Annotated in this window: 93 protein-coding genes, 2 tRNA genes and 2 pseudogenes (2 of these 97 cut by a window edge); 44 read left to right on the plus strand and 53 right to left on the minus strand. The window is 71.5% G+C overall.

Features of this window, described 5'->3' with window-relative positions; translation table 11 throughout:
• On the plus strand, nt 1-372 hold the 3' portion of the coding sequence (locus AB0F29_RS06935; protein WP_361868211.1) for a hypothetical protein. The gene continues 345 nt to the left of window position 1, outside the view; 372 of the gene's 717 nt are visible here — the last part of the coding sequence; its start codon lies off the left edge, out of view; its stop codon occupies nt 370-372.
• A 115-nt stretch (nt 373-487) separates the two neighbouring features.
• Here the strand turns inward: AB0F29_RS06935 and AB0F29_RS06940 are convergent, their stop codons facing one another.
• From AB0F29_RS06940 to AB0F29_RS06955, 4 genes are all read right to left on the minus strand, one after another.
• Entirely contained in the window at nt 488-1492 is a 1005-nt protein-coding gene (locus AB0F29_RS06940) for an ABC transporter ATP-binding protein (RefSeq protein WP_361868214.1), read from the minus strand.
• Nucleotides 1489-4356: an ABC transporter permease gene (locus AB0F29_RS06945; protein WP_361868217.1), complete on the minus strand. Its 2868-nt coding sequence runs from the start codon at nt 4354-4356 to the stop codon at nt 1489-1491. The genes AB0F29_RS06940 and AB0F29_RS06945 overlap by 4 nt, the downstream gene beginning before the upstream one ends.
• 1 nt (nt 4357) lies before the next feature.
• Nucleotides 4358-7642 (minus strand): FtsX-like permease family protein, encoded by a 3285-nt coding sequence (locus tag AB0F29_RS06950; RefSeq protein ID WP_361868219.1) that lies wholly within the window; start codon nt 7640-7642, stop codon nt 4358-4360.
• 207 nt (nt 7643-7849) lie between these two features.
• Nucleotides 7850-8254, minus strand: a complete 405-nt coding sequence (locus tag AB0F29_RS06955) for a globin (RefSeq protein ID WP_003969111.1) — start codon at nt 8252-8254, stop codon at nt 7850-7852.
• A 109-nt stretch (nt 8255-8363) separates the two neighbouring features.
• Between AB0F29_RS06955 and AB0F29_RS06960 the strand changes: the two genes are divergently transcribed.
• Nucleotides 8364-9359 (plus strand): methyltransferase domain-containing protein, encoded by a 996-nt coding sequence (locus tag AB0F29_RS06960; protein WP_361868221.1) that lies wholly within the window; start codon nt 8364-8366, stop codon nt 9357-9359.
• Between the two features lie 41 nt (nt 9360-9400).
• On the opposite strand, the gene AB0F29_RS06965 is transcribed toward AB0F29_RS06960, so the two are convergent.
• The 14 genes from AB0F29_RS06965 to AB0F29_RS07030 form a co-directional block, all read right to left on the minus strand.
• Nucleotides 9401-10906, minus strand: coding sequence for an FHA domain-containing protein (locus tag AB0F29_RS06965; protein WP_361868223.1), 1506 nt, complete (start codon nt 10904-10906; stop codon nt 9401-9403).
• A 131-nt stretch (nt 10907-11037) separates the two neighbouring features.
• The gene (locus AB0F29_RS06970; RefSeq protein WP_361868226.1) at nt 11038-12399 is read right to left on the minus strand and encodes a VWA domain-containing protein; all 1362 of its coding nucleotides are present in this window, start codon (nt 12397-12399) and stop codon (nt 11038-11040) included.
• 91 nt (nt 12400-12490) lie between these two features.
• Complete coding sequence (locus tag AB0F29_RS06975) at nt 12491-13915, minus strand: PP2C family serine/threonine-protein phosphatase (RefSeq protein WP_361868229.1); 1425 nt, start codon at nt 13913-13915, stop codon at nt 12491-12493.
• 2 nt (nt 13916-13917) lie between these two features.
• The gene (locus AB0F29_RS06980) at nt 13918-16785 is read right to left on the minus strand and encodes a tetratricopeptide repeat protein (protein WP_361868231.1); all 2868 of its coding nucleotides are present in this window, start codon (nt 16783-16785) and stop codon (nt 13918-13920) included.
• Nucleotides 16782-18158: a hypothetical protein gene (locus tag AB0F29_RS06985; RefSeq protein WP_361868233.1), complete on the minus strand. Its 1377-nt coding sequence runs from the start codon at nt 18156-18158 to the stop codon at nt 16782-16784. Before AB0F29_RS06985 ends, AB0F29_RS06980 begins: the two co-directional genes overlap by 4 nt.
• Before the next feature lie 118 nt (nt 18159-18276).
• The gene (locus tag AB0F29_RS06990; protein WP_361868236.1) at nt 18277-19314 is read right to left on the minus strand and encodes a glutamate ABC transporter substrate-binding protein; all 1038 of its coding nucleotides are present in this window, start codon (nt 19312-19314) and stop codon (nt 18277-18279) included.
• 11 nt (nt 19315-19325) lie between these two features.
• A complete protein-coding gene (locus AB0F29_RS06995) occupies nt 19326-20714 on the minus strand; it encodes a hypothetical protein (protein WP_361868238.1) in 1389 nt (462 codons plus the stop codon).
• Between the two features lie 406 nt (nt 20715-21120).
• Entirely contained in the window at nt 21121-22104 is a 984-nt protein-coding gene (locus tag AB0F29_RS07000; RefSeq protein WP_361868239.1) for a BadF/BadG/BcrA/BcrD ATPase family protein, read from the minus strand.
• On the minus strand, nt 22095-23360 hold the full coding sequence (locus AB0F29_RS07005; protein ID WP_361868241.1) for a 6-phospho-beta-glucosidase: 1266 nt from the start codon (nt 23358-23360) through the stop codon (nt 22095-22097). The genes AB0F29_RS07000 and AB0F29_RS07005 overlap by 10 nt, the downstream gene beginning before the upstream one ends.
• Before the next feature lie 2 nt (nt 23361-23362).
• Complete coding sequence (locus AB0F29_RS07010) at nt 23363-24274, minus strand: carbohydrate ABC transporter permease (protein WP_361868244.1); 912 nt, start codon at nt 24272-24274, stop codon at nt 23363-23365.
• 3 nt (nt 24275-24277) lie between these two features.
• The gene (locus AB0F29_RS07015; RefSeq protein ID WP_361868246.1) at nt 24278-25219 is read right to left on the minus strand and encodes a sugar ABC transporter permease; all 942 of its coding nucleotides are present in this window, start codon (nt 25217-25219) and stop codon (nt 24278-24280) included.
• A 7-nt stretch (nt 25220-25226) separates the two neighbouring features.
• Nucleotides 25227-26558, minus strand: coding sequence for an ABC transporter substrate-binding protein (locus AB0F29_RS07020; RefSeq protein ID WP_361868249.1), 1332 nt, complete (start codon nt 26556-26558; stop codon nt 25227-25229).
• A 59-nt stretch (nt 26559-26617) separates the two neighbouring features.
• Nucleotides 26618-27841 (minus strand): ROK family transcriptional regulator, encoded by a 1224-nt coding sequence (locus AB0F29_RS07025; protein ID WP_361868252.1) that lies wholly within the window; start codon nt 27839-27841, stop codon nt 26618-26620.
• Between the two features lie 225 nt (nt 27842-28066).
• Nucleotides 28067-29134 carry a mechanosensitive ion channel family protein gene (locus AB0F29_RS07030; protein ID WP_361868254.1) on the minus strand — a complete coding sequence of 356 codons (1068 nt, stop codon included), beginning with the start codon at nt 29132-29134 and terminating at the stop codon, nt 28067-28069.
• Between the two features lie 314 nt (nt 29135-29448).
• Between AB0F29_RS07030 and AB0F29_RS07035 the strand changes: the two genes are divergently transcribed.
• On the plus strand, nt 29449-29985 hold the full coding sequence (locus tag AB0F29_RS07035) for an HNH endonuclease (RefSeq protein ID WP_003969129.1): 537 nt from the start codon (nt 29449-29451) through the stop codon (nt 29983-29985).
• A 186-nt stretch (nt 29986-30171) separates the two neighbouring features.
• On the opposite strand, the gene AB0F29_RS07040 is transcribed toward AB0F29_RS07035, so the two are convergent.
• Nucleotides 30172-33168 (minus strand): beta-N-acetylglucosaminidase domain-containing protein, encoded by a 2997-nt coding sequence (locus AB0F29_RS07040; RefSeq protein ID WP_361868257.1) that lies wholly within the window; start codon nt 33166-33168, stop codon nt 30172-30174.
• A 356-nt stretch (nt 33169-33524) separates the two neighbouring features.
• Here AB0F29_RS07040 and AB0F29_RS07045 point away from each other — a divergent pair, with 356 nt between their 5' ends.
• From AB0F29_RS07045 to alc, 5 genes are all read left to right on the plus strand, one after another.
• Entirely contained in the window at nt 33525-33836 is a 312-nt protein-coding gene (locus AB0F29_RS07045) for a hypothetical protein (RefSeq protein WP_361868259.1), read from the plus strand.
• Entirely contained in the window at nt 33837-36263 is a 2427-nt protein-coding gene (gene malQ, locus AB0F29_RS07050) for a 4-alpha-glucanotransferase (protein ID WP_361868262.1), read from the plus strand.
• 5 nt (nt 36264-36268) lie between these two features.
• The gene (locus tag AB0F29_RS07055; RefSeq protein WP_018959242.1) at nt 36269-36481 is read left to right on the plus strand and encodes a hypothetical protein; all 213 of its coding nucleotides are present in this window, start codon (nt 36269-36271) and stop codon (nt 36479-36481) included.
• Between the two features lie 211 nt (nt 36482-36692).
• On the plus strand, nt 36693-37601 hold the full coding sequence (locus AB0F29_RS07060; protein WP_361868264.1) for a LysR family transcriptional regulator: 909 nt from the start codon (nt 36693-36695) through the stop codon (nt 37599-37601).
• Between the two features lie 65 nt (nt 37602-37666).
• Nucleotides 37667-38821 (plus strand): allantoicase, encoded by a 1155-nt coding sequence (gene alc / locus AB0F29_RS07065; protein ID WP_361868267.1) that lies wholly within the window; start codon nt 37667-37669, stop codon nt 38819-38821.
• 91 nt (nt 38822-38912) lie between these two features.
• Here alc and AB0F29_RS07070 read toward each other — a convergent pair.
• The 5 genes and pseudogenes from AB0F29_RS07070 to AB0F29_RS07090 form a co-directional block, all read right to left on the minus strand.
• A pseudogene (locus AB0F29_RS07070) lies at nt 38913-39194 on the minus strand (hypothetical protein); the annotation flags it as partial.
• 54 nt (nt 39195-39248) lie between these two features.
• Nucleotides 39249-40964 (minus strand): thiol reductant ABC exporter subunit CydC, encoded by a 1716-nt coding sequence (gene cydC, locus AB0F29_RS07075; protein ID WP_361868269.1) that lies wholly within the window; start codon nt 40962-40964, stop codon nt 39249-39251.
• A complete protein-coding gene (gene cydD / locus AB0F29_RS07080) occupies nt 40961-42814 on the minus strand; it encodes a thiol reductant ABC exporter subunit CydD (protein WP_361868271.1) in 1854 nt (617 codons plus the stop codon). Before cydD ends, cydC begins: the two co-directional genes overlap by 4 nt.
• Before the next feature lie 28 nt (nt 42815-42842).
• Nucleotides 42843-43946: a cytochrome d ubiquinol oxidase subunit II gene (locus AB0F29_RS07085; protein WP_361868273.1), complete on the minus strand. Its 1104-nt coding sequence runs from the start codon at nt 43944-43946 to the stop codon at nt 42843-42845.
• 35 nt (nt 43947-43981) lie between these two features.
• Nucleotides 43982-45274 (minus strand): cytochrome ubiquinol oxidase subunit I, encoded by a 1293-nt coding sequence (locus tag AB0F29_RS07090; protein ID WP_361868276.1) that lies wholly within the window; start codon nt 45272-45274, stop codon nt 43982-43984.
• Nucleotides 45275-45405: 131 nt separating this feature from the next.
• On the opposite strand from AB0F29_RS07090, the gene AB0F29_RS07095 reads away from it, so the two are divergent.
• Nucleotides 45406-46329, plus strand: a complete 924-nt coding sequence (locus tag AB0F29_RS07095) for a LysR substrate-binding domain-containing protein (protein ID WP_361868279.1) — start codon at nt 45406-45408, stop codon at nt 46327-46329.
• Between the two features lie 160 nt (nt 46330-46489).
• Here the strand turns inward: AB0F29_RS07095 and pepN (AB0F29_RS07100) are convergent, their stop codons facing one another.
• Entirely contained in the window at nt 46490-49066 is a 2577-nt protein-coding gene (gene pepN / locus AB0F29_RS07100; protein ID WP_361868282.1) for an aminopeptidase N, read from the minus strand.
• A 103-nt stretch (nt 49067-49169) separates the two neighbouring features.
• Here pepN (AB0F29_RS07100) and AB0F29_RS07105 point away from each other — a divergent pair, with 103 nt between their 5' ends.
• Complete coding sequence (locus AB0F29_RS07105; protein ID WP_228922588.1) at nt 49170-49394, plus strand: ribbon-helix-helix domain-containing protein; 225 nt, start codon at nt 49170-49172, stop codon at nt 49392-49394.
• A complete protein-coding gene (locus AB0F29_RS07110; protein ID WP_361868285.1) occupies nt 49387-49734 on the plus strand; it encodes a type II toxin-antitoxin system PemK/MazF family toxin in 348 nt (115 codons plus the stop codon). Before AB0F29_RS07105 ends, AB0F29_RS07110 begins: the two co-directional genes overlap by 8 nt.
• Before the next feature lie 71 nt (nt 49735-49805).
• Here AB0F29_RS07110 and AB0F29_RS07115 read toward each other — a convergent pair whose 3' ends face one another.
• From AB0F29_RS07115 to pepN (AB0F29_RS07130), 4 genes are all read right to left on the minus strand, one after another.
• Nucleotides 49806-50834, minus strand: coding sequence for an aspartate-semialdehyde dehydrogenase (locus tag AB0F29_RS07115; protein ID WP_361868288.1), 1029 nt, complete (start codon nt 50832-50834; stop codon nt 49806-49808).
• Between the two features lie 322 nt (nt 50835-51156).
• Nucleotides 51157-54465 (minus strand): S8 family serine peptidase, encoded by a 3309-nt coding sequence (locus tag AB0F29_RS07120; RefSeq protein ID WP_361868291.1) that lies wholly within the window; start codon nt 54463-54465, stop codon nt 51157-51159.
• A 388-nt stretch (nt 54466-54853) separates the two neighbouring features.
• Nucleotides 54854-55918: a hypothetical protein gene (locus AB0F29_RS07125; RefSeq protein ID WP_361868294.1), complete on the minus strand. Its 1065-nt coding sequence runs from the start codon at nt 55916-55918 to the stop codon at nt 54854-54856.
• 212 nt (nt 55919-56130) lie between these two features.
• Nucleotides 56131-58743: an aminopeptidase N gene (gene pepN / locus AB0F29_RS07130; RefSeq protein ID WP_361868297.1), complete on the minus strand. Its 2613-nt coding sequence runs from the start codon at nt 58741-58743 to the stop codon at nt 56131-56133.
• Nucleotides 58744-58888: 145 nt separating this feature from the next.
• Between pepN (AB0F29_RS07130) and AB0F29_RS07135 the strand changes: the two genes are divergently transcribed.
• The 3 genes from AB0F29_RS07135 to AB0F29_RS07145 all read left to right on the plus strand — a co-directional run bounded on the left by AB0F29_RS07135 (nt 58889) and on the right by AB0F29_RS07145 (nt 60514).
• Nucleotides 58889-59539 (plus strand): DsbA family protein, encoded by a 651-nt coding sequence (locus AB0F29_RS07135; RefSeq protein ID WP_361868299.1) that lies wholly within the window; start codon nt 58889-58891, stop codon nt 59537-59539.
• 102 nt (nt 59540-59641) lie between these two features.
• On the plus strand, nt 59642-60094 hold the full coding sequence (locus tag AB0F29_RS07140; protein ID WP_018959226.1) for a GNAT family N-acetyltransferase: 453 nt from the start codon (nt 59642-59644) through the stop codon (nt 60092-60094).
• A 69-nt stretch (nt 60095-60163) separates the two neighbouring features.
• The gene (locus AB0F29_RS07145) at nt 60164-60514 is read left to right on the plus strand and encodes a VOC family protein (protein ID WP_361868301.1); all 351 of its coding nucleotides are present in this window, start codon (nt 60164-60166) and stop codon (nt 60512-60514) included.
• A gap of 57 nt (nt 60515-60571) precedes the next feature.
• Here the strand turns inward: AB0F29_RS07145 and AB0F29_RS07150 are convergent, their stop codons facing one another.
• A complete protein-coding gene (locus AB0F29_RS07150; RefSeq protein ID WP_361868303.1) occupies nt 60572-62020 on the minus strand; it encodes an NCS2 family permease in 1449 nt (482 codons plus the stop codon).
• A gap of 335 nt (nt 62021-62355) precedes the next feature.
• Between AB0F29_RS07150 and AB0F29_RS07155 the strand changes: the two genes are divergently transcribed.
• The gene (locus AB0F29_RS07155) at nt 62356-62982 is read left to right on the plus strand and encodes a helix-turn-helix transcriptional regulator (protein WP_361868306.1); all 627 of its coding nucleotides are present in this window, start codon (nt 62356-62358) and stop codon (nt 62980-62982) included.
• A gap of 39 nt (nt 62983-63021) precedes the next feature.
• Here the strand turns inward: AB0F29_RS07155 and AB0F29_RS07160 are convergent, their stop codons facing one another.
• Nucleotides 63022-63936 (minus strand): NAD(P)-binding domain-containing protein, encoded by a 915-nt coding sequence (locus tag AB0F29_RS07160; protein ID WP_361868308.1) that lies wholly within the window; start codon nt 63934-63936, stop codon nt 63022-63024.
• 59 nt (nt 63937-63995) lie between these two features.
• Between AB0F29_RS07160 and AB0F29_RS07165 the strand changes: the two genes are divergently transcribed.
• Nucleotides 63996-64430 carry a MerR family transcriptional regulator gene (locus tag AB0F29_RS07165; protein ID WP_361868310.1) on the plus strand — a complete coding sequence of 145 codons (435 nt, stop codon included), beginning with the start codon at nt 63996-63998 and terminating at the stop codon, nt 64428-64430.
• Here the strand turns inward: AB0F29_RS07165 and AB0F29_RS07170 are convergent.
• From AB0F29_RS07170 to AB0F29_RS07200, 7 genes and pseudogenes are all read right to left on the minus strand, one after another.
• A complete protein-coding gene (locus AB0F29_RS07170; RefSeq protein WP_361868719.1) occupies nt 64403-65182 on the minus strand; it encodes an SDR family oxidoreductase in 780 nt (259 codons plus the stop codon). The two genes, AB0F29_RS07165 and AB0F29_RS07170, sit on opposite strands and share 28 nt — an antisense overlap.
• Before the next feature lie 100 nt (nt 65183-65282).
• Nucleotides 65283-65735 (minus strand): hypothetical protein, encoded by a 453-nt coding sequence (locus tag AB0F29_RS07175; protein WP_361868313.1) that lies wholly within the window; start codon nt 65733-65735, stop codon nt 65283-65285.
• A 135-nt stretch (nt 65736-65870) separates the two neighbouring features.
• Nucleotides 65871-66980, minus strand: coding sequence for an ATP-grasp peptide maturase system methyltransferase (gene tgmC, locus AB0F29_RS07180; RefSeq protein WP_361868315.1), 1110 nt, complete (start codon nt 66978-66980; stop codon nt 65871-65873).
• Nucleotides 66977-67726: a hypothetical protein gene (locus tag AB0F29_RS07185; RefSeq protein WP_361868745.1), complete on the minus strand. Its 750-nt coding sequence runs from the start codon at nt 67724-67726 to the stop codon at nt 66977-66979. Before AB0F29_RS07185 ends, tgmC begins: the two co-directional genes overlap by 4 nt.
• Before the next feature lie 122 nt (nt 67727-67848).
• Nucleotides 67849-68010 (minus strand): annotated as a pseudogene (gene tgmA / locus AB0F29_RS07190) (putative ATP-grasp-modified RiPP); the annotation flags it as partial.
• 69 nt (nt 68011-68079) lie between these two features.
• Entirely contained in the window at nt 68080-68271 is a 192-nt protein-coding gene (locus tag AB0F29_RS07195; RefSeq protein ID WP_361868317.1) for a hypothetical protein, read from the minus strand.
• The gene (locus AB0F29_RS07200; protein ID WP_361868320.1) at nt 68268-68669 is read right to left on the minus strand and encodes an ATP-binding protein; all 402 of its coding nucleotides are present in this window, start codon (nt 68667-68669) and stop codon (nt 68268-68270) included. The genes AB0F29_RS07195 and AB0F29_RS07200 overlap by 4 nt, the downstream gene beginning before the upstream one ends.
• A gap of 207 nt (nt 68670-68876) precedes the next feature.
• Between AB0F29_RS07200 and AB0F29_RS07205 the strand changes: the two genes are divergently transcribed.
• Together AB0F29_RS07205 and AB0F29_RS07210 are read left to right on the plus strand one after the other, a co-directional pair.
• Nucleotides 68877-69758, plus strand: coding sequence for a Scr1 family TA system antitoxin-like transcriptional regulator (locus AB0F29_RS07205; protein WP_026290753.1), 882 nt, complete (start codon nt 68877-68879; stop codon nt 69756-69758).
• Nucleotides 69755-69964, plus strand: a complete 210-nt coding sequence (locus AB0F29_RS07210) for a DUF397 domain-containing protein (protein WP_361868323.1) — start codon at nt 69755-69757, stop codon at nt 69962-69964. Before AB0F29_RS07205 ends, AB0F29_RS07210 begins: the two co-directional genes overlap by 4 nt.
• Before the next feature lie 198 nt (nt 69965-70162).
• On the opposite strand, the gene AB0F29_RS07215 is transcribed toward AB0F29_RS07210, so the two are convergent.
• The 4 genes from AB0F29_RS07215 to AB0F29_RS07230 form a co-directional block, all read right to left on the minus strand.
• On the minus strand, nt 70163-70828 hold the full coding sequence (locus tag AB0F29_RS07215) for a CatB-related O-acetyltransferase (RefSeq protein ID WP_361868325.1): 666 nt from the start codon (nt 70826-70828) through the stop codon (nt 70163-70165).
• Between the two features lie 157 nt (nt 70829-70985).
• Nucleotides 70986-71735: a DUF2071 domain-containing protein gene (locus tag AB0F29_RS07220; RefSeq protein WP_361868327.1), complete on the minus strand. Its 750-nt coding sequence runs from the start codon at nt 71733-71735 to the stop codon at nt 70986-70988.
• Nucleotides 71732-72076, minus strand: coding sequence for a metalloregulator ArsR/SmtB family transcription factor (locus tag AB0F29_RS07225; RefSeq protein ID WP_361868330.1), 345 nt, complete (start codon nt 72074-72076; stop codon nt 71732-71734). The genes AB0F29_RS07220 and AB0F29_RS07225 overlap by 4 nt, the downstream gene beginning before the upstream one ends.
• Before the next feature lie 206 nt (nt 72077-72282).
• Nucleotides 72283-72924 (minus strand): superoxide dismutase, encoded by a 642-nt coding sequence (locus AB0F29_RS07230; protein ID WP_018959211.1) that lies wholly within the window; start codon nt 72922-72924, stop codon nt 72283-72285.
• Nucleotides 72925-73238: 314 nt separating this feature from the next.
• Here AB0F29_RS07230 and tkt point away from each other — a divergent pair, with 314 nt between their 5' ends.
• A complete protein-coding gene (gene tkt, locus AB0F29_RS07235) occupies nt 73239-75458 on the plus strand; it encodes a transketolase (RefSeq protein ID WP_361868333.1) in 2220 nt (739 codons plus the stop codon).
• A gap of 97 nt (nt 75459-75555) precedes the next feature.
• Nucleotides 75556-76227, plus strand: coding sequence for a DNA starvation/stationary phase protection protein (locus tag AB0F29_RS07240; RefSeq protein WP_361868336.1), 672 nt, complete (start codon nt 75556-75558; stop codon nt 76225-76227).
• Nucleotides 76228-76256: 29 nt separating this feature from the next.
• Here the strand turns inward: AB0F29_RS07240 and AB0F29_RS07245 are convergent, their stop codons facing one another.
• The 4 genes from AB0F29_RS07245 to AB0F29_RS07260 all read right to left on the minus strand — a co-directional run bounded on the left by AB0F29_RS07245 (nt 76257) and on the right by AB0F29_RS07260 (nt 82068).
• Nucleotides 76257-77492: an epoxide hydrolase gene (locus AB0F29_RS07245; RefSeq protein ID WP_361868338.1), complete on the minus strand. Its 1236-nt coding sequence runs from the start codon at nt 77490-77492 to the stop codon at nt 76257-76259.
• Between the two features lie 74 nt (nt 77493-77566).
• The gene (locus tag AB0F29_RS07250; protein ID WP_361868341.1) at nt 77567-78640 is read right to left on the minus strand and encodes a glycerophosphodiester phosphodiesterase family protein; all 1074 of its coding nucleotides are present in this window, start codon (nt 78638-78640) and stop codon (nt 77567-77569) included.
• Between the two features lie 302 nt (nt 78641-78942).
• On the minus strand, nt 78943-80412 hold the full coding sequence (locus tag AB0F29_RS07255; protein ID WP_361868342.1) for an amino acid permease: 1470 nt from the start codon (nt 80410-80412) through the stop codon (nt 78943-78945).
• A gap of 120 nt (nt 80413-80532) precedes the next feature.
• Nucleotides 80533-82068, minus strand: a complete 1536-nt coding sequence (locus AB0F29_RS07260) for an amino acid permease (RefSeq protein ID WP_361868345.1) — start codon at nt 82066-82068, stop codon at nt 80533-80535.
• Between the two features lie 392 nt (nt 82069-82460).
• Between AB0F29_RS07260 and AB0F29_RS07265 the strand changes: the two genes are divergently transcribed.
• Nucleotides 82461-83054 (plus strand): biotin transporter BioY, encoded by a 594-nt coding sequence (locus AB0F29_RS07265; protein WP_361868347.1) that lies wholly within the window; start codon nt 82461-82463, stop codon nt 83052-83054.
• A 7-nt stretch (nt 83055-83061) separates the two neighbouring features.
• Here the strand turns inward: AB0F29_RS07265 and AB0F29_RS07270 are convergent, their stop codons facing one another.
• Nucleotides 83062-84378 (minus strand): FAD-dependent oxidoreductase, encoded by a 1317-nt coding sequence (locus AB0F29_RS07270; protein WP_361868350.1) that lies wholly within the window; start codon nt 84376-84378, stop codon nt 83062-83064.
• A gap of 121 nt (nt 84379-84499) precedes the next feature.
• Complete coding sequence (locus AB0F29_RS07275) at nt 84500-85933, minus strand: amino acid permease (RefSeq protein ID WP_361868351.1); 1434 nt, start codon at nt 85931-85933, stop codon at nt 84500-84502.
• A 225-nt stretch (nt 85934-86158) separates the two neighbouring features.
• On the opposite strand from AB0F29_RS07275, the gene AB0F29_RS07280 reads away from it, so the two are divergent.
• The 3 genes from AB0F29_RS07280 (at nt 86159) to AB0F29_RS07290 (ending at nt 88931) form a co-directional block, all read left to right on the plus strand.
• A complete protein-coding gene (locus tag AB0F29_RS07280; protein WP_361868354.1) occupies nt 86159-86647 on the plus strand; it encodes a ribose-5-phosphate isomerase in 489 nt (162 codons plus the stop codon).
• A 181-nt stretch (nt 86648-86828) separates the two neighbouring features.
• Nucleotides 86829-87653 (plus strand): DNA-formamidopyrimidine glycosylase family protein, encoded by an 825-nt coding sequence (locus AB0F29_RS07285; RefSeq protein ID WP_361868356.1) that lies wholly within the window; start codon nt 86829-86831, stop codon nt 87651-87653.
• 132 nt (nt 87654-87785) lie between these two features.
• On the plus strand, nt 87786-88931 hold the full coding sequence (locus AB0F29_RS07290) for a PP2C family protein-serine/threonine phosphatase (protein ID WP_361868358.1): 1146 nt from the start codon (nt 87786-87788) through the stop codon (nt 88929-88931).
• A gap of 150 nt (nt 88932-89081) precedes the next feature.
• Here AB0F29_RS07290 and AB0F29_RS07295 read toward each other — a convergent pair whose 3' ends face one another.
• Nucleotides 89082-90266 carry a cation:proton antiporter gene (locus tag AB0F29_RS07295; RefSeq protein WP_361868361.1) on the minus strand — a complete coding sequence of 395 codons (1185 nt, stop codon included), beginning with the start codon at nt 90264-90266 and terminating at the stop codon, nt 89082-89084.
• Between the two features lie 283 nt (nt 90267-90549).
• On the opposite strand from AB0F29_RS07295, the gene AB0F29_RS07300 reads away from it, so the two are divergent.
• Nucleotides 90550-91050, plus strand: a complete 501-nt coding sequence (locus tag AB0F29_RS07300) for an HD domain-containing protein (protein WP_361868364.1) — start codon at nt 90550-90552, stop codon at nt 91048-91050.
• A 90-nt stretch (nt 91051-91140) separates the two neighbouring features.
• Here the strand turns inward: AB0F29_RS07300 and AB0F29_RS07305 are convergent, their stop codons facing one another.
• A complete protein-coding gene (locus AB0F29_RS07305) occupies nt 91141-92307 on the minus strand; it encodes an acyltransferase family protein (RefSeq protein WP_361868365.1) in 1167 nt (388 codons plus the stop codon).
• 500 nt (nt 92308-92807) lie between these two features.
• Here AB0F29_RS07305 and AB0F29_RS07310 point away from each other — a divergent pair, with 500 nt between their 5' ends.
• Nucleotides 92808-93002 carry a hypothetical protein gene (locus AB0F29_RS07310; RefSeq protein WP_103536099.1) on the plus strand — a complete coding sequence of 65 codons (195 nt, stop codon included), beginning with the start codon at nt 92808-92810 and terminating at the stop codon, nt 93000-93002.
• Between the two features lie 1028 nt (nt 93003-94030).
• Here the strand turns inward: AB0F29_RS07310 and AB0F29_RS07315 are convergent.
• Nucleotides 94031-94759, minus strand: a complete 729-nt coding sequence (locus AB0F29_RS07315) for a GntR family transcriptional regulator (protein WP_030119708.1) — start codon at nt 94757-94759, stop codon at nt 94031-94033.
• Nucleotides 94760-94917: 158 nt separating this feature from the next.
• Here AB0F29_RS07315 and AB0F29_RS07320 point away from each other — a divergent pair, with 158 nt between their 5' ends.
• From AB0F29_RS07320 to AB0F29_RS07335, 4 genes are read left to right on the plus strand one after another with little or no spacing between them, the layout of a single operon-like run.
• Nucleotides 94918-95214: a hypothetical protein gene (locus AB0F29_RS07320; protein WP_361868368.1), complete on the plus strand. Its 297-nt coding sequence runs from the start codon at nt 94918-94920 to the stop codon at nt 95212-95214.
• A gap of 26 nt (nt 95215-95240) precedes the next feature.
• Nucleotides 95241-96641, plus strand: coding sequence for a replication initiator protein RepSA (repSA, locus tag AB0F29_RS07325; RefSeq protein ID WP_361868371.1), 1401 nt, complete (start codon nt 95241-95243; stop codon nt 96639-96641).
• Nucleotides 96642-96643: 2 nt separating this feature from the next.
• Nucleotides 96644-96853 (plus strand): helix-turn-helix domain-containing protein, encoded by a 210-nt coding sequence (locus tag AB0F29_RS07330; RefSeq protein WP_350828960.1) that lies wholly within the window; start codon nt 96644-96646, stop codon nt 96851-96853.
• Complete coding sequence (locus tag AB0F29_RS07335; protein WP_361868374.1) at nt 96853-97992, plus strand: site-specific integrase; 1140 nt, start codon at nt 96853-96855, stop codon at nt 97990-97992. The genes AB0F29_RS07330 and AB0F29_RS07335 overlap by 1 nt, the downstream gene beginning before the upstream one ends.
• 71 nt (nt 97993-98063) lie before the next feature.
• Here the strand turns inward: AB0F29_RS07335 and AB0F29_RS07340 are convergent.
• A tRNA-Gly gene (locus AB0F29_RS07340) sits at nt 98064-98137 on the minus strand.
• Between the two features lie 178 nt (nt 98138-98315).
• Between AB0F29_RS07340 and AB0F29_RS07345 the strand changes: the two genes are divergently transcribed.
• From AB0F29_RS07345 to clpX, 5 genes are all read left to right on the plus strand, one after another.
• Nucleotides 98316-98392, plus strand: a tRNA-Pro gene (locus AB0F29_RS07345).
• A 150-nt stretch (nt 98393-98542) separates the two neighbouring features.
• Nucleotides 98543-99955, plus strand: coding sequence for a trigger factor (gene tig / locus AB0F29_RS07350; protein ID WP_361868377.1), 1413 nt, complete (start codon nt 98543-98545; stop codon nt 99953-99955).
• 311 nt (nt 99956-100266) lie between these two features.
• A complete protein-coding gene (locus tag AB0F29_RS07355; RefSeq protein WP_361868721.1) occupies nt 100267-100872 on the plus strand; it encodes an ATP-dependent Clp protease proteolytic subunit in 606 nt (201 codons plus the stop codon).
• An 82-nt stretch (nt 100873-100954) separates the two neighbouring features.
• Complete coding sequence (locus AB0F29_RS07360; protein WP_361868380.1) at nt 100955-101638, plus strand: ATP-dependent Clp protease proteolytic subunit; 684 nt, start codon at nt 100955-100957, stop codon at nt 101636-101638.
• Between the two features lie 156 nt (nt 101639-101794).
• The gene (gene clpX, locus AB0F29_RS07365) at nt 101795-103090 is read left to right on the plus strand and encodes an ATP-dependent Clp protease ATP-binding subunit ClpX (RefSeq protein ID WP_018959193.1); all 1296 of its coding nucleotides are present in this window, start codon (nt 101795-101797) and stop codon (nt 103088-103090) included.
• 88 nt (nt 103091-103178) lie between these two features.
• Here clpX and AB0F29_RS07370 read toward each other — a convergent pair whose 3' ends face one another.
• Nucleotides 103179-104189, minus strand: a complete 1011-nt coding sequence (locus AB0F29_RS07370) for a hypothetical protein (RefSeq protein WP_361868382.1) — start codon at nt 104187-104189, stop codon at nt 103179-103181.
• A gap of 138 nt (nt 104190-104327) precedes the next feature.
• Here AB0F29_RS07370 and AB0F29_RS07375 point away from each other — a divergent pair, with 138 nt between their 5' ends.
• The 9 genes from AB0F29_RS07375 to rodA all read left to right on the plus strand — a co-directional run.
• Nucleotides 104328-106949, plus strand: coding sequence for a valine--tRNA ligase (locus AB0F29_RS07375; protein WP_361868385.1), 2622 nt, complete (start codon nt 104328-104330; stop codon nt 106947-106949).
• Nucleotides 106950-107073: 124 nt separating this feature from the next.
• Nucleotides 107074-108606, plus strand: a complete 1533-nt coding sequence (locus AB0F29_RS07380; RefSeq protein ID WP_361868388.1) for a folylpolyglutamate synthase/dihydrofolate synthase family protein — start codon at nt 107074-107076, stop codon at nt 108604-108606.
• 7 nt (nt 108607-108613) lie between these two features.
• Nucleotides 108614-108967 carry a DUF4233 domain-containing protein gene (locus AB0F29_RS07385; RefSeq protein WP_361868391.1) on the plus strand — a complete coding sequence of 118 codons (354 nt, stop codon included), beginning with the start codon at nt 108614-108616 and terminating at the stop codon, nt 108965-108967.
• A gap of 236 nt (nt 108968-109203) precedes the next feature.
• A complete protein-coding gene (gene ndk / locus AB0F29_RS07390; protein WP_018959188.1) occupies nt 109204-109617 on the plus strand; it encodes a nucleoside-diphosphate kinase in 414 nt (137 codons plus the stop codon).
• Between the two features lie 288 nt (nt 109618-109905).
• Entirely contained in the window at nt 109906-110925 is a 1020-nt protein-coding gene (locus AB0F29_RS07395) for a rod shape-determining protein (protein ID WP_018959187.1), read from the plus strand.
• Nucleotides 110926-111123: 198 nt separating this feature from the next.
• Nucleotides 111124-112173, plus strand: coding sequence for a rod shape-determining protein MreC (mreC, locus tag AB0F29_RS07400; protein ID WP_361868395.1), 1050 nt, complete (start codon nt 111124-111126; stop codon nt 112171-112173).
• Nucleotides 112174-112184: 11 nt separating this feature from the next.
• Nucleotides 112185-112850: a rod shape-determining protein MreD gene (gene mreD / locus AB0F29_RS07405; protein WP_361868397.1), complete on the plus strand. Its 666-nt coding sequence runs from the start codon at nt 112185-112187 to the stop codon at nt 112848-112850.
• Between the two features lie 61 nt (nt 112851-112911).
• Nucleotides 112912-115134 carry a penicillin-binding protein 2 gene (gene mrdA / locus AB0F29_RS07410; RefSeq protein ID WP_361868399.1) on the plus strand — a complete coding sequence of 741 codons (2223 nt, stop codon included), beginning with the start codon at nt 112912-112914 and terminating at the stop codon, nt 115132-115134.
• Nucleotides 115134-115343, plus strand: the 5' end (the start) of a protein-coding gene (gene rodA, locus AB0F29_RS07415) for a rod shape-determining protein RodA (protein WP_361868402.1). 984 nt of this gene lie beyond the right edge of the window; 210 of the gene's 1194 nt are visible here — the first part of the coding sequence; it begins with the start codon at nt 115134-115136; its stop codon lies beyond the right edge, outside the window. The genes mrdA and rodA overlap by 1 nt, the downstream gene beginning before the upstream one ends.

Genomic DNA, 115343 nt, shown 5'->3' on the forward strand with positions numbered 1-115343 from the left:
CCGCCCCGGGGGCCCTGGGAGGAGCAGCCGGGACTGCCCGGGCCGGATGCCCTGCGCGCCGTGCTGGAGGGAGCCGTCACCGAGTTCCGCACCCGGGACGGGGCCCTGCCCGAGGAGCGGCGCACCCGTGCGGAGAGGGACCGTATCGGCCGGGAGATCTGGTCCCGGCCGGTGGGGACCACGGATCTTCCGCTCCGGGCCGTCCACGCGGCCCAGTCCCTCGGCTTCCTCCGGGCCGACCCGCGCTTCCCGGTGTCGCTGCTGTCCTCGGGCAGCTGGCTCCGGCTGCGGAGCCCGTACGGCTCGATCGCCCTGCGCCGCGCGACGAGCGGCGAGCTCGGCGCCCTGCCCTTCACCGTCGGCACCCGCTGACCCGAAGGCTCCGCACCCCCGAAGGGTCTGCGCCTCCGAAGGGCCCGCTGACCCGTAGGCCCCGCGCCCCTCGACGCAACGGGTGCACCCCGTGTCGCCGCCGTGAGTACCGGCCCTACTTGCCCGGCTCCTCCGGGGCCGCCCCGTGTGCGTCCGGCCAGACGCCGATGTGGTCCTGCTCCAGCTCCAGCAGCACCCGGTGTTCCATGCCCAGCGTCTGCGTGTAGTCCGCGGGCAGCTGGAGCCGCCCCGCCCGGTCGAGCATCGCGTACTCCCGGGCCACCTGCGACTCCTGGCCCGTCGCCGCGTCCACCTCCGTGCGGCGCAGCACCTCGGACGAGGTACGGCCGTCGCGGATGGCGACCGTACGCCGCACCTCGCTCGCGACCGCCTGGTCATGGGTGACGATCACGATCGAGGTCCCCAACTCCTCGTTGGCGCGACGGAACGCGGCGAAGACCTGCTCCCCGGTGGCCGAGTCCAGCTCCCCGGTCGGCTCGTCCGCGAGCAGCACGGACGGGGAGTTGGCCAGCGCCACCGCGATGGCCACCCGCTGCTGCTGCCCGCCGGACAGCTGCTGGGGGCGCCGGTCGCGGCAGTCCGCGATGTCGAGCATGGTGAGCAACGATTCGGCGCGGGTGGCCCGTTCGCGCTTGCTGCCGCCACCGCGCAACTGCATGGGCAGGGTGATGTTCTGGATCGCTGTGAGATACGGGAGAAGGTTGCGGGCGGTCTGCTGCCAGACGAACCCGACCACGTCCCGACGGTAGCGCAGCCGCTCCTTCGGGCCCATCGACAGCAGATCGCAGCCCGCGACCTTCGCCGACCCCGCCGTCGGCACGTCCAGGCCCGCCAGGATGTTCATCAGCGTCGACTTCCCGCTGCCCGACGCCCCCACCAGAGCCATCAACTCGCCCTCGGTGACCAGCAGGTCGAGGCCCTGGAGGGCCTGCACCTCCACCCCGTCCGTGGTGAAGATCCGCACCACGCGGTCGCAGGCGATCAGCGCGTCGTGCCCGTAGGAAGGGCGGTCCCGGCGGGCCGCGGCCCGCTGCTCCAGCTCCGCCAGCGTCGTTTCGGCCGCGCGGGCCGTGCCGTCCGTCTCGGTGGACGAGGTCATCGGGAGTCTCCTGCCCTGAGTTCGGTGATCGATCCGCGGCGGCTCGCCCACCACGCCTGAACGCCCGCGACCGCGGCGGCGAGCGCCACGACCCCGGCGGCCGGCAGCCCCAGCGACCAGAGGTCGGTGCGCAGGGGGACGGGGCTCGTGTCCGATCCGGCGACGCCCGCGAGCGCCAGCGGCACCAGATCGACGCCGGGGGAGAGCAGGGCGATGGTCGCCCAGCCGGTGAACAGTCCACCGCCCGCCGCCAGCAGCGCCTGCGGCGTCGCCTCGAAGGCCAGCAGCCGCCTGCCCTGCCCGGTGGTGAGCCCCATCGTGCGCAGCCGTGCCAGCAGCGTCTTGCGCTCCGGCGCGGTCTGGAGCAGCGACAGCAGGACGGCCAGCAGCGCGTACCCGGCGCCCGCCGCGACGGCCGCGAGGTAGATCCGCTCGGCCCCCGCCTGCATCGGGGTGTTCACGTACCGCGCGCGCTCCTCGGAACGGAGGTGCGCGGCGTACTCCTTGCCGCTTCCTTCGACCGCCGCGTGCAGCTTCCCGGGATCCGGTGCGCCGGTGAGGAGCAGCGTGGTGGGTGCCTGCTGCTCCAGGGCGGCGGAGTTGACGATCAGGAAGTTCGTGGTGGAGACCGAGGCGACGCGCGGGGTGGTCCCCACGACCTGGACCTTGAAGTTGCCGGACAGCGTGTCGAGCGCCTGCGGCTCCTTGCCCAGGCGGGCCGCCACCGCCGGGGAGGCGATGGCCGGCAGGACGCGGTCCGGACCGGCCTCCGTGCCTTCGGGCAGGGGGGCCGAGGGGCCGGTGGCCTTCAGCCGGGCGGCCGGGAAGGCCGGCAGCCCGGTCGCGCGGGCCAGCTCGGCGTACCGGGCGGGATCGACGCCGACGATGGCCGCTGCCCCCACGTCCTCGCCGCTGCCGCTGCCTGTAGCCGTACCCGTACTCGTATCCGTATCGGCACCGCCCCCGTTGGCTCCGCCGTCACCGGCCACGGCCTCCGGCAGGGCCACGCTGTGCTCGATCCGCAGCGGTGCCACGCCCCGTACGCCGTCCAGGTCGCGCACCGTGCGGATCAGCTCGTCGGGCAGCGTCGTCTGCTCGCTCACGCCGCTGACCCTGGCGTCCGCGCCGACGGCCGCCAGCGCCGCGTCGTCCCGCGCGTCCCCGATGCCGGCGATCACCGAGCCGCCGAACGCCGCCGTGGCCAGCGCCAGCAGCAGGGCCAGTAGCGGCAGCGCCCCGCCGGCCGAGGAACGGCCGGCGCGGGCCAGCGAGAGGAAGCCGATCGCCCCGCGCAGCCGGGCCATCGGGCGCGTGGCGAGCCGCAGGGGCAGCGGATAGAGGCGTACCAGCACCAGCGCCGCGATCAGCGCGACCAGCACCGGCGCGGCGCTGACCAGCAGGTCGGTGCCGCTGTCGGACGACGTACCGCGACGGCGCAGCGCCGTCACCGCGCCGGCCGCCAGCACGAGCAGGGTCAGTTCGGCCACGGTCCGCCGGCGCGAGGGCCGGGCGCTCACCATGTCCTCGCGGGCCCCGTGCAGCATCGGCCGGATGTGCTGGAGCGTCGTCCGCAGCGGCAGGGCGACGCAGACCAGGAGGCCGACGCCGGCGGCCGCCAGCGCTCCCGGCCACCAGCGGGCATCGCCCACGGCCAGCACCGCGAGCAGCAGCCCGAGCGCGCTCGCGGGCAGCACGGTCACCGCGGTCTCCGCCAGCAGCCGGCCGCCGATGCCGCGCAGCGATCCGCCGCGTGAGCGCATCAGCGCCAGTTCGCCGCGGCGGCGGGCGGCGATCAGGGCCCCCGTCATCAGCAGCACGACGGCGGCCACGGAGCCGATGCCGAGGGCGGCGACCGCGATCACGGGACTGATCGCGTCGCGCATCCGCGCGTTGGCCTCCACGATATGGCCGAGTCCGGTGGCGAACACCGCGGTCTCCCCGGCGGTCTCCCGCACCTTCAGCAGCCCGGGGCCGCTCTCCAGCGAGGCGATGACGGACGTCAGCCGGGCGCCGTCGCGGCCGGTCAGCCCGGACGGGTCGGGCGGGATCCGCCAGTAGAGGACCGGCTCGGCGGCCGTGCTCAGGAGCGCGGGACCGGCGTCCTCGGCCAGCAGGACGGTGCCGGTCCAGTAGTACACCGGGAAGGGGGCCTCCGGGTCCGGCACCAGGGACGGGGTGCGCAGCAGCGGATCGGCGGACCAGTAGCTGCCGCGCGGATCGCGCGGGGCCACGATGCCGGTGATCGTCACGGTGATGGGTTCCTGGGCCGCGGTGAGCAGCTCGACGGTCGCGCCGACCTTCACCTTCAGCTCGGCCGCCGTCTCCTCGGTGACCGCGCCCTGCACCTCACGGGAGTCCGATGTCACCTCCCGCGGCGTCGTGGGCCACGCGCCCGAGGCCAGGGTGGCATGGTCCTTCAGCCCCGACTGCGCCGCGTAGGAGAGCTTCGGCGGAACCGCGTCGGGCCTCGGCAGCCAGGGCTCGTCCGCGACGGCCGGCTTCGTGGTGCGCACCCCGTACGCGACCGACGACGGGTCGGCGCGCAGCGGTGCGGGCAGCGCCTTCAGGAGCCCGGCCCCGACCCGCCCCAGCTCGGGGCTCCGCACTTCGGCGTCCCGCTGCCCCTGCGGCAGTTCAAGACCGGGCTGGGGGCGGGCGACCTCCAGAACGCCGCGGCTCGCGTCCGCCGTCCGGATGTCGTGGCGCAGCCCCTTCGTCTCGTACGCGTCCACGGCCCGCGGGAACGCCGCGGCGAGGAACGCCGTCACCAGCACCAGCACCGCGAGTGCCGTCGCCGCACCGGGCGCGGTACGCAGCCGGGTACGGATCCACGGGGCGGTGGCCGCCCGGTTGTTGTGACGCATGTCAGTGGTCCCCCTGGTGGCGCAGTGTGACCGCCGGGTCCCCGCGGCGGAGCGCCATCGACGCGACGATCACGAGCGGCAGCGCGGCGACCCCGGCCAGCAGCGCGACGACCTGCCCGGCGGGCAGCTCGACCAGCACCGCCGGAACGGGCCGGTCGGCCTGTCCGGTCAGCACGATGAGCGGAACGACGGCCCGGGTCAGTACCGTGCCGATGCCGAGCCCGATGAGCAGGGCGAGCGCGATCAGCACGCCCTGTTCGGCGGCGATCATGCGGGCCAGCTGGCGGCGCGGCGCGCCGAGCGCCCGCAACACGCCCAGCTCGGCGGAGCGTTCGCGCCGGGACCCCGAGGCGCTGACCGCGAAGCCGACCGCCGCCAGTGCGGCGGCGACCACCGCAACGGCCGGCAGCGCCGACTGCGGCCCCGCCCCCAGCGGATCGTCCATCAGTCGCTGGGCGGCCTCCGCCCGGACCAGCACCTGGGCCGGATCGGTGTCCGGCAGGGCGCGCAGGGCGGCCGCCACCTTCGCGGCGTCGCCCGGGGCGGCGCTCAGCCACCACTCGGTCGCCTCGATCGTGGCGGTCGGCCGGTGGGCCAGGACCTCGGTGACGGCCTTGAGGTCCAGCAGCAGCGCGCCGCCGCTCGCCACCGGGTCCGGGGCGCCGGACGCCCCGTCGGCCCCGGTGGTCGGCAGCCGGCGCACCGCCTCCGCCAGGGTCACCCGGACGGTGTTCCCGGCCAGGGTGACGTCGATCTCGTCGCCCAGTTTCGCGTTGGTGCTCTTCAGATAGGCGTCCGTCACGACCGCCTTGACCGCGGCGGCCTTCGGCCGGGCGGCGGTGACCCGCAGGGTGCCGCTGGTCGGCTCCCAGTTCTCCTCGTTGTCCACGCCGGTGTCGTACGTGAAGTCCGGCAGGCCCGACGCGCCGTTGCGCACCGGCGGCTTGCCCGGCCGGTCCTCGCCGTACTCGGTGAGCGTCATGGCCGCGTCCCAGCGCAGCGACTTGGGGGCCGGCACCGGGCGTTCGGCGCCCGACCCGGCGACCACCCGCACGTCGCTCACCGAGACCCGGTGCTCGCGCGCGTAGTCGGACGGCGCGGCGGCGTCCACCTCGATGCCGATCACGGCCAGACCGCCCGCAGCCGACACCGGGAAGGACACCGGGACCGGCCGGCCGTCCACCGGCACCGGACCGGCCAGGGCGCGGTAGGGGAGACCGTAGCGGTCCTCCAGGAGCACGGTGACCACCGGCGGATCCGGGTCCAGGTCGGCCCCGGCGGGCTTCGACACCGTGGTGATCCGCAGATTCAGCTTCAACCGGGCGCTGTCCTCGGGGAGTACGAGCCCGGGGCGCGGGGCCCGCTCCGGGGCGATGGCCCCGAACAGCTCCCGCGGGCTCCCGTCGGCGAGGTCGGAGCGCATCAGCATCCGTTCGTCCGCGTGCGCGGTGTCCAGGGCGAGGACCTCCGCGGTGCGCCCGCCGGAGACCTCCACGTCGGCCCGGTAGGCGGGGGCAGCCTGCCGCACCCCCTCCAGGGCGCTGTACGAGCCTGCCGTCGCCGGACCGCTCCCGTGCCCGCCCACGAACCGGACCGAGGCGCCGGAGCCGAAGTCCGCCTGGTCGGACTGCGAGCGATTCCAGGAGGCGCTCTGCCCGATCGCCAGCATGCCCATCGCGACCGACAGGACCAGCAGCAGCACCGGCCCCGCCCCGCGCAACGGGCGCCGGCTGAACTGCCAGCCCGCCAGGGCCGCGGGCAGCCCCCGGCCCTTGGCCGCGCGCCGCTCGGCGAGCTTCGCCGCGGGCGGCAGCAGGCGCAGCGTGAGGACGGTCCCGGCGAGCAGTGCCAGCGCGGGGGCGGTGACCAGCAGGGGGTCGATCCCGAGGTTGCCCGCCTGGTCGCCGCTGAGCGCCCCGCTGCCGGACTGCCGGTCCAACTGCCAGTACGCCACCGCCGCGATCAGGAGCAGCCCGAGGTCCGCGCCCGCCCGCACCGGCCCGGGCAGCGACGCGGCCCGGGTCCTGCGCCCACCCGCCCCGGCCGTCAGGGACGGAGCCACCACGGCCAGGGCGCAGGCCAGCGCGACGGCCGCGGAGACCAGCCACACGGTGCCGGTCGAGGCCTCCTGAACCTTCAGCCCGATCCGGGCCAGGGCGCTGCGCTCGGCCAGCAGCCCGGTCAGCGGGCCCGCGAGCAGGGGCGCGACCACTGCGGCGGGCACGGCGAGCAACAGTGCCTCGATCGCGGCGAACGAAGTGATCCGGCCCCGCGAACCGCCCCGGGCCCGCAGCAGTTCGCGCTCCCCGTCACGCTCGCTGTTCAGCAGCCGGGCCACGAGCAGCAGGGCGTACGCGGCGAGCAGCACCAGCTGCACCGCGACGATCATCAGCGTGGAGCGGGAGACCAGCAGCGCCCGGTCGAGCTGGTCGAGCACGGTGGGCAGCGACGTCCGCGCGGTGACCCCGGAGGCGAACACCGGTGCGGCAGACAGGGCCTTCGGGGCGCCGGCCGACGCCTCGCGCAGTCCCTCCATGGAGCCGGTGGTCAGCCCGGCGAAGTCGGCGGACGCCAGCCAGGACGTCTCGCCCTCGGCGAGCACACCGGAGGCGAGGACCGAGGGAGCGGTGAGCAGCGGGCCGTACGTCGTGAACGCGAGCTTGCGCACCCCGCGCCCGCCGAGCGGGTCCAGCTGCCAGTACGGGTCGGACTGGTCGGCGGCCTCGTAGACGCCGGTGACCAGAACCCGCTGCTTCTTGTCGTGCAGCCGGTCGGTGATGGTGAGCCGGGCGCCCGGCTTCAGCTTCAGCGCCTCGGCGGCGACGACGGGCAGCGCGACCTGGACGGGACCCGCGCCGCCGGGGGCCGCGGGGGCCTTGCCCCCGGTGATCCGCACCCGGCTCGGGTCGAGGGCGGCGAAGTGGGTGAGATCCGGCTCCTTGCCCCGCCGGGCGGCCGGCTCCTGGAGGCTCCGCGGCAGCGCGTACGACCCCGAGCTCTCCAGCTTTCCCACGGTCACGGGCAGCCCGTCGTAAGCGTCGCGGGAGGCCTTGCGGACGGCGGCGTCGGCCTCCGCGCGCTGTTCGTGGTCCACGGACGCGGCGACGACGAGGGCGGCGGATGCGGCCGACCCATGGGTGAGCGAGTGGCGCAGGGCGGCGTCGCCCACGGAACCTGAGAACGCGGTGAGCGCCGCCAGGACGGAGGTGGTCAGCAGGACGGCCAGGACGGCCGCGGACAGCAGGAGGCGATGAGCCCTCACCCGCAGAAGGACGAAACCCGTCACCTGATCCCCCAGCCCCGGAAACACCGCGTGCGCACGCCCCCCGACGTACCGGTGATGCTTTCAGAGGCGAAGGGTTCTGGTAACCGCTTGCAGGTACACCTTGATGCGATCGTGATCGTTATGCGGGGATGGAGTGCCGATTTCCGGAGTTGCCCGGTCACAGATCGTGCACAGGCGATCAGCCGATGCTGCCGCTGTTGGCGCCGATCAGTCGGCGGTGTTGACCATGGAGGCGGCCGCGTAGGTCAGGTAGTCCCACAGCTGCCGCTCGTGCTCGGGCGCGAGCCCCAGCTCATCCAGCGCGACCCGCATATGGGCGAGCCAGGCGTCGTGCGCCGCCCGGTCCACCCGGAACGGCGCGTGCCGCATGCGCAGCCGCGGGTGACCCCGGTGGTCGCTGTAGGTGCGCGGGCCGCCCCAGTACTGCATCAGGAACAGCGCGAACCGCTCCTCGGCCGGCCCCAGGTCCTCCTCCGGATACATCGGCCGCAGCAGCTCGTCGCCCGCCACGCCCTCGTAGAAGCGATGGACCAGGCGGCGGAAGGTCGCCTCGCCGCCGACCTGCTCGTAGAAGGTCTGCTCCTGAAGCGTGTCGCGCGGAATCTCAGTCACCCGTCCATGGTCGCAGACGCGCCGTCCGAGGACGGCGGTCCTAGGACCAAGGGCCGAAAAGCCCGTTCGGCCGCTCGCCCGCACGGCCCCGGCGCAGGACAGTGGAGACATGGGTGCACACCGGCAAGGCTCCTCCCCGCCCGACGCCGAGGCCGACGCGGCGCGGGAAGCCCTCGTGCGGGAGATCGCCGCGCGGGGCGATCTCAACGACCCCGCCTGGCGCGCGGCCTTCGCCGAGGTGCCCCGCCATCTGTTCGTGCCGTTCTACTACGTGCGCGGAATCCGGGGCTTCGAGCGCCTCTGGGGCGAGGACCCCGACCCCGAACGGCGCTCCCGCTGGCTGCGCGGGGTGTACGCGGACGGGGCGCTGGCCACCCGCCTCAAGGACGGCGAACTCGTCTCGTCCTCCAGCCAGCCGTCCCTGATGGCCCTGATGCTCGAAGCCCTCGACCTACGGGACGGACACACGGTCCTGGAGATCGGCACCGGCCCCGGCTACAACGCGGCGCTCCTCGCCCACCGGCTCGGCGACTCCGCGGTGACCAGCCTCGACCTGGACCCGGAGATCACGGAGTCGGCCCGGCGCCACCTCGCCGCGGCCGGGTACCACCCGACGGTGGTCACCGGCGACGGGGCACGGGGCTGCCCGCAGCGCGCCCCGTACGACCGGATCATCGCGACCTGCACCCTGCCATCCGTGCCGGGGGCCTGGCCGGAACAGTGCCGTCCGGGCGCGCGCGTCCTCGCGCCGCTCGCCACCGGCCTGGTCCTGCTCCAGGTCCGCGCGACGGAGCACGGCCCGCGCGCCGAGGGGCACTTCCTGCACACCCCGGCGTACTTCGTGCCGCTGCGCGGCGCGCTCCCGGGGCCCGGCGCGCTGCCGCACCTGGGCGGGCTGCCGCGCCGGGTCGCCGGGGACGACCTGTTCCGGTTCCTCCTGACCCTGACCGCGGGCACTCTCGATCCGCACGAGGCACTCTCCCTCTGGGAGCGCGAGGGGCGCCCGCGGCGGGAGAGGTACGGCATCACGGTCGGCCAGGGCCGGCAGTGGGCCTGGCTCGACGACCCGCAGGGCCCGTACACCTGGCCGCTCGCCGCCGGGTGAGGCACCGCGCGTCGACCGGTCCTGCCCAAAAGGCTGTCCTGCTATTCCCGGCGCACCGTGATCGTCGTCCACGCCCCGACGTGCACCTGGTCACCGTCCTGAAGCGGTACGGGGACGTAGGGCTGGATCGGGTCCTCGGCGCCGTTCAGCGTGGTGCCGTTGGTGGAGTTCTGGTCCACGACCGCCCAGCTGCCGTCGGGCTGCTGCACCAGCACCGCGTGCTGGTGCGAGACGCCCGGGTCCTCCGGGGGCACCGACAGATCGACGTCGGGGGACTCGCCGGTGCTGTGGCGGCGACGCCCGATGGTGATCTGGCTCCCGGTGAGCGGAAGGCGCTGCTCCGGGGAGTACGCGGGCAGGTTCAGCCCGGTCGCCTCGGGGCCGCTGCGCTGCATCATCGCGAGGAAGTACGCGCGGTCGGGAGCGATCACGGCCGTCCAGGAAGTGGACTGCTGAGGCCGGCCCTGACCAGGCACTCCGCCGTGCTGCTGACCCTGGTCGTAGCCCTGGTCCTGGCCGTGCTGCGGACCGTGCCCCTGCTGGCCCGGCAGGCCCTGCTGGTCGTACCCCTGGCCCTGGCCCTGTCCGTGGTCCTGGCCCTGGTGGGGGGCGGGCCGCTGGAACGCCTGCGGTGGCTGCGACTGATGGGGCTGCTGGGCCTGGGAGGGCGGCGGCAGCAGCCAGTCATCCCCGCCAGCGGTCGGCCCGGGCGACTGCTGCTGCTGTTGCGGCGGCGCGAAGGGCGAGGCCTGCTGGGGCTCGAACGGCGAGGGAGCCGACTGCTGGGACTCGAACGGCGAGTGTGCCGAGGGAGCCGACTGCTGCGGTTCGAACGGCGAGGGTCCGGACTGCTGTTGCGGCGGAGGGCCCTGCTGGAACGAGGGCGGCGGCGGGGGGCCCTGCTGGAACGCCTGCGACGGAGGCCCGCCCTGACCGCCGTTCCCGTGCGGACCGCCGTTCCCGCCCTGACCGCCGTTCCCGTGCGGACCGTTCTGCTCGGGGGCGAGCGGCTCGGCGGGACGGTTCATCTGCGAGGGGCGCGAGCCCTGGTAGTCGAACGGGTCGCGCGGCTGGGGCGCACCGGGCGGACCGCCCTGGCCCCCGGGAGCGCCAGGTCCGCCGGGGCCGGGCCGGCCACCGGGTCCACCGGGACCGGGCTGTCCGCCGGGTCCGCCGGAGCCGGGCCCCTGTGCCTGGAATCCGGGCGGCAGGTTGAGGCCGGGCGGAGGTCCGCCGGGTGTGCCGTGCTGCGGGGCCAGCGGGGTGTAGGAGGTCGCCGTGTTGGTGAGGAAGTTCCAGCGGCACTCCTCGCAGTACGGCGCCATCGCCTCACGCGGCGTGCGGCACTGCGGGCACAGCTCCGCCTGCATGGTGGGCTGGCCGCCGCCGGAACCCTGCTGCGGGTAGCCGTAACCGGGCGCGGGCGGCGGCGGAGGAGGCGGCGGGGGCACCGCGCCCGCGGGCGCACCGCCGGTGGCCATGCGGTGTCCGCAGACCTCGCACCAGTCCTCGGAACCCGACTGGTGTCCGTTCGGGCAGGTCGGCATGTCGGCGCTTCCCCCTCTCCTCTTCCGGCCCCGGAGGCCGTCATGCTGTCGTTCGCGGGCGTTCTTGCCCAACGCATACGTAGGGTTGCTCTGTGCTCACGGCCCGGCGGTCGTCCGATGACCGTGCCGTGCTACTTCTTGACGCGAACGGTCTTGGTGGAGCGCGTTTCGAGGGTCATCTCGTCCGCTTCCGCAACCTTCGCCTTCAGTCGCACAGTACCTGTCGCGGCATCGACGACGTCGACCACCTTCGAAAGCAGCTTCGCGGTGTCCTGGTTCCCGGACGCCGACGCCAGCTGCACCGCCCGGCCCAGTTTCGCCGTCGCGCCGTCGAAGTCGCCCGACTTGCGCGCGTCCAGGCCCTGCTGGATGACTTGTGCCAGTTCCGCCTGACCCGTGTAGTGCGCGACCTGCGGATTGATCGAGGTCGAGGCCACCATGTCGTCCGTCCACACGGCCCGTACAAGCCCTTGCGACAGCGTCTGCGGGGCGCCCGCGCCCGAGGGGTCGGGCAGGATCAGTGAGACCCGGGCGGCCAGCATCTCCTGGCCGATCCCGGCCTCCGGCACCAGGACGCACACGTGGTAGTCCCGCGACTCGTCGCCCCAGGAGCCGGTCGGGTAGTCCCCGGCCCGGGGGCCCGCCTCGGACCGCCGCCCGGTCAGGTCCGCGACGGTCGGCGCGACCTGCTTCACGAACCGGATCTCCACCCCCACCGGCGTCCAGAGCCGCAGCGCCACGTCCGCGACCTCCTTGCCCATGGCGTTCTCCATCATCCGCGTGAAGTCCGCGGCCAGGCCCGCCGGGTCGGCGACGATGTCGGCGGTGCCGAGGAGGGCGGCGGCGATGCCGGTGACCTCCTTCACCTCCCAGTCGGTGCCCACTCCGCGGGCGTCGCAGGTGAACCGGCCCGCACAGGAGTCCAGGGCCGCCCGCAGGTCCTCGGGCGCCTCGTGCTCGTTGCGGCCGTCGGTCAGCAGGATGCCGTGCCGGATGTCCACCTCGGCCGCGCCCAGCAGCCGGTCGGCCAGCCGCAGCCAGGTGCCGATCGCGGTGCCCCCGCCCGCGCTCAGCTTCCGCAGGGCCTCCTTGGCCTGCGCCCTCGTCTGCCGGTCGGCGACCGCGAGCCGTCCGTTGCCCGGATAGACGTCCTTGGCCACATGCGTCCCGGCGACCACCGCGAACCGGGTGCCCTCGCGCAGGGCGTCGATGGCCGCCGCCGTCGCGTCGCGAGCGTTGCGCATCTTCGTCGGGGGGTAGTCCATCGAGCCCGAGCAGTCGACCATCAGCACCACGGCCGCGTCGGGACCCTGTCCGGGCCCGTGCGCGGGCGCCGGCGCCGAACCCGCCAGCGGTATGCCGCCGGTGGTGCCGCCGCCGGTCGAGGTCACGGTGACGATCGCGTTGACCTCACGACCGCCCTCGGGCAGGAACGCGTTCTGGTACACCTCGACGGAGAACTGCGGCACGTTCGACTTGGAGAAGTTGGCCATCTGGTCGGCTCCTTGAGGCTCCACAGGGGATCAGGCGAAGAGGGGGACGCGAGCGGCTGACACGGGGTCGGGGCAAGGACGGAGAACCGGCTCAAACGGTGTCGCAGGCCGATCCTGCCCCCTGCGGCCGTACGGCGAACGGCAGAAGCGCCACTGTTACGTTGTCGTGGCCCCCGCCGTCGAGAGCGTGCCCCACGAGCATCCGGGCCGCGCGCAGCGGCTGTTCCCGGGCGTCGGCCGGGACGGCGGCCGCCATCTCCTCGGCGGATTCCGCGTAGTTCCACAGGCCGTCCGTGCACACGACGACCAGGCCGGGCCGGTCCGGCTTGAACGCGGCGGTGTGCGGCTCCAGTTCGTACGCGTCGGCGCCGAGCCAGCCCGTGATGGCGTGGGCGCGCTCGTCCGCGTACGCCTCCGCCTCGTTCATCAGGCCGGCCGCCACCATCTGTGCGGCCCAGGAGTCGTCCTCGGTGAGCCGGGCGGTCGGCCGGGTCCGGTCCTCCGGCACCCAGTAGACCCTGCTGTCGCCGACCCAGCCGACGATCAGCAGACCGCCCGCCATGATCGCGCCGACCAGGGTGCAGGCCGGGGCGTTCTGGTGGCGGTGAGCGTCGTGCTCCCTCGCCCCGGCCGGTTCCTGCGCCAGGGCGTTGACCGCCTCGGACGCGGCGACGATCGCCTCGTGCATCGCCGTCTGCGGATGTGTACCGCGCGGCAGGGACTCCAGCAGCGCCTCGTTGGCGGCGCTCGCCGCGGCGGCCGAGGCCTCGTCGGGACGGCTCGCCGAGGAGACGCCGTCGCAGACGATCGCGACGACGGCGGGCGAGCCGTCCGGCAGCGCGGTGGAGGACACCGCGAAGGAGTCCTCGTTACGGTGGTGGCGCAGGCCCCGGTCGCTGACGGCGGCCACCGCGTCGAGCTCCTGTTCCATGTGGTCGCGCTCACGGGGCTGGGCGTGCCCGCAGTTCTCGCAGTAGCCGTCGGGGTCCACCCGGCCGGAGCGGCAGGCCACACAGACCTTCGCCCCGGGGGCGGGAGCGGCGGCGGGCGCGGCGGCGTGCTCCGCCGCCCGGGGATCGGGTGCGGCCAGCGCGAAGTCGCCGGAGGCCTCCGCACCGCCCGGGTCCGCCCGGTCGTCGTGGCGCACCTGGACGGCCGCGGCCTCCGGCCCGCCCGCCCGCACCGGCTCGGGCGGCGACCCCGCGCCCCGGCCGGACACCGCGTCCGGCTCCGTCAGGGGCCTGCCGCCCGAGTCCGTCCCGGGCACGTCCGCCGGACGGACCACAGGCGCGGGCACGTCCGAGCTGTCGGTCTCCTCAGCGGCGGGCCACCGCACCGCACCGGCCGCCGGAGCCGCCGGAGGCACGGTAATGGCCATCGTGGGCCGGTCGTCGGGGCGCGCCGGAACGGCCGAGAGGTCGTAGCCGCACACCCCGCAGAACAGATCGCCCGCAGCCGGCGGTTCCTCGCAGCCCGGGCACTTCGGCAGGGCGGGCTGCTGGTGGCTCTGTGACATCTTCACACCCACGTCCGGGGGCGGAAACGGTTGGCCCGCTCCACCAGTTCGATCCTCTCGTCGCCCCGCTGCGCGAGCCGGGCGAGCATCCGGTACGAGCGTTCCAGCCCGAACCGCAGCCCCCGCTCGTTCAGTTCGGCGCCGAGCAGCTTGCCTGCCCCGGACGAACCGGCGGCCGGTCCGCCCGGCCCCGGGACACCGGGACTACCGGAGAGTACCCAGTCGAGCGCCTTGCCCAGTACCTCGGTCGACAGCTGCTCGTGACGCACCGGGTCCAGACCGAAGGCGGCCAGCGCCGCCACCTGGACGCCGGCGGCCGTCAGGTCGGCCAGCAGCGGCTCCCGGTGCGAGCGCTCGCGCAGCCGAGCCCGGACGGCCGCGACCCGGGCCGCCGTGTAGTGGATCGAGGCCTCCGGCACCGACTCCAGGGTGCTCACCGCCCCTCCCCGCTCACCGGCGGCGATCTGCACCCGGGCCAGGCCGAACGCGGCGCTGACGAACCCCGGGTCGGTCGCCCACACCAGGCGGTAGTACTCGGCGGCGTTGTCCAGCTGGCCCAGCACCTCCGCACAGATCCCGAGCGCCAGCTTGGGCGCCATCTCCCCGGGGAACGCGTCGTAGACCGCGTCGAAGGAGAGCGCCGCCGACTCGTGGTCACCGGTGACCAGCGAGGTGACGCCCCGATACCAGACGACCCGCCAGTCGTCCGGGTGTTCACCCTCCAGGGTGGTCAGCGCACGGGCGGCCGAGTCCAGCTCCCGCATCTCCAGCCGGGCCCGCAGCTCCCGCAGCCGGGTCTCCAGCGAGGGGGCCGGCACCGTGCGCAGGGCGGTGATCAGCTCGGCCGGGGCGGAGGCCATGAGACCGGCGAGGAATCCGGCGTTCGGGTCCATCGCGTCGACCCGGGGGACCGGCAGCGCCAGTGCCGTGGCCCGCGTGTCGAACAGGGCGAGCAGGACGCCCCCGGAGGTCGCCCCGAAGGGGCCGTACGGTCCGGTCGCGACGTACGGCCCGGAGGTGGCCGGGGCCGGCTCGGCCGCCCGGGGCGCCGGGACCGGAGCCTGCGCCGGGGGAGCGTACGCGAGCGGGGCGCCGCCCTGCGCCGAGCCCCGGACATGGGTCGGCGGCGCCGCCAGCGCGGAGGCCCCCGCCGGACCCGGCGGATGGGCACCCGCCGGACCCGATGGACGGGCACCCGCGGGGCCGGGCGGCTGGGCGCCCACCGGCAGCGCCCCGGCCACCGCGGACGTCACGGCCCCCGGCGCGACCGGAGCCGCGCCGCCGTGGGGCTGCCACGTGCCGCCCTGCGCCGGAACTCCGGACGGCGGGCTGCCGCGGCCCTTGCGGCGGCCCCGGAGCCCGCCACGCCCGGAGCCGGTCTCCCGGCCGCCCAGCCGCGAGACGTCGTCCGTCTGCCGGGCGAACAACTCGGTGTCGATCACGCGTAGTTCCGCGCCGAACAGCGTCGACAGAGCGGGGCGCGGCCGGCCCGTCTGGAGCGCCACGACCTCCCGCAGCACCCCCGTCAGCTGCTCGGCCATCTCCGCGGCGGAGGCGAACCGGCGGGCCGGGTCCGGGTCCGTGGCGCGCACCAGCAGCCGGTAGAACGACTCGTAGGCGCGGAACACCTCGATGTTGTCCGGGTCCGGTAGCGAGTCCACGAAGACGTTCGTGTACCCCTGGAAGTCGAAGGTGAGAACCGCCAGCGTCCGGGCCACCGTGTAGAGGTCGGAGGCGACCGACGGACCCACTTCCGCGACCTCGGGGGCCTGGTAGCCGACCGTTCCGTAGATGGCCGACTCCTCGTCGTCCATCCGGCGCACCGCGCCCATGTCGATCAGCTTGAGCTGGTCCTCGGTCTGGATCGCGTTGTCTACCTTGAAGTCGCAGTAGAGGAGGTTGCGGCTGTGCAGATGGCCGAGCGCCTCCAGCGCCTCGATCCCGTACGCGCAGGCCTGCTCGACCGGCAGCGGGTCGCGCTTCCCGGCCGGGGTGCGGCGCTCGTTGGCGATCTCCTTGAGCGCCTTGCCGCCGACGTACTCCATCACGATGTAGCCGTCCAGCGAACCGGTCCGCTGGTCCAGGTGCTCGACGAAGTTGTAGATCCGGACGATGTTGGAGTGCTCGATCTCGGCGAGGAAGCGGCGCTCGGAGATCGCGGCGGCCATCGCGTCCTGGTCGCCGGTGTCCAACAGGCCCTTGAGGACCACCCAGCGGTCCGAGACGGCCCGGTCCACCGCCAGATAGACCCAGCCGAGCCCGCCGTGCGCCAGACAGCCCACGACCTCGTACTGGCCGTGCACGATGTCGCCGCCGGTCAGCTTCGGCACGAAGGAGTACGGGTGGCCGCACTTGGTGCAGAACCCCTCGGTGCGGCCCGGCCGCTCACCGCGCGAACGGCCCACCGGCGCCCCGCAGTCCGAACGGGAGCAGAACCGCTTGCGCTCGGGCACCTCCGGGTTCTCCATCACCGCCGTGCGCGGATCGGGCCGGGGCACGTCCGGGACGTCCACCAGACCGACGCCGAGCCGCCCCCGGGCCGAGGCCGCCGACGTCGAGCCGGAGGAACGCACCGAGACCGAACGGGAGGTGGACGCCCCGGACAGCGAGCGCGACAGCCGGCCGGAGACCGAGCGGCGCGAGGTCGACGAACGGGACGAGGCACGTCCGGAGGCGCGCGAGCTGGAGCGCCCCGACGAGCTGTCCCGGCTGCTCGCCCGGCCGCCCCCGGCGATCCCGGTCGGCGGCGAGGAGACCATGCCCGTCGGTGAGACGACCGGAGCCAGACCGCAGGTGTCGCAGTACAGCTCACCGCCGCCCATGTCCTCGTAGTTCCCCTCGCACGCGGGGCGCTGGCACTGCGTACTCATCGTGTCTCCCCCTCTTCGCCGGTGCCGGTGCCGGTGGCCGCGCCCGTGGACCGCCGGTCCTGCGGACCGTCGGGCCGGCTCGGCGTCAGCATCTCCGCGACCGCGTGCTGGTAGCGCAGGACGGCCTGCTCGGCGACCCGCAGATCGCACGGCGCGCTCCACAGCATGCGGCGCGCCACGTCGTACCGCTCGATCAGCACCGGATCCTCCGCCAGGCCGTGCCGGGCCACCTTCGCCTTGTACGCGTCCAGCCGGCCGCGCAGCTCCGCGCGGACCGCCAGCGGGGCCGTCACGGAGGTCAGCGACTCCCGGGCGCGCAGCAGCTCGTCCTCGGCCTCCTGCTCCAGCGACTCCAGCAGCGGCGACAGCCGGTGCCACTGGGCGTACCTGCGGTGGTCCGACGCCGCCGCCAGCCGCTCCTGGAGGGCGGTCGGCGGGCCGCTGACCGCGGGCACCTCGGAGGCGGCGATCTTGGCCAGTACCTCGCCGCGTGCCGCCCGCGCCTCCGTCAGGGTGCGGTCGGCCCGCGAGAGCACGTCCCGCAGCCGCACCAGCCGCGCCTCGGCGTCCTGCCGGACCGCGAGCACCGCCTCGATCTCCCGCCGTACGTCCTCCAGAGCGCGGGCCGCCCGGTCGTAGCGCGAGGTGTCGGGCCGGCCGCCGCCCGGCGCGGCGCTGCCGGGCCCCGGCAGCCAGAACGCCAGCGGGTCGGAGATCACCTGCACCCGCAGGGTGGCCAGCTCCTCGGTGATCTCCGCCAGGTCGTCCCCGGCCGGATGCTCACCGGGCCGCACTCCGACGGAGTGCGCCAGCGAACGCGTCCGGTGCAGCTCGGCGGCGAGCAGATCGATCCGGGCGGGCAGCGCCGACCACACGGAGTCGGAGGAGACGACCATGTCCAGGGACCTGGCGTACAGCTCGTTCATCCGGGCGACGAGCTCCTGGAGGGAGAACCGCTCGGAGAGCCTGGCCGGACCCGCGACCGAAGGCGGCGGCACGGCCCCCTGGTTGGCGACGGTGACGGCCTCGCCGCGCAGGAGTCCGGTCAGCGCGGTGAGGTCCTCCCGGTTCGGATGACGCCGCCGCGCACGGATCTCCCGGGCCTCGGACAGGGCACCGGCGTACGCGTCGAAATAGCCCCACAGCAGGGTGATCGACTGCTCGGTCACGGCCCAGCGCTCCCGGGTGACGCCGGTCAGCTCGGCGCCCTCCAGCAGCCGGCGGCCGGCGTGGTCCTGGAGCGCGAGGAGCGAGGTCTCGATGGCCTCGTGCTCCGCACCGAGCCGGGCCAGCGCACGGTCCGCCTCCTCCCGGTCCATGACCGGGCCGGGGGGCCTCCCCGCGAAGCCGGGGAAGGATCCCGCGACGCCCATCGATCACCTCTCCGCTCTCCCCGCCGGGCCGGTGGGCCCGACGGGATCGATCTGTCTCGGTCTGCTGACCCTGTCCCGGCCTGCCCGCCCCGGTCCGCGCGCGTGGGTGCGCTCCGGGTCAGTCGCCGCGGTACTTGGGCGCGGGCGGGCCCGCTATGCCGGGCAGTCCGGCCGACAGCCACTTGCGGTACGACGTCATCCAGGGGCTGTTGTCACCGCCCGCCCGGTAGTCGACGAGGACCTTGTTCACCCGGGCCACCAGGTCGTCGGCGCCCTTCTTCGTCGCGACGCCGTAGTACTCCGTGGTGAACGGGGCCTTCCCCTTGAGCTCCACCGCCGGGTCCTGCGCCGCCTGACCGGCCGCCAGGGCGTTGTCCGTGACGATGGCGTCGACCTCGCCGAGCTGGAGCCGCACCAGGCAGTCCAGCTGGTTGGGCACGGTCAGCAGGTCCCGGTCGCGCTCGGTGCCGTCGAAGTCGTCCTTGTAGAGCGCGCCGAACGACTTCCTCTCCAGCGCCTCGTACGCCGTGGAGCCCTCGGCCGAGCAGACCCGCCTGCCCTTCAGCGACTTGTCGTAGCCGGTGATCGTCGACCCCTTCGGGGCGAGCACCTGCTGCCCGGCCTGGAAGTAGGCGGTGGAGAACGAAACCTGCTCCAGCCGCTTGCAGTTGATCGTCATCGTCCGCACGACGACGTCGACCCGGTCGTTCTCCAGGGCGGCGATGCGCTGGTTGGTGGGGATCGCGCGGAAGATCACCGCGTCCGGGTCGCCCAGGACGTCCTTGGCGATGGCCCGCACCAGATCGATGTCGAACCCTTCCAGCTCCCGGGCCTCCGGATTGCGGTAGCCCCAGCGGAAGCTGTTCTGGTCGACGCCCGCGATCAGCTTGCCGCGCTCCTTGATCTTCTCGATGCTGGGTCCGTCGGCGCCCGACGCGGGCAGGCTTGCCTCCGGCTCGGTGCACTCCTCGGCCCGTGCCCGGTCGGCGGTCACCGCTCCGCCGCCCGGGGCGTCCGCTCCGGCCGCCCCGCCGCTGTGGTGGGCCAGCGGCAGCAGGGTGAGCGCCGCGGTGACCGCGCATGCCGCCGCCATTCCCGCCACGCCGCCCCAGCCGCGCAGGCCGCCGTGTGCGGAACGGTCCTTCGACCTGCTCATCGCTGCCCCTCTCACCGGTACTCCGAGAGCCTGCGGTTGACCCCGACGATCACGGCGGCGGCCCCCAGGACCGCCAGCGCCGCGGCGCCGGTCGGCAGGCCCCGCAAAGCGCCCCGCCCGTCCTTCGCCGCCGCGGTGAACTCGCCCTGCTCATGGGCGAGCGCCTTCTCCAGCGCGGCGTCCACCCGCTGGAAGGACTGCCCGGTGGAGCCCTCGGTCCCGATGATCTGCTCCAGGGCGCCGTCGTAGTCGCCGCGGTCGTCCGTGGCGCGGGCCTCGCGGTGGCGGGCCTGCCACTCGGCCACGCCCTTGGTCGCGTCGAGGACCGGCGCGTTCCCGCTCTCGTCGTCCGCGAGCCGGTCGGCCTTCTCCAACCGGTCCTTCACTGCCTTCATCCCCGTGCCGTAGTCCGCCTCGTACTGGTCGGCGGAGCCGTCGGGGGTCAGCACCGCACCGCGCGCCACCAGGGTGAGGTTCTCGTTGGCGCGCGCCTTCAGGGAGTTGATCCGCGCGTCGTTGAGCACATCCAGGGACGCCTGGCCGTGCGCCATCGCCGACCGCAGCTCCGTACGGGCCACCGCGTGCCCCACGGCCAGCCAGAGCACTACCACCGAGGCGGCGGCCGTCGCCGCCAGCAGCCCGTGGTTCAGCACCCGGTTCGTCCGGCGGTAGGTGCGTCGCTGCATCCACCCCAGCGCCCCGAGCACCAGGATCCCGGCGCCGAGTGACAGGAGAGGCCACTGCCGGGCGTCGGCGGAGTCCTTCTCCAGTCGGCCCGTCTCCGCCGCGTACAGCCGCTCGGCGGCCGGCAGCATCTCACCGGTCATCTTCTGGTTCGCGTACCGGAGATAGGCGCCGCCCAGCGGCAGACCCTGGCGGTTGTTGGCGCGGGCGCGCTCGATCAGGCCCGTGTAGACCGGGAGCAGCTTGTTGAGGGTGGCTATCTCACGGCTGGACGCGCTGTCGGTGTCGGTGCTCCCCGACGCCTTCACCAGCAGCCGGGCCGCCTCCTCGATGTCCTTCCGATACTGCTCGCGCACGGCCTCGGGCTCCTGCGCACCCGCGAGGAACCCACTGGCCGCCGTCGTGTCGGCGTCCGCCAGGAAGCGGTAGATGTCGCCCGCGTCGGCGCTGAGCGGCTGACTGCGGCTGACCACGTCGTCGGCCGACGACGCCCGCGACGAGATCTCCAAGGTGGTCACCGCGCCGAACGCCACGACCAGCAGGGCCAGGACGGCCCCGATGATCTGGAGCCGGCCGGGCTCGGTCGTCGCCACGGCGCGCAGACGCTCCGCCTGCCCGGCCCACGTGGCGCGGCGCGGTGCGTCCATGCCCGCGTGCGCGGACACCGGGTCCGGCGTGCGCAGCGTCTGCGTGCCGCCGCTCGGCGGGTGTGTCACTCGACCTCCCCCTCGGTCACTGACGGCGGGCCCCCGTCCCCGGCCCGGGGACGCACGCCCGGCCAGAAGTATGGCCGCGGGGACGGACATCCACACCGGGAACGGCTGTTTCCCGTAGCGCCCCCCACATCGGTCCCGACGTAAGTCCCCACATGAGCCCCCACATCAGCCCCCACATCAGTCCCCGCATTCGATCAGGGCGGACGCGGCCGATCAAGGCAAGCGGTACAACGTGCCCTGATACATCCCCATAAGCGAACGGACTCCCCATCAGGTACACGTTCCAGGAGCCCGTTCGGTTCCCTCGCGCCCCGCGCGTGCCCGGCGTTCACCCGTACGAGGAACGTCCCCCCACGCACATCGCGTGAAGGGACGCTCCCTGACGTACGGCGTACCGCGGAGGCGCTCAGACGTACTGCGCGCGCAGCCTCCGGTGGACCTCCGGCGCCGCGCCCGTACGGTCCAGGCCCAGCAGCGCCGCGCCCAGCACCGGCGGCTCGGACACGACGCGCACCTCGGCCTTCGGGGCGCGTGCCGCGAGGAGCGCGGTGATCCGGTCGTTCAACTGCGGATGGCGCGCGGCCAGCACACTGCCGCCCAGCAGCACCGGAACCTCCTCCGCCAGCAGACCGAGCCGCTCCAGCGCGACCGAGGCCATCGCCACCACCTCCTCGGCCTGCCGCTCCACCAGTGCGAGGGCCACCGGGTCCCCGCCCGCGGCGGTCGCGAACAGCACCGGTGTCAGCTCGTGCCGCCGCGCCGACGGGATCCCGCCCCGGTGCAGCGCCTCGATGAGCGCGTACATCGAGGCGAGCCCGAAGTGGGCGGGCAGCGCACGGGCCAGCTCGGACGGTTCGCCGCGCCCGTCCTCGGCGCGCGCGGCGAACCACAGCGCCCCCTCCGCGAGCCCCGAACCGCCACCCCAGTCACCGGATATCCGCCCGATCGCGGGGAAGCGGGCGGTCCGCCCGTCCGGGGTCATGCCCACGCAGTTGATCCCGGCCCCGCACACCACCGCGACGCCCCGGGGCTCGTCCACCCCGGCGCGCAGGATCGCGAAGGTGTCGTTGCGCACCTCCACCGAGGAGCCCCAGCCGCGGGCCTCCAGGGCCGCTGCCAACTCGGCCTCCTCGACCGGCAGATCGGCGTTGGCCAGGCACGCGGAGACATGGGCGTACGCGCCGAACGGGCCACCGGTGTCCGGGAGCTCCGCGACGGCCCGCTCCAGGGCGGCGGCCAGCCCGTCGACCGCCGCCTCCACCCCGACCACGGGGGGCTGGAAGCCGCCGCCGCGTGCCGTGGACAGCACGGTGCCGTCCTCGCCGATCAGTGCCACGTCGGTCTTGCTGTTGCCCGCGTCGATGGCGACGACCGACACGTTCACGCCCACGAAAGGTGCTCCCGGTTGTGCGCGATCAGCCGGTCGGTGAGCCCCTCGGCGTACTCGTACTGCCCGATCAGCGGGTGGGCGAGGAGCGCCTTGAAGACCCGGTCCCGGCCGCCCCGCAGCGCGGCTTCCAGGGCGAGGTCCTCGTACGCCGTCACGTTGGCGATCAGCCCGGCGTACAGCGGGTCCAGCGCCGGCACGGCGAGCGGTGTCGCGCCGTCGTGCCCGACCCGGGCCTGGACCTCGATCACCGCGTCGTCCGGGAGGAAAGGCAGGGTCCCGTTGTTGTACGTGTTGACCACCTGGACCGGGGAGCCGCCGTTGCCCAGCAGGGAGGCCGCCAGGTCCACGGCCGCCTCGGAGTAGAACGCGCCGCCGCGCTTGGCGAGCAGCTCGGGCTTCTCGTCCAGCGTCGGGTCGCCGTACATCGCGAGCAGTTCCCTCTCCATCGCCGCGACCTCGGCGGCCCGGGACGGCTTGGTGCCGAGCTCCCTGACCACCTCGTCGTGGGAGTAGAAGTAGCGCAGGTAGTAGGAGGGGACGACGCCGAGCCGGTCGACGACCTGCCGGGGCATGTGGAGGTCGTCGGCGATGGCGTCGCCGTGCTCGGCGAGCAGCTTCGGCAGGATGTTCTCGCCGTCCGGGCCGCCGAGGCGGACGCCCAGCTCCCAGGTCAGGTGGTTGAGCCCGACGTGGTCGAGGTGCACCTCGGAGGGGTTCACGTCCAGCAGCCGGGCGAACTTCCGCTGGAAGCCGATCGCCACGTTGCACAGGCCGACGGCCTTGTGCCCGGCCTGGAGCAGGGCGCGGGTGACGATGCCGACCGGGTTGGTGAAGTCGATGATCCAGGCGTCCGGGTTGGCGCGGCGGACCCGCTCGGCGATGTCCAGGACGACCGGCACGGTGCGCAGGGCCTTGGCGAGGCCGCCGGCGCCGGTGGTCTCCTGGCCCACGCAGCCGCACTCCAGCGGCCAGGTCTCGTCCTTGCCGCGCGCGGCCTGTCCGCCGACGCGCAGCTGGAGCAGGACCGCGTCGGCGTCGGCGACGCCCGCGTCGATGTCGGTGGTGGTCGTGATCCTCCCGGCGTGGTCCTGCTTGGCGAAGATCCGCCGGGCGAGACCTCCCACCAGGTCCAGGCGGTCGGCCGCCGGATCGACGAGCACCAGCTCCTCGATCGGCAGCGTGTCCCGCAGCCGGGCGAATCCGTCGATCAGTTCGGGGGTGTAGGTGGACCCGCCACCCACTACTGCGAGCTTCATAGTCAGCCCTTTACTCCGGTCAGTGTGACGCCCTCGACGAATGCCTTCTGGGCAAAGAAGAAGACGGCGATCACGGGGGCCATGACCAGTACGGTCGCGGCCATGGTCAGGTTCCAGTCGGTGTGGTGTGCGCCTTTGAAGGATTCGAGGCCGTAACTGAGCGTCCAGGCGGCCGGGTTCTCGGAGGCGTAGATCTGTGGTCCGAAGTAGTCGTTCCAGGCGGCGAAGAACTGGAAGAGGGCGATGGCCGCGATGCCGGGCTTGGCCATCGGCAGGACGACCTTCATCAGCGTACGGAACTCACCGCAGCCGTCGACCTTGGCCGCGTCCAGGTATTCGTTCGGGATGGTCAGCAGGAACTGCCGCAGCAGGAAGATGGAGAACGCGTCGCCGAAGGCCATCGGGATGATCAGCGGCCACAGGGTGCCGGACAGGTCCATCTGCTTCGCCCAGAACAGGTACATCGGGATGATGATGACCTGCGGCGGCAGCATCATCATCGAGATGACGAGCATCAGCGACAGCTTGCGGCCCCGGAAGCGGAACTTCGCCAGCGCGTACGCCACCGGGATGGACGAGACGACGGTGAGGACGGTGCCGACGCCCGCGTACAGCAGGGTGTTGCGCCACCAGGTCAGGAAGCCCGGGGTGTTGAAGACCCGCTCGTAGTTGCCCCACTCCCAGGTGTTCGGGGTGAGGTCGCGGGTCAGCGCCTGCTGGTCGCTCATCAGCGAGGTCAGCACCACGAAGACGAACGGCAGCACGAAGAAGAGTGCGGCGGCGATCCCGAGCGAGTGCACGGCGATCCAGTGCAGCAGCGCCTTGCGGCGGGCGGTGCGCGCGGCGGGGGTCAGCGGGGAGTTCTTCGGCGATGCGGTGGTGGTCTTGTCGACGGCGTCGAGGAGTTGGGTCATGGCTCAGTCACCGGCCGATATCAGGTTGTTGCGGCCCCGCATCAGCAGCGCGGTGAAGGCCATGGCCAGGGCGAACAGGACGAGGGCGACTACGCAGGCGGCGCCGTAGTCGAAGCGCTGGAAGCCCAGGTTGTAGACGAGCTGCGGGAGCGTCAGTGTCGACTTGTCGGGATAGCCGGGTTCGAAGGCCTGCCCGGAGCCGCCGATGACACCGGACGCGACCTTCCCGGCGACGAGCGGCTGCGTGTAGTACTGCATCGCCTGGATGACGCCCGTCACCACGGCGAACAGCACGATCGGCGAGATGTTCGGCAGGGTCACGAAGCGGAACTTCTGCCAGGCGGACGCGCCGTCCAGCTCGGCCGCCTCGTACTGCTCGGTCGGCACGTCCAGCAGCGAGGCCATGAAGATGACCATCAGGTCCCCGATGCCCCACACCGCGAGCATGGTGAGCGCCGGCTTGGACCAACTGGCGTCGTTGAACCAGCCCGGCGTCGGCAGCCCCAGGTCCCCGAGGATCGCGTTGACGGGCCCGGTGCCGGGGTTGAGCAGAAAGACGAAGGCGAGCGTCGCGGCGACCGGAGGGGCCAGATAGGGCAGGTAGAACAGGGTCCGGAAGACCCCGGTCCCCGTCTTGATCTTCGTGATCAGCATGCCGATGCCGAGGCCGAAGACGACCCGGCAGGTGACCATGACGAGGACCAGCCACAGCGTGTTGCGCAGCGACGGCCAGAACATCGGGTAGTCGCTGAAGACGTAGGTCCAGTTGGCCAGCCCGTTGAAGGTCGGCGCCCCGAAGCCGTCGTACTGGGTGAAGGAGAAGTAGACGGTCGAGATCATCGGATACGCGAAGAAGACCGAGAACCCGATCAGCCACGGTGACATGAAGGCCGCCGTGCGCAGCGCCGACCTGCGACGTTTGGAGCGAAGCGTGTGCGTCGTCATCGTCGGGCTACTTGGCCTTGGCGATGTCGGTGTCGATCTGCCGCGCGGTCTTCTCCAGACCGGCCTTGAGGTCCTTCACCGCGCCCTTCTCGTACTGGTAGCCGAAGTCCTGGATCGTCTGCTGGTACGTCGAGCCGTTGACGGCCCCGTCGGGGGTGTTGGACTTCGGGTGCTGGGCGATGTCCAGGAAGGTCTTGAAGCGCGGGTCGAACTTCAGGTCGGGGGACTTCAGCGCCTCGAAGGTGGAGGGCACATTGCGGATGCCGTTGGCGAAGTCGACGACCGCCTTCGTGTCGCTGGTCATGAACTTGACCAGCTCCCACGCGGCGTTCTGCTTCTTGCTGGCCGGGGCGATGCCCACGATGGTGCCGGAGAGGAAGCCCTTGCCGTAGCTGTCGGCCTCGTCGTCGGCGACGGGCATCGGCGCGACGCCGATCTCGAAGCCGGGCTTGGTGTCCTCGGCCATGCCGAGCCGCCACTCGCCGTCCAGCTGCATGGCCACCTGCCCGGTGTGGAACGGGTGCTTGGCGCCCCACTCGTCGCCGAAGGTGCCCCGGAACTTCTCCAGCTTGTCGTAGCCGCCGAGGTCCTCGACGAGCTTCTTCTGGTACGTGAACATCTCCGCGAACGCCGGGTCCTTGGCGATGTTGGACTTGCCGTTCTCGTCGAAGTACGTGTGGTCCCACGAGGACATGTAGTGGTCGGCGACGGTCTCGTAACCGTGGAAGGTCGGCATGAAGCCGAGCTGCTCGTAGCTGTCGCCCTTCTCGACGGTCAGCTTCTTCGCGACGCTCGCCAGCTCCGACATGGTCTTCGGCGGCGCGGTGATGCCGGCCTTCTCGAAGGCGTCCTTGTTGTAGTAGAGGCCATAGGCGTCGGTGAGCAGCGGCAGGGCGCAGCGCTTGCCCTCGAACTGGGTGTAGTCGAGGAGGACCTTCGGGAAGGTCTTCTCCAGGTCGAGCTTCGACTTCTCGATGAACGGCTTCAGGTCCGCGAACGCGCCGGACGAGCAGAACTTGCCGACATTGGCGGTGGTGAAGGAGGAGACCACGTCGGGCCCGTTCGAACCGCCCGCGCGCAGTGCCTGGTTGAGTTTGTCGTCGTTGATGTTGCCCGAGACCTTCACCGCGATGTTCGGGTGCGCCTTCTCGAACCGGTCGATGTTGTCCTTGACCGCCTTCACCTCGGCGGGCGCGCTCCAGCCGTGCCAGAAGTTGATCGTGGTCTTCGCGTCCGGGTCGTCGGAGGCGCCGGCCTCGGACTGGCCCGTACACGCGGTGGCGAGCACCGATATCGCGGCGACGGCGACAGCGGTGGTGGTGAGACGGCTTGTGCGCATGACAAAACTCCCAGGGACGGGGAAGAGGCAGACGACGGGGAACGGGGGACGGGCATGGTTCAGCGCGAGGTGTCGAACACTTCGTCGCGGGTATCGGCGAGCGCCCTCTCCAGGGCGCCGCGCAGTACGGGGGTGCGGTCGATCTCGCCGACCACGAGTCGCGGCCGGGAGGCGGCGAGCTCGGCCAGCTCGGACTGGATCAGGGAGCGCAGGATCTCGCCGCCCGCGGCGACCGCCTGGCCGGAGAGCACGATCAGCCCGGGGTCCAGGACGGCGGTGACGGAGGCGAGCCCGGTGGCGAGCCGCTGGGCGTACTGGCGCAGCAGTTCGGTGAGCGCCTCGTCCCGCTCGTACGCGTCGGCCGCCCGCGCCAGCAGATCGGCGGCGACCTTCGCGTACGGCTGTTGCGGGGTGTCGACGCCCAGCGCCTTCGCGAGCCGGGGCACCGCCTGGGCGCCCGCCAGCTCCTGGAAACCGCCGCTGTTGGCCTTGACGACCTGGCGCACGAGCGGGGTGCCCGGCACCGGCAGGAAGCCGACCTCGCCCGCGCCGCCGGTGAAGCCGCGGTGCAGCCGGCCGTTGATGACGAGGGCGGCGCCGAGGCCCTCCTCGTTCCACAGCAGGACGAAGTCCTCGTGGCCGCGGGCCGCGCCCAGGCGCTGCTCGGCGACGGCGACCAGATTGACGTCGTTCTCGTACTCCACCGGCATCGGCAGGAACGCGGCCAGCTCGTCCAGCAGGGTGGGGGAGTGCCAGCCGGGCAGGTGCGAGGCGTACCGCAGCCGCCCGGTGCCCGGGTCGAAGGCGCCCGGCGTGCCGATGACGACCCGGTGCACGTCGGCGCGGGTGAGCCCGGCGTCCTTCACCGCCCCGTCCAGCGCGTCGGCGACCTGGCGCACCACGCTGTCGGCGCGCCGGCCCGGGGTCGCCAGCTCGAACTCCCCGACGGTCCGACCGGTCACGTCCGCGACGGCGGCGACGATGCGCCGGCCGTTCACGTCGAGCCCGGCCACATGGGCGGCCCGCGCGTTCACCGTGTAGAGCTGCGCGTTGGGCCCGGGACGACCCTCGCTGGTCCCGGTGGCGACGACCAGTCCCGCCGCCTCCAGCCGGGCCAGCAGCTGGGACGCGGTGGGCTTGGAGAGGCCGGTCAGCTTCCCGATCCGGGTCCGGGAGAGCGGCCCGTGCTCCAGCAGCAGATCGAGGGCGGCCCGGTCGTTCATGGCCCGCAGCACCCGTGGTGTGCCCGGGGTGCCGGGTGCGCCGGGAGTGGGTCCCGCCATCGTGGATGCACCGCCTCTGTCAGGGACTCGCGCCCGTGACTCTGTTAGGAAAGTTTCCTATTTGGTTAAGAGGACGGTAGGGCGCAGGTCACCGGGGCGTCAATGGGTGACCCCCGTCCGGCAATCAAAGTGTTACCCGGCATGGCGACGCCCCCGGTCGCCACCCTGGGGTCCAGGGGGCGGCCGGGGGCGCTGCGGCGGGGGTCGCTCGTTCGGGTTCGGCCGCTACTTGCTCAGGTTCGTCGGCGGCGGTATCGGCGTCGCCGCCAGCGACTGCGGGGAGACGGCCGAGGCGTACGCGGACGGGGCGGCCATCGCGGCCGTCGGGTCCGCCGTGGACGCGCCCTCCGGCTGGAGCGGCACTGTGCCGACCATCCGGATGCCCGCGTCGTCCAGCGCCTGCTTGATGCGCCAGCGCAGCTCGCGCTCCACGCCGAGCGCCTTGCCCGGCATCGTCTTGGCGGTGACGCGGACGGTCATGGAGTCCAGCAGGACCTCATCCAGGCCGAGCACCTCCACCGGGCCCCACAGCCGCTCCGACCAGGGTTCTTCCTTCGTCATCGTCTCGGCGGCCGTGGCGATCGCCTCGCGCACGTGCTCCAGCTTCTCCGTCGGACGCACCGTGACGTCGACCCCGGCCGTGGACCAGCCCTGGCTGAGGTTGCCTATCCGCTTCACCTCGCCGTTGCGGACGTACCAGATCTCGCCGTTGTCGCCGCGCAGCTTGGTGACCCGCAGCCCCACCTCGATGACCTCGCCCGAGGCGACGCCAGCGTCGACGGTGTCGCCGACCCCGTACTGGTCCTCAAGGATCATGAAGACGCCGGAGAGGAAGTCCGTGACCAGGTTGCGGGCGCCGAAGCCCAGAGCCACGCCCGCGACACCGGCGGAGGCGAGGAGCGGCGCCAGGTTGATCTTGAAGGCGCCCAGGACCATCAGGGCGGCCGTGCCCATGATCACGAACGAGGCCACCGACCGCAGTACCGAGCCGATCGCCTCCGAGCGCTGGCGTCTGCGCTCGGCGTTCACCAGCAGCCCGCCCAGCGCCGTGCCCTCCACCGCCTGGGCGCCGCGGTTCATCCGCTCGATCAGATTGGTCAGGGCGCGCCGGATCAGATAACGCAGCGTGATCGCGACGGCCACGATCACCAGGATGCGCAACCCGGTGCTCAGCCAGGTGGACCAGTTCTCCTCGACCCAGCCCGCGGCGTTCCCGGCCTGTTCGGCGGCTTCGCCCAGCGAGCCACCCGGCTCGGGAGACGGGGCTGCGGCCAAGAGGACGGACAGCGACACGACAGGGACCTCCAGGGGGACGACGGCTGGTCGACAACACTAACGAAGCCGGGGGAGTGGATCGTTGCCGTCGTGGGAAGAGAGAGTGGTCTCACCGGGAACACCCCCGCTGTGGCCGATCGCACAGTGCGGACGGCCGCCCAGGTGAAACACCTGTTCGGCACCGCCGAACGGCGCGTGGAGCCCGGAGTGAGAAAAATCCTCTCGGCCCGTTACCCGTACGTGGTGGCGCTTTGACCAGGCATGAGGAGAGACTGAGATCGGATCGTCCCGGCGCGAGCCACGCGCCGCCGGCGTACAAGGAGGCATCCACCGTGCCGCACGTCCTGGTTCTCAACGCGTCGTACGAGCCGCTCGGCGTCGTACCGCTCCGCCGCGCGCTCGTCCTCGTCCTGGAGAACAAGGCCATCTGCCTTGAAGAGTCCGGCTCCTTCCTGCACAGTGCCACCCGCGCCGTGCCCGCACCCAGTGTGGTCCGGCTCAAGCGCTTCGTCCGGGTCCCCTACCGGGGCCCCGTCCCCCTGACGCGGCGGGCGCTGTTCGCCCGGGACGGCGGGCGCTGCATGTACTGCGGGGCCGCCGCGACCAGCGTCGACCACGTCATCCCGCGCAGCCGCGGCGGACAGCACGCCTGGGACAACGTGGTGGCGGCCTGCCGCCGCTGCAACCACGTCAAGGCCGACCGCCATCTGCCCGAGCTCGGCTGGCGGCTGCGCCATCAGCCCGCCCCGCCGACCGGCCTGGCCTGGCGGATCATCGGGACCGGACACCGCGACCCGCGCTGGCTGCCGTACTTGCAACCGTTCGGCGCGGACGACGTGATGGCCCGGATCGACGGCGTGTCCGCCTGAGATCCGGGTCTTCGCCGTTTCCCCTGTGCGTGCGCGGCCGGTCCGTACGCACAGGGTCAGCTGTACGTACGCGGTCAGCTGTACGTACGGGGTCCGTCTGGACGTGCGCGGTCAGCTGTACGTACGGGGTCCGTCTGGCACATGCGCGGTCAGCTGTACGTACGGGGTCCGTCTGGACGTGCGCGGTCAGTCGTCCACGACCGCGTACGCCTCCACCGACCAGAGCGAGTAGCCGTACTCCGTCGCCCGGCCGTCCCCCTGCACCCGGATGAACCGGGTGTCCTTCGCATCCATCCGGACCGACTCGCGCCCGCCCCGGCCCTCCGTCACCGTCGCGGCGGTGCGCCAGACGCGGCCGTCGGCGGAGACCTGTATCCGGTAGCGGGAGGCGTACGCGTCCTGCCAGTTCAGCACCACCTGGCCCAGGCGCACCGGCTCGGGCAGCTCGGCCCCCCACCAGGCCCCGTCCTCCACCGGCGAGGACCACCGGGTCTCCGGATCGCCGTCGGAGGCCGCCGACGCGGGAAAGTCCGGGGTCTCGTCGCCGGACGACGAGGCCTTCGCCGTACGCGCCAGATCCGGGCCGCCCGTACGCGGGAAGGCCCGCACGGTCAGCGTGGACTCCTGGCCGCCGAAGGCCAGCGGAACCTCGTACTCGCCCGCCGGGGTGTCCGCCGGGACGGTGATGTCCACGGGCACCTCCGTACGCGATCCGCGCGGCACGGTCGTCTGCTTCGGGACCCGCACCTCGATGCCCTCGGGGGCCTTCGCGGTGAGCTTGCCCTTCACCTCGACCGGACGCCGCCCGGCCAGCCGGGCCTCGACCCGCTGGGGATCGCCGCCGATCTCCGCGTCCGTCGCGCCCCGCGTCAGGTCGAGCGTGGCGGCGGGCTCGTCGCCGAACCACGGCACCAGGGCGCGCACCTGCGGGGACCCCGCCACGACGGCGGGGGAGGGGGAGGAAGGCAGGCTGGGGCTGAGATACGAGGGCGCGGCGGTACGGGCGGCCTCCGGCACCGTGACCCGTACGGCGTCCGCGCGCAGCCCCTTCGCGGCGGTCTGGGTCCAGCCGCTCGGCGAGAGCTTCCCGAGCCCCCGCCACCCCTCTCCGGGCACGTGGGCCTCCACGACCGCGCCGGCGAGGGCGGATCCGGGCTCGGCGAGCGCCGTGACGGCCTCCACCGGGCGGGGCCCGGCCAGCCGGACCGTATAGCTGTGCGCGTCCTTCGTGACCCGGCCCGAGGCGCGGTCGACGCCGTTCCACCCGGCCGACACCTTCGCCGCCCTGTCCAGGAACGGGTCCAGCACACCCTCGCCGACCGTGGCCCGGCTCGCCTCGATCTCTTCGCGCAGCGGCTCCAGGGCCAGTTGGACGCGCCAGGCGGCGGCCCCGTCCCCGGCGGCCTGCGCCTGGAGCAGGTCCACCGCGAGCTCACCGGCCCGGCCGTAGCGGGCCAGCTGCTCCGTCCAGGGGCGCACCTCTTCGGTCAGCCGGCCGTCGGCGGGGGTCTTCAGCCGCTCGGGGGCCCCGCGCATCACGGAGAAGGCCGCGCGCAGCTCGGCCGCCGCCCGGTCGCGGCGGGGAGCGTCCGCGCGGGTGTTCCAGAACGCGTCGAACAGGGGCTGGAGGTAGGCGGACTCCTCCGCGCCGAGCACCGAGCCCGCGCTGTTCCCGGCCAGCGCCAGCAGCGCCTCCCGGGCGCCCGCGTCCCCGCCCGCCAGATCCTCGACGGCCGCCCGCCACGACTCGTCCGGGCGGTACCCCTTCGGGTTCCAGGCGAAGTCGGCGGCGGTGAACAGCGGGATCCGCGAGGCGGACGCCTGCTCCATAGCGTTGGCCAGCAGCGCCGCCGAACCGCTCGCCACCGCCGGGTCCCGGCCGGTGTACGGGCCGAGGAAGATGCGGTCCTGGGCGTAGTCGTTGACCGGGTAGTTGTCCATCGTCACCAGCGGGTGGCGGAACGCGGCGCGGGCCCCGGCCAGTTCACCGCCGGTGATCTTCTTCGGCACCACCCCGACACCGGTCCAGGCCACCTGCACCCGGTCGTCCAGCTCGGCCGCCAGCGCGGTGCGGTAGTCGGTGGACCCGTCCTGGTAGAACTCCGTCGGCAGCACCGACAGGGGGGCCGCGTCCGGGTGCCGTTCCTCCAGATGCCGGGCGAGGGCGCCCGCGACCCGGGCCTGCGCGCGGGCCGCCGCCTTCGGACCGCTGCCGAAGGTCTCCGCGTCCAGGTCGCAGTGCCACTCGCTGTAACTGACGTCCTGGAACTGGAGCTGGAAGACCCGGATGCCCAGCGCCCACATGGCGTCGATCTTCTTCGTCAGCGCCCGGACGTCCCTCTCCGAGGCCATGCACATCGCCTGGCCGGGGGAGACCGCCCAGCCGAGCGTGACGTGCTCGGCGCGCGCCCGCTCGGCGAGCGCCCGGAAGTCGGCCCGGCTGTCGGCCGGGTACGGCTCGCGCCAGCGTGCCAGCCGGTAGGGGTCGTCACCCGCCGCGTAGAGATAGCGGTTCTGCTTGGTGCGGCCCATGAAGGAGATCTGGGCGAGCCGCTCCTCGCGTGTCCACGGCTCTCCGTAGAACCCCTCGGCCATGCCGCGTACGGCGGTTCCCGGCCAGTCCCGTACCGTCACGCCGGCCACCGAGCCGTCGGTGACCAGCTGGCGCAGGGTCTGGACGGCGTGGAAGAGGCCGTCCGCGCCGAGCCCGTCCAGCGCGACGGTGGCGCGTCCGGAGACCTGGCCGACCGCGATCCGGTAGCCGCCCGACGGCAGATCGGCCCGGTCGGGAGCGCGCAGCGCCCGCAGTGCCTCGGCGGCTCCGCCGCCGCCGACGCGGACCACGGGACCGCCGCCCGGCAGGCTCTCGTGCAGGGTCCGGACGCCCGCCCCGCGCAGCAGGGTGCGCGCCTGCTCGACGGCGTACGGATCGGCGTCCGGCGCGGCGACGAGCGTGGCCTCGGAGCCCAGCGGCACGGCGGGCCCGGTGGTCTTCAGGCTCTGCGGCCGGGGCCAGACGGACGGGGTCCGCGCGCTGTCGGCGCGGTCGGCGGAGCCGACCGCGGGCCTGCCGGGATCGGCGGGAGCGGCCGTCGCGGCCGGGGCGACGGAGACGGATCCGAGGAGTCCGCCGATCACGGCGGCGGCCACGGCCGTTGCCTGCCTGCTGCGCCCGATCCGCACGTCGCGCTCCCCTTCGTAACGATCAACTGCCGGCGATGGACCGCCGCCGTGCCGAACCCTCGGACCGCGGCGGTGGGCCCCGGCGGGCTCCGAGCCCACCACCCGGGCGCGAGGGTGTCAATGCGCATGGCCGTTCTGCCGTATTTGCCGGGAATAGCGACACCTTCGAGCCCTCTGGGGCTGGTGTGGCGGCCGGGAGTGGCTGAAAACGACCCATACCTGCCGTTCGGGGGAACGGAGTGTGACCCAGAGCACGTTGGGCTCGTTGTTCATAACGCCTGCATCACGTCCACGTCTGCCGCGGCGAGGCCTGGGTAGGCCTGCTGTGTCCTGTTCTCCATGGCCAGGAGGCCACCATGCCCGCTGCCGCGCAGCTTCTGCTCTCCGCCCTCTCCAAACAGGTACCCACGCACCCCGAATCCGCCCCGCTGACCAGCGAACTCCCTCTTGCCGAGGTCGCCCACCTGATCAGCGGGCCGCCGCTCGCCGATGTCTCCCTCCTGCTCGGCGAATCCTCCTTCGCCGATTCCGCGCCGCTGACCAGCGAGCCGCCGCTCGCCGATGCCACCCCTCTCACGAGCGAGCCGCCGCTCGCCGCCGTCGCCCCTCTGACCAGCGAGCCGACCGCACCCGGCACCGCAGGGGGCATGGAGTTCCCAGGAGTCTGAATGGGCTTGTCCCGGCTCGCCGCACTGCACGGTGTCGCCACCTCCTACTCCCCGTCGCCGGATGTCACGGTGTCCGTCCCCGACGACACGGTCATCGCCGTGCTCGCCGCGCTGGGCGTCGACGCCGGCACTCCGGCGGACGTACGGAAGTGCCTCGTCGCCGCCGAGTCCCGCTCGTGCCTGCTGCCGCCGACCGTGGTGGTCTGGGCCGGCGAGCCCCTGCCGCCCGCCCTGTCCGGGCTGCCCCCCGGCTCGACCGTCACGGTCGAGCCGGAGCCGCCCGAGACCCCGGGACGCCCCACGGGCCGTCCGCCCGCCCCGCTGAGCATGCGGACCCGGGCGACGGCCACCGCCCTGCCCGTGCCGCCGCCGGGCGCCGCTGCCGCGCCTCTGACGCCTGCGGGGGGCGTCGCCGGAGTCGCCACTCCGCCGCCCGTCGCCCCTGACGCCACTCCGCCGCCTGACGCCGCCGCGTCGCCCGTGACGCCTCCGGGGGGCGCGGACCCCGCCCCGGCCGTGACGTCTCCCGCAGGCACTGCCACCGCCTTCGCGTCCGCCGCCGCCTCCGCGCCGCAGCCGCACCGCGCCGACGGGGAGCCCGGCGCTCCGGCCGCCGTCCCCGCCTGGTGGGACCCGCCGCCCCCCGGCGTCCACCGCGTCCACGTCACTACGCCGGACCACCGCCGCGCCACGGCCACCCTCGTCGTCGCCCCGGCCCGCGTCCCGCAGCCGCCCGAGCGCTCCCACGGCTTCCTGGTCCAGCTCTACTCCCTGCTCTCCGCCCGCTCCTGGGGCATGGGCGACCTTGGTGACCTGGCCGACCTCGCCGCCTGGTCCGGGCGGACCCTCGGCTCCGGGTTCGTCCAGGTCAACCCGTTGCACGCGGCCGTACCCGGGCGCCCCACCGACCCGTCCCCGTACCGCCCCTCCTCACGCCGCTTCCCCGACCCGGTGCACCTGCGCGTCGAGTCGATCCCCGAATACGGCCACGTCCGCGACCGGGCCGCCCTGGACGACCTCCGGCAGGACGCCGCCGCCCTCAGCGAGGCCGTGCTGAACAAGGGCGCGCTGATCGACCGGGACGCCGTCTGGGAGCTGAAGCGCCAGGCCCTGGAGCTGGTCGTCGAGGTGCCGCTCACCCCCGGCCGCCGCGCCGCCTACTGCGACTTCCTGGCCGAGCAGGGCCAGGCGCTGGAGGACCACGCCCTGTGGTGCGCGCTCGCGGAGGTGCACGGCGCCGACTGGCACACCTGGCCCGAGGCCCTGCGCGACCCCCGCTCCCCGGGAACCGCCCGCGCCCGGACCGAGCTGCTGGACCGGGTCGACTTCCACTGCCGCCTCGCCTGGCTGACCGCCACCCAGCTCGACGACGCCCAGCGGGCCGCCGAGGACGCCGGGATGGGCGTCGGGATCGTCCACGACCTCGCCGTCGGCGTGCATCCGGCCGGCGCCGACACCTGGGCCCAGCAGGAGGCCTTCGCCCACGGCATGTCCGTCGGCGCGCCCCCCGACGCCTTCAACGCGCGCGGCCAGGACTGGGGCCTGCCGCCCTGGCGCCCCGACGTCCTCGCCGCCACCGGTTACGCCGCCTACCGGGGCCTGCTGCGCGGAGTGCTGGCCCATGCCGGAGCCCTGCGCATCGACCACGTCATGGGCCTGTTCCGGCTCTGGTGGGTGCCCGAGGGCAGCCCGCCCACCGACGGCGCCTACGTCGCCCAGGACGCCGAGGCGATGCTCGCCGTCCTCGCCCTGGAGGCCCACCGGGCCGGGGCCGTCGTCGTCGGCGAGGACCTCGGCACCGTCGAGCCCGGGGTCCGGGAGGCACTCGCCCGGCGCGGCGTCCTCGGCACCTCGGTGCTCTGGTTCGAACGCGACTGGGACGGCGACGGACGGCCGCTCGCCCCGGAGCGGTGGCGCCGCGACTGCCTGGCCACCGCCACCACCCACGACCTGCCCTCCACCGCAGCCCGGCTGACCGGCGACCATGTGACGCTGCGCCACCGCCTCGGCCTGCTCACCCGCTCCCTGGAGGAGGAGCTGACCGAGGACGCCACCGACACCGCCGAGTGGCTGGCCCTGCTCGCCCGGCTGCGGATGCTCCCCGAGGGCGACGGCGACGAGGAGGCCGCGGTCCGGGCCGTCCACCGCTTCCTGCTGCGTACCCCCGCCAGGATGACCGGCGTCTGGCTCCCCGACACCGTCGGCGACCGCCGCCCGCAGAATCTCCCCGGCACCTGGGACCAGTACCCCAACTGGCGCCTCCCGATCGCCGACGCCGAGGGGCATCCGGTCACCCTGGAGGAGATCACCGCCTCGCCCCGGCTGCACGCGCTGATGGACGTCCTGAGGCCCCGAAAGCCTCATACGGCACCCCCGGGCGAGCGCCGTCCCCAGCCGTTCGCTACGTTGGCACCGTGGAAAAGATGAACGCTATGCGCGCCGGCGTCGTTGCGGCCGGGACGACGCTGATGATGCTGCTCATGTCGAGCCCGGCGCTCGCGCTCACGCCCGACGACGGTGACGACCCGGCTCCGCGCCTGAGCGCGGTCGAGACCATCGGTCTCTACGTCGTCGCGCCCATCGCCCTGTTCGTGGTGATCACGGGCCTGGTCATGGTCCTGGACAAGTCCAAGAAGCAGGTCTGACCCGCACACGTACGCCCCGCACGAAGGATGCGCCGCCGGTGGGCACCACCGCGCGGCGCATTCGCGCGTCCGGCCCCGGACGCCGACGTGCGCACGGCCCGGACGCCGACGTGTGCACGGCCCGAGGGCCGACGTGGGCACGCCCGGACACCGACGTGTGCGCGGCCCGGGGGCGGGAACACGGCCCGCGCCGGGCCGGTAGGTTGCGTCCATGACCGAGTGGGACGTCAAGAAGCTCCGCATCCTGCGCACCCTGCGCGACCGGGGCACGGTGACGGCGACCGCCGAGGCGCTCCTGATGACCCCCTCCGCCGTCTCCCAGCAGCTCACCAACCTGGCCAAGCAGCTCGGCGTGGACCTCCTGGAGGCCCAGGGCCGCCGGGTCCGTCTCACCGACGCCGCCCACCTCGTCCTGCGCCACGCGGAAGCGGTCTTCGCCCAGTTGGAGCGGGCCGAGGCCGAACTGACCGGCTATCTGCGCGGCGAGGCGGGCGAGGTCAGGGTGGCCGCGTTCTCCACCGCCGTGCCCGCCCTCGTGGTTCCCGCCGTCCGGCTCCTGCGCGCCGAGGATCGCCCGGGGCCCGACGTGCGCGTACGGGAGGCCGAGGCCGCCCAGGCGTACGAGCTGCTCACCGCGGGCGAGGTGGACCTGGCCCTGTCGCTGGCCGCCCACGCGCCCACCGCCCGCGACCCCCGCTTCAGCCTCTTCCCGCTGCTCGCCGACCCGCTTGACGTGGCGCTCCCCGCCGGCCACCCGCTGGCCGGAGCCCCCGCCCTGCGGCTCGCGGACCTGGCCGCCGACCGCTGGATCTTCGGCGGCTCGGGACCCTGGTCCGAGATCACCACCGCCGCCTGCGAGGCGGCGGGCTTCGTCCCCGAGCAGGCCCACAGCGCCGCCGGATGGACCGCGATCCTCGCCCTGGTCGAGGCGGGCATGGGCGTCGCGCTGGTCCCCCGGATGGCCGCCCGGGAGCGTCGTGAGGGCGTGGTGATGCGGGTGCTGGAGGCGGACCGGCCCCGCCGCCACGTGGTGGCCGCGGTCCGGCACGGGGCGGAGAGCGGGCCGGCGGTGGCCCGGGTCCTCACGGCACTCGCCCACGTAGCCGAATCATTCAGCTGAGCTGAAAGGTATCTGCGTAAACTTTCGATGGACCTGATGGGTTCGGTGGCGCGAAGGTAGGGGCCATGACCTTCGACGCGAGCGAGACCGCATTCCAGGACCCCGACACCGACCCCCACGCCAATGACGCCGCGCCCTACGGCGGCGGCGACCCCTACGCCGACTACCGCGAAGCCGGAGACCTCCCCTTCACCGAGCTGGTCGACCTCGCCGACCGCCGCCTCGGCGCGGGCGTGATCGCCGCCAACGACGAGTTCTTCGCCGAGCGCGAGAACCTCCTGATCCGTGAGCGCGCCGTCTTCGACCCCGAGCACTTCGGGCACAAGGGCAAGATCATGGACGGCTGGGAGACCCGCCGCCGCAGGGGCGCGGACGCCGCGACCCCCTTCCCGGCCCCCGGGGACCACGACTGGGCCATCGTCCGCCTCGGCGCGCCCGGCATCGTCCGCGGCCTGATCGTCGACACCGCCCACTTCCGCGGCAACTACCCGCAGCGCGTATCCGTGCAGGCCACCTCCGTCGAGGGCGCCCCGAGCCCCGAGCAGCTGCTCGCCGACGACGTGAAGTGGGAGGAGATCCTCCCGCCCACCCCCGTACGCGGCCACGCGGCCAACGCCTTCGAGATCACCGGCGGCCGCCGCTACACCCACCTGCGCCTCTGCCAGCACCCCGACGGGGGCATCGCCCGCCTGCGCGTGCACGGCGAGGTCGTCCCGGACCCGGCGTGGCTCGCCGCGCTCGGCACCATCGACCTGATCTCGGTCCTCAACGGCGGTACGTACGAGGACGCCTCCGACCGCTTCTACTCCTCGCCCACCCAGATCATCCTGCCGGGGACCTCCCGCAAGATGGACGACGGCTGGGAGAACCGCCGCCGCCGGGTCCGCGACACCAACGACTGGGTCCGCTTCCGCCTCCCCGCCCAGGGCGCGGTCCGCGCGATCGAGATCGACACCGCCTACCTCAAGGGCAACTCCGCCGGCTGGATCGCCCTCCAGGGCCGCAACGGCGACACCGGCGAGTGGTTCGAGATCGTCCCGCGCACCCGCCTCCAGCCCGACACCCTCCACCGCTTCGTGCTGCGCGCCCAGGCCGTCGTCACCCACGTCCGCCTCGACGCCTTCCCCGACGGCGGCGTGGCCCGGATGCGTCTGCACGGCACGCTCACGGAGTCCGGCGCCGCCGAGCTGACCCGCCGCTACGAGGAGTCCGGCGCGTGACCCCGTAACCCCCGGGCCCCCCAGTTCCCGCCCGGCGGACGGTTGCGCTTCCGCGCCCGCCCGCCGGGCGGTTTCCACACCGGGCGGCGGCTCAGGCGGCGTACGCGGAGAAGCGCAGCGTCTTCGCCAGCACCCGCCAGGTCCCCCAGGCGAACACTCGGTTCACCGTGTCGCAGAAGGCCTCGCCCGTGCAGTCGGTGGGCCGGTCCTGCCAGGCCCGGACCGTCAGGGAGTGGAAGCCGAGGGTCCGCGAGAAGGCGAAGCGGATGTGCATGCCCCGGCCCAACTGGTGCCCCGGCAGCGTGTTGATCTGGAAGAAGTCGTTCCCGACGTACTCCACCTCGACCGGATTGCCGCCCAGCAGATCGCAGCGCGGGGGTGTCTGACCATCCCGCGCGGCCGGCAGCCGAACGCGCGAACGGGGCAGTCAGGCCGGGGTGACGGGACGGATCCGGCCTCCGTCGAGAACCACGATCCGGTCGGCGGCCATGAGCCCCGCCTGCTCGTGGGTGACCAGCAGCGTGGTGCGGCCGCGGGTGGCGTCGAGGACGTCGGCGAGCACGGCGGCCGCGGTGTCCGGGTCGAGCCCCTCGGTCGGCTCGTCCAGGACCAGCACCGGTGGGTCGGCGAGCAGGGCGCGGGCCAGGAGAATACGTTGGCGCTGACCGCCCGACACGGTCGAGCCGTCCCCGCCGAGCAGGGTGTCCCAGCGATCGGGCAGCGACTCGATCCAGTCCAGGAGCCGGGCCCTGCGGGCCGCTTCACGCAGCTCGGCGTCGGTGGCGGCGGGGCGGGCGAGGAGCAGGTTGGCGCGGATCGTGGTGTGGAAGACGTGCGCGTCCTGGGTCATGCCGGTGATCGCACGACGTACGTCGGCACCCGAATGGTCGCGCAGTTCGCGCCCGCCGACGCGGATGCTCCCGGCCTCGTACGGCACGAACCGCATGAGCGCGGCGATCAGCGTCGACTTGCCGGACCCGCTGGCGCCGAGGAGCACGGTCCGGTGGCCGGGCGACAGCCGGAGGTTCACCCCGTCCAGGGCCGGCGGGCCCTCGGGGTGGTGGCGCACCCGCAGGCCGGTGATGTCCACGCCGAGCGGTTCACCGGTGACGAGCGGGACGGGCGCGGACGGATCGGCGACCGGCGGCGGGGTGTCGAGGAGATCGGCCAGCCTGCGCGCGGAGGACCGCACGCCGACGAGGGAGCGGGCGGCGGCCGGCAGGGGCGTCAGGGCCTCGAAGGAGACCAGGGCGAGGACCGCGATGACGGTGAGGTGGACGGCCGGCAGCGTCCCCGCGGCGTGGGCGCCCAGCGCGGCCCAGGTGACGCCGACCGTCGCCCCGCCCTGGAGCAGCAGCACCACGGCCGAGGCGAGCGAGGTGGTCAGGGCCCGGTGGCGCTCCAGGGCGGCGATGCGGGCGGACGCGTCGCGGACCCGCTCGTGGGCGTGGCCCCGGGCACCGTACGCGGCGAGGTCCGCCGCACCTCGGGTCACGTCCACGGTGAGCGCCGCGAGTTCGGCGCGCGCGGCCTTCTCCGTCCGGCCGGCCCGGCCGGACACCACGAGCACCAGGGCGGGGACGAGGAACCCCGCCACCGTCAGGAGCAGCCCGAGCAGGATCCCCGCCCGCGGCAGGAGCACCGTGGCCGTGGCGGTGGCGGCCAGCGCGACCGCGGCGGCGGCCGCGACCGGGATCAGCACCCGCAGCAACAGGTCCTGGGCGGCGTCGACGTCGTCGACGAGGCGGGTCAGCAGATCCCCGCTGCGAAAGGCCGGGGTGCCCGCGGGGGCGAGCGGCACAAGGGCCTCGTAAACCCGGGTGCGGAAGCCCGCGACGGCCCGCAGCACACCGTCGTGGCCGAGGAGCCGGTCGGCGTAGCGCAGCGCTCCGCGTCCCAGGGCCAGGGCGCGCACGGCGACGATCGCGAGGCTCACGGAGGCGAGCGGCGGCTGTTCGGCGGCGCGGGTGATCAGCCAGGCGGCGGTGGCCATCAGCGTGGCGGCGGCGAGCTCGCTGCCGGCGGCTGCGAGGGCGGCGGGCAGCAGCCTGCGCCAGTACGGCAGGAGGTGGCGCAACAGCCGGAAGGTGGGGCGGGGGCCGCGCGCACGGGCGGGGGCGACGGACCCGGCGGGCGAGGTCATGGGCCCACCGCTCCTGCTGCCGGGGCCGGCCGGGCCGGCGCGAGGCCGCCCGCCCGTACCGTCACGATCCGGTCGGCGTGGGGCAGCAGACCGGTGCGGTGGGCGACCACGATCGCGGTCCGGCCGCGCATCAGGCGGGCCGTGGCCCGGGTGACGGCGGCCTCGCTCCCGGAGTCCAGATGGGCCGTCGGTTCGTCGAGGAGCAGTACGGGGGCGTCCTTGAGGAACGCGCGGGCCAGGGCGATCCGTTGACGCTGGCCCGCGGAGAGTCCGGCGCCGTGCTCGCCCAGCGGCGTGTCGTACCCCAGCGGCAGTTCTTCCACGAAGCGGCCGGCCGAGGCGGCGCGGGCCGCCTGCCGCACCTCGGCGTCGCTCGCGTCCGGGCGCCCGAGGCGGATGTTCTCCGCGACGGACGCCGCGAACAGGTGAGGCCGCTGGGGAACCCAGGCCACCTGGGCGTGCCAGCTGTCGGGGTCGAGGTCCGCGAGGTCGGCGCCGTCGACGGTGACCCGGCCCGCGTCGGGGCGCACGAAGCCCAGGAGCAGGGCCAGGAGCGTGGACTTGCCGGCGCCGCTGGGACCCACGAGGGCCATGTGCTCGCCAGGGGCCACGGAGAGGGACAGGTCCCGGAGGGCGGGTTCGGCGCGGTCCGCGTAGTGGACCGTGACCCGGTCGAGGCGCAGGTGCGCCGCGCGGGCGTCGGGCGCCGGGGCCTGCTCGGCGGAGTGCGCCGGGACCCGCACGGCGGAGTGCGTCGGGGCCTGCTCGGCGGGGTGCGCTGGACGCGTCCCACGCAGGTGCGCCGCGCGGGCGTCGGGCGCCGGGACCCGCTCGGCGGAGTGCGCCGGGGCCCGCTCGGCGGAGTGCGCCGGGGCCCGCACGGCCGTGCGCTTCGGACGCGTCCCGTCCTCGTCGAGGATCGCGAACACCCGCTCGGCCACCGTGACGCCCTCGGCGCTGTCGTGGAAGGCCGCGCCCGCCGCCCGCAGCGGGAGGTAGGCCTCGGGAGCGAGGAACAGGACGATCAGCGCCGTACGGAGGTCCGTCCCGCCGGCCAGCAGCCGCAGGCCGACCGGGACGGCCACCAGGGCCACGGAGAGGGTGGCGACCGTCTCCAGCACGAGCGAGGAGAGGAACGCCACGCGCAGCGTGCGCATGGTGGCCCGCCGGTGGGCGTCCGCCATCTCGCCCACGACCCGGCTCTGATGCCGCTCGCGGCCGAACGCGCGCAGCGTCGGCAGTCCGGCCACCACATCCATGAAGTGACCGCCCAGGGTGGCCAGCAACCGCCATTGCCGGGCGGTGCGCCGGGCGGTGTGCATGCCGACCAGCGCGCCGAACACGGGGATCAGCGGCAGCGTCACGATGATGATCAGCGCCGAGGACCAGTCGGTCCACAACAGCCAGCCGACGACCGCCAGGGGCACCACCGCGACAGCCGCCTTCGTGGGCAGATAGCCGACGGCATACGGGTCCAGCGCGTCGAGGCCGCGCGTGAGCAGGGTGATCGTCTCGCCGTGGCGGCGGCCCGCCAGCTCCTGCGGGCCGGTCTGCCGCAGCCGTTCGGTGATCCGGTCCCGCAGCGTGCGCTTGGCGGCGACCGCGGCGAGCTGGGCGAGGGCGCCGCGGACCCAGGCCAGCAGCGCGCGCAGCGCCACGACGGCGCCGAGGGCGACCAGGGGCGCGCTCCGGAACGGGCGCCCGGCGAAGCCGTCGGCGAGAACCGTCGCCAGCAGGACCGCCTGGGCCACGATGATCCCGGCGCCCAGCAGCGCGAGTGCCGTGGAGTGCGTCATATGGCGTCGCAGTACGGGGAGTTCGCGCATCAGGCGACGTTCCACGGGCTTCATCGGGCGTCCCTCTCCTCGCTGCCGCGGCTCAGAAGTAGCTGGGGTGACGGCGGCCCGTCCGCCCCCGGAAGGCCCACCAGCTCCACGTCTGGTACGCGAGGATCACCGGGATGAGCACGACCCCGAACGCGATCAGGATCTTCAACGACGCGGTGTCCGCGGCAGCCTGCTGGAGGGTCATCCCCGGCCCGGACGAGCTGATCAGGACGTACGGGTAGTGGCCCGCCCCCACGAGCACCACGGGCAGCACGGTCGCGGCGCAGGTCGCGGCGAACGCCCGGCGGTGGTGCCCGTGGGAGAGGTACCACCAGGCAGTGGTGAGCGCCGCCGCGAACAGGGCCACGGTGATCGCCGAGGTCGCACGGTTCTCCATCGAGGCACCCGCGCCGAAGAGCGTCAGCAGCAGGGGAAGGGCGCCGGCGGCGCCGGCCGCCCGCAGCAGGGCCGTACCCAGCCGCCGTGCGTCGGAGGCGACCACGGGCGCCGAGCGCAGCGCGACGAAGGCGGCCCCGTGCGCCGCGAAGAGCAGCGCGGTGGTCACGTCGCAGGCCAGGACGAACGGCGAGAACACGTCACCGAACCCGATGTGGAAGCTCCCGTCGGCCCGCCGGGGCACACCGTGCAGCAGCAGGCCCACGACGAGTCCCCAGCACACGGCGGGCACCACGCCGCCGAACACGATCAGTGCGTTCCACCGACGGCGCCCGCGGACGCTCCGGGCGCGGCCGCCCAGCTGGACCGCCGCGTTGCCGACGACCAGGCCGACGAGGATCGCCACGATCAGTGGGTACAGCCCGGACAGCAGGCTGCCCTCCAGGTACGGGAAGGCCCCGAACAGGACACCGGTGAAGGCGACCAGCCAGACCTCGTTGCCGAGGAAGAACGGCGCGATGGCGTCGAGGGCGGCGTTCCCGCCGGTGCGCCCGGCCGCCTGACCGCCCTGGCAGTCCCGCCCTTCCTGACCTTCCTGGTCGTCCTGACCGTCCTGGCTTTCCTGGCCGTCCTCGCCGCCCCCGTCCCGGCTGCCGAGGAGGGGGTGCAGCATCTGTGCGCCGTAGTCGTAGCCGCCGAGCACGAAGTACCCGGCGAGAAGCAGGCCCAGCAGGACCAGCCAGACGGTCTCCAGACTCATCTCTCTCACCTCTCTCACTTTTCCCTTGACGCGGATCAGAAGGCCGTGCTCGTCTGTCTGTCCGGGGTGCCGCCCCCGGGCACGTCGTCGTCCAGCGGTTCGGTGGCGCCGAGCTGTGTGGCGTCCGGACCGCGGAGGGCGAAGCGGGTGATCAGGGTCCAGTTCGTCACCGCCAGCGCGAGGAAGACGGCGACGAACACGACGCACGAGACGGCCAGCGAGGTCCTGCTCACCGAGGAGAGCGCGTCCTCGACCTTCAACTGGCCGTAGACGATCCAGGGCTGACGCCCGACCTCCCGCAGGACCCAGCCGCTCACGGAGGCGATGAACGGGAACGGGATCATCGCGGTCATCAGGTGGGCGAAGGGGCGCCAGCGGATCAGCCGGTCCTTCCGCAGCAGGACGACGGCGATGATGGTGACCGTGGAGACGCTGTAACCGATGACCGTCATGAGGTCCATCGAGAAGCGCAGCCACTCCTCCGGCGGTGTGTAGTCGCCGGGCCCGTACCGCTCGACGAGCCGCGCCCGGACCCGGTCGAGGTCGCCGTTCTCCAGGATCGCCGCCTTCATGGGCTGGGACCGCTCGATCTGTGGCAGCTGCATCTCGCCCACCGTGGCGACGAACCAGCTGGTGGGCGTGGCCACCAGGAGCGCCAGGCGCAGGGAGCCCCGGAACAGCCCGGTCTCCTCGGTGCCCCGGGCGAGGTGGTACGCGCTGATGCCGAGGACGAACACGCTGCCCGTCATCAGCGCGGCGAGCGTGACGTGGGCGAGCGCCATCAGGGCGCTGGAGTTGGTGAGCAGCGCGCCGAAGTCGGTGAGGTGGGCAACGCCGTCGCGCACCTCGAAGCCGACGGGGTTCTGCATGAAGCCGTTGGCGATCAGGATCCAGTACGCGGAGGCGTACGCGGTCAGGGCGACCAACCAGATGAGTGTGACGTGCACACCTCTGCGCAGCCGGCCCCAGCCGAAGATCCACATGCCGAGGAAGGTGGACTCGGCGAAGAAGGCGATGAGGGTTTCGAGGGCCAGCGGGACGCCGAAGACGTTGCCCGCGAACTTGCTCAGGCCGCTCCAGCTGAGCCCGAACTGGAACTCCATGACCAGGCCGGTGACGATGCCGACCGCGTAGTTGATGACGTAGAGCTGTCCCCAGAAGCGCGTCATGCGCTCCCGGACGGCTCGTTCGACGGGATCACGGGTGAACGCGGCCCGGGTGTGCATGATCGCGACCAGGGGGACGACCCCCATGGTGAGGATCACGAACAGCCAGTGGATGCCGGTCGTGGCCGCGAACTGGAGGCGTGCCAGATCCGCAGCGCTCATGAGCGTCCTTCCTGGGGGATGGGGGACCTGTGCGGTGCCCCTGCCGAAGACCGTAGGAAGAATCGCTTATGTATTCCAAGACCGATTTCGTCATGTGAACATAGCTGTGGAGCCATGAGTAGAGGTGGAATGTGGATCTTCTGCAGTTGCGGTACTTCCAGGTCGTCGCCCGTTACGAGCACATGAGCCGCGCCGCGGAGGAACTGCGCGTCGCCCAGCCCTCGCTCAGCCGCACCATCTCCCGCCTGGAGACCGAGCTGGGCTCCCCGCTCTTCGACCGTCACGGCCGCCGCATCCGGCTCAACCAGTACGGTGCGATGTTCCTCCGCCACGTCGACCGCGCCCTGAGCGAGCTCGCCGACGGCAGCAGGGCCGTGCGTGAGGCCCGCGACACGGGGCTCGGCCGGGTCGGCGTCGCCTCCGAGACCCTGCTGACGATCACTCCGCTGCTCGGCAGCTTCCGCGCCGCGCACCCGCGCGCGGACGTCCGGCTGTTCCAGTCGGACGCGGACGGGATGAGCCGCCGGCTGCGCTCCGGCGAGGTCGACTTCTGCGTGGCCTCACAGCCGCTGGCCGGTACGAGCCTCGAATCGGTCGAGCTGGCCCGCGAGGAAGTGCTGCTCGCCGTTCCCCTCGGCCACCGGCTCGACGGGCGGGAGAGTGTGACGATCCCCGAGATCGCCGACGAGCCCTTCGTCACCACGCGCGTGGGCAACTGGCAACGTGCGCTTCTCGACCGGCTGTTCGCAGCCGAACGGCTGACGCCACTGCTGTCCTGCGAAGGCGACGAGCCGGGCGCCAGCCAGGACATGATCAGCGCCGGCCTCGGCATCGGCTTCATCCCGGCGACATCCCGCCAGGTCGGCACGCACGCCCCGGTCGCCTGGGTGCGCATGGACGCGCCCGACTGCCGCCGGGTGCTCACCCTGGTGTGGAACCGCGGCGCCTACTTCTCCGAAGCCGCGCTGCGTCTGAAGGAGTTCATCACCAGCAGACCCTTCATGACGCATCACCTTCCCGACCCGCGCAGCGAGGACGACCGCGGCACGCTCTGACGGCCGCGACGTGTTCTGACGGCCGCGACGTGCTCTGACGGCCGCGGCGCGCTCCGACGGGCGTACGTGCCCCGACGTCGGCGCACGGGAAGGGGGCGCCCCCTCCGCCGCGACGTATCCGCCGCGACGAAGAGGGACGCCCCCAGGGCTGTACGTGCCGCTACGCGGTGGCCGCCGCCGCGTCCGCCGCCCGGGCCTTCAGCGCGCGCTCCACGCCGGACCGCGACTCCGACATCAGCCGGCGCAGGGCCGCGCTCGGCTCGGCCGAGGCCAGCCAGGCGTCCGTGGCGTCCAGCGTCTCCTGGGAGACCTGGAGCGCCGGGTAGAGGCCCACCGCGATCTGCTGGGCCATCTCGTGGCTGCGCGAGCCCCAGACGTCCTTCACCGCGGCGAAGAACTTCTCCGTGTACGGGGCCAGCAGCTCGCGCTGGTCCGTCTGGACGAAGCCGCCGATGACCGCTTCCTGGAGGGAGTTGGGCAGCTTGTCGGACTCCACGACCGAGGCCCACGCCTCGTCCTTGGCCTCCTGGGTGGGCTGGGCCGCCCGCGCGGAGGCCGCGTGGCGCTCGCCCGCCGCCGTCCTGTCGCGCTCGTACTCGGCGGCGATCTCCTCCTCGTCCAGCAGCCCGGTGGCCGCCAGCCGCTGCACGAACGCCCACCGCAGCTCGGTGTCGACGGCCAGGCCCTCGATGGTCTCCGTGCCGTCCAGCAGCGACTGGAGCAGGGCCAGCTGCTGCGGGTTGCGGGCGGTGGCCGCGAAGGCGCGGGCCCAGGCCAGCTGGTGGTCGCTGACCGGCTCCGCCGCGTGCAGGTGCGCCAGCGTCGCGTCCGACCACTGGTTGAGCGCGGTCTCACGGGCCTCCGGCGCCGCGTACAGGTCGAGTGCCAGCTTCACCTGGCGGTGCAGCGACTGCACGACGCCGATGTCCGACTCCTTGCCGATGCCCGAGAGCACCAGGGCGAGGTAGTCGCGGGTGGCCAGCTCGCCGTCGCGCGTCATGTCCCAGGCCGAGGCCCAGCTCAGGGCGCGCGGCAGCGACTCGGTGAAGTCGCCCAGGTGCTCGGTGACGACCCGCAGCGACTCGGCGTCGAGGCGGACCTTCGCGTACGAGAGGTCGTCGTCGTTGAGCAGGACGACCGCCGGGCGGGCCTTGCCCACCAGGGCGGGCACGTCGGTCCGCTCGCCGTCGACGTCCAGCTCGATCCGGTCGGTGCGCACCAGCTTGCCGGCCGCGTCGAGGTCGTAGGCGCCGATGGCGATCCGGTGCGGGCGCAGCGTCGGCTCGCCCTTCGCGCCGGCCGGCAGCGCGGGGGCCTCCTGGAGCACGGTGAACGAGGTGACGCGGCCGTCGGCGTCGGTCTCGATCTCCGGGCGCAGGATGTTGATGCCCGCCGTCTCCAGCCACGCCTTCGACCAGGTCTTCAGGTCGCGGCCGGAGGTCTTCTCCAGGGCGCCCAGCAGGTCGGAGAGGCGGGTGTTGCCGAAGGCGTGCGCCTTGAAGTACGCCTGGACGCCCTGGAAGAACGCGTCCTTGCCGACGTACGCCACGAGCTGCTTGAGCACGGACGCACCCTTGGCGTACGTGATTCCGTCGAAGTTGACGAGGACGTCGTCCAGGTCCTGGATGTCCGCCATGATCGGGTGCGTCGAGGGCAGCTGGTCCTGCCGGTACGCCCAGGTCTTCATGGAGTTGGCGAACGTGGTCCAGGAGTGCGGCCACTTCGACCCCGCGGCGTCCGCCTGGCAGGCGATCGAGGTGTAGGTGGCGAACGACTCGTTCAGCCAGAGGTCGTTCCACCACTCCATCGTCACGAGGTCGCCGAACCACATGTGGGCCAGCTCGTGCAGGATGGTCTCGGCCCGCATCTCGTACGCCGCGTCCGTCACCTTGGAGCGGAAGACGTACTGGTCGCGGATGGTGACCGCGCCCGCGTTCTCCATCGCGCCCGCGTTGAACTCGGGGACGAAGAGCTGGTCGTACTTGGCGAACGGGTACGCGTAGTCGAACTTCTCCTGGAACCACTCGAAGCCCTGCCGGGTGACGGCGAAGATGTCCTCCGCGTCCAGGTACTCCGCGAGGGAGGGGCGGCAGTAGATGCCGAGCGGGACGGACTGGCCGTCCTTCTCGTAGCTGCTGTGCACCGCGTGGTACGGGCCCACGATGAGAGCCGTGATGTACGTGGAGATGCGCGGCGTCGGCTCGAAGGTCCAGACGTCGCCCGCAGGCTCCGGCGTCGGGGAGTTCGAGATGACCGTCCAGCCGGACGGGGCCTTCACGGTGAACGCGAAGGTCGCCTTCAGGTCGGGCTGCTCGAACGAGGCGAAGACGCGGCGCGCGTCCGGGACCTCGAACTGCGTGTACAGATAGGCCTGCTCGTCGACCGGGTCGACGAACCGGTGCAGCCCCTCACCGGTGTTGGTGTACGAGCAGTCGGCTACGACCTTCAGCTCGTTGGCTCCCTCCCGCAGATGCGGCAGGGCGATCCGCGCGTCGCGGAACACGGCGGCCACGTCCAGGTCCTTGCCGTTCAGCACCACGTCGTGGACGGCCGGGGCGACCAGGTCGATGAACGACTCCGCACCCGCCTCCGCGCAGTCGAAGCGCACGGTGGTCACGGACCGGTAGGTGCCGCCCTCCTGCGCTCCGGAGAGGTCGAGATCGATCTCGTACGCGTCCACGGTCAGCAGGCGCGCCCGCTCCTGCGCCTCTTCGCGGGTCAGATTCGTGCCAGGCACGCGGCCATCTCCTTCGATAGTGACGTTTCGGATCATCCTTCCATGTCCGGCCCCGCCCGACGGTGAGTAGCACTCTCCCTCCTACTCCGGTAGCATCGACGGTATGAAGATCAGCGTGAGTCTGCCGCAGGAGGATGTCGCCTTCGTCGACGAGTACGCGGCGAAGACCGAGGCGGATTCCCGGTCCGCCGTCATACACGCCGCCATCGAGCTGTTGCGCACCGCAGGTCTCGAAGACGAGTACACAGAGGCGTTCCAGGAGTGGGACGCCAGCGAGGACGCCGCTCTCTGGGACCGCACCGTGGCCGATGGGCTCACCGATGCGTAGGGGCGACATCCACCTCGTGGACCTGGAACCTGCGCGGGGGAGCGAAGCCAACAAGGTGCGCCCGGCAGTGATCGTTTCCAACAACGCCGCCAACCGGTCGGTCGAGCTGACCGGCAGGGGCGTTGTCGCCGTGGTCCCCCTGACCTCGAACACCTCGCGGATCCTCAGCTTCCAGGTCCTTCTCGCAGCGAAAGAGAGCCACCTTCCGCAGAACTCCAAGGCCCAGTGCGAACAGATCCGGGCAGTCTCCCCCGACCGGGTACTGAAGCGCATCGGTGAGGTCCCCCGCCAGCGCATGGCCGAGATCGACGCGGCCCTCCGCCGCCACCTCGCGCTCTGAGCCCGAGCAGGCGAAGGGGCGGCCACCGATCACCGGTGGCCGCCCCTTCCCCGTACGCGTGACGCCGCGGGTCAGCCCTTCAGCTCGGCCGCCACCAGCTCCGCGATCTGCACGGCGTTCAGCGCCGCGCCCTTGCGGAGGTTGTCGTTGGAGACGAACAGCGCGAGACCGTGCTCGACCGTCTCGTCGACCCGGACGCGGCCCACGAAGGAGGCGTCCTTGCCGGCCGCCTGGAGCGGGGTCGGGATCTCCGAGAGCTCGACGCCCTCGGCGTCCTTCAGCAGCTCCAGGGCGCGCTCGACGCCGATCGGACGGGCGAAGCGGGCGTTGATCTGGAGCGAGTGGCCGGAGAAGACCGGGACCCGGACGCAGGTGCCGGACACCTTCAGCTCCGGGATCTCCAGGATCTTGCGGGACTCGTTGCGGAGCTTCTGCTCCTCGTCCGTCTCGAACGAACCGTCGTCCACGATGGAGCCCGCCAGCGGCAGCACGTTGAAGGCGATCGGGCGCTTGTAGACGGCCGGCTCGGGGAAGTCCACGGCCTCGCCGTCGTGGGCCAGCTTCTCGGCCTCGGCGACGACCTTGGCCGCCTGGCCGTGCAGTTCGGCCACACCGGCGACGCCGGAGCCGGACACGGCCTGGTAGGTGGCGACGGTCAGCGCTTCGAGACCGGCCTCGTCGTGCAGCGGGCGCAGCACGGGCATCGCGGCCATCGTCGTGCAGTTCGGGTTGGCGATGATCCCCTTCGGGCGGACCCGGGCCGCGTGCGGGTTGACCTCGGAGACGACGAGGGGGACCTCGGGGTCCTTGCGCCAGGCGGAGGAGTTGTCGATCACCACGGCGCCCTGGGCGGCGACCTTCTCGGCCAGCGCCTTCGAGGTCGCGCCGCCGGCGGAGAACAGCACGATGTCCAGGCCCGTGTAGTCGGCCGCGGAGGCGTCCTCGACGGTGACGCCGGAGCCCTTGAAGTCGATCGTGGAGCCCGCGGACCGGGCCGAGGCGAACAGCCGCAGCTCGTCGACCGGGAAGTCCCGCTCGGCCAGGATCCTGAGCATGACTGTGCCGACCTGACCGGTGGCGCCGACGATTCCGACCTTCACGAGGACTCCTCTGTTCTGCACGTCCGGCGGCTGCCCGCCCGTGCGGCTGTGCGGCCCGTTTGCCGCTCCATGATGCGTATGTCCTGGCCCGCCTTGTCCAATCCATTGTCCGACCTGCGGACTCTTCGCGCGAGGACCGCAGATTCTGCAACGTCGGCGCGTACGGGGGGAAACATCTGCGGCGGGCCGCGGGGGGTGTGACGAGGAACACGCACAGCGGGGCGGGTGCTCGTGAGAGCGCCCGCCCCGCCGACGTGCCGATGGGGTCGGTCAGGGCCCCGTGGGGCCCGTTGCCGGATCCGTTACGGCGTGCCCTTATCCGTTACGGCGTGACCTTCTCGATCACGACGCTGCCGGTGCCCGCGGCGGTGCCGCGCGGGTTGACCAGCCTGACCTCGCCGAAGAACTGACGCCCCTCGGGAGCCGCCCCGGCGACCACGACCTCGGCGCCGACCTGGGCCGACGCGCCGTTGGCCAGGTTCACCGCCTTGGTGGAGTCGACCTTGATCGTGCCGAGCGACGCCGAGTAGTACACGTCGCGGTAGTCGTACGTGGTCGACCCGGCCGGGACCGAGTAGCCGTCGATGACGACGGTGTACGTGCCCGCGGCGGGCTTCACCAGGCTGACGGCCTCCTCGGAACCGGCGGTGGTCGCGCTGCCGACCTGCGTGGCGCCCCGGAAGACGTACAGGTCGAGGTCGGCGTTGGCGTCCGACGTGCCGCCGATGGCGATGTCGAGCTTCTCGACGCCCGCGCCGATGGTGACCGTGGTCTCACGGGTCTGGCCCGTCGAGATCGACGGCTTGTCCACCTTGGCCGAGCCCAGCGAACCGCCCTGGAGCTTGCCCTGGAGGTCGGCGGCGCCGTTGGTGACCGTCCAGTTCACCGCGGCGGGAGCGCCGATCTTCGCCTCGGCGATGGTCTGCACCGCCGGGTCGAAGGTCGCGCCGAGCAGCGAGACGTCCAGCTTGTACGGGTTGTCCAGCAGCGGCGACGTACGACGCGCCTCGACCTCGATCTCCCACACGCCGGGCTGCGGGTCCTTGTAGGAACGCGCGTCCGGGCGGCAGGTGTTGGCCGGGTTCTCGTAGTTCGGGTAGCAGTTGACCGTGGAGGTCGGGTCGACCGGCGTCCCGTACGGGTGCAGGGAGACGAACCGGGTCTGGCTGCCCGAGCGCAGGGCGCTGAGGGCGACCTCAAGGGTCTTCGCGCCCTCCGGCACGTTGACGAAGTACGACGTGGTGCCGTTGCGCTGGACCGAGCCGGACGCCTTGTAGGCGTAACCGGGCTGCTGGAGCTCGTGGGCGACGACGACCGTGGTCATGATCTGGTGGTCCACGCCGGAGGTCTTCTTGTCGTCGACCCGCAGGATGGCGCTGTGGACGCCGGCGGACTTCGCCTTCGCCTTGACCTTGAGCTTGACCGGCGTGTCGAGCGGCAGCGAGACGTACTGGGGGCTGCTCAGCTCGAAGGTGCCGTCGTTGTTCTTCCAGGACAGCTTGTGCTGGACGTTGCGGTCCGGGCCCGTGGTACGGGTGACGACGACGTCGTAGACCTTGGTCTCGCCGGCCTTCAGGCCGCCCTCGCGGTCGTAGAGGCCGGTGCCGAAGCCCGGGTCCTTGAGCGCGAAGTCGATCGCGGTGTCGACCGGGGCCTTCACCGAGAACTCGTGGGCGGGCTTGCCCTGCTTGGCGATCTGCTTCCACGCCTTGACGATGTTGATCAGACCGGAGCCCTGGACGTGCGCGGGCACGTCCTTGATGTGGCCCGCGGTGCTGGTCAGCGCCGAGCGCAGATCGGCCGGGGGAAGCTCGATGTCCTTCTGCTTCGCGGCCGACAGCAGCAGCGCGGCGGCGCCCGCCGCCTGCGGGGAGGCCATCGAGGTGCCCTGGAGCATGGAGTAGCCGGCGGGCAGGTCGTAACCCGCCTCCTTGACCGGACCGCCCGGTGCCCAGGTCTGGGTGGTGTTGATGGAGGCACCCGGCGCCGAGATGATCGGCGTGAAGCCGCCGTCCTCACGCGGACCGCGCGAGGAGAAGGGCAGCATGTCGTACTTCTTGGTGACGTTGGAGCCGTAGTTGGCCGCCCACGTCTCCTTGGAGATCGACGCGCCGACCGAGATCACGTGGTCGGCGAGCGACGGGTCACCGATGGTGTTGAGTCCCGGGCCGCTGTTGCCGGCCGAGATGACCAGCTGGACGCCATAGATGTCGACGAGCCGCTTGTACAGCTCGGCGCGCGCGTTGTTGCCGTCGTTGAGCGGGGGCAGGCCGCCGATCGACATGTTGACGATGTCGACGCCGCGGTTGACGACGAGGTCGATCATGCCCTCGGTCAGCGCGATGTTGGTGCAGCCGCCGGACCAGGTGCAGGCACGCGAGGAGACGATCTTGGCGCCGGGGGCGGCGCCGTTCATCTCGCCGCCGAACAGCCCGTTGGCCGCGGTGATGCCCGCGACGTGCGTGCCGTGCGAGCCCTCGATCACGCCGATGTTGACGAAGTCGGCCTTCGCGCCCGAGGAGTCGAGGACGACGTTTTTACGGGTCTCGACGACGAACGGGATGCGCTCGACGACCTGGGTGCGCGGGTCGTCCTCCCCGAAGTAGGAGACCTGGAACTTCTCCTTGTACGGCTTGAGGACCTTGTCGTCGGAGAAGTCCGCGTTGTTGTTCAGGTCGACCCGGGTGGTGCCGGTGACCGGGTCGTACAGCACGCCCCAGACGTCGGTGGTGTCACCGTCGCGGTTGAGGTCGCCCGCCATCTCGCCGCCGGTGGTGGCCGCCTCGGCGAACGTGGCGAACTTGTAGCTGCCCGCCGGCGCCGAGTAGGTCTTCCCGCCGGACGTGAACGTCGGGCCGGCCACCGACCCGGACATCTCCAGCCAGGTGCCGTCGCCGTCGCTCACCGGGTCGGTCGCGGTCACCCAGTCGACGATCTTGCGCTCGCCGGTGGTGGTCTTCCTCAGGGCCGGGTGACCGAGGTCGACGCCGGAGTCCAGGACGCCGATGGTGATCCCGCGGCCGTCGGCCGTCGGGTGCTTCTCGACGAAGTCGACCGCGCCCGTCTCGAACGACGGGTTGTAGGGGTTCTTCGCCGGGGTCTTCTTGTTCGGCGCCGCGTAACTGCCCGTGGCCTTCGGCTGCTTCGCTCCGGCGGCCCGGTCGCCCTTGGGCGTCGGGTCGTCCAGCTTGATCTCCTGCTTGAGATCGATGCCGAGGACGGAGGAGAGCTTGGAGGCCGCCTTGATGGTGGACTCGGCGCTCTTCGTCGGAACCGTGGCCCGGACGTAGCCGAGCTTGTCGTAGGTCTGGCCGAGCACGGAGCCCTCGACGGCGTCCAGCTGCTTGCTGACCTGCTCGGTCGCCCCCGGGGTGGTGGCGACCATCATGGTGACGCTCTTCTCGCCCTTGGCCTCGGCCTTCGCCAGGACATCGGCGTCGGCCTTGCCGAGCTTGTCGCCCCGGTCGCTCGTGGCGGCCGGTTTGACGGGTGCCGGTGCCGGGTCCTCGGCGGCGAACGCCGGAGCGGCGCCGGAGGCGGCGAGTGCGGCCGCCAGTCCGGCAGCGGCCGCGATACGCGCCGCGCGTCTGGCCCCGGGTATGGAGCTGGGGGATTCCTTGGTCATCAGCATCCCTGTAATTGAAAGAGAGAGTCCGGAATTCGGTACCGGATGACCGCTCAGCCTGTCGTAAATGACAGGGGTTTGTGGAGAGTTGACGGAGGCGAGTCAGGGACATGGCATAGATCCGCCACGGGGCGCGATGTGCCACGAGGGATGAATGAGGCCAAACGGTGCGTCCGCGACGCCTGGCGACGCGGGTGGCGGCGACTGTGGTCCGGACCAGACGCCTCCGTGGCCGAGACAGGGCGGGTCGGTGGCCGAGGCCGGACGGCGCTGATGGCGGCGGCGGACAGGTTGGTGGCCGATGGCGGACGGGTCGGTGCCCGGCGGTGTACGGGTCGGTGGCCGACGGTGTACGGGTCGGTGGCCGGGAACAGCAGCGGGTCCGGAACCCCTCTCAGCGCGGCAGCACCATCACGTACGCCGCCGGCTCCCGGTCCGCCGCCGCCATCAGCGCCGTCCGCACCACCGTCGCCTGCTGGTCCGCCGCCTCGCGCAGCTTCCTCGGCGAGAGGCGGACGACCGTGATCCCGAGCCGTTCCAGGTGCTCCCGCCTCGCGGTGTACGCGGACCACTGCGGGTCCGCCTCCGCCCGGCCCCTCCGTCCCGGCACGCCGTACCGGGGGGCCCGGGCGTCCAGCTCCACCGCCACGGCCTGGTCGGGCCAGTAGGCGTCGACCCCGCCGAGCCGGGGCCCGCCCGGCAGCCGCAGCTCCACGTTCCAGAGCGGCTCCGGCAGCCCGTGCTCGCGCACCATCGCGTACAGCATCGCCTCCGCCGCCGCCCGCCCCTCGGCCAGCAGCGCATCGACCGCGCCCACCACGGCGGGCCGCCCCAGCAGCCTCGCCTCGCTCAACTCGCTTACCACGGCGGCCGGTTCGCAGTGCCCGTCGCGTACCGCCTCGGTCAGCAGCCGCCGGACGACGACCGCGTCGGCCGTGCCGGCGACCGCGTCCGCCAGGGCCCGTTCCACCGGAGCGACGGGCACCTCGCCCACCCGCACCGGGTCCGGCATCGAGGCGGTCCGCAGCACCTCCACGAACCGGGTGGACCGCAGCCGCCGGGTGCGCGGGACCAGCACGTCGACCCGGTGCAGCGCCTCCACGTCCCCGGCCGCGGCGAAGCCGTACAGCGCGAGCGCGGCCACCCCGGTGAGCATCGACTCGCCGTACCCCGTGCCCGCGTGGCCCGCCGGAGCGCGCCGCGCGGAGGCCGGCGGACGCCCCGCGTAGAGCAGCGCCCCACGCAGCCGCTCCCGGCCGGTGGGAGGGCCCGGGTGCAGCAGATAGACGCCCGGCAGCAGATGCTGCCAGGGGCCACCGGGCAGGCACTGGGCGGACGTCTGCGCGGCGGACACACCCCGCGCCCTCAACTGGGCGGTGGACAGGACACGGTGCGTGACGTCCTCGGAGTGGAAGGGGAGGCCGGGGAGACGGGGGGAGAGCGGGGCGTTCTGGGTCATGTCCCGGGGTTTCCCGCCCGTGGAGGGGGCCCTAACCCCTGTTACACGCCCGTCGACAATCCCGGACAACGCCGTCCTAAAGCACGGACGTTCGACAACCGAAAAGGGCCGTCGCGCCGGGAATCGGGGGAGGGGCGTCTCGGGCAGGTGTACGAGCGCCGCTTTCACGCCGCACGCACGCCCCGCCCGAGCGCCCCCTCATCCGTACCGACTCAGGCGGCGGCCCGGTCGCACTCCTGGCCGCGCAGCGCCCGCGCGAGATCGTCCCGGGCCTCCAGCACCAGACGCCGCAGCGCCGGGGCGGCGTCCTCGTGCTCACCCAGCCAGGCGTCGGCCGCCGCGAGGGTCGCGGGGCTGTCCTGGAGGCCGGGGAACATCCCCCGCACCACGTGCATGCCGATCTGGATGGACCGCTCCGCCCAGATCCGCTCGATCACCTCGAAGTAGCGGTGCGCGTACGGGGCGAGCAGCTCCCGCTGGGAGGGCTGCCCGAAGCCGGCGATCGTCGCCTCGACCAGCGCGTTGGACAGCTTGTCCGACTCCACGACCGCCGCCCACGCCTGCGCCTTGACCGCCTCCGAGGGGCGCGAGGCCAGGCACCGTACGTGGTGGCGCTTGCCGGAGGCGGTGTCGTCGCGGGCCAGCTCGGCGTCGATCGCCGTCTCGTTCGCCACGCCGTGCGAGGCCAGCGGGGAGAGGAAGGACCAGCGCAGCTCCTGGTCGACGTCGAGACCGTCGATCCGGGCCGTGCCCTCCAGCAGCCCGCCCAGCAGCAGGAAGTCCTCCTCGGACGAGGAGACCGCCGCGAAGAAGCGGGCCCAGGTCAGCTGGTGCTGGCTGCCCGGCTCGGCGCTCCGCAGCTCGCGCAGCGCGCCGTCGGCCAGCGCCCGGCCGCCCTCCTCGCGCCAGTCGGGGGCCGCGTAGTTGACCAGCGCGGACTGCGCCCAGGCGTGCAGCATCTGGAGGACGCCGATGTCGCTCTCCCGCCCGGCGTACGCCAGCACCAGCGCGACGAAGTCGCGGGCCGGCAGAGCCGCGTCCCGGGTCAGGTTCCACAGGGCCGACCAGCACAGGGCACGGGCCAGCGGGTCCGTGATCGCGCCCAGGTGGTCGCGCAGCGTGGCCAGCGACCCCTCGTCGAAGCGGACCTTGCAGTACGTGAGGTCGTCGTCGTTGACCAGGATCAGATCGGGCCGCTCGGAGCCGGCCAGGGCCTCCACCACGCTCCGCTCACCGGCCACGTCCACCTCGGCGCGCGCGTAACGCGTCAGCTCGCCCTGGGGCGTACGCCGGTACAGGCCGACCGCGACGCGGTGCGGTCGCAGCTCCGGGTGCGAGGCGGCGGCCTCCTGGACGACGGCCAGCTCGGCCAGCCTCCCGTCCGCGTCGTACGTCGGCACGGGGGTGAGCACGTTGACGCCCGCCGTCTGGAGCCACGAGCGCGACCAGGCCGTCATGTCGCGGCCGGACGTCTCGGCCAGCACCGACAGCAGGTCGCCCAGGCGTGTGTTGCCGTAGGCGTGGCTCTTGAAGTAGCGCCGGGCGCCCTCGAGGAACGCGTCGCGCCCCACGTACGCCACCAGCTGCTTGAGCACGGAGGCGCCCTTGGCGTACGTGATCCCGTCGAAGTTCAGCTTGGCGTCCTCCAGGTCACGGATGTCCGCCGTGATGGGGTGGGTGGAGGGCAGCTGGTCGGCGCGGTAGGCCCACGCCTTGCGGTTGTTGGCGAAGGTGATCCAGCCGTTGGTGAAGCGGGTCGCCTCGACCATCGAGAAGGAGCCCATGAAGTCCGCGAAGGACTCCTTCAGCCACAGGTCGTCCCACCACTCCATGGTGACCAGGTCGCCGAACCACATGTGCGCCATCTCGTGCAGGATGACGTTGGCACGCCGCTCGTAGGCGGCCGAGGTGACCTTGCCGCGGTAGATGTACTCCTCGCGGAAGGTGACCATGCCCGGGTTCTCCATGGCGCCGAGGTTGTACTCGGGCACGAACGCCTGGTCGTACTTCCCGAAGGGGTACGGGTAGTCGAAGTGGTCGTGGAAGAAGTCCAGGCCCTGCTTGGTGATCAGGAAGACGTCGTCCGCGTCGAAGTGCTTCGCGAGCCCCTTGCGGCACATCGCGCCGAGCGGGATCTCCAGCGTGGTGCCGTCGTCGAACGTACGGCTGTAGTGATCGCTGACGTAGTGGTACGGGCCGGCGACGACGGCCGTGATGTACGTGGAGATCGGCTTCGTCTCGGCGAAGGTCCACACCCCGTCCTTCAGCGACTCCTCGGCCCCGTTGGACCAGACCCGCCAGCCGGCGGGGGCCGCCACCCGGAAGCGGTAGGGGGCCTTGAGGTCGGGCTGCTCGAAGTTGGCGAAGACCCGGCGGGCGTCGGCCGGCTCGTACTGCGTGTAGAGGTAGACCTCGCCGTCCTCCGGGTCGACGAAGCGGTGCATGCCCTCGCCGGTCCTGCTGTACGCGCAGCGGGCGTCGACCACGAGGACGTTCTCGCCCTCGACGAGCCCGTCGAGCGCCACCCGCGTCCCGTCGAACACGACGGCCGGGTCGAGGGCCGTCCCGTTCAGCGTCACCGCGTCCACACCCGGGGCCACCAGGTCGGCGAAGGTCGAGGCGCCCGCCCGGGCGGAGCGGAACCGGATCGTGGTGAGCGACCGGAACGTCCGCGGACCGGACTCCCCGTCGCCCCCGTCGCCCCCGTCGGCCCCCTCGGGCTCGCCGACGGCGGACCGCAGGTCGAGTTCGACCTCGTATCCGTCGACGGTCAGCAGCTCGGCCCTCTTCTGGGCCTCGTCGCGGGACAGGTTTTCACCGGGCACGGGCACTCCTTCGTGACGCGCGTTATGTGTCGTGTTCGAACCCATTGATCCTTGCACGCGCCTCCTCGGGGCCGCATGCAGGGAATGGCCGCCCGTCCGGAGGCGTTCTCGCCCGCAGATGTCACACGCCCTTCTGAGGAGAGACATGTCCGAGAACACCCCGGCCAACGGCAAGACTCCGGTCGACTTCTGGTTCGACCCCCTCTGCCCCTGGGCGTGGATGACCTCGCGCTGGATGCTGGAAGTGGAGAAGGTCCGCGACGTGGAGGTCCGCTGGCACGTGATGAGCCTGGCCGTCCTGAACGAGGACAAGCTGGACGAGTTGCCGGAGGAGTACCGCGACCTCCTGGAGAACAAGGCCTGGGGCCCGGTCCGGGTCGTCGTCGCCGCCGGGCAGCTCCACGGCGACGCGGTCGTCGGCCCCCTCTACACCGCGCTCGGCACCCGCTTCCACAACAACGGCGAGGGCCCCACCCGCGAGGCGGTGGCCGCCGCGCTGAAGGACGTCGGCCTGCCCGCCGACCTCGCGGAGTACGCCGACTCCGACCGGTACGACACCGAGCTGCGCGCCTCCCACAAGGAGGGCATCGACAAGGTCGGCCAGGAGGTCGGCACCCCGGTCATCGCCGTTCCCGGCGCGGACGGCGAGCAGATCGCCTTCTTCGGCCCGGTCGTCACCCCCGCCCCCAAGGGCGAGGAGGCGGCGAAGCTCTGGGACGGCACGCTGCTGGTCGCCTCGATCCCGGGCTTCTACGAGATCAAGCGGACCCGGACGCAGGACCCGATCTTCGACTGACGTCGGCCGACTCCGTCGCCGCGCGTGTCCGCGCAGGCCCATGGTCGCCCGTGTCCGCGCAAATCCGTGGCCGTGTGTATCCGCACGGGGGACGATGACCCCATGCGGATACGCGCGGGCGAGGCGGCCGAAGCCGCCGCACTGACCGAACTGGCCCTCCGGTCGAAGGGCCACTGGGGGTACGACGCGGAGTTCCTGGCCGCCTGCCGCGAGGAGCTGACCGTCCGCCCCGCGGACGTGGCGGCCCGGCGGACGGCGGTGGCCGAGGAGGATGGCCGGATCCTGGGCTTCACCACCCTGGACGGGGAGCCGCCGAGGGGCGCGCTCGGCATGATGTTCGTCGAACCGGACACCATCGGCAGGGGGGTCGGGCGACGGCTGTTCGCCCACACCATGGACGAGGCCCGCCGCCTCGGCTTCACCCGCCTCACCATCGACGCCGACCCGAACGCGGAGCGCTTCTACCGGGCCATGGGCGCGGTCCGGATCGGCGTCACCCCGTCCGGCTCCATCCCGGGCCGTGAACTCCCGCTGCTGGAGATCGCGCCGGCCTGAGGCGAGCCGACAACGGGCCGAAGGGCGACTTCCGGCCCGTTGTCAGTGGTGCGCCGTACGGTGAGAGGCATGCGTATCTCACCGGAAATGATCACGATCGACTGCGCCGACCCCCAGGCCCTGGCCGCCTGGTGGGCCGAGGCGCTGGGCGTCGAGGAGCCGCCGCAGGACTACGACGCGTTCGTCGTCCTCGCGGCGACCCCGCTGGTTCTCGGCTTCCAGCGGGTGCCCGAGCCCAAGGCCGCCAAGAACCGGGTCCATGTCGACTTCTCCTCGCCCGACCGCCCGGCCGACGTGGAGCGCCTGGCGAAGCTGGGCGCGACCGTCGTCGGCGAGCAGTCGATGCAGGGAATGTCCTGGACGGTCCTCAGGGATCCGGAGGGCAACGAGTTCTGCCTCTCCGACGCCGGAAGCCACTGACCCCGAAGCCACTGACCCGGAAGCCGCTGACCCGGAAGCCACCGGCGCCGGGCCGTGCTACTTGAGGCCGAGGAGCTGCTCCAGCGGGTCGATGATGAAGTAGACCAGGAAGAGCGCGGCGGTGCCCCACAGCAGCCAGTGGACTTCGCGCGCCTTGCCCAGGCACGCCTTGATGACCACGTAGGCGACGAAGCCGGCGCCGATGCCGTTGGTGATGGAGTAGGTGAACGGCATGACGACGATGGTGAGGAAGGCCGGGATGGCGACGTCGTAACGGTCCCAGTCGATGTGCTTGACCTGGGTCATCATCAGGAACCCGACCACGACGAGCGCGGGCGCCGCGGCCTGCATCGGCACGATCGTCAGGACGGGCGTGAGGAAGAGGGCGAGCGCGAACAGCCCGCCGGTGATCACGTTGGCGAAGCCGGTACGGGCTCCTTCGCCGACACCCGCGGCGGACTCGATGTACGTGGTGGCCGAGGACGAGGACGCGGCGCCGCCGGCGACGGCGGCCACACCGTCGATGAGCAGGACGCGGCCGAGGCCGGGCACCTGACCCCGCTCGTCGAGGAGCCCGGCCTCCGCCGTGACACCGACGACCGTGCCCATCGTGTCGAAGAAGTCGGACAGGATGAGGGTGAAGACGAGCAGGACGACCGTCAACACGCTGACCTGGCCGAACGATCCGAACAGGTCGAACTGGCCCAGCAGCCCGAAGTCGGGTGCGGCGACCGGGTTGTCGGGGATCGAGGGCGAGGTCAGGCCCCAGGACTTGATGCGGGCGACCTCGTTGATGACGATGGCGACGACGGTCATCAGGACGATGCTGATGAGGATCGCGCCCTTGACCTTCCGGGCGACCAGCACGATCGTCAGGAGCACGCCGAGGCAGAAGACGAGCATCGGCCAGCCGGTGAGCGTGCCGGTGCCGAGCTGGACGGGCACGGTGGAGTCCGCGACGTCGGGGATGCGGGTGACGAACCCGGCGTCCACGAAGCCGATGAAGGCGATGAACAGGCCGATGCCGACGCTGATGGCCTGCTTGAGGGGCTGCGGAATGGCGTGCATGATCGCCTCGCGCAGCCCGGTCATCACCAGAACGCAGATCAGCAGCCCTTCGAGCACGATGAGGCCCATCGCGTCGTCCCAGCTCATCAGGGGAGCGATCTGGTAGGCGACGACGGCGTTGATGCCCAGACCCGCCGCCAGGGCCAGCGGCAGATTGCCGCCCACACCCATGATCAGCGTCATCACCGCGGCGACCAGAGCGGTGGCGGTGACCAGCTGCACGTTGTCCAGCTGCTTGCCGAACTTGTCCTCGGCCCCGCCGAGGATGATCGGGTTGAGCACCAGGATGTACGCCATCGTGAAGAACGTGGCGAATCCGCCGCGTATCTCCTGGAGGTACGTCGAACCGCGCTCGCTGATGCGGAAGAACCGGTCGACGGCGCCCCCCGATCCGTCTCGTTTCGCGTCGGGCGGCGGGCTGGTCGTACTGGGGTGCATGACGGAGTCTCCTGAGCCTGCGAATGATGGGGAAGGGGGTTTCGCCGGTGCTGCCCGATGTGAGAGGCAGGCGCTGTGCGAACGCACATGCGGCACCTTGCGAGCGGATCATACGCGGCGGTAGCAGGACCGCAACTACCCGCGTAGAGCGTGCAGTTGGTCCCCTTTCGGCCCTGTGGCTTCCTACGGAATCAGCGGTGACCTTTTCCGCCAAACCGGCAGGCAGCCGACAGTGGGTATGGAATTGGCGGTGACGGCTCCCCTACGCTCCGTATGTGCACCGACCACTCCCTTTCAACGCGCGGGCAGCGCGCGCCTTGCGCGAGAAACTCGGGATGGCACCCGGTCATGTCGCCTACGGCATGCGCGCGTCCTTCGGCACGTCACACGTCGGGCCCGAGCACGTGATCGCGTGGGAGCGCGGAACCCATGTGCCGGACCCAACGGAATTCACCGCCCTGGCGGGCGCGTTGTGGTGCCGTCCCAGCGAACTCATGGGCCATCCACATACCTTGCTCGAACACCGCATAGCGCGCGGCGTCTCGGCCGAGGAGGTCGCGCGCGCCACCGGTCTCACCCTCGACGCCTATCTGTCCATGGAGGAGGCCGGTCTGTGGGCCGGTGACCAACGGCAGTCCGTCAAGCTCGGCGAGGTCCTCGATCTCCCCCCGCGCGACTTCATCGCCATCACCAGGCTGGAGGATGAGCTGGCCCGCCTCCTCACCGAGGCGGTCTCCACGCGCTGGCAGGCGCACATCCGCGACATCGCCAAGCTGGTCTCCATGGAGCGCCGCGACCTGAAGAGCCCCCTGTCCGCCATGCACCAGGAGTACCAGGGCCTGTTGGCGGCGACCCTGAGCCGGGCCGGCGGCACCACGGCATCCGGCGAGGACGGGCGTCGCTACGTCGAGAACATCGTCGACCACTTCTGGACCCGGCTGCCGGGGTCCTCCCGGGACTGACCCGGCGGGGCTCGTGCGACCCGCCGGGCCTCACCGCCGCTACCGCGCGCCCCGCTCCGCCGCCTTCTTGAACACCTCGTAAACGGCCAGGTAGTTCGACCCGCCGTGGCCGTCCTCGATGGCCTGTGCCGCGATCTCCCGCATCAGCCGCGGCTGCCCCGTGTGCACGCCCTGCTCCTCGCAGGTGAGGGCGATGTGCTCCAGCGCGTTCAGGTTCATGTGCATGGTGCCGAGGTCGCCCGGGTAGTGGCCCGCGTCCAGATCCGGCGCCTGCTCGACGAGGGTCGCGTCCACCACCGTGGGCAGGAACCAGTTCACCGCGAGATCGGCGAACTCCGCGGCCCGTACGCCCGCCGAGCCGACGAGCGCGGTGGCGTGCAGGAAGCCGTTCATGGTCGCGTACATCAGGCCGAGCAGCGCCGCGTTGTGGAGCACCGCGAGCCCGGGGTCGGGGCCGAGGTACCGGGGGTCGCCCAGGCTTGCCAGCGTGGCCCGGTGGGCGTCGAAGACCTCGCGGGGGCCGCTGAAGAGGAAGACGGATCCGGGGTCTCCGACGAGGGGCGGCGGAACCATGACCGCACCGTCGAGGTAGGTGACACCCCGCTCGGCCGCCCAGGAGGCCGCCGCGTGCGCCTCGTTCGGCGTACCGGAGTTCAGGTTGACCAAGGTCCGGCCCGCCGCCGCGCCGCCGACGGGATCGAGCACCTCGTACAGCGTCGCGTAGTCCTTGAGGCAGACGACGGTGAGAGGGCCGGCGGCCACGGCGTCGGCCACGGACGCCGCGAGCCGCGCGCCCCGGGCGACGAGATCCTTGGCCTTCTCCGGGGTGCGGTTCCAGACGGTGGTGGGATGGCCCTTCTTCAGAAGGGCCCCGGCGAGGGCGAGCCCCATGGGGCCGAGTCCGATGACGGTAACGGGGTTGTCCTGCGGGCGTGTTGAAGGCTGATGCGTCATGCGGCATAGGCTGCTGTCTCACACCGGTGTGAGAGTCAACCGAATGTGGTGGTCGTCATATGCGCATGGGGGAGTTCTCCCGACGGACCGGCGTCAGTCAGCGTTTGCTGCGCTACTACGAGGAGCAGGGCCTGCTGCGCCCGGCCCGTCGCCCGAGCGGCTACCGCGAGTACGAGGAAGCGGACGTCGTGACCGTACGGGGCATCCGCATGCTGCTGGCCGCCGGTCTCAACACGGCCGTCATCGCCGAGCTGCTGCCCTGCATGGTCGACGAGGGCCGCATCCTGGAGCCCGCCTGCTCCAGCATGCTCCCCGACCTGCACCGCGAACGCGCCCGCATCGACGAGGCAGCCGCCGCCCTCCTGGCCGCCCGCGACCGGCTGGACGCGCTGATCGAGCTGACGGCGGAGGACGGCGTGACCGACGAGGAGGCGTGCGTGGCGGTCGGGCGTGGGCAGAGCGGTGATCACCCGGCCGTCGGCGGTCCTAGGTAGGTGCCCCCGGAGACATCGATGGTCTGGCCGGTTATCCAGCGCCCCCGCGGCCCTGCCAGGAACCCCACCACGTCGGCGATGTCCTCCGGCAGGCCCATGCGCCCGAGCGCGGTGATCGACTCCAGTGCGGCCACCGCTTCGGGGACGTCGGCGTAGGCGCCGATCATGTCGGTCAGCACCACGCCGGGTTCGACCGTGTTCACGGTGATCCCTCGGCGGCCCAGTTCGTTGGCGAGCGACGGGCCGAGAGCCGCCAGCGCCGCCTTGCTGACGGTGTAGCCGATCTGCTGGGGATTCGCGATCCGGGTGGCGGCCGAGCCGATGTTGACGATCCGCCCGCCGTCCCGCAGCAGCGGCAGCGCCCGCTGGACGACGAAGACCGGCGTACTCACGTTGATCGCCAGTACCCGCGCGAACTCCTCCTCGGTGAGCTGCCCGATCGACGTGGCCGAGTGAATGCCCGCGTTGTTGACCAGGATGTCCAGACCGTCCACGCCGTGGACCTCGAGCCCGGTGGTCAGTCCCTCGAACAGCCGGTCCACCGCCCCGCTCCCGCCGAACAGGGCCCGCACCGCGAAGGCCCGCCCACCTGCCTCGACGATCCGCCCCACGGTCTCGGCGGCTGCCGCTTCGTTGCCGCCGTAGTGGACCGCGACCAGCGCCCCCTCGGCGGCGAGCCGCAGGGCGACCGCCCGCCCGATGCCCCGCGAGGCGCCTGTCACCAGTGCGGTCCGGCCGTCCAGTTCCCCCATGATCGCCTCTCCGCTCACGAAGCCCCGGCCCCTGGTCGGTCCCGGGGCCGATTCAGCCTAGGGGGCGTCGACGGAGCGTGGTGCTGGATACGCCGAAAAGTCAAGGGCCTTCGTTGCCGGTGGAGTTGTCCTCCTCGCCCACGAGCCGCTGGACCTCACCGTGGATGTTCTGGGCGATGAGGTCGCCGAGCGGGTCGGTCACGGTCCAGGAGTGCGGGCCGGGGTGGTGGTCGAGGTACGCGCACGAGGTGACGGCGCGGGTGGCCAGGTCCCGGAGGAGGGCGGGGCACAGGGGCAGGGTGTCGAACCGGTAGACGCGGTGGGCGCCGGCGCCGGTCCACAGGAGCCACAGGTCCCGGTCGACGTCGGGGACATCGGCGGTCCAGACGTGGGCGGCGTGCTCGGCGGCCTCGTCGTGCTCGCCCAGTTCGCAGAGGAGGAAGTCGTCCTGGGCGAGGACGTCGGGCGGATACTCGGGACCGCCTTCCATGGTGGCGAGCGCGAGGAGCGCTTCGTAGAACGGTACGTCGGTGACGGCGGTGCATTGCAGCACGGGGCAGGTCTCTTCCGTTTTCTCCCCGGAGGCCATGGGCGGTACGAAGCTCCGCCCGCGACCTCCGGGAAGTGCGGGGGGCGGGGCACGGTCTCACATCGGCAGGTCCCACCCCGTACCGTCCTCGGAACCGATCTACACCCGCTGCCCGGCAGCCGAGGCTGTGATGCCGAAGCCCTCCTGGTGCGGCTCTCCCGCTGCCTGCCAGAGCCGGATCGCGGTCTCGACCCGGTCCCACAGGCGTACGGGGCCGCGCTGTACGACCGTCCACCCGCCATCGGGCCCCAGCGCCGTCCGCGCCTGCGATCCGGTGGAGACGTCCCAGAGGATCTGCTCCGCCCCCGCCCCCATGCGTTCCGCAGCCGGAGCGGCGAGCTGGGCCACCCAACTGCCCGTCCACGTGCCGATCACCGCCGGGTCGATCCGGCTCGGCCGCTCCTCGCCGGGCAGCAGGGACAGGGCCGGGCGCGGCGGCCGGTCGTGCGGACGCGCGATCATGAAGCTGGTGAACCCGGGCAGAAGCCGTCCCGTCGCGCTCCCGGGCCCGGTCACGGTGAGGAGTGCCAGCCCGGACGCGTAGCTCCAGCCGGAGAGGGTGACCAGGATCTTCCCGCCCGGCTTCACCTGGTGCAGCCAGGCCATGGGGACGTACCGGACCGAGCACGTGGCGATCAGGCGGTCGTACGTGCTCGGTCCCGCGTCCGGGTCGCCCCGCAGACCGTCCCCGACGACCAGACGCGGCGCGTACCCGGCTTCCTTGAGGCCGGAGGCTGCGGCCCGGCCGACCACGGGGTCGTACTCGATGCTGGTGAGCCGGTCGTCGCCGAGGCGGTGCGCGCCGAGGGCGGTCGAGTAGCCGGTCCCCGTGCCGACCTCCAACACGCGTTGTCCGGACTCCACTTCGAGCTGCTGCCACATACGCAGCACGAGCGACGGCAGGGTCGACGACGACGTCGGATCGCCCGTGACGCCGCCGCCGTCCGTCACATCGCCGGGCCGGACACGGCCGTCGAGCTGAGTGATGAGCGTCCGGTCGGTGTAGATCCCTTCCCGCCACCCGTCCTCACCCTGGTGAACGGGCCGGTAGCTGGTAGGGACGCTGTCGGGGACCTGTACGAAGTAGGAGCTGAGGAACAGCTCCCGGGGAACTGCCAGGGCGGCATCGCGCCATGCGGGGTCGGTGAGCGCCCCGTCCTCGGTGAGCGCGTCCGCGAGGACGGTACGCAGGTGAGCGGAGCTACTCATGCGTCGGAGCCTTTCTCCAGCTGATCGGCAAGCGCCTGGGCGATGCCATGGGTGGTTTCGGGCGGCTGCCAGGCCCACTGCCCGTTGGGGTTGCATTCGAGGAAGTACCAGGTCCCGTCACGGTCTACGGCGAAGTCGAACGCCCCGTAGACCAGACGGAAGTGGGCGAGGTAGGCGTGGATGGACTTTCCCACCGCTTCGGGTACGTCCACGGGTCCGCACCGTATGAGGTCCTGCCGGCGCCGCCAGTCCAGATCGGGACTGTCGATCCTCACCCCGGACAGCCACGGCCCGACGCAGGTGACCCGCACGTCGAACGCCTTGTCCACCCGGGCCTGGAAGAGGTGGGGACAGACGGCCACGGCGTCGGTGATCTCCTGCTCACGCACTTCGCGGACCCAAACGCTGTGAGGTTGGCCGGCCAGGCGGTAGGGCGTGTTCCACACGGGCTTGTAGACGACTCCGCCTCTGTGCCGCGCGGTGAACTCCCGAGCATCCCGTACGACATGGGTGATCAGCGTGTCGGGGACCAGGAATCCGCACTGCTGTGCCGCCGCGAGCTGGGCGGGCTTGTACTCGGCCGCACGGTTGTTCCACGGGCGGTTGACGTAATGCGTGCCCGGGAGGGACGCGAGGATGCCCCCGGTTCCCCAGAAGGACTGCTCGGCCGCGAACCGGCGGTCGCGCTCGTCCAGCCCCGAAGGGCCGTCGTACGGCGACGGCCTGCGGACCCAGACGGACCGCACCCGGGTGAGATCGAGGTCCCGACTCGGGGTCCGCAGGAAACCCCGCTGAACGCCTGTGCCGTACGTGGCGGGCCGTCGCCCGGGGTGGTGTGGGTCGGCGTCAGCCCGCTGGTGCTGGTGCCGTGGCCGCCCATCTCGACCGCGCGGCCGTTCTCGTCGACGACCAGGGCGATCTGCGTATCGGGGTCGAGTACGGGGGCGAACTGCGGGACGGCGATGGTCTCCTCGTACGGTCCCATTCGGCTCGTGCCCCACGGTGCGTGCGTGTGCGTCATCGTGCTCATCTTCGTGTACCTCCGTGCTGGTGCTGGTGCTGGCCGGTTGCTCTCCTGCTGACGTCTGCCGCGCGGCTCCTACGGCGGCGACCTCAGCCGCCGGACCAGTGCGTCCACCTCGGCCGAGCGCCAGTGGCCCCGCTGCGCGATCGTCGCGCTCAGTCCGGGGAAGTACCGGTCCCGGTAAGCGGGATCGGCCTCGATGCGTACGCGCTCGGCGAAGGGCGAGGGCGGAGGTGACGCAGGTGGGCGGCGCAGGGGGGACTTCACGGGAGCCGGGTCCGGACGGGCAGGTGGACCCAGATGGTCTTTCCGGGGTTGCGCGGCCGTACGCCCCACCGCTCGGCGAGCGCGTCGACGATGAGCAGGCCCCGGCCGGACGTCTCGTCGTCGCTGGGCTTGCGGAGTTCCGGCATCAGCCACTGGTAGGAGTCGGCGACCTCCAGGATCAGTACGCCGTTCCGACGCCGTAAACCCAACTCGAAGTAGTCGCCGGTGCCTTTGGCGTGAGCGATGACGTTGGTGGCCAACTCGCTGGTGATCAGCGTCGCGTCGTCGGCGAGTCCGCCGAGTTTCCGCCCGATCAGGACTGTTCTGACGTGCCGTCGAGCGGCGGAGACGGAGTCCCTGCGGACCCGGAACCTCTTGCTGTCTGTGCGCCCGGACATACGTCCCCCAAGGTCGTGGGCAGGCGGAACCAAAATGACCTGGCGTGCTGGGATCAGCACTCAGTGTGACGCAATCCACGCTAGGGGTCGAGTGAGACGCAAAGCAAGCAAATCTGGAGTGCAAGCTTGCATTCACTCGTCCGAGGCAACCCGCTAGCGAGAGCGAACGGTTGCCAGGCAGACTGGCCGGAAGGGAGAGGGGGGTCTATGCCCGCAGGTGGGAAGCCCACAGTGCGCAGTCGGAGGTTGGGGTCCACGCTCAAGCGGCTACGGCTCAACGCACGGCTCGATCAGGAGCATGCCGCTGAAGCGGTCGATTGTTCTACTGCCAAGATCAGCAGAATCGAGTCCGGCACGGTTAGTGCACGTATCGGGGACGTTCGTGTGCTCCTTGACCTCTATGGGGTCGAGGACGAGGTCGAGCGCAGGCGACTGGAGAAGCTGGCGCGCGACAGCAACAAACGCGGCTGGTGGCTCAACTTCCCCTTTCAGTCGCCTACGCTCCAGCGGCTGGGTGACTTTCTGTCGTTGGAGACGGACGCGACGTACATCCGAGCCTGGCAGCCGGTGTTCATCCCTGGGCTGCTCCAGACGCCGGACTACACAAGGGCTTTGACCGAGGCCAACCCTGAGGTCATCAGCGATGAAGCGGCCGACGACGTCGTCAAGGTGCGGCAGGAACGGCGACGAGTCTTCGAGGAGTCGGGTGCACGGTTCGCCGCTGTCATATGGGAGCCGGCGATCGCTGGCCCGATGCCTTCGGCGACCGTTCACCGAGATCAGCTGGCACACCTCATCAAGATGGCCAAGCAGCCCAACATGACCATTCAAGTGCTGCCCCAGAGCGAGTGGGCGGCAGCCAGGGCCGCTCCCGCGTTCGTGGCGCTGTCCTACGCGTATGAGGCGTCGCCCGAAGCCATCGTGCAGGACACACTGGTCAACAGCGTGATTCTGGAAGATCATGGAGACATGGCGGGGTACGTCCACGCATTTGACGCGCTCAGGTCTGCGGCTCTCACTCCGGATCAGAGCATCGCCTTTATCCGGAAGATCATGAGCGGCATCACTGCGGAGAATGAGGAATCGTGACCAGCCAGGAAGTCGTCAGCCCTTTCGTCAAATCGTCGTTCTCCGGCGGCGGATCGGCCAACGAGTGCGTCGAGGTCGCCCACACCGCCAACGGCGGCCGCGCCGTCCGCGACAGCAAAGACCCGGCCGCCGGGCTCCAGTTCTTCGGTCCCGGCCACTGGGCCGCGTTCATTGACGGCGTGAAGGCGGGCACCTTCGGGGGCTGACGGATCGGCCCGGAGACGGGGGTCGGGGCAGCGCGCTCGGACGTGCCGTGACGTCCGGTGCGGCGGCACGAAGGGCACCTCACCGCACAGAGCCTGGCAGAGTCTCCGCGTGATGCAGAAGAGGCTCGACGCACCCCGCACGGGCGGTGCCGGAGCCCCGCCGGTAAGGCCCCGCCGACGGGGCCGGCCCGGAACCGTTCAGGCCCGAGGCGCCCCCGGCGCCGCCGCCTCCAGCTCCGCCACCGTGCCCGACATCACCGTACGGATATGGCGCGTCAGATGGTCCGCAGGCCAGTCCCACCAGGCCACCGCCAGCAGGCGCGCGACGTCCGCCTCCGCGTAACGGGTGCGGATCAGACGGGCCGGGTTGCCGCCGACGATGCCGTAGTCCGGGACGTCCGAGACCACCACGGACCGCGAGCTGATGATCGCGCCGTGCCCGATGCGGACCCCCGGCATGATCACGGCCTCGTAGCCGATCCAGACATCGTTGCCGATCACGGTGTCGCCCCGGTTGGGCAGGCCCGTCAGCAGGTCGAAGTGGTCGGACCAGGAGCCGCCGAGCGTCGGGAACGGGAACGTGGACGGCCCGTCCATACGGTGGTTGGAGCCGTTCATGATGAACCGCACCCCGGTGCCGAACGCGCAGAACTTCCCGATCACCAGGCGCTCCGGCCCGTAGTGGTAGAGCACGTTGCGGGTCTCGAACTCCGTGGCGTGCTCGGGGTCGTCGTAGTACGAGTAATCACCGGCCTCGATCAGCTCCGAGGTGACCAGGGGCTTCAGTTGCACCACGCGCGGCTGGCCGGGCATCGGGTGCAGGACGGTGGGGTCGGCCGGGACGGGTGCGGGGGCAGAAGTCATGGGGTCGCTTCCGGGGAGGGAGAGGAGGTACGGGCGGACGGGCGTAGATCATCGTGGCATCCGGGCCCAGCGGGGTGCGCGTAATTTCCCGCCCGGCCGGGACGGCCCGCCGCCTCCTGCTCAGCCCCCGTGCGCGGCCCCCTGCGCAGCCGCCCCTCTACGAGACCACGGCCCCCGCCCCGCATCCCAGCCGGAACGGCTCCCCCTGTGACCAGTCCGCCGCCACTCCCCGCATCGCCAGCGCGCTGTCCAGCACCGCGCTGCCCGGCGGGAAGCGGTCCAGGTCCTCGAAGAACGAGGACCGTACGGAACGGGGTCGGCCCGCCGTCACCTTCCAGGCGTCCGTGGACAGTTCGAGGACGTCCAGGTGGTCCCCGCCGCTGTTGGGGGAGAGGCCCCGGCTGCCGAGGCGGAAGAACTCCGACGCCTCCGCCAGGTCCGTGAACAGCCCGCTGCCGCGCAGTTCGTCGGCGGGCTCCACGGTCGCGTCCACCTCCACCTCGCCGTCCCGGGTCGCGAAGGCCACCCGTACGGAGTCGGCGTCCTCCCGCACCGTGAAGTCCGCGCGGCCGTGCTCGCCCGGGTAGATCCGCCCGCCGGCGAAGGCGTTGAGACGGGAGGCGGTATCGCGGCGCGGAATGTAGACGCCGCGCTCGACGCCGTCCGGCCCGTCCCACTCCACGGAGATCCGGTGCGCCGCGTTCTCGCTGGTCAGCCCGGTCGCGGCGGGGGCCCAGGCGGGGCGGACGCCACCGATCCGCAGCAGGCAGATCCCGGCCACCGCCTGACCGCGCACCAGTTGGGGCCGTAGCGGCGCGGGCAGCAGGGCCGCCGCGACGTGACGGTCGACCCGGTAGTTCACCAGGAGGCGGCGTTCGATGAGACTGGAGAGCCGGGGCCGGATCATGAGGCGTCGCCTTCCGGCGCGGAGCGCCACTTGGTGTTGCGGAGCACGATCTGCTCGGGGCACACGGCGCTGAGGAAGCGCCCCACGCACAGGGCGAGCCGTTCCTCGGCGAGTGAGTAGAGGATGCGGTTGGCGTCCCGGCGCTCCGTGACGAGCCCGGCCCCCTTGAGCACGCCCAGGTGGCGCGAGATGGACGGGGCGCTGATCGGGAACCGGCTCGCGATCTCGCCGGCGGGCAGCTCGCCGCCCCGCAGATCCTCCAGGATCTGGCGGCGGGTGGGGTCGGCGAGCGCGCGGAAGGCGCTCGCCTCTTCGTCGGCGGGAAGGGCGGGTGAATCCATGTGTGCATGTTTAGCATATGAGCTAAACAGCTAAATAGCCGCCCTGGGCAGCGGCCATGGGCAGCCGGCATGGGTAGCCGCCATGGGAGAGCCCCCGCGAGTCAGGTCCTCGCGGGGGCTCTCCGTTCATCCGCCTGCCGTGGTGAAGGTTGAGAAGACGATCACGAGGCAGGACGTCCGTGGTGGTGCGGTGCGCCGGTCGCCGGTCAGGGGGCGAGCAGCAGCACGTCCGCACGCTCCTTGGCGGCGGCGTAGCGCTTCGCCACGTCCTGCCAGTTGACGACCCGCCACATCGCCTCGATGAAGTCCACCTTCTGGTTCTTGTACTGCAGGTAGAAGGCGTGCTCCCAGGCGTCGAACACGAGGACCGGGACCGAGCCCTGGCCGACGTTGCCCTGGTGGTCGTAGACCTGTTCGACGATCAGCTTCCCGCTCACGGGCTCGTACGCGAGCACGCCCCAGCCGGAACCCTGGGTGGTCGCCGCGGCCTTCGTCAGCTGGGACTTGAAGCCCGCGTAGGAGCCGAAGGACTCGGTGATCGCGTCGGCGAGGTCGCCCACGCCGTCCGCCGCGAGGGGCTCGCCGCCGCCGTCGCCGGTCATGTTGTGCCAGTAGATCGAGTGCAGGATGTGGCCGGAGAGGTGAAACGCGAGGTTCTTCTGAAGGCCGTTGATCGCGCCCCAGGCCTCCTTGTCGCGGGCCTCTTCCAGCTGCTCCAGGGTGTCGTTCGCACCCTTGACGTACGCGGCGTGGTGCTTGTCGTGGTGCAGCTCGATGATCTGCGGGTTGATGACCGGTTCGAGCGCCGCGTAGTCGTACGGGAGTTCCGGGAGCGTGTACGTGGCCATGATGCGAGCCCTCCGACTGCTGGGAATGCCGTCCAGTTGTTATTGCAAGTTATATGCAAGAGCAGGCTAACAGCAGGAGTGCTCCGAAGTGATCAGCCCTTCGGCCTAGGACTCACGGCGCCGACCGCCCTCTCTCGCCCTCTTCCTCCTGTTTGCCCGGCAAAGGTGATTTGCTCCTTATTCCGTGCTGCGCCCACCGTCGCGCGTTTGGTCCCGTCGTTCCGGGGGACCCGGCCCAACAGCCGGGCGGCCCGGGGCCGGGACCGCGGCCGCGCCGCCTGCTGCCCGCCAGCCCCACTGATCAGGAGGACTTGATGGCCCCCGCCGAAACGCCGAACGGCCCGAACGACGGTCGCGATCCGCGCCTTGCCCCGCCCCTCGCCGACGCGGCGGGCTGGGGGCCGCTCGACGTCCGCGCCGTCGACACCGTGCGGATCCTGGCGGCCGACGCCGTGCAGAAGGCGGGCCACGGCCACCCCGGCACCGCGATGAGCCTGGCCCCGCTGGCGTACCTGCTGTTCCAGCAGGTGATGCGGCACGACCCGGCCGACGACCAGTGGCTCGGCCGGGACCGCTTCGTGCTGTCCTGCGGCCACACCAGCCTCACCCTCTACATCCAGCTGTACCTGAGCGGATACGGCATGGAGCTGACGGACCTGGAGGCGCTGCGCACCTGGGGTTCCGCCACGCCCGGCCACCCGGAGTACCGGCACACCCGGGGCGTCGAGATCACCACCGGGCCGCTGGGGCAGGGGCTGGCCTCCGCCGTCGGCATGGCCATGGCGGCCCGCCGTGAGCGCGGCCTCCTCGACCCCGACGCGCCGGCCGGCACGAGCCCCTTCGACCACCACGTTTACGTCGTCGCCTCCGACGGCGACCTGATGGAGGGCGTGACGTCCGAGGCCAGTTCACTGGCGGGACACCAGGAGCTCGGGAACCTGATCGTCTTCTACGACTCCAACCACATCTCCATCGAGGACGACACCGACATCTCCTTCAGCGAGGACGTCACCGCCCGCTACGCCGCGTACGACTGGCACGTCCAGACGGTCGACTTCACCCGGACCGGCGACTACGTCGAGGACGTCGACGCCCTGCTCGCCGCCGTCGAAGCCGCGAAGAGCGAGCGCGGCCGGCCCTCCCTGATCCTGCTGCGCACGATTATCGGATGGCCCGCGCCCACCAAGCAGAACACCGGCAAGGCCCACGGCTCGGCGCTCGGCGACGACGAGGTCGCCGCCACCAAGAAGCTGCTCGGCTTCGACCCGGACGCCGACTTCGCCGTCGAGGACGACGTGCTGAAGCACGCCCGCGCGGTCGTCGAGCGAGGGGCCGAGGCCCACCGCGCCTGGGAGCCCGGCTATCAGGAGTGGCGCTCCGCCCACCCCGAGCGCGCCGAACTCCTCGACCGGCTGCGGGAGCAGAAGTTCCCCGAGGGCTGGACCGACAGCCTCCCCGTCTTCGACGCCGACCCCAAGGGCATCGCCACCCGCAAGGCGTCCGGCGATGTGCTCACCGCGCTGGCACCCGTGCTGCCCGAGCTGTGGGGCGGCTCGGCCGACCTCGCGGGGAGCAACAACACCACCATGGAGGGCGAGCCGTCCTTCGTGCCGGAGTCCAAGCAGACCGGTGAGTTCCCCGGCAACCCCTACGGCCGCACGCTCCACTTCGGCATCCGCGAGCACGCCATGGGCGCGATCCTCAACGGCGTCGCGCTCCAGAGCCTCACCCGCCCCTACGGCGGTACGTTCCTGATCTTCAGCGACTACATGCGCCCGGCCGTCCGGCTCGCCGCCCTGATGAAGCTCCCGGTCACCTACGTCTGGACCCATGACTCCATCGGCCTGGGCGAGGACGGCCCCACCCACCAGCCCGTCGAGCAGCTCGCCGCCCTCCGCGCGATCCCCGGCCTCGACGTCGTACGGCCCGCCGACGCGAACGAGACGGCCGTGTGCTGGCGCACCGTCCTGGAGCACCACGACCGGCCCGCCGGCCTCGCCCTGACCCGGCAGCCGCTGCCGGTCCTGGAACGGGGGGACGGCGCGTACGCCCCCGCCGAGGGAGCCGCCCGGGGCGGCTACGTACTCGCCGACAGCCGGGGCGGGACGCCCGACGTCATCCTCGTCGCGACCGGGTCGGAGGTTCATATCGCCCTGGAAGCCAGGAAGTTGCTGGCCGCCGAGGGGCATGACGCGCGCGTGGTCTCCCTGCCCTGCCGCGAGTGGTTCGCCGAGCAGCCGTACGCCTACCAGGACGCCGTCCTGCCGCCCGACGTACGGGCCCGGGTCAGCGTCGAGGCCGCCGTCGCCCAGGGCTGGCGGGACGTGGTGGGGGACGCGGGCCGCATGGTGAGCCTGGAGCACTTCGGCGCGTCCGCCGCCTACGAACGCCTGTACGAGGAGTTCGGCATCACGCCCCGCGCGGTCGCCGACGCTGCGCGGGAGAGCATCCGCGCGGCGGCAGGACCCGTCCGGCCCGGCGGGGAGCGCCCCGGCGCGGCCCCGACCGAGGGCGGCACCGGAGACGTCGGCTAGACGGCCCCCCAGCACCAACACCTCCACCACCCACACCCCCAACACCACCACCCACACCCCCGACACCATCACCCTTTTCACCCCGCAGAGGAGCCCCATGTCCCCCGCACGCACCCCCCGCTACACCGTTCCCGGCCTCGGCGTCGACGAGGGGCGACAGGTCATCGACCTCCTGACGCTGCGCCTGCACGCGCTCAACGACCTCGCGCTCACGCTCAAGCACATCCACTGGAACGTCGTCGGGCCGCACTTCATCGCCGTCCACGAGATGCTCGACCCGCAGACCGCAGCCGTACGCGACATGGCCGACGCCGCCGCCGAGCGCATCTCCGCCCTCGGCGGCGAGCCGAACGGCACGCCGGGCGCCCTGGTCAGGGAGCGCACGTGGGACGACTACAGCGTCGGGCGTGCCGACGCCATCGCCCACCTCGGCGCCCTGGACCTCGTCTACACGGGCGTCATCGAGAGCCATCGTGAGGCCGCCGAGAAGGCCGGCGAGATCGACCCCGTCACCGAGGATCTGCTCATCGAGCACCTGCGCGGCCTGGAGCAGTTCCAGTGGTTCGTCCGGGCCCACCTGGAGTCCGGTTCCGGCACCCTGTCGAACGCCGACGCCGACACCGAGGAGGAGGCGGCCGACGCCGCGTCGCCGAAGCGGGCCGCCGCCAAGCGCACCCCCGCCAAGAAGACGGCGCTGCCCGCCCCGGCGAAGAAGACCGCCAAGAAGGCGGTCAAGAAGACGACGGCGAGCGGGCGCACCACCCGCTGAGGAGACCTGCGGGCCCTGGACGGGAGCGTTCAGGGCCTGCGGCCGCGGAAGGTGCGGCGCAGGTCGTTTACCCACGCGTCGGGGTTCTCCCAGGGGATGAAGTGGCCTCCGTGGTCATGGGCGTTGACGTTGACGTGGTTGAACCAGTCCGCCTGCGGGCCGTTCTCGAACGCCCGGACGCGCTCGTCGGCGGTGTGGACCCCGGGCGGGTTCTCGTACGTGACGAAGGTGAGGCCGACCGGGGCCCGCACGGCCGGGGTGCGGTCGTGGGACGGGGCCCAGGGGTAGCGGTTGGCGTTGGCGTAGTAACGCGTCGACGTGGCGATGGAGTTGTTGACCCAGTAGATCGTGGCGTGGGTGAGCAGGTCGTCCTCGCTGAAGACGGAGGAGAGGTCGCCGCCGTTGTCGCTCCAGGCGTTCCAGCGTTCCAGCAGCCAGGCGAGCAGTCCGGCGGGGGAGTCGCTGAGCCCGTGGGCCAGGGTGGCGCCGTCGAGCATGTGCACGGCGAGATGGGGCGCCCAGCGCCGGTCCTGCTCGACGATGCGCGCGCGGACGTCGGCGGGCTGGTCGTCGGTGAGGGGCCGGTTCCGGGCGAAGTCCCAGGCGCGGGGGCCGGTGAAGAAGTCGAGCGGCAGCCCCGAGCCGATGTGGATGCCGTACAGCTCGTCGGCGTACTTGTGGCCGAGCTGGCTGGAGACGATCCCGCCGATGTCGCAGCCCCCGGCGGCGTACTTCTCGTAACCCAGCGTCTCCGTCATCAGGGTGTGCCAGAGGTCGGCCACCTTCCAGAAGTTGACGTCCGGGAAGCCTGTCAGCGGGCCGGGGAAACCGAAGCCCGGCAGGGACGGCACGATGACGTCGAACGCGTCGGCCGGGTCACCGCCGTGCGCCGCCGGGTCGGCGAGGGGGCCGATCACCTTCGACCAGTGCCAGAACGTCCACGGCCAGCCGTGGGTGAGGATCAGCGGAATCGGGCGCGGGCCCCGGCCGGGCTCGCGCATGAAGTGCACGGGGACGCCGTCGACGCTCACCCGGTACTGCTCGTGGGCGTTGATGGCGGCCTCGGCCGCGCGCCAGTCGTAACCGTCCCGCCAGTGGGCGATCAGCTCACGCAGATAGGCGTCCGGAACGCCGTAGGACCAGTCCTCGTTCCCCTCGTCCAGCGGCGGTCGGGTGCGTGCGAGACGGGCGCGCAGGTCGTCGAGGACCTGGTCGGACACATGGATCGGGGTGGGCTCCAGGGGGAAGGCGTGCGGGGCGGTCATGGCGTGGTCCCTTCCGGGGAGCGGGAAGCGCTGTCGCCGGAACGTTTCCACATCCGCCTCCCGCCCGGCGGGGGTTACGCCCGCAGGTCGTCCCTTGCCTGCGCCGCGAGGTCCGGGAAGTCCGTCACCACCGCGTCCACGCCCTGCCCGTAGTGGAAGGCGTACTCGGCGAACGCGTCACCGAAGGCGGTGGGCGCACTGCCCCGGCGGTAAGCGGCCGGGAGGTACTGGTTCTCCGCCCGGAAGGTGTACGCGCCGACCTTCAGGCCCGCCGCGTGCGCGTCCGCCAGCAGGGTGCTCGGCGGGACGAGCGAGGACTTGTCCGGGCCGATCCACTGCGCGTACGAGGCGATCTCGCGGAGCCCGGCCGGGGTCATCATGTCCCGGTAGGTGACCCCGTGGCCGTACGGGCCGCCGCTCGTGCCCAGCGCCTGCCACAGCGGGAGTCGGAGGCGGGCCTCGGCCACCCGGCGCAGGCTCGCGGGATCGAAGGACTGGACGACGCAGTCCCGGGCGGTCAGCCGGTTCCGGCGGATCACCCGGATCAGCTCCTCCTCCAGCGGCAGCCCGATCGAGCGGAAGTACGCCGGGTGCTTCGTCTCCGGGAACACCGCGATCCGCCGGCCCGACTCCCGGGACAGCCGCCGGGCCAGGTCGATCACCTCCTGGAAGGTCATCACCGAGCCCCGCCCGTCGAAGACCGTGTTGCGGTCGCGGACCAGCGGAAGCCGTTCCACCGTGCGCAGCGTCCGCAGCTCGCGCAGGGTGAAGTCCTCGGTGAACCAGCCGGTCACCGCCTTGCCGTCGACGGTCTTCGTGGTGCGGCGGTCCGCGAACTCGGGGCGGTCGGCGACGTCCGTCGTCCCGCCGATCTCGTTCTCGTGCCGCACGACCAGGACGTGGTCCTTCGTCGGCACGAGGTCCGGCTCGATCCAGTCGGCCCCGGCCCGTACGGCATAGACGTACGCGTCGGCGGTGTGCTCGGGCCGCCAGCCCGCCGCCCCGCGATGGCCGATGACCAGGGGGCCCGACGGGCGGTGGGAGCCCTGGCCGGCGGGGGCGGGGGCGGCGACGGCCGGGGCGGCGGCCGTCGCGGTGACGGCGGCGGTGGCCAGGAGAATCGAACGACGCCTGGGGGCAACGGACATGACGGCTCCTCGGGTGGGTGGAGCCACCACGGAAGCGAGGGCGGATGACGGCCCGGCGTACGGTGCCCGGCCCTGCGATGTCCTGTTGGCCACGGGTGCGCGCGGCGCCGGAACCACACACCGGAACGCCGGACGCCGAAACGCCGGGCTCCGCCCCGATCGTACGAGGAGGAGCCCGGCGTTCGTAGAGGGCGGGCGGGAGCCGCTGCCGAGAGTCGTGCGGGAAACGGAACCGCGAGGCGCCCGGGAACCGGAACCGCGAGGCGTGCGGTAGCCGACCGCGAGGCGTGCGGGAGCCGGGGCTACTTCCGCCGCGCCGGGACCGCGGCAGTGCCGTCGCCGCCGTCGGCGCTGCTCCCGCCGTCGCCGCCCCGTCGCCGCTGGCGTACGAGGCCGATGCCGATCAGCACCACGGTCAGCGCTCCCGTGGCCAGCAGCTGGTCCCGGGTGTCCGGCTGGCGCAGCATCAGCAGGAAGATGCCCACCATGGCCGCCAGGGCGACGATCGTGCCGACGGGGAAGAACCACATCCGCACGACCAGCTTCTCGGGCGCCTCCCGCTCGGTGCGACCGCGCAGGATCAGCTGGGAGGCGGCGATGAAAATCCACACCACCAGGATCACCGCGCCGATCATGTTCAGCAGCCACGGGAAGACGTCGTCCGGCCGCCAGTAGCTGAGCAGCACGCACGCGAAGCCGAAGACCGAGGAGAACAGCACGGCGTTGCGCGGCACCCCGGAGGAGATCTTCCCGAGGACGGCGGGGCCCTGGCCCCGGGCGACCAGCGACCGGGCCATGCGGGACGCGCCGTAGATGTTGGCGTTCATCGCGGAGAGCAGGGCGACGAGGATGACCACGTTCATGATCTGCGCGGCGGACCCGATGCCCAGGTGGTCGAGCATCGCGTAGAACGGGCCGACCTCGGCGACCTTCGGGTCGTCCCAGGGGACCAGCGTGACGATGACCGCCATCGACCCGATGTAGAACACCGCGATGCGCCACATCGCCGTACGGACCGCCTTCGCGACACCCTGCACCGGGTTCTCCGACTCGGCCGCCGCGATGGTGACGGTCTCCAGACCGCCGTACGCGAAGACGGAGGCGAGGAGCCCGATGATGAACCCGTCCATGCCCTGGGGGAGGAAGCCGCCGTCCCCCGTGAGGTTGGACAGGCCGGGCGCCTCCGTGTCGGGCAGCACGCCGAGGATCGCCAGCAGGCCGAGCACCAGGAACAGCGTGATCGCGATGACCTTGAGCGCGGCGAACCAGAACTCGAACTCGCCGAAGTTCTTCACGGCGGCCAGGTTCGTCCCGAGGAAGATCACCATGAACAGGGCCACCCACGCCCACTCCGGTGTCCCCGGCAGCCAGCCGCTGACGATCTGCGCGGCCCCGATGCCCTCCAGGCCCACGGCGACGCAGAGCAGGAACCAGAAGGACCAGCCCGCGGTGAACCCGGCCCAGGGGCCGATCGCCCGCTCGGCGTGCACGGAGAAGGAACCCGACGCCGGATTGGCGGCCGACATCTCGCCGAGCATGCGCATCACCATCATGACGAGCAGCCCGGAGATGGCGTACGCGACGATGATCGAGGGCCCCGCGGCGGCGATCCCGGCGCCCGAGCCGACGAACAGCCCGGCGCCGATCACCCCGCCGAGGGCGATCATCGAGAGGTGACGCTGTTTGAGTCCGTGGGTGAGCGCGGAGTCCGCCGAGGGGCCGGCGGGGGCCGCGGAGTCAGCGGTGGGGGGAGACGCGGAGGTCCGATCCATGGACGGGCTCTGTTCGGTAGCTGAGACAAGGGACGAGCCCACAGTCTGAGCATCCTCACCGCTCACAGGGAACAGGTGTCCGCTATACGGTCACCAGGCTCACACAAGGTGTACACCCGCCTACCGGCCGGTAAGGGCCGACTTCCCGCGCTGCTCCCGCCGCTGCCGTCCCACCGCCACCAGCAGCACCAACGCCGTCGCCCCGGCCGACCACAGCACCTGCGGGCGCGCCGCCTCGTCGGTCAGCATCAGCACCAGCACCCCGAACAGCCCGGCCAGCGTCACCCAGGTCAGATACGGGAAGCACCACATCCGCAGCGTGAGCGCCTCGGGAGCCTCCTGCTCCAGCCGGGCGCGCAGCCGCAACTGGGAGGCGGCGATCAGCGCCCACACGAACAGCAGCACCGCGCCGACCGAGTTGAGCATGTAGAGGAACACCGTGTCCGGCCACAGCAGGTTGAGCAGCACGGAGACGAAGCCGAAGGTGACCGAGGCCAGCACCGCCCGGCGCGGCACACCGCCCGCCGTTTTACGAGAGCCCCCGCCCGCCGCCTCCCGTGAGCCCCTGCCCGCCGCCTCCCGTGAGCCCCCGCCCGCAGTCTTCCGTGAGCCCCCGCCCGCCCCGGGGCCGCCCGAGACCTTCAGCAGCCCGCGCGGGGCCTCCCCGCGCTCCGCCAGCGAGAAGATCATGCGGGAGGAGCCGTACAGATTGGCGTTGAGCGCCGAGAGCAGCGCCACGAACACCACGATGTTCATGATCTGCCCGGCCGACGGCACCCCGATCGCGTCCAGCACCTTCACATACGGGCTCAGCCCCGCCTGCTGCGCGGTCCACGGCAGCACGGTCACGATCACCAGCATCGAGCCGACGTAGAAGAAGAGGATGCGCACCACCGCACTGCGCACCGCACGCCCCACCGCGCGCGCCGGGTCGTCCGTCTCGGCGGCGGCGATGGTGACGACCTCAAGACCGCCGAAGGCGAAGACCACGGTCAGCACACCGGAGACGACCCCGCTCCAGCCGTTGGGCAGGAAGCCGCCCTGGCCGGTCAGGTTGGTCATCCCGACCGGATCGGTGTCCGGGAGCCATCCGAGGACGGCCAGCAGCCCGAGCACCAGGAAGACCACGATCGCGCCGACCTTCAAGGAGGCGAACCAGAACTCGAACTCGCCGAAGTTCTTCACCGCCGTCAGGTTCGCCGCGGTGAACACCACCATGAACAGCAGCACCCACGCCCACGGTTCGACGCCCGGCACCCAGCCGTGGGCGATCTGCGCGGCCGCCGTCGCCTCCACGGCGAGGACCACCACCAGCAGGAACCAGTACAGCCAGCCGACACTGAACCCGGCCCACCGCCCGAGCGCCCGCTCGGCGTGCACGGAGAACGAACCGGAGGCGGGCATCGCGGCGGACATCTCGCCCAGCATCCGCATCACCAGCATCGCGAGCGCCCCCGCGATCAGATACGAGACGACGATGGCGGGCCCCGCCACCGCGATCCCCGCGCCGGAGCCCACGAACAGCCCCGCCCCGATCACGCCACCGAGCCCCAGCATCGTCAGATGACGCTGCTTGAGCCCGTGCGACAGCGGCTCGGCCGGAACGGCGGTGGACGCGGGAGTGGAAGCCGGGGTGGGGGGAGGGGCCTCGTGCATGGGGGGGAGGGGTCACTCTCGGATCAGCGAGCCGTGGCGGGTCGGGGCGGGGCGGGGCGTGGCGGGTCGTGCCGGATCGTGGCGGGCCGTAGCACGTCGTTCGGGGGCCGATCAGAGCGAGCTGATCGTTTATGGGGAAGCTACAGTCTCGCCGATCGCCGCCCTCCCCGCCAAAATGCGCCGAGGCGCCCCCCACCTCCGTGACGAGCGTCACGCGGGAGAGTGATTACGGCCCGGCCTTTGTGCGAATCCCACCAAGCCATCAACCGCCGCTTTGTGGGCGGCTGATGGTGATCGAGCGTTAACCCGTGGGCTAACGTCGGCGGGAGCCCGACCCCACCCTGCCCGGCGGGGGCCGTCCCGGCCCACCCGCCCTCACCCGCGGAGTCCCGATGAGCACTGCTGCCGCCCCCGTCCGCTCCGGAGCGGTCCTCGCCGACCTGCTGCCCGCAGCCCGGCACCGCTACGCCGTGGACGCGGCCCTCGTCCTCGGCGGCGCCGTCCTGACCGGCATCGCGGCCCAGATCGCCGTCCCGGTCCCCGGCTCCCCGGTCCCGGTCACCGGCCAGACCTTCGCCGCGCTCCTCATCGGCACCGCGCTGGGCGCCCGCCGCGGCTTCCTCTCCCTCGCGCTGTACGCGCTCGTCGGCATGGCCGGCATGCCGTGGTTCGCCGAGGCCTCCTCGGGCTGGTCGATCCCGTCCCTGGGCTACGTCTTCGGCATGCTCCTGGCCGCCACCGTCGTCGGCGCCCTCGCCCGGCGCGGCGGCGACCGTTCCGTGCTGCGCACCGCGGGCACGATGGTCCTCGGCTCCGCGATCATCTACGCCATCGGCGTGCCCTACCTCGCGCTGTCCACCGGGATGTCGCTGAGCGCCGCCGTCGCCGCCGGCCTGGTCCCCTTCCTGATCGGCGACGCCCTCAAGGCGGCGCTGGCCATGGGCCTCCTGCCGACCACCTGGAAGCTGCTCGGCCACCGCGGCTGACCCCTGCTCAGCCCTCGTAAGGCCCCCCGAAGAGGCCCGCCGGATCGAACTGGGAGACCAGGCCGGCGAGCCTCTTCGCCGTTTCCGGCTCATGGAAGCCGGCGGTACGGTCCCCGCCGCCGAAGGCGAAGTTCAGCGACCGCCCCCGAACGAGCGGCCCCAGCACCCCGGACACCTCCCCGTACAGCGAGCGCACCGCCGCCACGTCCGTCCCGTCCAGCGGCGACAGCAGCCGCAGCAGGAAGCCCGCGTCCCGGTGGGGCACCGCGTTCGCCGTCTCCGGTCGTCCGGCCAACGCCCCGCCGAGATGGTTGAGCTGCACCACCGTCATCATCGGGGCCCCGGGCCCGGTCAGCTCCAGCACCCGGGCCGCCCGCCCCGCGTCCAGCCCCCGGAGCACCAGCCCCTCCCCGTAGTACGCGTGCGGGAACGGCGGGTCGCTGTGGATGGTGGGGCTCTCGGCGTACGGCATCTCCCGCAACGAGTCCGCGAGCACCGGCCCGATGCCCCGCAGCGGGGCCACCAGCCGCTCGCCCTCGGCCGCGTCCCCCGTGAAGGCGACCCGCACCGAGACGACGTACCGCCCGCGCGACTCCTCGGGCAGCTGCGGCAGGTCCGGGTGGACAAGCGCGGCCAGCGAGGACGTCAGGGAATCCGGCACGGTCCGGGTCCACTCCAGATAGCGGCTCACCACCTCGGCCGCCCGCTCCCCGGCGAACGCGATCGAGCCCCCGTACAGCCGCCCCACCGCCACCAGGCCGATCTCCAGGGCCGTCACCACTCCCAGCCGGTGCCCGCCGCCGCGCAACCCCCAGAACAGCTCCGGCTCGCGCTCCGGCGTGACCCGGCGCAGGACCCCGTCGGCGGTCACCACCTCCAGCGCCCGCACATGATCGGCGGCGTACCCGAACTCCCGGGCCAGGATGCCAAGACCGCCGCCCAGCGTGTACGAGACCGCGCCCACCGAGGGCGACGAGCCGTTCAGCGGGGCCAGCCCGTGCGGGACCGCCGCCGCGGTCACCGCGCCCCAGGTCGCGCCCGCACCGATCCTGGCGGTGCGGCGGACCGGGTCGACGGCGACGGAGTCCATGGCGCGGGTGGAGACGAGTACGCCGCCCTCGACCGCCCCGGGCAGCCCGTGGCCGGTGGCGTGCGCGGCGACGGGAAGCCCGCGCGCGGCGGCGTACGCCACGGCCTCCCGTACGTCGTCGGGCGTGGCGGCCTCGACCAGCCGGTCGGGCCGGATCGGGAAGCCGGTCTGGAAGGTGGCGGGTGCGGGTGCGGGTGCGGGTGCGGGTCCGGTGGACGGGGACGGGGACGACATGGGGGGAGGCTCTCCTTCGCTCGCGTTTCGGCGGTGCGAGGAAGAGCCTCCCCGGGAAACCTGACAACCTCTGTCAGGTATTGGTCGAACGAGTGCGGATCACGTGCGGATCACCCGCGGATCACTTGGCGACGGCCTTGCGACCGCGCATCTCCCGGAACAGCGAGACGCCCACCACCAGGGCCGCGACCAGCAGCGACAGCACGACCTGCTCGCGGGCGGCGTCGTCGGTCAGCATGTAGACCAGGACGAAGGAGATCATCGCGATCGTCGCCCAGGTGAGGTACGGGAAGAGCCACATCCGTACGACCAGCTTGCCGGGGGTCTCGCGCAGGATGATCCCGCGCATCCGCAGCTGGGTGAAGCAGATGACCAGCCACACGAAGAGCGCGACCGCGCCGGAGGAGTTCAGCAGGAACTGGAACACCGTGTCGGGCCACTGGTAGTTGAAGAACACCGCCACGAAGCCGAAGACGACCGAGGACAGGATCGCCGCCTGCGGCACACCGCGCTTGTTGACCTTGGCGAAGGCCTTCGGCGCGTCGCCCCGCTCGCCGAGCGAGAACGCCATCCGGGAGGCGGTGTAGAGGCCGGAGTTGAGGCAGGACAGCACGGCCGTCAGCACGATGAAGTCCATGACCTGCCCGGCGTGCGGGATCCCGATCACGTCGAGGGCGGCGACATAGCTGCCCTTCTCGACGATCGACGGGTCGTTCCACGGCAGCAGCGTCAGCACCACGAAGATCGAGCCGAGGTAGAAGACGGCGATACGCCAGATCACGCTGTTGGTGGCCTTGGAGACGGCCCGCTGCGGGTCCGACGACTCACCGGCGGCCAGCGTCACGATCTCACTGCCCATGAACGAGAAGACGACCATCAGCACACCGGTCAGGATCGCACCGGGGCCCTCGGGGAAGAACCCGCCGCTGTCCGTCAGATGCGCCAGACCCGATCCCGCGTTGTCCGCTCCGGGCAGGAAGCCGAACACCGCGAGGAAGCCGATGACCACGAACGCGCCGATCGCCACGACCTTGATCCCGGCGAACCAGAACTCGAACTCGCCGTAACTGCCCACCGAGACCAGGTTGGTGGCGGTCAGCACGACCATCACGATCAGCGCCCAGGCCCACTGGGGGACCCCCGGGATCCAGCTCTCCAGGATCTTCGCGCCCGCCGTCGCCTCGACGGCGAGCACCACGACCCAGAAGAACCAGTAGAGCCAGCCGATGGAGAAACCGGCCCAACGGCCGAGCGCCTGGTCGGCGTAGGCGGAGAAGGAGCCGGAACTCGGCCGGGCGGCGGCCATCTCGCCGAGCATCCGCATCACGAGGACGACCATCAGGCCTACCATCGCGTACGACAGCAGAATCGCCGGGCCCGCGGCCGCGATGCCCGCGCTGGAACCCACGAAGAGCCCGGCGCCGATCACACCGCCGATCGCGATCATCGAGAGGTGGCGGTTCTTCAGACCTGCCTGAAGCCCGCCCGGCGAGTCCGGCCGGTCCGGCTCACCGGGCTCCTGGCCCGGCTTCGCCAGCGTCGTCTGCGACGTCATGGGGGGAATCCTTACGTTTGGTGCGTGAGGGTGCGCCCTGCTCCGCCGTGGGGTGGTGCGAAGACAAGGCCACGCATTCAAGCCCGGAACGAGGCGGAAGCGGAACCCCCTCTTTCGGATCGTTTGCCTGATCGTTGCCCGAGTGGTGTTGACCACATCGAACAAGGCGGGCGGCCCCGACCCCGCTGACGGTTACCCCGCGAAGTTCGTGCCACACTTCGCACCATGCGCGTGTACCTCGGATCCGACCATGCCGGCTACGAACTCAAGAACCACCTCGTCGAGTGGCTCGGCGCCCACGGCCACGAGGCCGTCGACTGCGGCCCCCACATCTACGACGCCCAGGACGACTACCCGCCGTTCTGCCTGCGCGCCGCGGAGAAGACGGCCGCCGACCCGGACAGCCTCGGCATCGTGATCGGCGGCTCCGGCAACGGCGAGCAGATCGCCGCCAACAAGGTGAAGGGCGTCCGCGCCGCGCTGGCCTGGAGCGAGCAGACCGCCGCCCTCGGCCGCGAGCACAACGACGCCAACGTCGTCGCCATCGGTGGCCGGATGCACACGGTCGAGGAGTCCACGAAGTTCGTCGAGATCTTCCTCAACACGCCGTACTCGAACGAGGAGCGCCACACGCGCCGCATCGAGATGCTCGCGGCGTACGAGAACACCGGCGAGCTCCCCCCGATCCCCGCCCACCACCCGCAGCAGGGCTGATCCACCCCCCTCTCGCTCCCCCCCCCGTGCCGCCGGGTCCCGCACCCGGCGGCACGGCCATGCCGCCCGGCACACCTTTGCCGCCGCCCGGCACACCCCCCTACCGCCGCCCGGCACACCCCCCTACCGCCGCCCAGCACACCCCCCTACCGCCGCCCGCCCTTCCAGCAGGAGCCCCGCCGTGCCCGAGGGACACACCATCCGCCGCCTTGCCGACGACCACGCCGAACGGTTCGCGGGCGCGCCGGTACGGGTGAGCAGCCCGCAGGGCAGGTTCGCCGACAGCGCGGCCCTGCTCGACGGGCGGACCCTCACCGCCACCGACGCCCACGGCAAGCACCTCTTCCTCGGCTTCGGCGACACCGGCTGGGTCCACATCCACCTCGGCCTCTTCGGCAAGCTCGGCTTCGGCGCCGCCCCGCCCCCGCCGCCCACCGACACGGTCCGCCTCCGGCTGGCCAACGCCGGCCACCACGCGGATCTGCGCGGCCCCACCACCTGCGCCCTGATCACCGAGCCCGAGAAGCGCGCGATACACGAGCGCCTGGGCCCGGACCCGTTGCGCGGCGACGAGGACGGCGGGCGCGCCTGGCAGCGGATCTCCCGCAGCCGGACCACCGTCGCCGCCCTGCTGATGGACCAGAAGGTCATCGCGGGCGTCGGCAACGTGTATCGCGCCGAAGTCCTCTTCCGCCATGGCATCGACCCGTACCGCACGGGCAGGGACCTCACCCGCGCCGAGTGGGACACGATCTGGGCGGACCTGGGGGAGCTGATGCGCGAAGGCGTGCGGAACAACCGGATCGACACCGTCCGCCCCGAGCACCTCCCCGAGGCCATGGGCCGCCCGCCCCGCAAGGACGACCACGGCGGCGAGGTCTACGTCTACCGCCGCGCGAACCTCCCCTGCCACATCTGCCGTACGGAGATCCGCACCGCGGACCTGGTCTCCCGCAACCTCTTCTGGTGCCCCCGGTGCCAGCCCCCGGGACCCTCCGGCGACTGACGCCCCGGCCCCGCACACCTGTGTCATATGCCCCGCGAAATCGGTTCCCGGCGCGCGGAGGATCCCCTTTCGAGCACATTGTCACCGGGGTCCCCCTGCACCGGAGGCGTTCGGGTCGATAAGGTCCCGGCAATGGCCCGTAGCGGAGGAGTAGACGACTTCGGTGCCCGGTGGCGCAGAAACCTGCACCGGGCCCGCATCGGCCTGCGCAAATCCGGGGTCGACTACTTCCGCGGCGACGGCTCCGACTGGATCGCCCTGGCCGGTCTGCTGCTGACGATCCCGGCCATCACCCTCGCCACCGTCGCGAGCCCGGTCTGGATCGACCCGGCCGCCCTCTCCCTGCCCATCGTGGCGGGCGGCCTCCTGCTGCGCCCCGCCAGCCTGCTGGGCCTCTACGCGACGGCCGCCGGCGCACTGATCGTCGAGGCGCTCACCCTCGGCCCGTACCTGGACGGCCCCGCCCGGGTCACTCCCGGCACGGTGCTCGTCGTCGCGGCCTGCGGCTTCTTCGGGCTGATCCTGGCCCAGTTCCGGGCCCGGGTCGGCGTGCCCTGGCGGCGCGGCGGCACGATGCTCTTCGACCTGCGCGAACGCATCCGGGTCCAGAGCGCCCTGCCCCGGCTGCCCCAGGGCTGGCACCGCGAGATGGCCCTGCGCCCGGCCGGCGGCCAGTCGTTCTCCGGGGACTTCGTCGTCGCGGCCCGCACCCACGGGGGCCGCACCCTGGAGGCCGTCCTCACCGACGTCTCCGGCAAGGGCATGGACGCGGGCTCCCGGGCCCTGCTGCTGTCCGGCGCCTTCGGCGGGCTGCTCGGCTCGCTGCCCCCGCACGCCTTCCTGCCCGCCGCCAACGGCTATCTGCTGCGCCAGGACTGGGACGAGGGCTTCGCCACCTCGATCCATCTGGTGCTGGACCTGGAATCGGGCGACTACGAGATCTTCTCCGCAGGTCATCCGCCCGCCCTCCAACTCCACGCGGGCACGGGCCAGTGGGAGGAGAAGTCCGGGGAGGGCCCCCTGCTCGGGGTCTACGACGGGGCCGAGTTCGACGCGGTGAAGGGATCGCTCGCGCCGGGCGATGTCCTGATGCTGTTCACCGACGGTCTGGTGGAGGCCTCCGACCGGGACATGTCCGAGGGCATCGACCGGCTGACGGGCGAGGCCGACCGCTATGTCTCCACCGGCTTCGAGGGCGCGGCCTGGCATCTGATCGAGGCCTGCGCCAAGGACGTCAACGACGACCGGGCCCTGCTGCTCCTCTCCCGCCGGGCCTGAGCGCCCTTCGGCCGGGACACCGGCACCGGGCACCGGGCGCGGAACAGCGAAGAGGGCGGAGAGGCGCCCGGCACCGGACGCCGAACGGCGGAGAGGCGCCCGTCACCCGGAGACCGGGTATCGGGGCGCCTCTCCGCCGTTCGCTGCCGCTCAGACCGACACGGGTACCTGTTTCTGGTCCTGGTCGTCGTCCTTCCCGCGGCCGCCCGGCAGGACGCGGGCCAGCCAGTGGGAGCGTCCGGCGGCCAGCGGCGCGAGGACGGCGAGCAGGAGGACGTAGCCGGCGATGAACGGCGAGAGCCGCTCGTCCAGTCCGGCGGCCGCCGCCATCGTGGCCAGGATGAGCGCGAACTCACCGCGGGCGACCAGGGTGGTGGCGATGTTGGACGTGGCCTGCGCGCCGAAGGAGTACACCCTCGCCGCCGCCAGCCCGGCCGCGATATTCATGGCGAGCGTCAGCACCACGGCGGCCAGCACCGGCCACAGCACGCTCGGGAGGTCGCCCGGGTCGATGGAGAGGCCGAAGGCGAAGAAGAAGATCGCCCCGAACGCGTCGCGGAGCGGGTGGACCAGCTTCAGGATGCGGTCGGCGGACGAGGTGGAGCCGAGCATCAGGCCGACCATGAACGCACCGATCGCGTCGGCGACGCCGAACATCTCGGAGACCCCGGCGACGAAGACGGCCACACCGAGGAAGGAGATGACGAGCAGCTCGTCGTCCTTGGTGTTCATGAGCTTGCCGATGAGCTTCGTGCCGAACCGGGCCGCCAGGGCGAGCAGCAGCAGGAAGCCGAAGGCCTTGCCGCCGTCGAGCAGCGCGGCCGAGAGGCTGTCCGCACCGGACAGGATCGGCTGGAGCGCGGCGAGGTACAGGGCGAGGAAGATGTCCTCGACGACGATGATGCCGAGGATCGGCCGGGTCTCCGGATTCCCGATGCGCCCGAGGTCCACCAGGATCTTGGTGACGATCGCGGACGAGGAGATGCCGAGGACACCGGCGAGGACCAGCGCCTCCGCCGTGCCCCAGCCCAGCGCGAAGCCGAAGGCGAGACCGGCGCCGACGTTCAGCAGGAGGTACGTCCCGCCGGCGATGGCCATCTTCCGGCCGCCCGTCTTGAGGTCGTCCATGTGGAACTCGAGCCCCAGGTAGAAGAGCAGGAGGACGAGTCCCAGCGCGGAGAGCATCTCCAGGTCGTGCGGGTTCTTCAGGAGCGTGTAGCCGGGCGTGTGCGGGCCGAGGAGGATCCCGGCCAGGATGAACAAGGGAATCGTCGGCAGCCCGATGCGGCCGCCGAGGCGGGCGAGGACGGCAGCGGCCAGGAAGGCGCCGCCCATGGCGAGGAGGGTGTCTGCGTGTCCGATGAGCCTGATCCTTCGGGGTCGGTCAAGAGCTGGTCAAGGGGGCATTAAGAATCCATCAGTAATTAGTTTACCGAACGATTGACTCTGCAACTATGGGTCTGCCGGATTGTCATCATTTGTCATTCAGCCTCCGCTATGGGAGCCGTCAGGTGGCGACATCAACAGCCCGGCGGACGGGACGAGTTCGGCTTCGGTCCCGTAACCGGCTCGAACACGGCCCCGGCTGTCATGCCGCGCGCGGCCGTAGGGTCGGCCCATGACCGGACATGATCTGAGCGTCGCCGACGTGGAGGCCATCGCCCGCGAGGCCCATGCGCGGCAGACCGACAAGGCGGGCCGTCCGTACACCGAGCACCTGGCGGCGGTGGCCGAAGGAGTGCGGGTGCGCGGCGGCGACGACGGGCAGATCGCGGCGGCCTGGCTGCACGACGCGATCGAGGACGCCGCGCTCCCGGCGGAGTGGCTGGCCGCCGCGGCCCTCCCGCAGGAGGTGAAGGACATGGTCCTCGCGGTGACCAAGCGGCCGGGCGAGGAGCTGTCCTCGTACGCCGCGCGGATCCTGGCCACTCCGGGCGCGCTGCTCGTCAAGAAGGCGGACCTCGCCCACAACGCGGATCCCGAGCGCCTCGCGGTCCTGGACGCGGCGACGCGTACCCGACTGACGGCGAAGTATGCGCAGGTACGCGAGCTGTTGGGGCTGGCCGGCGACGAATCACCCCCCGACCGAAAGAATCCGGCCAACCCGGAGACGCACTGATCCACCCGCGGCCGGGCCGGCGGGTGGATCAGGGAGAACGGCGAGGGGGCGGCGTCGGCCGTTCCGTGAACGGCCGGACCGCCAGGGGGCTCAGCGCCCCGCGGGGTCCTTCCGGAACGCCCGCTTCAGCTCCGGCTCGGTGGCCCACTTCAGGGCGCGCCCCACCCACGGGGTGCACATGAGCGTCACCGCCACCGCCGCGGTGAGCGAGACGACGACCAGCCCGACCGGGTCCGAGAGCCAGGTGTAGCGGTCGAACAGGCCCGCGTACTCGGCCCCCTTGATCAGGAAGCCGTGCAGCAGGTAGCCGCAGATCGTTCCGGCGCCGAGCGCCGTGAACCACCGGGCCCGGCCGGGCACCCAGGCCAGGAAGCCGACCGTCAGCGCCAGGGCGCAGCCGAACATCGCGAGCGTCATCACCGCGCCGGACCACCACGGCGCGTCCATCTCCTGCGCGCTGTTGGCGCGGTAGAACCAGCCGAGCTCCATGCGCGGGGCCATCCAGTACGCGAAGAGCAGCGCACCGGCGAACAGCGGCAGGGACAGCAGCCGCACCTCGCGCCGCCTGACCAGCTGGAAGTGCTCGGGCTTCATCAGCAGGCCGAGCACGAAGAACGGCAGGAACTGCAGCACCCGCTGGAGGTCGAGGTCGTCGCCGATCTCGGGGGATACGGAGGCGAGCACGGCGATGCCGAGCGCCACCGGCAGCGGATGGCGCAGCGTGCGCCAGATCGGTGTGGTCACCCGCCAGATGAAGAGGGCGATCAGGAACCAGGTCAGGAAGAACGGGTCGATCAGACTGATCGCCATGTCCGGCGAGTCGTCCGCGTACCGCTTGAAGAGCGAATAGGCCGTCTCGAACAGTACGTACGGCACCGCGACCGAGGTGATCAGCCGCTTCACCTTGGACGGCGTCATGTCGAACGAACGGGAGAAATAGCCGGAGATGAGGATGAAGGCCGGCATGTGGAACGTGTACACGATCATGTACAGCGCCCGGGTGGCGCGGCTGCCGTCCATCACGGGTTCCCAGGCGTGCGCCACCGCGACGAGAACGATGGCCAGATACTTCACATTGTCGAAGTAGGGGTCGCGCTTCCTCGCCGCCGCGGGCGCCGGAGCGGCGGCGCCCTGAGCGCTGGGCCCGGGGGCGGGCCGGGGTGCGGTGGCGGTGAGCGTCTGCTCGTGTCTGGGCTCCGACTCCCGGGTCGCCGGGGGGAGCGGGGCCCTCTGAAATACGCTCGGAGCTTGGAACATCTAAGGCACCTTAGACCGGTCGATTGCCTCGCGTAAAACTGCGGGGAGATATCGCGTGTTCCCCTCTATTCGAATGTGAAACCGTCGAACACCGCCCGCTATCGCATGCTTGATCCGGCTTAAATGGTGCATATCGGCAGGGTGTTGGGTGACGTGAATTACGTCGCATCCACGCGGTCAATTGCCTGTGAATGAAGTGTGGGGATGCGGAAACGATCGACGTGGTGGATATTCGGCCGCAGGAATTTCACAGCCGGCGCACAGGTGGCGCGCGGGTCCCGCGGCTCCCGCGCGCTTCCCCGGCACGGTGCGGGGCGGGCACCCTGCCGCGCCTGTCGCTGTGGTGGCGCCGTCCCGTGAAGGATGGCGGGATCCCGTCAGTCCGTTCCGTCACCCGGCAGCAACCACGGGGGAGTTGGTGGCACGATGGGGGCGACGGGGCGCGCGGTGTTGCACGCTTCCGGGCCGGCAAGGCGGACCGACCGAGGGTGTGATCAGACGTGGCTATTTCACTGTCTATGGTGCTGCTGTTCGCGGTCATCCTGGTGGTAATGATCCGTGGTGGCTCCATCAAGGCCGGTCCCGCGGTCGTCGCCGTGCTCTTCGGCTTCTTCCTGGCGTCGACCGGCATGGCGCCGTCGATCAACAGGTTCATGAACTCGATAGCCGACACCATCAACCAGATCAGCTTCTGAGGCCGGGACCGGCTGCTGGGGCCCGGGCCGGGCTGCCGAAGCACAGCAACGCACGAGGGCCGGGCCGGAGGATCATCCTCCGGCCCGGCCCTCGACTGCGTGGAGCGGGCGACGGGAATCGAACCCGCGTAGCTAGTTTGGAAGACCCCGTACGTGGATGGGGCCTGACCTGGGGGCCTCGTGGCCTGGACGTTCAGATGGGATCCGCCGTGACTCCCCGCCAGTCCCCGCCGCGCCCCATCGTGTCGGGCACGCTACGGGCACGGCTCACATGAGCTTGTTGATCAGGGGGGTGATCGCCGTGACTGCGCTTGCTACGGCGGCGATCGCAGGAGAGAGGTCCGTCAGAGCTTGGAGAAGAGATTTCCTAGGACCCCCCTTTGTTCTGGTGTACAGTCCTGCTTGATGGTCGACATTGTGTAGACAATGACCGTCGGGTGACCGATCTCCGTGTTCCACGGGGTTCCTTCGCTAGATGCCGTGGGGCACGCGTTCTCTTGCCGGAGAGTGCCCACACGGCGATTTTGGGTTGAAGTGGGGCTGATCGTAGCGCACTTGGCATGCTGCCAGCGCACCCCTCACCTCATCCCACCACTCGCCCCGGCTCCCATCCCGTCCGCCTTCGACCCACACACCGTGGAGCGGTCGTGGTTCAGGGCGTCAAGGTGGAGCGCGCCACTGTACGAACGACCTTGACGCCCTGGGCCGCGACTGCTCGGCTTTGCCTGGGTCGAAGGTGGTCGGGATGGGAGCCCCACGACGCTCGCCACGCTCCGGCCGGCACTCGCGAACGGTGCCCCGTCCATCCCGGGGTCTTTGCGCCCCCGCCGGAGGCATCGTCTTGGAGCCGCGGGCTTGGTTCTCGTCTCATGCCCCCGGGCCTATCCAGTTGTGGGCGCGCGTCGGCGGCGGCAGCGCCGAGCGGGCCGAAGGCAGGAGCGCGGGCGCAGCCAGAGCCGGGAAGCGCGCCCGGCGGAGCGGAGCGCAGCCGGGTGCCTTGATGAGGTAGAGAAACCTGTAACGGTCGCCTACTCCGTCGCTTCCTGCCAGAAGCCGGGGGTGTACACGTCTTCCCAGAGTTCGATGGGTCCGTCTTCGTCGTAGAACGTGGTGTGCAGTACAAGGACGGGTACGGCAGCGTGTGCAGGGACGGGCACTTCCAGAGCCTCAAGCTCGTAGCCAGCGGCAAGACGGGCAGTTCGCCGCTCGGGAGATCGAGTGATCTCTTTTCCAGTGCGCTCGGTGTAGGTCTTCTGCCAGAACGGTTCCAGCGGACCAGTCTGGGCGATCTCCGGCACGTCTCGTAGGGCCCTCGGGTGAATGAACGACAGCGCCAGGGCGTAAGGCACATCGTTTCGCCGGAAGGTCCGCCGACGGATAACCACCTCATCAAAGGGCTCGATACGAAGCTGCTCGATGACGTCGTCGTCGTTGCACCCCCGGATCACCGCCATGTGATCGGTGGCCGTCTCCTCCGCCACAAAGGGCTTACCTGTGGCGTTGAGGCGATCAATCCTCGCTGCTCCAGTCGCAGCCGCACGTGGCCGGGCCGCGACAACCGTCCCCACCCCGGGCTTGGCATAGGTCAGCCCTTCGGCCTTCAACTGCTTGAAGGCGCGGTTCGCCGTGGTGACCGTAACGCCGTACTGCTCCTGGATCGCGTTTAGCGAAGGAACCCTGTCACCAGGATTGAGCTTGCCGTTCTGCATCTGCTTCCGCAGGTCAGCGGCGATCTCCGAGTATCCGATCTTGGCCATATCGGCTCCGCCCTCCCTTCGAGGTTGAGGCGTCTTAGTAGAGTACCTTGTGTAGCGCTACATGTAGTGCTCTACTTAAAGCCTCGTGAACGTCGGGAGCGGCGCTCCTACCGCCAAGCAAGCGCGCCGCTCCCTGATCCCCTGAGGGAGCTTTCATCATGCCTGCAACTCTCCTCGCTCCGCAGCCTGGCCTCCCCGTTGTGCCCGCCGAGGATGCCTGTCCGGACTGCCTGGGTACGGGTGTCGATTCCGACACCGATGGGTCGCTGACCGGCACGGTCGGTACGCCGGTGCTGTGCTGGTGCTCGGGCGGCCTCGACCTGGAAACCAACATCGCCCGCTTCGGTGTCTGCGACGACTGCGGCGGCACGGGCCTGGACGTTGACCCGGACGGCTCGCAGAGCGGAACCGTTGGAACGGTCGTCGTGTGCGGCTGCTCGGGCGGTGCCCGGTGACCGTCTTCCCCGTAGAGCCCTCAGCCGTGGCGAACAGTGCTGCGGCCGTGGGCACCGACCCCTTGACCCTGGCTGACCTCCTGCGCGTGGCGAACGCCCCTGGATTCGACCGGTGGCAGGAGCAGGTACGGCGTACGGGTGGCTGCTCGGACCCGATCCACCTGGAAGGTATGACCACTACCCGGGACGCGAAGTCGGGGCAGGTGCTCTACTCCTACAGCACCCAGGGCGAGCCCGGTGGACGCCTGCGCGTCGCGTGCGGGAACCGGCGGGCTTCCCGCTGCCCCTCCTGTGCCTGGACCTACGCCGGGGACACCTTCCACCTCATCCGGGCCGGGCTCACCGGTGACGTGGCCAAGGGGACTCCGGTCACGGTGCGCACGCACCCCAAGGTGTTCGCCACGCTCACGGCCCCGAGCTTCGGCCCGGTCCACAACCGGCCCACCAAGGGTGTCTGCCGGTGCGGCACCGACCACCCCGAGGACTCCCCGCTCCTCGGCACCGCCCTGCATCCGGGGACGTACGACTACGCGGGTGCGGTGCTGTGGAACAACCACGCCGGGGACCTCTGGCGACGGTTCACCATCTACCTCCGCCGTGAGATCGCGAAGCGGGCCGGGCTCACCCAGAAGGACATGATGGAGGTGTGCCGGGTCTCCTTCGGGAAGGTCGCCGAGTTCCAGAAGCGCGGCGCGGTCCACTTCCACGCCATCGTCCGACTCGACGGCCCCGACGGAGCCGAGACCCCGCCCCCGGGCTGGGCCTCCGTCGCCCTGCTGGCCGATGCGATCCAGGCGGCTGCCGCCCGTGCCACGGTCCCGCTCCCGGCCTCCGGCGACCACCCCGCCCGCAAGCTGGCATGGGGCATGCAGGTGGACGTCCGCCCCATCGGCGCGGGCAGTGCGAATGAGGACCTGTCGGAGGAGGCGGTGGCCGCGTACGTGGCGAAGTACGCCACCAAGGCCGCCGAGGCCACCGGGACGGTCGACCGCCGCATCGGGGAGCTGGGCGAGCTGGACAAGCTCACCGACCTGCCCGACCACGCCCGCCGCCTGATCGAGGCGTGCTTCGTCCTGGACGACGCCTACCCGGACCGGATGCTGTGGCGCTGGGCCCACATGCTCGGCTTCCGAGGGCACTTCTCCACCAAGTCCCGCGCCTACTCCACCACCCTCGGCGCACTCCGCCAGGTCCGCGCCGACTACCGGGCCCGCCAGGAACGCCGCGACCGCGGCCTCCCCGACCCCGACGACGCCCCGGAGGGCTCCACACTGACCCTCGCCCACTGGACCTACGCCGGGCACGGCCACACCCCCGGCGAGTCCTGGCTCGCCGCGACCATCGCCCGCGACATCCAGGGCAGCCGCACCACCGCCCGCGAAGCACGCGCCGAACTCGAAGCACTCGACACGATGGGGGAGTGGTGAGCATGGAACGCTTGCTCAGCGTTGATCAGGTCGCCGAACTCCTCGGCACCACCGCCCGGTTCCCCCGGCGGCTGATCGAGGAGCGCCGGATCACCTTCGTCAAGGTCGGCCGCCACGTCCGCATCCCCGAGACCGCCGTAGCGGCCTTCATCGCTGCCAACACCGTTGAGCCCGTGTTGCTGCGCCGTGCTGCTCTGAGGAGGGCTGCCTGATGGCGGGCAAGAAGCGTTCCTTCGGGCGGGTACGGAAGCTGCCTTCCGGCCGCTATCAGGCTCGGTACCTTGGAGCCGACGGCATCGACCGGCCCGCGCCTGAGACCTTCCGAACCAAGCGTGATGCCGATGACTGGTTGGCGGAGCGGCAAGCGGAACTGCGTTCGGGCGACTGGTCTGACCCTGATGCGGGCCGGATCGATTTCGGTTCCTACGCGGCCATTTGGATCACCGAGCGCGGGATTGGGGCCTCGACCGCCGACCTGTACCGCTCCCTGCTCCGCAATCACCTGGTCCCCACCTTCGGCGACGTCGCCGTAGCGGACATCACTTCGGCCATGGTCCGTGCCTGGCGGGTCGCCCGACTGGAGGGCGGGACCGGCCCGTCAACGGTGGCGAAGTCGTACGCCCTCCTTCGGGCGGTGCTGATGACCGCAGTGGATGACCGGTTGATCCGGCGAAACCCCTGCCGGGTCAAGGGGGCCAGCACTGCACCGACCCCTGAGCGGCCCACAGCGACGGTTCAGGAGGTCTACGCGCTCGCGGGGGCCATCCAGCCTCGGTATCGCGCCCTTGTCCTCCTGGCGGCCTTCTCCGGGCTTCGCTGGGGGGAGTTGGTCGGGCTCCGCCGTCGAGACTTGGACCTGTCGGCCGGCGCTTTGCGGGTGCGTCGGAATATCGCCGAACTCCACAACGGCACGCGTCTGGTGAAGGAGCCCAAGAGCGCTGCCGGGAAGCGCACCGTGGCGATCCCAGCGGTGATTCATGGGGAGCTGGTCACGCATCTGACGGTCTACGCGGAGCCCGGAGCGGACGGCCGAGTCTTCGTTGGTGCCAAGGGCGCGACGCCGCGACGGAACCACTTCAACCGGCTGTGGCGCAAAGCGTGCGATCTCGCTGCGATCAAGGGGCTGCACTTCCATGATCTTCGCCATACGGGCAACACCCTGGCGGCGGCGACCGGTGCCAGTACGCGCGAGTTGATGACGAGAATGGGTCACAGTACGGCCCGTGCGGCGCTGATCTACCAGCACGCAACCGCCGAGCGAGAGCGGCTGATCGGCAACGCGGTGAGCGCGGCCGTCGAGCAGGCCCGGAAGCAAGATTCCGATCCGAACGGGCACACAGCGGGCACGTAGGGCCAAATGAAGATCGGCAAAGCACTAGGGCCAGGCTGGAGAGTGACTCTCCGACCTGGCCCTTATGCATCTGGAGCGGGCGACGGGAATCGAACCCGCGTAGCTAGTTTGGAAGACTAGGGCTCTACCATTGAGCTACGCCCGCGAGCGTCGCACCGCAGGTCCGTGGACCGCGGCACGAAGAGCATCGTAGCGGGTCGGCGGCAGTGCCCGCACACCCGTTGTGCCGGCCACCGGTCCGGTTCCGGACCGGACCCCCTGACACCGCTCCGTAAAGCGGCGGAACCACGGCTCCGGGGCATGTACCCTACGTGTCGCACCGACGGGGTGTGGCGCAGCTTGGTAGCGCGTCCGCTTTGGGAGCGGAAGGTCGTCGGTTCGAATCCGGCCACCCCGACCACCAGCAAGATCGCATTGTGGGAGTCATCCCCCTTGCCGTTACTATGCAAAATGCGTGCCCGTGTGTCTGATGTACCGGGCTCGGTCCGCGAAGCCGCCAATCGGCGGCCCAGCAGAACCCCAAGAAGTCAGCCACCAAGGAGACCGAACCGTGAAGAGCGCCGTGGAGACCCTGAACCCGACCCGGGTTCGGCTCAGCATTGAGGTGCCCTTCGAGGAGCTCAAGGACAGCCTCGACGCGGCGTACAAGAAGATCAACCAGCAGGTCACGGTGAAGGGCTTCCGCAAGGGCAAGATCCCCGCCCGGGTCATCGACCAGCGGTTCGGCCGCGGTGCGGTGCTGGAGGAGGCCGTCAACGACGCCCTCCCGAAGTTCTACACCGAGGCGGTCAACGAGGGTGAGCTGAACGTCCTCGGCCAGCCCGAGGTCGACATCACCGAGCTGAAGGACGGCGAGCTGCTGGCCTTCACCGCCGAGGTTGACGTACGCCCCGAGATCGAGATCCCGGACTACTCCGGCATCGAGGTCACCGTCGACGCCCTTGAGGTCACCGACGAAGAGGTCGAGAAGGCCGTGGAGCAGCTCCGTGAGCGCTTCGCCGCCACCAACCCGGTCGAGCGCGCCGCCGCCGACGGCGACGTCGTCACGATCGACCTGGAGGCCAAGGTCGACGGCGAGATCCTGGAGGACGGCGTGGCCGACGGTGTCTCGTACACCATCGGTTCCGGCGAGCTCCTCGAAGGCATCGACGAGGCCGTGACCGGCCTGGAGGCCGGTGGCGAGGCCACCTTCACCTCCGAGCTGAAGGGCGGCTCCGCCGAGGGCAAGGCCGCGGAGGTCACCGTCAAGGTCACCGCCGTCGCCGCCCGTGAGCTTCCCGAGCTGGACGACGACTTCGCCCAGATGGCCAGCGAGTTCGACACGCTGGAGGAGCTGAAGGCCGACAGCCGCAAGCGCCTGGAGACCACCAAGCAGTACGACCAGGCCACGCAGGCCCAGGAGCGCGTCCTGGAGGAGCTGCTGAAGCTCGCCGAGGTCCCGATCCCGGAGAAGCTGCTCGCGGACGAGGTCCAGACCCGCAAGCACAACCTGGAGCACCACCAGCTCGGTCAGATGGGTCTCGACCTCGAGAAGTACCTCGAAATCCAGGGCAAGACGCTGGAGGAGTTCGAGAACGAGACCTCCGAGCAGGCCGTCAAGGGCATCAAGACCCAGTTCATCCTGGACGAGCTCGTCAACAAGGAGAAGCTGAACGTCAACCAGGAGGAGCTCACCGAGCACCTCATGCGGCGCGCTGCCTCCTCCGGCATGAGCCCCGACCAGTTCGCCCAGGCCGTCGTCGAGGGTGGCCAGGTGCCGATGCTCGTCGGCGAGGTCGCCCGCGGCAAGGCGCTCGCCGTCGTCGTCGAGGCCGCCAAGGTCGTCGACACCAACGGTGAGGTCGTCGACCTGGAGGACGAGGAAGAGGCCGCCGAGGCCGCCGCCGAGACCACGGAGGCGCCCGCCGAGGCCGCCACCGAGGACAAGGCGGAGGACAAGGCCGAGGAGAAGAACGAGGCCTGAGCCTCGTCCCGATCCCCAGGGCGGCCTTCGCGCCGCCCGGCACGACGGGCCCCGGACGCTCCACGCGTCCGGGGCCCGTCGCCGTATCGCGGTGTGGAGCGCCGTATCGCTGTGCGAGCCCCGGAACCCTTGTGCCCGCTGCGGACCTTGCGCTCCCAGCGAACAGTTGCGGAAGCGGGATGGCGTTGTCCCACCTGCGCGTTAGGGTCCATGAAGAGGAAGGGTGGGGCAGTGACTTCACCCGCCCGGTACGAAGACGCTGAGACGGCCGGAGCCGTCAGAGACGAGCAGGTGGATACGTGACGAATCTGATGCCCTACGCCGCCGGAGAGCCGTCCCTCGGTGGAGGCCTCGGTGACCAGGTCTACAGCCGACTGCTCGGCGAGCGCATCATCTTCCTCGGTCAGCAGGTCGACGATGACATCGCCAACAAGATCACCGCACAGCTCCTCCTCCTTGCCGCGGAACCCGACAAGGACATCTACCTCTACATCAACAGCCCCGGTGGTTCGGTGACGGCCGGCATGGCGGTCTACGACACCATGCAGTACATCCCGAACGACGTCATCACCATCGGCATGGGCATGGCCGCCTCCATGGGCCAGTTCCTGCTCACCGGCGGCACCGCGGGCAAGCGCTTCGCGCTCCCGAACACCGACATCCTCATGCACCAGGGTTCGGCCGGCATCGGCGGAACGGCCTCGGACATCAAGATCCAGGCCCAGTACCTGCTCCGCACCAAGACGCGGATGGCGGAGATCACCGCCCGCCACTCCGGCCAGACCGTCGAGACGATCATCCGCGACGGCGACCGCGACCGCTGGTACACGGCGGAGGAGGCCAAGGACTACGGCCTCATCGACGAGATCATCACGGTCGCGTCGGGCATCCCGGGCGGCGGCGGCACCGGTGCCTGATCCGGTTCCCACCGGGCCGGCCGCACCACCTCCCGCACGCCTCTCGCACGCCGAGACCTCCAGCCCACAGAACGCCACCAGGATGGTGAACACCCACATGAACAACTTCTCCGGCGCCTCCGCGAGCGGCCTCTACACCGGCCCGCAGGTGGACAACCGCTACGTCGTCCCGCGCTTCGTGGAGCGCACCTCGCAGGGCGTGCGCGAGTACGACCCGTACGCGAAGCTCTTCGAGGAGCGCGTGATCTTCCTGGGCGTCCAGATCGACGACGCCTCGGCCAACGACGTCATGGCGCAGCTGCTGTGCCTGGAGTCGATGGACCCCGACCGGGACATCTCGATCTACATCAACAGCCCCGGCGGCTCGTTCACCGCGCTCACCGCGATCTACGACACGATGCAGTTCGTGAAGCCGGACATCCAGACGGTCTGCATGGGCCAGGCGGCCTCCGCCGCCGCCGTCCTGCTCGCCGCGGGCACCCCGGGCAAGCGCATGGCGCTCCCGCACGCCCGGGTGCTCATCCACCAGCCGTCCTCGCAGACGGGCCGCGAGCAGCTCTCCGACCTGGAGATCGCGGCCAACGAGATCCTCCGGATGCGCAGCCAGCTGGAGCAGATGCTGGCCCGGCACTCGACGACCCCGCTGGAGAAGATCAGCGAGGACATCGAGCGCGACAAGATCCTCACGGCCGAGGACGCCCTGGCGTACGGTCTGGTGGACCAGATCGTTAGCACCCGCAAGACCACCGCGGGCGCATCGCTCTGACGTCGGTCTTTCCCCTTGGCACATTCCGTTTGCACGGCCACGGCCGTGTGAACCGTGCCAAGGGGGGCCCGTACGGGGGCCCAGGCAAGGTACCGTCGGACAGAGGCACCAGGAGTCGCTGAACCAGGCGTCTCCCAGGCGAAGGGGATTCACCTCGTGGCACGCATCGGTGATGGCGGAGACCTGCTCAAGTGCTCGTTCTGCGGAAAGAGCCAGAAGCAGGTGAAGAAGCTCATCGCGGGACCCGGTGTGTACATCTGCGACGAGTGCATCGATCTCTGCAACGAGATCATCGAGGAGGAGCTCGCGGAGACGAGCGAGGTGCGCTGGGAGGAGCTTCCCAAGCCTCGCGAGATCTACGAGTTCCTGGAGGGGTACGTCGTCGGGCAGGAGCCCGCGAAGAAGGCCCTCTCGGTCGCGGTGTACAACCACTACAAGCGGGTCCAGGCCGGGGAGAACGGCGGCGGCAATCGCGAGGACGCGATCGAGCTGGCCAAGTCGAACATCCTCCTGCTGGGCCCCACGGGTTCCGGTAAGACGCTGCTCGCGCAGACGCTGGCCCGCATGCTCAACGTCCCGTTCGCCATCGCGGACGCGACGGCGCTGACGGAGGCCGGCTATGTCGGCGAGGACGTCGAGAACATCCTGCTCAAGCTGATCCAGGCGGCCGACTACGACGTCAAGAAGGCCGAGACCGGGATCATCTACATCGACGAGATCGACAAGGTCGCCCGCAAGAGCGAGAACCCGTCGATCACCCGCGATGTCTCCGGCGAGGGCGTCCAGCAGGCCCTGCTGAAGATCCTGGAGGGCACCACCGCCTCCGTACCGCCGCAGGGCGGACGGAAGCACCCGCACCAGGAGTTCATCCAGATCGACACGACGAACGTGCTGTTCATCGTGGGCGGCGCGTTCTCCGGCCTGGAGAAGATCATCGAGTCCCGGGCCGGCGCCAAGGGCATCGGCTTCGGCGCCACGATCCGCTCCAAGCTGGAGATCCAGGCGAGCGACCAGTTCCAGGAGGTCATGCCGGAGGACCTGGTGAAGTTCGGGATGATCCCCGAGTTCATCGGCCGTCTCCCCGTCCTGACCTCGGTCCACAACCTGGACCGCGAGGCCCTGCTCCAGATCCTCATCGAGCCGCGCAACGCCCTGGTCAAGCAGTACGAGCGACTCTTCGAACTCGACGGTGTGGAGCTGGAGTTCGAGCGCGAGGCGCTGGAGGCCATCGCCGACCAGGCGATCCTGCGCCAGACCGGCGCACGCGGTCTGCGCGCGATCATGGAGGAAGTCCTCCAGTCCGTGATGTACGAGGTCCCGTCCCGCAAGGACGTCGCCCGCGTCGTCATCACTCCCGACGTCGTCCGCAACAACGTCAACCCGACGCTGGTCCCGCGCGAGCCGCGCACGATCGGCAAGAACGACGGCGGCCGGCACGAGAAGTCGGCCTAGCCGCAGAAGACTTGACCACGCCGAAGGGGCGCCCACCGGATGAACCGGCGGGCGCCCCTTCGGCGTTGAGCGATCAGATCAGGTCGGATCAGACCTTGGTGCGGGAGGTGTCGTAGAGCTTGGCGGCGAGGTCGGCCATCTCCTCCTGCGGAACCGACTTCTCCGTCAGCGCCGAGGCGACGTCGAGACCGGCGACGATGCCCACCGTGCTGTAGTCGGCCCAGATGCAGACCGGCATGGCGAACTCCTTCGGCCCCTTCGTGGAGGCGGAGCTGCCCTGGCTGGTGTCCACCTTGAGTTCCTGGCACTTCATCAGCGCACCGTCGAAGCCGTCCGGCTTGAACTCCTTGGGGCTGCCCACCCAGGAGCCCTTGGTGCCGCTGCCGGTGTCCTTCGTCATGTTCTTCTCGGCCTTGGCGAACGCGCCGTCGAGCGTCTTCGCCGGGTCCGAGATCTCGCCCCAGACGCCCTCGAAGATGAGCACCTTCTGCGCCAGCGGATTGTCCTTGCTGCCGCTCTGGTACTGGGCCCCCGCCTTATTGGCGTCCTTGACGCCCATGGCCTCGGCCTCGGCCTTGTCCTCACCGGTAACCGGGCCGGATGCCGCGGGCTTGGAGGGATTCTTCGTGTAATCCTCCACGGACGCCGGGGGCGTCAGCTTGTACCCCTTCGTGGAGTCCGCCACGTCACCGCTGCCGCCGCCCGAGGTCAGGAAGTACACCCCGCCCGCGATGACCGCCAGGGCCACCACGGCCACGCCCACGATCAGGCCGGTCTTCTTCTTCGGCTGCTGCGGCTGCTGCCCGTCGTACCCCGGCTGCCCGCCGTACGGAGGCGCCGGCGGCTGCTGGCCGTAGGGGCCGGGCTGCTGGGCCTGCGGGTAGCCGTAGCCCTGCTGCGGCTGCTGCGGCTGCCCGTACGGGTTCGGCTGCTGCGGGGGGACGCCCTGCGGGGCCTGCTGCGGGTAGCCGTAGCCGGGCTGACCCTGCGGGGGGCCCTGGGGCGGCGGGGCTCCGTACGGGCCCGGCTGCTGTCCGTACGGTCCGGGCTGCCCCTGCGGCGGCTGCCCACCGTACGGGCCCGGCTGGTTGTAGCTCATTGCGGTGTCCCCTCGTGAATTCCTTATGCGTTGCGAACATCCTGACGGAAGCCGTCCTGACATGGGGGATCGGGTCGGACACCGTTACTGAACCAATCCGTTTCAGTGCAGAGCTGTGACGGCCCTAAACTGTCTCCCGTGACCGAGAACACTCAGCAGCCAAGCGCCAGCAACCCCGAACTGCCGACCCAGTACGCGCCGGCCGATGTAGAGGGGAAGTTGTACGAGCGCTGGGTGGAGCGCGGGTACTTCGAAGCCGACGAGCACAGCGACAAGCCGCCGTACAGCATCGTCATCCCGCCGCCGAACGTCACCGGGTCCCTCCATCTGGGCCACGCCTTCGAGCACACCCTGATCGACGCCCTCGTCCGCCGGAAGCGGATGCAGGGCTACGAGGCGCTGTACCAGCCGGGAATGGACCACGCCGGCATCGCCACCCAGAACGTCGTCGAGCGCGAGCTCGGCAAGGAGGGCAAGTCCCGCCACGACCTGGGCCGCGAGGCCTTCGTCGAGCGCGTCTGGCAGTGGAAGAACGAGTCCGGCGGTCAGATCTCCGGCCAGATGCGCCGCCTCGGCGAGGGCGTCGCCTGGTCCCGTGAGCGCTTCACCATGGACGAGGGCCTGTCCAAGGCCGTCCAGACCGTCTTCAAGCAGATGTACGACGACGGGCTCATCTACCGCGCCGAGCGCATCATCAACTGGTGCCCCCGCTGTCTCACCGCGATCTCCGACATCGAGGTCGAGTACCAGGAGGACGACGGCGAGCTCGTCTCCATGACGTACGGGGACGGGGACGAGACCATCGTCGTCGCCACCACCCGCGCCGAGACGATGCTCGGTGACACCGCCGTCGCCGTCCACCCCGACGACGAGCGCTACCAGCACCTGGTCGGCAAGCAGATCAGCCTGCCGCTGACGGACCGCACCATCCCCGTCGTCGCCGACCACCACGTCGACCCGGAGTTCGGCACCGGCGCGGTCAAGGTGACGCCCGCCCACGACCCGAACGACTTCGAGATCGGCAAGCGCCACGACCTGCCGTTCCTCACGGTCCTGGACGAGCGCGCCGTCATCACCGTCCCCGGCCCCTTCCAGGGCCTGGACCGTCTTGAGGCCCGCTCCGCCATCGTCGCCGCCCTGCGCGCCGAGGGCCGGATCGTCGCCGAGAAGCGGCCCTACGTCCACTCCGTCGGGCACTGCTCGCGCTGCAAGACCACCATCGAGCCGCGCCTCTCCCTCCAGTGGTGGGTCAAGGTCGCCCCGCTCGCCAAGGCCGCCGGTGACGCGGTCCGCGACGGCAGCGTCAAGATCCACCCGCAGGAGATGGAGAAGCGGTACTTCGACTGGGTCGACAACCTCCACGACTGGACGATCTCGCGCCAGCTCTGGTGGGGTCACCGCATCCCCGTCTGGTACGGCCCGAACGGCGAAGTCGTCTGCGTCGGACCCGACGAGACGGCGCCCACCGGCGAGGGCTGGACCCAGGACAGCGATGTCCTGGACACCTGGTTCTCCTCCGGTCTGTGGCCGTTCTCCACCCTCGGCTGGCCCGAACGGACCGACAGCCTCGCGAAGTTCTATCCGAACTCCGTCCTGGTCACCGGCTACGACATCCTCTTCTTCTGGGTCGCCCGGATGATGATGTTCGGCCTGTACGTCAACGACGGCGTCCCGCCGTTCTCCACCATCGTCCTGCACGGCATGGTCCGCGACGAGCACGGCAAGAAGATGTCGAAGTCCTTCGGCAACGTCGTCAACCCGCTGGACTGGATGGACAAGTACGGCTCCGACGCCCTGCGCTTCACTCTCGCCCGCGGCGCCAACCCCGGCACCGACGTGCCCATCGGCGAGGAGTGGGTCCAGGGCTCGGCGAAGTTCTCCAACAAGATCTGGAACGCCACCCGCTTCGCCCTGATGAACGGCGCCACGATCGAGGGCGACCTGCCCCCGGTCGAGGAGATGTCCGTCACCGACCGCTGGATCCTGTCCCGTCTGAACAAGACGGTCGCCGACGTCGACGCGCTCTACGACGACTTCCAGTTCGCCAAGATCAGCGAGTCGCTGCGCCACTTCGCGTGGGACGAGGTCTTCGACTGGTACGTCGAGCTGTCCAAGACCACGTTCTTCGCGGGCGGCCGCCCGGCCGAGGTCTCGGGCCGGGTCCTCGGCGAGGTCCTGGACGTGATGCTGCGGCTGCTGCACCCGATCGTCCCGTTCGTCACGGAGGCGCTGTGGACCGCGCTCACCGGGCGCGAGTCGATCGTCATCGCCGAGTGGCCGGGCGACTCCGGCTTCCGCGACGACGCGGCCGAGAAGGAGATCGAGCTGGTCCAGCAGGTCGTCACCGAGGTCCGCCGCTTCCGCAACGACCAGGGCCTCCAGCCCGGCCAGAAGGTCCCGGCCGAGCTGACCCTGACCGGCACGGAGCTGGCCCCGCACGAGGCTGCCATCCGCCAGCTGCTGCGGCTCCAGCCCGCCGGGGACGGCTTCCAGGCCACCGCCTCCCTCCCGGTCGCCGGGGCCACCGTCGCCCTTGACCTGTCCGGCACCATCGACGTGCCGGCCGAGCGCAAGCGCCTCACGAAGGACCTGGAGGCCGCGCGGAAGGAGAAGGCCCAGGCCACCGGGAAGCTCGGCAACGAGGCCTTCCTGGCCAAGGCCCCGGACAACGTGGTCGACAAGATCCGCGGCCGGCTCTCCAAGGCCGAGGCCGACATCGAGCGGATCGGCGCCCAGCTGGCGGCCCTCCCGCAGAGCTGATGTCCTGAAGCCGAAGCCCCCGCACCCCCGACCGACCGGGGGAGCGGGGGCTTCGCCGTACCGTCGGGCGACAGTCAGCCGGGCGCTGCGCGCGATGTCGGCGCCCATCCGTAGACTGGGCCCCGTGAGTAAGCCCCGCCCTTCAGACCGGCACGACGCGCCCGATCCCGACGACACCTTCGAGGAGATCGTCGACGAGGCGACCCAGCGCGACCCCGACCTGGCGGTGATCGAGGCCGGGAGCCGCACGCTGCGCGCCCACTCGGGTCAGCCCCAGGGCGAAGCGGTTCCGGCCCGCCCGGCCGACCCCGAGACCGACAAGGCGCTGCGCGCGGTGGAGCAGGAGCTCGCCGGACGCTGGGGCGAGACCAAGCTGGAGCCGTCCGTCACGCGCATCGCCGCGCTGATGGACGTCCTCGGCGAGCCGCAGCGCGCCTACCCCTCCATCCACATCACCGGCACCAACGGCAAGACCAGCACGGCCCGCATGATCGAGGCCCTGCTCAACGCCTTCGAGCTGCGCACCGGCCGCTACACCTCCCCGCACGTCCAGTCGATCACCGAGCGGATCAGCCTCGACGGCTCCCCGATCACACCCGAGCGGTTCATCGAGACGTACGAGGACGTCAAGCCGTACGTCGAGATGGTCGACGCCCAGCAGCCCTACCGGCTCTCCTTCTTCGAGGTGCTCACCGGCATGGCGTACGCGGCCTTCGCCGACGCGCCCGTCGACGTGGCGGTCGTCGAGGTCGGCATGGGCGGCACCTGGGACGCGACGAACGTCATCGACTCCACGGTCGCCGTCGTCACCCCCATCTCGCTGGACCACACCGACCGGCTCGGCACCACGCCGGCCGAGATCGCCGGCGAGAAGTCCGGGGTCATCAAGCAGGGCGCCACGGTCATCCTGGCGCAGCAGCCGGTGGACGCCGCGCAGGTGATGCTCAAGAAGGCCGTCGAGGTCGACGCCACCGTGGCCCGCGAGGGCATGGAGTTCGGTGTCGTCTCCCGCGAGATCGCGGTCGGCGGACAGCTGCTGACGCTGCGCGGGCTGGGCGGCGCGGCCACCGAGTACACCGACATCTTCCTTCCCCTCTACGGGGCCCACCAGGCGCACAACGCCGCGGTGGCGCTCGCCGCCGTCGAGGCGTTCTTCGGCATCGGCGCCGAGCAGGCCCGCTCCCTCGACATCGACGCGATCCGCAAGGCGTTCGCCTCGGTGCTCTCGCCCGGCCGCCTGGAGGTCGTGCGCTCCAGCCCGACCGTCGTGCTGGACGCCGCGCACAACCCGGCGGGGGCCAAGGCGGCGGCGGACGGCATCTCCGAGGCGTTCAGCTTCTCCCGGCTGATCGGCGTGGTCGGCACGAGCGGCGACAAGGACGCCCGCGGGCTCCTGGAGGCCTTCGAGCCGATCTTCGCGGAGATCGTCGTCACGCAGAACTCCACCGCCCGCGCGATGGACGCGGACGAACTGGCCGCGATCGCCGTCGAGGTCTTCGGCGACGACCGGGTCCAGGTCGAGCCGCGTCTCGACGACGCGCTGGAGGCGGCGATCACGCTGGCCGAGGAAGAGGACGAGTACGCGGGCGCCGGGGTGCTGGTGACCGGATCCGTGATCACGGTCGGCGAAGCCCGGCTGCTGCTGGGAAGGGGCTGAGAGAAAGATGCGGACGCTCTGCGCCTCGACGCTGATCGGTGAGTTCTTCGTGATCGGTTTCGCCGGTCTCGTCGCGATGAAGCTGGACGACGCCTCCATGGCCGTGGTCTGGACGGTGTGCGGCGTCGGCATGCTCCTCTCCGTGCTGCTGTGCGGAATGATCACCCGGCCCGGCGGGGTCCAGCTGGGCTGGGCGCTCCAGGTCGCCCTGGTCCTGAGCGGGTTCGTGGTCCCCACGATGTTCATCCTGGGCCTGGCCTTCGGCGGTCTGTGGTGGGCCTCGATCCACTACGGGCGCAAGATCGACGTGGCCAAGGCCGACTGGGCCGCCCGGCAGGAAGCCGAAGAGGCCACGGCTTGAGGCCCTGAGGCCCTGAGGCCCTGAGGCCTAGAGATCTTGAGCCCCGGGCCGGTCCTCCCCGTGTCCGGGTCTCCGGATCGTGCCGGGCCCGTCGGCACGCGCGGCCGGCCCCTTCGGGCCCCGGAAATCCGGGGCCCGAAGGTGACCCTGGGTGAACCCGGGCGCAGACCCGCCCCCGAACCCCTGTAATCTCGCCCTCACCGCACTCGTATGCCTGGCCTTGCAAGGAGCCGTACATGACTCAGCGCACTCTCGTCCTGCTCAAGCCCGACGCGGTCCGCCGTGGCCTGATCGGCGAGATCGTCGGCCGCATCGAGCGCAAGGCGGACTGGCGGATCACCGCGCTGGAGCTGCGCACCCTGGACCACGAGACGCTGGAGCAGCACTACGGCGAGCACAAGGGCCGCCCGTTCTACGAGCCGCTCATGGAGTTCATGCGGTCCGGCCCCGTCGTCGCCCTGGTGGCCGAAGGTGAGCGGGTCATCGAGGGTGTCCGCACCCTGGCCGGCCCCACCGACCCGATCGCCGCCGCGCCCGGGTCCATCCGTGGAGACTTCGGCACGATCACCCGTGAGAACCTCATCCACGCCTCGGACTCCGAGGAGTCCGCGGAGCGGGAACTGAAGCTTTTCTTTCCGGGACTTTCCTGACCCGATCGGCCAAACAGCGCTGTACGCCTGGGGCGACCGAAGTAATTCGGTCGCCCCTCGGCATAGGGTTTGGGATCGCGGGAACGCATCCCTTCGACGTAACGTCACCATGGGTAGAACGGGCACCCGTTCCGCTCACACTGGCGAAGGACCCTCGCGCTGTGTCCGTGCATACGGCACTACGATGGAAGCTTCCACGCCCGCAGCGCCAACCTCGCCTACCAGAACCAGCCATCTTCGCTACCTGGGAAGGCCCGACGCATCCTCATGGGGAACAAGGGGAACTCAATGTCGTTCATCGGCCGTGACATGGCTATCGACCTCGGGACTGCCAACACGCTGGTGTACGTCAGGGGGCGCGGCATCGTTCTGAACGAGCCGTCCGTCGTGGCCATCAACACCAACACCGGCGGAATTCTGGCGGTCGGCTCCGAGGCCAAGAAGATGATCGGGCGCACACCGGGCAACATCGTTGCCGTGCGGCCCCTGAAGGACGGCGTGATCGCCGACTTCGAGATCACCGAGCGGATGCTCCGCTACTTCATCCTCAAGATCCACAAGCGTCGCTACCTGGCCCGCCCCCGCGTCGTCGTCTGTGTGCCCTCCGGTATCACCGGGGTCGAGCGCCGCGCCGTCATCGAGGCGTCCACGCAGGCCGGCGCGCGCCAGGTGCACATCATCGAGGAGCCCATGGCCGCGGCCATCGGTTCCGGTCTGCCGGTCCACGAGGCCACCGGGAACATGGTCGTCGACATCGGCGGCGGCACCACCGAGGTCGCCGTGATCTCGCTCGGCGGCATCGTCACCGCCCAGTCGATCCGCACCGCCGGTGACGAGCTGGACAACGCGATCATCCAGCACATCAAGAAGGAGTACTCACTCCTCCTCGGTGAGAGGTCCGCGGAACAGATCAAGATCACCATCGGTTCGGCGTTCGACCTGGAGAAGGACGAGCACACCGAGATCCGCGGCCGCGACCTGGTGTCCGGGCTGCCCAAGACGGTCGTCATCTCGGCCGCCGAGGTCCGCAAGGCCATCGAGGAACCGGTCAACGCGATCGTCGACGCCGTGAAGACGACGCTCGACAAGTGCCCGCCCGAGCTGTCCGGCGACATCATGGACCGCGGCATCGTCCTCACCGGCGGCGGCGCGCTGCTGCGCGGACTGGACGAGCGGCTGCGCCACGAGACGGGCATGCCGATCCACATCGCCGAGGACCCGCTGGACTCGGTGGCGCTCGGCTCCGGCAAGTGCGTCGAGGAGTTCGAGGCGCTCCAGCAGGTGCTGGACGCCCAGCCCCGCCGCTAGCGCGTCTTCGGGAGGCGGCCCTCTCGGGGGACACCACCCGATCCGGCGAGCGGACGCTGACGCTCCGCCCGCCGGATCGTTGATATAGATCGTTGCTGTACCTGTTCCGACGCGGAGCCACATCGACGCGGCGGACGCGGGCACAGCGACGTACACACAGGCACGAACATTCCGACGAGGAAGGCACGGCCGCCGCACGTGAGGGACACACGAGAGAGCCGGCTGCTCCTGGTGCTGCTGATCGCCATCGCATTCGCCCTGATCACGGTGGATATCCGAGGCGGCGAGGAGTCACCGGTCGACGGCGCGAGGCAGGCAGCGGCCACGGTCTTCGGGCCGGTCGAGAACGGCGTGGCGGCAGCGGTCGACCCGGTGGGCAACGCCATAGGCGCGGTACGGGACTCCGGCAACCGGCACGACCGCATCTCCACCCTGGAGCAGGAGAACGCCGCGCTGAAGGCCAGGCTCGGCAGCGACGACCGCACCAACAGCCGGGTCCGCCAGCTCGACGCCATGCTGAAGAACGCGGGCGCCGGACAGTACGGCATCAAGGGCGCCGAGGTCATCGCCATAGGAGCGGCCCAGGGCTTCTCCTGGACGGTCACCATCGACGCCGGCGCCGACGACGGCATCCGCCGCGACATGACCGTCCTCAACGGGGAGGGGCTGGTCGGCCGGGTCACCACCGTCGGCCCCGACACCGCGACGGTCCTGCTCGCCAACGACCCCGACTTCACCGTCGGCACCCGGATGGAGAAGACCGACGAGCTCGGCTTCGCCACCGGCCAGGGCTCGCGCCCGCTGTCGGTGCAGTTCCTCAACGGCAAGGCCAAGGTGAAGGCCGGCGACCGGCTGGTCACCTTCGGCTCCAGCAAGGACAAGCCCTTCGTGCCCGGCGTCCCGGTCGGCGAGGTCGTCCGCGTCGACCCCTCCGGCGGCGCGCTGACCCGGACCGTCTACGTGAAGCCGTACGTCGGGTTCACCAAGCTCGACATCGTCGGCGTCGTCGTCCAGGCACCCCGCGAGGACCCGCGCGACATGGTCCTGCCCAAACAGCCCGCCAAGAAGAAGCCGAAGCCGACCCCCACGGTCACCGTCACCGTCCAGCCCAACGGAGACCTGGTGGACGGCTCGGGCAAGGTCGTCGGCAACATCAACGAGCAGCCCGGCGGCGACGCCGCCGGTGACGCGGCAGGCGACCAGCAGGGCAACGCCCAACCCGACAACGCGGCCAACGACCAGGAGTAGAGCTGATCCCCATGCGCATCAACCGGACTCTGCTCTCGATCGTCCTGGTCGTCGTCGCCCTCGTCGTCCAGGTCTCCGTCCTCGCCCGCCTCCAGCTCCCAGGGGCCGTCCCCGACCTGCTGCTCCTCACCGTCCTCGGCCTCGCCTTCGTGTACGGGCCGGTCAGCGGCTCCCTCATCGGTTTCGGCGCCGGTCTCCTCGCGGACCTGGCCCCGCCCGCCGACCACGCCGCCGGACGCTACGCCCTGGTGCTCTGCGTCATCGGCTACCTCGCGGGCCTGGCCCGGCCGGAGAACGGTCAACTGAAGTCGGCGTTCGCCCCGATGGCCGTGGTCGTCGCCGCCGCGATCGGCTCGACCCTGCTGTACGCGGGCGTCGGAGCGCTCGTCGGCGACACCGCCGCCCGCCATGTGGGCCTGGGCAGCCTGCTGTTCACGGCCGCGATCTACGACCTGCTGCTGGCGCCCTTCGTGGTGCCGCTGATCATGGCGCTGGCCAGACGCACCGAGAGCGACCCGCTCGCCGAGGCCTCGTCCGGCGGCAACGACGTCGCCGCCGGCTGGCTCGCCTCGGGCACCGGTCTGCGGATCGGCAACCAGCGTGGCGGGCTGCGCGTCAAGGCCGCCCGCAACCGCGCCGCCCGCGCGGGCAGGATCAAGGGGGTCAAGCGCCTGTGAGGCCGTGTTTCCCGGGGGACGCCCCCCGTACCCCCAGCAGGACCACCATCGGGGGCACCGCGTGAGCAACATTCCCGAGACCGGGCGGACCCAGCGGGTCCAGATCCGGCTCATCGTCATCCAGGTCCTCGTCTTCTCGCTGCTGCTCACCCTCGGCGGGCGCCTGTGGTACCTCCAGATCCGCAACGGCGACGAGTACACCGCCGAAGCCGCGGGCAACGGTGTGCAGCAGGTCGTCCAGCCCGCCGTGCGCGGCTCGATCCTCGACGCCCGCGGGGTGCCGCTCGCCGACAACGAGACCCGCCTCGTCGTCTCCGCGAGCCGCACCGAGCTGCTGAAGATGAAGGACGACGGCGTCGGGGTCCTCACCCGCCTCGCCGACGTCCTGGACATGAAGGCGAGCGACGTCCGGGACAAGGTCCGCCTCTGCGACTCCAAGACCCCCCAGCCCTGCTGGAACGGATCGCCGTACCAGCCGATCCCGGTCACCGACGAGGCCACCACCCAGCAGGCCCTCCAGATCCGCGAGCGTGCCGAGGACTTCCCCGGCATCACCGCCGAACCCACCGCCGTACGCCGCTACGCCGCACCCGGCAAGGCGAAGACCGCACAGGTCCTCGGCTACCTCTCGCCGGTCACCGACGAGGAGATCCAGAAGGCGCAGGACGGCCCGTCGCCCTACCTCCGCTCCGACCAGGTCGGCCGCTCCGGCCTGGAGCGCACGTACGACAAGGAGCTGCGCGGCAAGGCGGGCGTCACCCGCTACGAGGTCGACAACCTCGGCCGCGTCATGGGCGAGGCGGAGAACGATCCGGCGGTCTCCGGCTCCACCCTCGTCACCAGCCTCGACGCCCGTGTCCAGGCGGTGGCCGAGTACGAGCTGGCCCAGGCGATGAAGACCGCCCGCCAGGAGACCGACAAGATCACCGGCCGCAAGTACGAGGCCGACTCCGGCGCCGTCGTCGTCATGGAATCGAAGACCGGCCGCGTCGTCTCGATGGCCTCCCAGCCCGACTACGACCCCAACGACTGGGTCGGCGGCATCTCCGGCAAGCAGTACGCCAAGCTCACGAGCAAGAAGTCCAACTACCCGCTGCTCAACCGGGGCATCCAGGGCCAGGCCCCCGCCGGCTCGATCTTCAAGGTGGTCTCCGCCAGCGCCGCCGTGCGCGCCGGCCACGACTTCGACGACCTCTACCAGTGCAGCAGCTCCTACAGCCTGGGCAACCAGACCTTCGCCAACTTCGAGTCCCAGGGCCACGGCCCCATCACCCTCGGCGACGCGCTCAAGTACTCCTGCAACACCGTCTTCTACCGCCTCGGCCACGAGGAGTGGGCGCGTGACGGCGGCATAAAGCCGAAGAAGGACGCCAAGGACTGGTTCTACCGCACCGCCCGTGACTTCGGCCTCGGCTCCGAGACCGGCATCGACCTGCCCAACGAGGTCAAGGGCCGCATCCCGGACCGCCAGTGGAAGCAGGACTTCTGGGCGGCCAACAAGGACGCCTGGTGCAAGGAGGGCAAGAAGGGCGGCACCTACGTCCAGCAGATCGCGTACGAGAGCTGCCTCGAAGGCAACCAGCTCAAGGCCTACGACAGCATCAACTACTCGATCGGCCAGGGTGACGTGCTCGTCACGCCCATCCAGATGGCCACCGCCTACGCCGCCATCAGCAACGGCGGCACCCTCCACGAGCCCACCGTCGGCAAGGCCGTGATCAGCCCCGACGGCAAGACCGTCCAGGAGATCAAGCCCAAGGCCGGCGGCAAACTGCCGGTCAACGCCCAGACCATCAAGGACCTCGACAAGGGGCTGCGCTCGGTGGTCGAGCCCGGCGGCACCGCCGCCTGGCGGTTCGGCGGCTGGCCGCAGGACAAGATCCCGATGCGCGCCAAGACCGGTACCGCCCAGGTGTACGGCAAGCAGACCACCGGATGGTTCGCGACCTACACCGACGACTACACGATCGTCATGACGATCTCCCAGGGCGGCACCGGCTCCGGCTCCGCCGGGCCCGCCGTCCGCAATATCTACAACGCGCTCTACGGCCTCGACGCCGAGGGCAACCAGGACAAGAAGAAGGCCCTGCTGCCGAAGCCCCAGAAGGCGCTGCCGAAGATCCAGCCCGACGGCTCGATCTACGCCCCCAAGGTCAAGCCCTACGACCCCACTCCGGCCGAGCCCGGGGTGCAGCCGGGCGGACAGGAACCCCAGTTGCCCCTGCCGCCCGGAGGCCAGCCCGGACTCACCGGATCGCCGGCGTCGAACGGGAGGCAGCCCTGATGGCAGGTGGATTCTCCGTCTCCCGCTACGGCCCCGACCAGGGCTCCTGGGCCAAGCTGACCGCCCGCGACTCCCTCGTACGGCGGCTGGACTGGCCGCTGCTCGGGGCCGCGCTCGCGCTCTCGTTCCTCGGCGCTCTGCTCGTGTGGTCCGCGACCCGCAACCGCGACCACCTCACCCAGGGCGACCCGTACTTCTTCCTCCTGAGG

The organism is Streptomyces sp. NPDC026589 (genome assembly GCF_040638385.1).
Classification (GTDB): domain Bacteria; phylum Actinomycetota; class Actinomycetes; order Streptomycetales; family Streptomycetaceae; genus Streptomyces.

What these genes read in the sequence shown, in the direction of transcription:
- AB0F29_RS06940 (WP_361868214.1), bottom strand. Translation starts at nt 1,492, where the DNA reads ATGACCTCGTCCACCGAGACGGACGGCACGGCCCGCGCGGCCGAAACG.
- AB0F29_RS06945 (WP_361868217.1), bottom strand. Translation starts at nt 4,356, where the DNA reads ATGCGTCACAACAACCGGGCGGCCACCGCCCCGTGGATCCGTACCCGG.
- AB0F29_RS06960 (WP_361868221.1), top strand. Translation starts at nt 8,364, where the DNA reads ATGGGTGCACACCGGCAAGGCTCCTCCCCGCCCGACGCCGAGGCCGAC.
- AB0F29_RS06965 (WP_361868223.1), bottom strand. Translation starts at nt 10,906, where the DNA reads ATGCCGACCTGCCCGAACGGACACCAGTCGGGTTCCGAGGACTGGTGC.
- AB0F29_RS06970 (WP_361868226.1), bottom strand. Translation starts at nt 12,399, where the DNA reads ATGGCCAACTTCTCCAAGTCGAACGTGCCGCAGTTCTCCGTCGAGGTG.
- AB0F29_RS06975 (WP_361868229.1), bottom strand. Translation starts at nt 13,915, where the DNA reads ATGTCACAGAGCCACCAGCAGCCCGCCCTGCCGAAGTGCCCGGGCTGC.
- AB0F29_RS06980 (WP_361868231.1), bottom strand. Translation starts at nt 16,785, where the DNA reads ATGAGTACGCAGTGCCAGCGCCCCGCGTGCGAGGGGAACTACGAGGAC.
- AB0F29_RS06985 (WP_361868233.1), bottom strand. Translation starts at nt 18,158, where the DNA reads ATGGGCGTCGCGGGATCCTTCCCCGGCTTCGCGGGGAGGCCCCCCGGC.
- AB0F29_RS06990 (WP_361868236.1), bottom strand. Translation starts at nt 19,314, where the DNA reads ATGAGCAGGTCGAAGGACCGTTCCGCACACGGCGGCCTGCGCGGCTGG.
- AB0F29_RS07005 (WP_361868241.1), bottom strand. Translation starts at nt 23,360, where the DNA reads ATGAAGCTCGCAGTAGTGGGTGGCGGGTCCACCTACACCCCCGAACTG.
- AB0F29_RS07010 (WP_361868244.1), bottom strand. Translation starts at nt 24,274, where the DNA reads ATGACCCAACTCCTCGACGCCGTCGACAAGACCACCACCGCATCGCCG.
- AB0F29_RS07015 (WP_361868246.1), bottom strand. Translation starts at nt 25,219, where the DNA reads ATGACGACGCACACGCTTCGCTCCAAACGTCGCAGGTCGGCGCTGCGC.
- AB0F29_RS07020 (WP_361868249.1), bottom strand. Translation starts at nt 26,558, where the DNA reads ATGCGCACAAGCCGTCTCACCACCACCGCTGTCGCCGTCGCCGCGATA.
- AB0F29_RS07025 (WP_361868252.1), bottom strand. Translation starts at nt 27,841, where the DNA reads ATGGCGGGACCCACTCCCGGCGCACCCGGCACCCCGGGCACACCACGG.
- AB0F29_RS07045 (WP_361868259.1), top strand. Translation starts at nt 33,525, where the DNA reads ATGCCCGCTGCCGCGCAGCTTCTGCTCTCCGCCCTCTCCAAACAGGTA.
- malQ (WP_361868262.1), top strand. Translation starts at nt 33,837, where the DNA reads ATGGGCTTGTCCCGGCTCGCCGCACTGCACGGTGTCGCCACCTCCTAC.
- AB0F29_RS07055 (WP_018959242.1), top strand. Translation starts at nt 36,269, where the DNA reads ATGCGCGCCGGCGTCGTTGCGGCCGGGACGACGCTGATGATGCTGCTC.
- AB0F29_RS07060 (WP_361868264.1), top strand. Translation starts at nt 36,693, where the DNA reads ATGACCGAGTGGGACGTCAAGAAGCTCCGCATCCTGCGCACCCTGCGC.
- alc (WP_361868267.1), top strand. Translation starts at nt 37,667, where the DNA reads ATGACCTTCGACGCGAGCGAGACCGCATTCCAGGACCCCGACACCGAC.
- cydC (WP_361868269.1), bottom strand. Translation starts at nt 40,964, where the DNA reads ATGACCTCGCCCGCCGGGTCCGTCGCCCCCGCCCGTGCGCGCGGCCCC.
- cydD (WP_361868271.1), bottom strand. Translation starts at nt 42,814, where the DNA reads ATGAAGCCCGTGGAACGTCGCCTGATGCGCGAACTCCCCGTACTGCGA.
- AB0F29_RS07085 (WP_361868273.1), bottom strand. Translation starts at nt 43,946, where the DNA reads ATGAGTCTGGAGACCGTCTGGCTGGTCCTGCTGGGCCTGCTTCTCGCC.
- AB0F29_RS07090 (WP_361868276.1), bottom strand. Translation starts at nt 45,274, where the DNA reads ATGAGCGCTGCGGATCTGGCACGCCTCCAGTTCGCGGCCACGACCGGC.
- AB0F29_RS07105 (WP_228922588.1), top strand. Translation starts at nt 49,170, where the DNA reads ATGAAGATCAGCGTGAGTCTGCCGCAGGAGGATGTCGCCTTCGTCGAC.
- AB0F29_RS07110 (WP_361868285.1), top strand. Translation starts at nt 49,387, where the DNA reads ATGCGTAGGGGCGACATCCACCTCGTGGACCTGGAACCTGCGCGGGGG.
- AB0F29_RS07120 (WP_361868291.1), bottom strand. Translation starts at nt 54,465, where the DNA reads ATGCTGATGACCAAGGAATCCCCCAGCTCCATACCCGGGGCCAGACGC.
- AB0F29_RS07125 (WP_361868294.1), bottom strand. Translation starts at nt 55,918, where the DNA reads ATGACCCAGAACGCCCCGCTCTCCCCCCGTCTCCCCGGCCTCCCCTTC.
- AB0F29_RS07135 (WP_361868299.1), top strand. Translation starts at nt 58,889, where the DNA reads ATGTCCGAGAACACCCCGGCCAACGGCAAGACTCCGGTCGACTTCTGG.
- AB0F29_RS07140 (WP_018959226.1), top strand. Translation starts at nt 59,642, where the DNA reads ATGCGGATACGCGCGGGCGAGGCGGCCGAAGCCGCCGCACTGACCGAA.
- AB0F29_RS07145 (WP_361868301.1), top strand. Translation starts at nt 60,164, where the DNA reads ATGCGTATCTCACCGGAAATGATCACGATCGACTGCGCCGACCCCCAG.
- AB0F29_RS07150 (WP_361868303.1), bottom strand. Translation starts at nt 62,020, where the DNA reads ATGCACCCCAGTACGACCAGCCCGCCGCCCGACGCGAAACGAGACGGA.
- AB0F29_RS07155 (WP_361868306.1), top strand. Translation starts at nt 62,356, where the DNA reads ATGGCACCCGGTCATGTCGCCTACGGCATGCGCGCGTCCTTCGGCACG.
- AB0F29_RS07160 (WP_361868308.1), bottom strand. Translation starts at nt 63,936, where the DNA reads ATGACGCATCAGCCTTCAACACGCCCGCAGGACAACCCCGTTACCGTC.
- AB0F29_RS07165 (WP_361868310.1), top strand. Translation starts at nt 63,996, where the DNA reads ATGCGCATGGGGGAGTTCTCCCGACGGACCGGCGTCAGTCAGCGTTTG.
- AB0F29_RS07170 (WP_361868719.1), bottom strand. Translation starts at nt 65,182, where the DNA reads ATGGGGGAACTGGACGGCCGGACCGCACTGGTGACAGGCGCCTCGCGG.
- tgmC (WP_361868315.1), bottom strand. Translation starts at nt 66,980, where the DNA reads ATGAGTAGCTCCGCTCACCTGCGTACCGTCCTCGCGGACGCGCTCACC.
- AB0F29_RS07200 (WP_361868320.1), bottom strand. Translation starts at nt 68,669, where the DNA reads ATGTCCGGGCGCACAGACAGCAAGAGGTTCCGGGTCCGCAGGGACTCC.
- AB0F29_RS07205 (WP_026290753.1), top strand. Translation starts at nt 68,877, where the DNA reads ATGCCCGCAGGTGGGAAGCCCACAGTGCGCAGTCGGAGGTTGGGGTCC.
- AB0F29_RS07215 (WP_361868325.1), bottom strand. Translation starts at nt 70,828, where the DNA reads ATGACTTCTGCCCCCGCACCCGTCCCGGCCGACCCCACCGTCCTGCAC.
- AB0F29_RS07220 (WP_361868327.1), bottom strand. Translation starts at nt 71,735, where the DNA reads ATGATCCGGCCCCGGCTCTCCAGTCTCATCGAACGCCGCCTCCTGGTG.
- AB0F29_RS07225 (WP_361868330.1), bottom strand. Translation starts at nt 72,076, where the DNA reads ATGGATTCACCCGCCCTTCCCGCCGACGAAGAGGCGAGCGCCTTCCGC.
- AB0F29_RS07230 (WP_018959211.1), bottom strand. Translation starts at nt 72,924, where the DNA reads ATGGCCACGTACACGCTCCCGGAACTCCCGTACGACTACGCGGCGCTC.
- tkt (WP_361868333.1), top strand. Translation starts at nt 73,239, where the DNA reads ATGGCCCCCGCCGAAACGCCGAACGGCCCGAACGACGGTCGCGATCCG.
- AB0F29_RS07240 (WP_361868336.1), top strand. Translation starts at nt 75,556, where the DNA reads ATGTCCCCCGCACGCACCCCCCGCTACACCGTTCCCGGCCTCGGCGTC.
- AB0F29_RS07245 (WP_361868338.1), bottom strand. Translation starts at nt 77,492, where the DNA reads ATGACCGCCCCGCACGCCTTCCCCCTGGAGCCCACCCCGATCCATGTG.
- AB0F29_RS07250 (WP_361868341.1), bottom strand. Translation starts at nt 78,640, where the DNA reads ATGTCCGTTGCCCCCAGGCGTCGTTCGATTCTCCTGGCCACCGCCGCC.
- AB0F29_RS07255 (WP_361868342.1), bottom strand. Translation starts at nt 80,412, where the DNA reads ATGGATCGGACCTCCGCGTCTCCCCCCACCGCTGACTCCGCGGCCCCC.
- AB0F29_RS07260 (WP_361868345.1), bottom strand. Translation starts at nt 82,068, where the DNA reads ATGCACGAGGCCCCTCCCCCCACCCCGGCTTCCACTCCCGCGTCCACC.
- AB0F29_RS07265 (WP_361868347.1), top strand. Translation starts at nt 82,461, where the DNA reads ATGAGCACTGCTGCCGCCCCCGTCCGCTCCGGAGCGGTCCTCGCCGAC.
- AB0F29_RS07270 (WP_361868350.1), bottom strand. Translation starts at nt 84,378, where the DNA reads ATGTCGTCCCCGTCCCCGTCCACCGGACCCGCACCCGCACCCGCACCC.
- AB0F29_RS07275 (WP_361868351.1), bottom strand. Translation starts at nt 85,933, where the DNA reads ATGACGTCGCAGACGACGCTGGCGAAGCCGGGCCAGGAGCCCGGTGAG.
- AB0F29_RS07280 (WP_361868354.1), top strand. Translation starts at nt 86,159, where the DNA reads ATGCGCGTGTACCTCGGATCCGACCATGCCGGCTACGAACTCAAGAAC.
- AB0F29_RS07290 (WP_361868358.1), top strand. Translation starts at nt 87,786, where the DNA reads ATGGCCCGTAGCGGAGGAGTAGACGACTTCGGTGCCCGGTGGCGCAGA.
- AB0F29_RS07295 (WP_361868361.1), bottom strand. Translation starts at nt 90,266, where the DNA reads ATGGGCGGCGCCTTCCTGGCCGCTGCCGTCCTCGCCCGCCTCGGCGGC.
- AB0F29_RS07300 (WP_361868364.1), top strand. Translation starts at nt 90,550, where the DNA reads ATGACCGGACATGATCTGAGCGTCGCCGACGTGGAGGCCATCGCCCGC.
- AB0F29_RS07305 (WP_361868365.1), bottom strand. Translation starts at nt 92,307, where the DNA reads ATGTTCCAAGCTCCGAGCGTATTTCAGAGGGCCCCGCTCCCCCCGGCG.
- AB0F29_RS07315 (WP_030119708.1), bottom strand. Translation starts at nt 94,759, where the DNA reads ATGGCCAAGATCGGATACTCGGAGATCGCCGCTGACCTGCGGAAGCAG.
- AB0F29_RS07320 (WP_361868368.1), top strand. Translation starts at nt 94,918, where the DNA reads ATGCCTGCAACTCTCCTCGCTCCGCAGCCTGGCCTCCCCGTTGTGCCC.
- AB0F29_RS07330 (WP_350828960.1), top strand. Translation starts at nt 96,644, where the DNA reads ATGGAACGCTTGCTCAGCGTTGATCAGGTCGCCGAACTCCTCGGCACC.
- AB0F29_RS07335 (WP_361868374.1), top strand. Translation starts at nt 96,853, where the DNA reads ATGGCGGGCAAGAAGCGTTCCTTCGGGCGGGTACGGAAGCTGCCTTCC.
- AB0F29_RS07355 (WP_361868721.1), top strand. Translation starts at nt 100,267, where the DNA reads ATGCCCTACGCCGCCGGAGAGCCGTCCCTCGGTGGAGGCCTCGGTGAC.
- AB0F29_RS07360 (WP_361868380.1), top strand. Translation starts at nt 100,955, where the DNA reads ATGGTGAACACCCACATGAACAACTTCTCCGGCGCCTCCGCGAGCGGC.
- AB0F29_RS07370 (WP_361868382.1), bottom strand. Translation starts at nt 104,189, where the DNA reads ATGAGCTACAACCAGCCGGGCCCGTACGGTGGGCAGCCGCCGCAGGGG.
- AB0F29_RS07385 (WP_361868391.1), top strand. Translation starts at nt 108,614, where the DNA reads ATGCGGACGCTCTGCGCCTCGACGCTGATCGGTGAGTTCTTCGTGATC.
- ndk (WP_018959188.1), top strand. Translation starts at nt 109,204, where the DNA reads ATGACTCAGCGCACTCTCGTCCTGCTCAAGCCCGACGCGGTCCGCCGT.
- AB0F29_RS07395 (WP_018959187.1), top strand. Translation starts at nt 109,906, where the DNA reads ATGTCGTTCATCGGCCGTGACATGGCTATCGACCTCGGGACTGCCAAC.
- mreD (WP_361868397.1), top strand. Translation starts at nt 112,185, where the DNA reads ATGCGCATCAACCGGACTCTGCTCTCGATCGTCCTGGTCGTCGTCGCC.